109 protein-coding genes and 5 pseudogenes (1 of these 114 running past the window's edge) are annotated in these 114,086 nt (G+C 70.2%); 76 read left to right on the forward strand and 38 right to left on the reverse strand.

What is annotated here, in order from left to right; translation table 11 throughout:
- The 3 genes and pseudogenes from ACY34M_RS35840 to ACY34M_RS35850 form a co-directional block, all read left to right on the forward strand.
- Positions 1-175 (forward strand): annotated as a pseudogene (locus tag ACY34M_RS35840) (3-isopropylmalate dehydratase small subunit); the annotation flags it as partial.
- Positions 176-493: 318 nt separating this feature from the next.
- A complete protein-coding gene (locus ACY34M_RS35845) occupies positions 494-733 on the forward strand; it encodes an SCO5555 family protein (protein WP_462722736.1) in 240 nt (79 codons plus the stop codon).
- Between the two features lie 132 nt (positions 734-865).
- Positions 866-1,552 carry an HU family DNA-binding protein gene (locus ACY34M_RS35850; RefSeq protein ID WP_462722735.1) on the forward strand — a complete coding sequence of 229 codons (687 nt, stop codon included), beginning with the start codon at positions 866-868 and terminating at the stop codon, positions 1,550-1,552.
- Between the two features lie 113 nt (positions 1,553-1,665).
- On the opposite strand, the gene ACY34M_RS35855 is transcribed toward ACY34M_RS35850, so the two are convergent.
- A complete protein-coding gene (locus ACY34M_RS35855) occupies positions 1,666-1,869 on the reverse strand; it encodes a hypothetical protein (protein ID WP_462722734.1) in 204 nt (67 codons plus the stop codon).
- Between the two features lie 25 nt (positions 1,870-1,894).
- The gene (gene cofC / locus ACY34M_RS35860) at positions 1,895-2,530 is read right to left on the reverse strand and encodes a 2-phospho-L-lactate guanylyltransferase (RefSeq protein WP_462722733.1); all 636 of its coding nucleotides are present in this window, start codon (positions 2,528-2,530) and stop codon (positions 1,895-1,897) included.
- 123 nt (positions 2,531-2,653) lie between these two features.
- Between cofC and ACY34M_RS35865 the strand changes: the two genes are divergently transcribed.
- The 3 genes from ACY34M_RS35865 to ACY34M_RS35875 all read left to right on the forward strand — a co-directional run bounded on the left by ACY34M_RS35865 (position 2,654) and on the right by ACY34M_RS35875 (position 5,679).
- Entirely contained in the window at positions 2,654-3,439 is a 786-nt protein-coding gene (locus tag ACY34M_RS35865; RefSeq protein WP_462722732.1) for a lysophospholipid acyltransferase family protein, read from the forward strand.
- Positions 3,436-4,446, forward strand: a complete 1,011-nt coding sequence (locus ACY34M_RS35870; RefSeq protein ID WP_462722731.1) for an NAD(P)H-dependent glycerol-3-phosphate dehydrogenase — start codon at positions 3,436-3,438, stop codon at positions 4,444-4,446. Before ACY34M_RS35865 ends, ACY34M_RS35870 begins: the two co-directional genes overlap by 4 nt.
- Positions 4,447-4,515: 69 nt before the next feature.
- Entirely contained in the window at positions 4,516-5,679 is a 1,164-nt protein-coding gene (locus tag ACY34M_RS35875) for a D-alanine--D-alanine ligase family protein (RefSeq protein ID WP_462722730.1), read from the forward strand.
- Positions 5,680-5,701: 22 nt separating this feature from the next.
- Here the strand turns inward: ACY34M_RS35875 and ACY34M_RS35880 are convergent, their stop codons facing one another.
- Both ACY34M_RS35880 and ACY34M_RS35885 read right to left on the reverse strand, forming a co-directional pair.
- Positions 5,702-6,214, reverse strand: coding sequence for a DUF3515 domain-containing protein (locus tag ACY34M_RS35880; RefSeq protein WP_462722729.1), 513 nt, complete (start codon positions 6,212-6,214; stop codon positions 5,702-5,704).
- 20 nt (positions 6,215-6,234) lie between these two features.
- Positions 6,235-6,468: an Lrp/AsnC family transcriptional regulator gene (locus ACY34M_RS35885; protein WP_016642988.1), complete on the reverse strand. Its 234-nt coding sequence runs from the start codon at positions 6,466-6,468 to the stop codon at positions 6,235-6,237.
- 242 nt (positions 6,469-6,710) lie between these two features.
- Here ACY34M_RS35885 and ACY34M_RS35890 point away from each other — a divergent pair, with 242 nt between their 5' ends.
- Positions 6,711-7,679, forward strand: a complete 969-nt coding sequence (locus ACY34M_RS35890) for a thiamine-phosphate kinase (RefSeq protein WP_462722728.1) — start codon at positions 6,711-6,713, stop codon at positions 7,677-7,679.
- Positions 7,680-7,807: 128 nt separating this feature from the next.
- On the opposite strand, the gene rpmB is transcribed toward ACY34M_RS35890, so the two are convergent.
- On the reverse strand, positions 7,808-7,993 hold the full coding sequence (gene rpmB / locus ACY34M_RS35895) for a 50S ribosomal protein L28 (protein WP_462722727.1): 186 nt from the start codon (positions 7,991-7,993) through the stop codon (positions 7,808-7,810).
- Positions 7,994-8,237: 244 nt separating this feature from the next.
- Between rpmB and ACY34M_RS35900 the strand changes: the two genes are divergently transcribed.
- Complete coding sequence (locus ACY34M_RS35900; protein WP_462722726.1) at positions 8,238-9,971, forward strand: DAK2 domain-containing protein; 1,734 nt, start codon at positions 8,238-8,240, stop codon at positions 9,969-9,971.
- A 21-nt stretch (positions 9,972-9,992) separates the two neighbouring features.
- On the opposite strand, the gene ACY34M_RS35905 is transcribed toward ACY34M_RS35900, so the two are convergent.
- Complete coding sequence (locus ACY34M_RS35905; RefSeq protein WP_462722725.1) at positions 9,993-10,802, reverse strand: IclR family transcriptional regulator; 810 nt, start codon at positions 10,800-10,802, stop codon at positions 9,993-9,995.
- A 138-nt stretch (positions 10,803-10,940) separates the two neighbouring features.
- Between ACY34M_RS35905 and ACY34M_RS35910 the strand changes: the two genes are divergently transcribed.
- Both ACY34M_RS35910 and ACY34M_RS35915 read left to right on the forward strand, forming a co-directional pair.
- A complete protein-coding gene (locus ACY34M_RS35910) occupies positions 10,941-12,221 on the forward strand; it encodes a glucarate dehydratase family protein (RefSeq protein ID WP_462722724.1) in 1,281 nt (426 codons plus the stop codon).
- Positions 12,218-13,216 (forward strand): 2-hydroxyacid dehydrogenase, encoded by a 999-nt coding sequence (locus tag ACY34M_RS35915; protein WP_462722723.1) that lies wholly within the window; start codon positions 12,218-12,220, stop codon positions 13,214-13,216. The genes ACY34M_RS35910 and ACY34M_RS35915 overlap by 4 nt, the downstream gene beginning before the upstream one ends.
- A 3-nt stretch (positions 13,217-13,219) precedes the next feature.
- On the opposite strand, the gene ACY34M_RS35920 is transcribed toward ACY34M_RS35915, so the two are convergent.
- From ACY34M_RS35920 to ACY34M_RS35945, 6 genes are all read right to left on the reverse strand, one after another.
- Positions 13,220-13,936 carry a sulfite exporter TauE/SafE family protein gene (locus ACY34M_RS35920; RefSeq protein WP_462722722.1) on the reverse strand — a complete coding sequence of 239 codons (717 nt, stop codon included), beginning with the start codon at positions 13,934-13,936 and terminating at the stop codon, positions 13,220-13,222.
- The gene (locus ACY34M_RS35925) at positions 13,933-14,955 is read right to left on the reverse strand and encodes an ABC transporter ATP-binding protein (protein ID WP_462722721.1); all 1,023 of its coding nucleotides are present in this window, start codon (positions 14,953-14,955) and stop codon (positions 13,933-13,935) included. The genes ACY34M_RS35920 and ACY34M_RS35925 overlap by 4 nt, the downstream gene beginning before the upstream one ends.
- On the reverse strand, positions 14,952-15,944 hold the full coding sequence (locus ACY34M_RS35930; protein WP_462722720.1) for an ABC transporter ATP-binding protein: 993 nt from the start codon (positions 15,942-15,944) through the stop codon (positions 14,952-14,954). The genes ACY34M_RS35925 and ACY34M_RS35930 overlap by 4 nt, the downstream gene beginning before the upstream one ends.
- Entirely contained in the window at positions 15,941-16,936 is a 996-nt protein-coding gene (locus ACY34M_RS35935) for an ABC transporter permease (RefSeq protein ID WP_462722719.1), read from the reverse strand. Before ACY34M_RS35935 ends, ACY34M_RS35930 begins: the two co-directional genes overlap by 4 nt.
- A gap of 10 nt (positions 16,937-16,946) precedes the next feature.
- A complete protein-coding gene (locus tag ACY34M_RS35940) occupies positions 16,947-17,876 on the reverse strand; it encodes an ABC transporter permease (RefSeq protein ID WP_462722718.1) in 930 nt (309 codons plus the stop codon).
- Between the two features lie 70 nt (positions 17,877-17,946).
- On the reverse strand, positions 17,947-19,518 hold the full coding sequence (locus ACY34M_RS35945; RefSeq protein WP_462722717.1) for an ABC transporter substrate-binding protein: 1,572 nt from the start codon (positions 19,516-19,518) through the stop codon (positions 17,947-17,949).
- Positions 19,519-19,788: 270 nt separating this feature from the next.
- Here ACY34M_RS35945 and kdgD point away from each other — a divergent pair, with 270 nt between their 5' ends.
- From kdgD to mutM, 10 genes are all read left to right on the forward strand, one after another.
- The gene (gene kdgD, locus ACY34M_RS35950; RefSeq protein WP_462722716.1) at positions 19,789-20,703 is read left to right on the forward strand and encodes a 5-dehydro-4-deoxyglucarate dehydratase; all 915 of its coding nucleotides are present in this window, start codon (positions 19,789-19,791) and stop codon (positions 20,701-20,703) included.
- Between the two features lies 1 nt (position 20,704).
- On the forward strand, positions 20,705-21,676 hold the full coding sequence (locus ACY34M_RS35955) for a 2-hydroxyacid dehydrogenase (RefSeq protein WP_462722715.1): 972 nt from the start codon (positions 20,705-20,707) through the stop codon (positions 21,674-21,676).
- Between the two features lie 48 nt (positions 21,677-21,724).
- Complete coding sequence (recG, locus tag ACY34M_RS35960; protein WP_462722714.1) at positions 21,725-23,935, forward strand: ATP-dependent DNA helicase RecG; 2,211 nt, start codon at positions 21,725-21,727, stop codon at positions 23,933-23,935.
- Between the two features lie 244 nt (positions 23,936-24,179).
- Positions 24,180-24,779: a 16S rRNA (guanine(966)-N(2))-methyltransferase RsmD gene (gene rsmD / locus ACY34M_RS35965; RefSeq protein ID WP_462722713.1), complete on the forward strand. Its 600-nt coding sequence runs from the start codon at positions 24,180-24,182 to the stop codon at positions 24,777-24,779.
- Positions 24,780-24,805: 26 nt separating this feature from the next.
- A complete protein-coding gene (coaD, locus tag ACY34M_RS35970) occupies positions 24,806-25,285 on the forward strand; it encodes a pantetheine-phosphate adenylyltransferase (RefSeq protein WP_389282690.1) in 480 nt (159 codons plus the stop codon).
- A gap of 83 nt (positions 25,286-25,368) precedes the next feature.
- Entirely contained in the window at positions 25,369-26,466 is a 1,098-nt protein-coding gene (locus ACY34M_RS35975; protein WP_462722712.1) for an ATP synthase F0 subunit B, read from the forward strand.
- A 144-nt stretch (positions 26,467-26,610) separates the two neighbouring features.
- On the forward strand, positions 26,611-27,255 hold the full coding sequence (locus ACY34M_RS35980) for a YceD family protein (RefSeq protein ID WP_450810685.1): 645 nt from the start codon (positions 26,611-26,613) through the stop codon (positions 27,253-27,255).
- Between the two features lie 2 nt (positions 27,256-27,257).
- Positions 27,258-27,431: a 50S ribosomal protein L32 gene (rpmF, locus tag ACY34M_RS35985; protein ID WP_381837144.1), complete on the forward strand. Its 174-nt coding sequence runs from the start codon at positions 27,258-27,260 to the stop codon at positions 27,429-27,431.
- Between the two features lie 7 nt (positions 27,432-27,438).
- Complete coding sequence (rnc, locus tag ACY34M_RS35990) at positions 27,439-28,221, forward strand: ribonuclease III (RefSeq protein ID WP_462722711.1); 783 nt, start codon at positions 27,439-27,441, stop codon at positions 28,219-28,221.
- 85 nt (positions 28,222-28,306) lie between these two features.
- Positions 28,307-29,170, forward strand: coding sequence for a bifunctional DNA-formamidopyrimidine glycosylase/DNA-(apurinic or apyrimidinic site) lyase (gene mutM, locus ACY34M_RS35995; protein ID WP_462722710.1), 864 nt, complete (start codon positions 28,307-28,309; stop codon positions 29,168-29,170).
- Positions 29,171-29,220: 50 nt separating this feature from the next.
- Here mutM and ACY34M_RS36000 read toward each other — a convergent pair whose 3' ends face one another.
- Entirely contained in the window at positions 29,221-30,156 is a 936-nt protein-coding gene (locus tag ACY34M_RS36000) for a CAP domain-containing protein (protein ID WP_462722709.1), read from the reverse strand.
- A gap of 143 nt (positions 30,157-30,299) precedes the next feature.
- On the opposite strand from ACY34M_RS36000, the gene ACY34M_RS36005 reads away from it, so the two are divergent.
- The 4 genes from ACY34M_RS36005 (at position 30,300) to ACY34M_RS36020 (ending at position 36,626) form a co-directional block, all read left to right on the forward strand.
- On the forward strand, positions 30,300-30,581 hold the full coding sequence (locus tag ACY34M_RS36005) for an acylphosphatase (protein WP_462722708.1): 282 nt from the start codon (positions 30,300-30,302) through the stop codon (positions 30,579-30,581).
- Between the two features lie 381 nt (positions 30,582-30,962).
- Positions 30,963-31,163: a hypothetical protein gene (locus ACY34M_RS36010; RefSeq protein ID WP_356388941.1), complete on the forward strand. Its 201-nt coding sequence runs from the start codon at positions 30,963-30,965 to the stop codon at positions 31,161-31,163.
- A gap of 248 nt (positions 31,164-31,411) precedes the next feature.
- A complete protein-coding gene (gene smc, locus ACY34M_RS36015) occupies positions 31,412-34,978 on the forward strand; it encodes a chromosome segregation protein SMC (protein WP_462722707.1) in 3,567 nt (1,188 codons plus the stop codon).
- 232 nt (positions 34,979-35,210) lie between these two features.
- Positions 35,211-36,626, forward strand: coding sequence for a sugar porter family MFS transporter (locus tag ACY34M_RS36020; protein ID WP_462722706.1), 1,416 nt, complete (start codon positions 35,211-35,213; stop codon positions 36,624-36,626).
- A 100-nt stretch (positions 36,627-36,726) separates the two neighbouring features.
- On the opposite strand, the gene ACY34M_RS36025 is transcribed toward ACY34M_RS36020, so the two are convergent.
- The gene (locus ACY34M_RS36025; RefSeq protein WP_462722705.1) at positions 36,727-37,704 is read right to left on the reverse strand and encodes an LLM class flavin-dependent oxidoreductase; all 978 of its coding nucleotides are present in this window, start codon (positions 37,702-37,704) and stop codon (positions 36,727-36,729) included.
- A 65-nt stretch (positions 37,705-37,769) separates the two neighbouring features.
- Positions 37,770-39,215 carry a cytosine permease gene (locus ACY34M_RS36030; RefSeq protein WP_462722704.1) on the reverse strand — a complete coding sequence of 482 codons (1,446 nt, stop codon included), beginning with the start codon at positions 39,213-39,215 and terminating at the stop codon, positions 37,770-37,772.
- A 221-nt stretch (positions 39,216-39,436) separates the two neighbouring features.
- Between ACY34M_RS36030 and ftsY the strand changes: the two genes are divergently transcribed.
- Entirely contained in the window at positions 39,437-40,684 is a 1,248-nt protein-coding gene (gene ftsY, locus ACY34M_RS36035; protein ID WP_462722703.1) for a signal recognition particle-docking protein FtsY, read from the forward strand.
- Between the two features lie 121 nt (positions 40,685-40,805).
- Here the strand turns inward: ftsY and ACY34M_RS36040 are convergent, their stop codons facing one another.
- A complete protein-coding gene (locus ACY34M_RS36040) occupies positions 40,806-41,474 on the reverse strand; it encodes a bifunctional DNA primase/polymerase (RefSeq protein WP_462722702.1) in 669 nt (222 codons plus the stop codon).
- A gap of 472 nt (positions 41,475-41,946) precedes the next feature.
- Here ACY34M_RS36040 and nsdA point away from each other — a divergent pair, with 472 nt between their 5' ends.
- The 4 genes from nsdA to ACY34M_RS36060 all read left to right on the forward strand — a co-directional run bounded on the left by nsdA (position 41,947) and on the right by ACY34M_RS36060 (position 47,858).
- Complete coding sequence (nsdA, locus tag ACY34M_RS36045) at positions 41,947-43,422, forward strand: transcriptional repressor NsdA (protein WP_462722701.1); 1,476 nt, start codon at positions 41,947-41,949, stop codon at positions 43,420-43,422.
- A gap of 243 nt (positions 43,423-43,665) precedes the next feature.
- Complete coding sequence (locus ACY34M_RS36050; protein ID WP_462722700.1) at positions 43,666-45,039, forward strand: ammonium transporter; 1,374 nt, start codon at positions 43,666-43,668, stop codon at positions 45,037-45,039.
- The gene (locus ACY34M_RS36055) at positions 45,036-45,374 is read left to right on the forward strand and encodes a P-II family nitrogen regulator (protein WP_266714579.1); all 339 of its coding nucleotides are present in this window, start codon (positions 45,036-45,038) and stop codon (positions 45,372-45,374) included. The genes ACY34M_RS36050 and ACY34M_RS36055 overlap by 4 nt, the downstream gene beginning before the upstream one ends.
- A gap of 42 nt (positions 45,375-45,416) precedes the next feature.
- Positions 45,417-47,858: a [protein-PII] uridylyltransferase gene (locus ACY34M_RS36060; RefSeq protein ID WP_462722699.1), complete on the forward strand. Its 2,442-nt coding sequence runs from the start codon at positions 45,417-45,419 to the stop codon at positions 47,856-47,858.
- Positions 47,859-47,921: 63 nt separating this feature from the next.
- Here the strand turns inward: ACY34M_RS36060 and ACY34M_RS36065 are convergent, their stop codons facing one another.
- The 4 genes from ACY34M_RS36065 to ACY34M_RS36080 are packed head-to-tail and all read right to left on the reverse strand — an operon-like array spanning position 47,922 to position 51,529.
- Positions 47,922-48,947 (reverse strand): glycine betaine ABC transporter substrate-binding protein, encoded by a 1,026-nt coding sequence (locus ACY34M_RS36065; protein ID WP_462722698.1) that lies wholly within the window; start codon positions 48,945-48,947, stop codon positions 47,922-47,924.
- A 31-nt stretch (positions 48,948-48,978) separates the two neighbouring features.
- Positions 48,979-49,770, reverse strand: a complete 792-nt coding sequence (locus tag ACY34M_RS36070; RefSeq protein ID WP_462722697.1) for an ABC transporter permease — start codon at positions 49,768-49,770, stop codon at positions 48,979-48,981.
- Entirely contained in the window at positions 49,767-50,885 is a 1,119-nt protein-coding gene (locus ACY34M_RS36075; protein WP_462722696.1) for an ABC transporter ATP-binding protein, read from the reverse strand. Before ACY34M_RS36075 ends, ACY34M_RS36070 begins: the two co-directional genes overlap by 4 nt.
- A complete protein-coding gene (locus ACY34M_RS36080) occupies positions 50,882-51,529 on the reverse strand; it encodes an ABC transporter permease (RefSeq protein ID WP_462722695.1) in 648 nt (215 codons plus the stop codon). The genes ACY34M_RS36075 and ACY34M_RS36080 overlap by 4 nt, the downstream gene beginning before the upstream one ends.
- 480 nt (positions 51,530-52,009) lie before the next feature.
- Between ACY34M_RS36080 and ffh the strand changes: the two genes are divergently transcribed.
- Positions 52,010-53,566 carry a signal recognition particle protein gene (ffh, locus tag ACY34M_RS36085; protein WP_462722694.1) on the forward strand — a complete coding sequence of 519 codons (1,557 nt, stop codon included), beginning with the start codon at positions 52,010-52,012 and terminating at the stop codon, positions 53,564-53,566.
- Positions 53,567-53,723: 157 nt separating this feature from the next.
- Entirely contained in the window at positions 53,724-55,667 is a 1,944-nt protein-coding gene (gene ftsH, locus ACY34M_RS36090; RefSeq protein WP_462722693.1) for an ATP-dependent zinc metalloprotease FtsH, read from the forward strand.
- Between the two features lie 121 nt (positions 55,668-55,788).
- Here the strand turns inward: ftsH and ACY34M_RS36095 are convergent, their stop codons facing one another.
- On the reverse strand, positions 55,789-56,652 hold the full coding sequence (locus tag ACY34M_RS36095) for an SAM-dependent methyltransferase (protein ID WP_462722692.1): 864 nt from the start codon (positions 56,650-56,652) through the stop codon (positions 55,789-55,791).
- A gap of 276 nt (positions 56,653-56,928) precedes the next feature.
- On the opposite strand from ACY34M_RS36095, the gene proS reads away from it, so the two are divergent.
- The 18 genes from proS to ACY34M_RS36185 all read left to right on the forward strand — a co-directional run bounded on the left by proS (position 56,929) and on the right by ACY34M_RS36185 (position 71,739).
- Positions 56,929-58,344, forward strand: a complete 1,416-nt coding sequence (gene proS, locus ACY34M_RS36100; protein ID WP_462722691.1) for a proline--tRNA ligase — start codon at positions 56,929-56,931, stop codon at positions 58,342-58,344.
- 168 nt (positions 58,345-58,512) lie between these two features.
- Positions 58,513-59,109, forward strand: a complete 597-nt coding sequence (locus ACY34M_RS36105) for a hypothetical protein (RefSeq protein ID WP_351336314.1) — start codon at positions 58,513-58,515, stop codon at positions 59,107-59,109.
- A gap of 248 nt (positions 59,110-59,357) precedes the next feature.
- The gene (gene rpsP / locus ACY34M_RS36110) at positions 59,358-59,777 is read left to right on the forward strand and encodes a 30S ribosomal protein S16 (protein ID WP_399228275.1); all 420 of its coding nucleotides are present in this window, start codon (positions 59,358-59,360) and stop codon (positions 59,775-59,777) included.
- A 2-nt stretch (positions 59,778-59,779) separates the two neighbouring features.
- A complete protein-coding gene (locus ACY34M_RS36115; RefSeq protein ID WP_014176063.1) occupies positions 59,780-60,019 on the forward strand; it encodes an RNA-binding protein in 240 nt (79 codons plus the stop codon).
- A gap of 98 nt (positions 60,020-60,117) precedes the next feature.
- Positions 60,118-60,687 carry a ribosome maturation factor RimM gene (rimM, locus tag ACY34M_RS36120; protein WP_462722690.1) on the forward strand — a complete coding sequence of 190 codons (570 nt, stop codon included), beginning with the start codon at positions 60,118-60,120 and terminating at the stop codon, positions 60,685-60,687.
- Positions 60,684-61,505 carry a tRNA (guanosine(37)-N1)-methyltransferase TrmD gene (trmD, locus tag ACY34M_RS36125; protein ID WP_462722689.1) on the forward strand — a complete coding sequence of 274 codons (822 nt, stop codon included), beginning with the start codon at positions 60,684-60,686 and terminating at the stop codon, positions 61,503-61,505. Before rimM ends, trmD begins: the two co-directional genes overlap by 4 nt.
- Positions 61,506-61,637: 132 nt before the next feature.
- Complete coding sequence (gene rplS / locus ACY34M_RS36130; RefSeq protein WP_018531094.1) at positions 61,638-61,988, forward strand: 50S ribosomal protein L19; 351 nt, start codon at positions 61,638-61,640, stop codon at positions 61,986-61,988.
- Between the two features lie 78 nt (positions 61,989-62,066).
- A complete protein-coding gene (gene lepB, locus ACY34M_RS36135) occupies positions 62,067-62,774 on the forward strand; it encodes a signal peptidase I (RefSeq protein WP_462722688.1) in 708 nt (235 codons plus the stop codon).
- Positions 62,767-63,876: a signal peptidase I gene (gene lepB / locus ACY34M_RS36140; protein WP_462722687.1), complete on the forward strand. Its 1,110-nt coding sequence runs from the start codon at positions 62,767-62,769 to the stop codon at positions 63,874-63,876. Before lepB (ACY34M_RS36135) ends, lepB (ACY34M_RS36140) begins: the two co-directional genes overlap by 8 nt.
- Before the next feature lie 19 nt (positions 63,877-63,895).
- Positions 63,896-64,738, forward strand: coding sequence for a signal peptidase I (gene lepB, locus ACY34M_RS36145; protein WP_462722686.1), 843 nt, complete (start codon positions 63,896-63,898; stop codon positions 64,736-64,738).
- Positions 64,739-64,831: 93 nt separating this feature from the next.
- Complete coding sequence (gene lepB, locus ACY34M_RS36150; RefSeq protein WP_462722685.1) at positions 64,832-65,569, forward strand: signal peptidase I; 738 nt, start codon at positions 64,832-64,834, stop codon at positions 65,567-65,569.
- Complete coding sequence (locus ACY34M_RS36155) at positions 65,562-66,074, forward strand: NUDIX hydrolase (RefSeq protein ID WP_462722684.1); 513 nt, start codon at positions 65,562-65,564, stop codon at positions 66,072-66,074. Before lepB (ACY34M_RS36150) ends, ACY34M_RS36155 begins: the two co-directional genes overlap by 8 nt.
- Before the next feature lie 56 nt (positions 66,075-66,130).
- Positions 66,131-66,439 carry a DUF2469 domain-containing protein gene (locus ACY34M_RS36160; RefSeq protein WP_005311352.1) on the forward strand — a complete coding sequence of 103 codons (309 nt, stop codon included), beginning with the start codon at positions 66,131-66,133 and terminating at the stop codon, positions 66,437-66,439.
- An 84-nt stretch (positions 66,440-66,523) separates the two neighbouring features.
- A complete protein-coding gene (locus tag ACY34M_RS36165) occupies positions 66,524-66,901 on the forward strand; it encodes a YraN family protein (RefSeq protein ID WP_462722683.1) in 378 nt (125 codons plus the stop codon).
- Entirely contained in the window at positions 66,901-68,523 is a 1,623-nt protein-coding gene (locus tag ACY34M_RS36170) for a YifB family Mg chelatase-like AAA ATPase (protein WP_462722682.1), read from the forward strand. Before ACY34M_RS36165 ends, ACY34M_RS36170 begins: the two co-directional genes overlap by 1 nt.
- Positions 68,524-68,724: 201 nt before the next feature.
- A complete protein-coding gene (dprA, locus tag ACY34M_RS36175; protein WP_462722681.1) occupies positions 68,725-69,882 on the forward strand; it encodes a DNA-processing protein DprA in 1,158 nt (385 codons plus the stop codon).
- A 351-nt stretch (positions 69,883-70,233) separates the two neighbouring features.
- Positions 70,234-71,076, forward strand: a complete 843-nt coding sequence (gene whiG, locus ACY34M_RS36180; RefSeq protein ID WP_462722680.1) for an RNA polymerase sigma factor WhiG — start codon at positions 70,234-70,236, stop codon at positions 71,074-71,076.
- Positions 71,077-71,181: 105 nt separating this feature from the next.
- A complete protein-coding gene (locus tag ACY34M_RS36185; RefSeq protein ID WP_462722679.1) occupies positions 71,182-71,739 on the forward strand; it encodes a TetR/AcrR family transcriptional regulator in 558 nt (185 codons plus the stop codon).
- Positions 71,740-71,977: 238 nt separating this feature from the next.
- Here the strand turns inward: ACY34M_RS36185 and ACY34M_RS36190 are convergent.
- Positions 71,978-72,370 (reverse strand): annotated as a pseudogene (locus tag ACY34M_RS36190) (peptidoglycan DD-metalloendopeptidase family protein); the annotation flags it as partial.
- 288 nt (positions 72,371-72,658) lie between these two features.
- Between ACY34M_RS36190 and rpsB the strand changes: the two are divergent.
- From rpsB to ACY34M_RS36220, 6 genes are all read left to right on the forward strand, one after another.
- Complete coding sequence (gene rpsB, locus ACY34M_RS36195; RefSeq protein WP_462722678.1) at positions 72,659-73,561, forward strand: 30S ribosomal protein S2; 903 nt, start codon at positions 72,659-72,661, stop codon at positions 73,559-73,561.
- 143 nt (positions 73,562-73,704) lie between these two features.
- Entirely contained in the window at positions 73,705-74,541 is an 837-nt protein-coding gene (gene tsf, locus ACY34M_RS36200) for a translation elongation factor Ts (RefSeq protein WP_462722677.1), read from the forward strand.
- A 171-nt stretch (positions 74,542-74,712) separates the two neighbouring features.
- Positions 74,713-75,483 (forward strand): UMP kinase, encoded by a 771-nt coding sequence (gene pyrH / locus ACY34M_RS36205; protein WP_462722676.1) that lies wholly within the window; start codon positions 74,713-74,715, stop codon positions 75,481-75,483.
- A gap of 156 nt (positions 75,484-75,639) precedes the next feature.
- On the forward strand, positions 75,640-76,197 hold the full coding sequence (frr, locus tag ACY34M_RS36210) for a ribosome recycling factor (RefSeq protein ID WP_326015300.1): 558 nt from the start codon (positions 75,640-75,642) through the stop codon (positions 76,195-76,197).
- A gap of 32 nt (positions 76,198-76,229) precedes the next feature.
- Entirely contained in the window at positions 76,230-77,495 is a 1,266-nt protein-coding gene (locus ACY34M_RS36215) for a phosphatidate cytidylyltransferase (protein ID WP_462722675.1), read from the forward strand.
- A gap of 180 nt (positions 77,496-77,675) precedes the next feature.
- The gene (locus ACY34M_RS36220) at positions 77,676-78,332 is read left to right on the forward strand and encodes a YceI family protein (RefSeq protein ID WP_462722674.1); all 657 of its coding nucleotides are present in this window, start codon (positions 77,676-77,678) and stop codon (positions 78,330-78,332) included.
- 136 nt (positions 78,333-78,468) lie between these two features.
- On the opposite strand, the pseudogene ACY34M_RS36225 reads toward ACY34M_RS36220, so the two are convergent.
- Positions 78,469-79,194, reverse strand: a pseudogene (locus ACY34M_RS36225) (tyrosine-type recombinase/integrase); the annotation flags it as partial.
- Positions 79,195-79,304: 110 nt separating this feature from the next.
- On the opposite strand from ACY34M_RS36225, the gene ACY34M_RS36230 reads away from it, so the two are divergent.
- Positions 79,305-79,808 (forward strand): YfbM family protein, encoded by a 504-nt coding sequence (locus ACY34M_RS36230; protein WP_462722673.1) that lies wholly within the window; start codon positions 79,305-79,307, stop codon positions 79,806-79,808.
- Positions 79,809-79,823: 15 nt separating this feature from the next.
- Here the strand turns inward: ACY34M_RS36230 and ACY34M_RS36235 are convergent.
- Positions 79,824-80,099 (reverse strand): annotated as a pseudogene (locus ACY34M_RS36235) (UTRA domain-containing protein); the annotation flags it as partial.
- Between ACY34M_RS36235 and ACY34M_RS36240 the strand changes: the two are divergent.
- Both ACY34M_RS36240 and ACY34M_RS36245 read left to right on the forward strand, forming a co-directional pair.
- Positions 80,092-80,512, forward strand: a pseudogene (locus tag ACY34M_RS36240) (NUDIX hydrolase). The pseudogenes ACY34M_RS36235 and ACY34M_RS36240 sit on opposite strands and share 8 nt — an antisense overlap.
- A 7-nt stretch (positions 80,513-80,519) precedes the next feature.
- Positions 80,520-80,996 (forward strand): hypothetical protein, encoded by a 477-nt coding sequence (locus tag ACY34M_RS36245; protein WP_462722672.1) that lies wholly within the window; start codon positions 80,520-80,522, stop codon positions 80,994-80,996.
- Positions 80,997-81,611: 615 nt separating this feature from the next.
- Here ACY34M_RS36245 and ACY34M_RS36250 read toward each other — a convergent pair.
- Positions 81,612-82,337: a HEPN domain-containing protein gene (locus ACY34M_RS36250; RefSeq protein WP_462722671.1), complete on the reverse strand. Its 726-nt coding sequence runs from the start codon at positions 82,335-82,337 to the stop codon at positions 81,612-81,614.
- A 7-nt stretch (positions 82,338-82,344) separates the two neighbouring features.
- Positions 82,345-83,484 (reverse strand): DUF262 domain-containing protein, encoded by a 1,140-nt coding sequence (locus tag ACY34M_RS36255; protein WP_462722670.1) that lies wholly within the window; start codon positions 83,482-83,484, stop codon positions 82,345-82,347.
- An 847-nt stretch (positions 83,485-84,331) separates the two neighbouring features.
- Between ACY34M_RS36255 and rlmN the strand changes: the two genes are divergently transcribed.
- From rlmN to ACY34M_RS36280, 5 genes are all read left to right on the forward strand, one after another.
- A complete protein-coding gene (gene rlmN, locus ACY34M_RS36260) occupies positions 84,332-85,438 on the forward strand; it encodes a dual-specificity RNA methyltransferase RlmN (RefSeq protein ID WP_462722669.1) in 1,107 nt (368 codons plus the stop codon).
- Between the two features lie 242 nt (positions 85,439-85,680).
- Positions 85,681-86,760: a thiamine ABC transporter substrate-binding protein gene (locus tag ACY34M_RS36265; protein ID WP_462722668.1), complete on the forward strand. Its 1,080-nt coding sequence runs from the start codon at positions 85,681-85,683 to the stop codon at positions 86,758-86,760.
- A gap of 44 nt (positions 86,761-86,804) precedes the next feature.
- Positions 86,805-88,418 (forward strand): ABC transporter permease, encoded by a 1,614-nt coding sequence (locus ACY34M_RS36270; protein WP_462722667.1) that lies wholly within the window; start codon positions 86,805-86,807, stop codon positions 88,416-88,418.
- Positions 88,418-89,458, forward strand: coding sequence for an ABC transporter ATP-binding protein (locus ACY34M_RS36275; RefSeq protein ID WP_462722666.1), 1,041 nt, complete (start codon positions 88,418-88,420; stop codon positions 89,456-89,458). The genes ACY34M_RS36270 and ACY34M_RS36275 overlap by 1 nt, the downstream gene beginning before the upstream one ends.
- A 10-nt stretch (positions 89,459-89,468) precedes the next feature.
- On the forward strand, positions 89,469-90,287 hold the full coding sequence (locus tag ACY34M_RS36280) for a maleylpyruvate isomerase family mycothiol-dependent enzyme (RefSeq protein WP_462722665.1): 819 nt from the start codon (positions 89,469-89,471) through the stop codon (positions 90,285-90,287).
- Between the two features lie 34 nt (positions 90,288-90,321).
- On the opposite strand, the gene ACY34M_RS36285 is transcribed toward ACY34M_RS36280, so the two are convergent.
- The 7 genes from ACY34M_RS36285 to ACY34M_RS36315 all read right to left on the reverse strand — a co-directional run bounded on the left by ACY34M_RS36285 (position 90,322) and on the right by ACY34M_RS36315 (position 97,040).
- Positions 90,322-90,996 (reverse strand): LAETG motif-containing sortase-dependent surface protein, encoded by a 675-nt coding sequence (locus tag ACY34M_RS36285; RefSeq protein ID WP_462722664.1) that lies wholly within the window; start codon positions 90,994-90,996, stop codon positions 90,322-90,324.
- A gap of 177 nt (positions 90,997-91,173) precedes the next feature.
- Complete coding sequence (locus ACY34M_RS36290) at positions 91,174-92,313, reverse strand: LOG family protein (protein WP_462722663.1); 1,140 nt, start codon at positions 92,311-92,313, stop codon at positions 91,174-91,176.
- Between the two features lie 38 nt (positions 92,314-92,351).
- The gene (locus tag ACY34M_RS36295) at positions 92,352-92,765 is read right to left on the reverse strand and encodes a VOC family protein (RefSeq protein WP_462722662.1); all 414 of its coding nucleotides are present in this window, start codon (positions 92,763-92,765) and stop codon (positions 92,352-92,354) included.
- A 76-nt stretch (positions 92,766-92,841) separates the two neighbouring features.
- Complete coding sequence (locus ACY34M_RS36300; RefSeq protein WP_462722661.1) at positions 92,842-94,011, reverse strand: hypothetical protein; 1,170 nt, start codon at positions 94,009-94,011, stop codon at positions 92,842-92,844.
- Complete coding sequence (locus ACY34M_RS36305) at positions 93,993-94,757, reverse strand: ABC transporter ATP-binding protein (RefSeq protein WP_462722660.1); 765 nt, start codon at positions 94,755-94,757, stop codon at positions 93,993-93,995. Before ACY34M_RS36305 ends, ACY34M_RS36300 begins: the two co-directional genes overlap by 19 nt.
- Positions 94,758-95,160: 403 nt before the next feature.
- A complete protein-coding gene (locus ACY34M_RS36310) occupies positions 95,161-96,540 on the reverse strand; it encodes an aspartate aminotransferase family protein (RefSeq protein WP_462722659.1) in 1,380 nt (459 codons plus the stop codon).
- Positions 96,525-97,040 (reverse strand): Lrp/AsnC family transcriptional regulator, encoded by a 516-nt coding sequence (locus ACY34M_RS36315; RefSeq protein WP_462722658.1) that lies wholly within the window; start codon positions 97,038-97,040, stop codon positions 96,525-96,527. Before ACY34M_RS36315 ends, ACY34M_RS36310 begins: the two co-directional genes overlap by 16 nt.
- A 167-nt stretch (positions 97,041-97,207) precedes the next feature.
- Here ACY34M_RS36315 and ACY34M_RS36320 point away from each other — a divergent pair, with 167 nt between their 5' ends.
- The 4 genes from ACY34M_RS36320 to ACY34M_RS36335 all read left to right on the forward strand — a co-directional run bounded on the left by ACY34M_RS36320 (position 97,208) and on the right by ACY34M_RS36335 (position 101,074).
- Positions 97,208-98,659, forward strand: coding sequence for a gamma-aminobutyraldehyde dehydrogenase (locus ACY34M_RS36320; RefSeq protein ID WP_462722657.1), 1,452 nt, complete (start codon positions 97,208-97,210; stop codon positions 98,657-98,659).
- A gap of 19 nt (positions 98,660-98,678) precedes the next feature.
- On the forward strand, positions 98,679-99,185 hold the full coding sequence (locus tag ACY34M_RS36325) for a DUF1990 family protein (RefSeq protein WP_462722656.1): 507 nt from the start codon (positions 98,679-98,681) through the stop codon (positions 99,183-99,185).
- Between the two features lie 83 nt (positions 99,186-99,268).
- Entirely contained in the window at positions 99,269-100,471 is a 1,203-nt protein-coding gene (locus ACY34M_RS36330) for an ABC transporter substrate-binding protein (RefSeq protein ID WP_462722655.1), read from the forward strand.
- A 63-nt stretch (positions 100,472-100,534) separates the two neighbouring features.
- Positions 100,535-101,074 carry an HXXEE domain-containing protein gene (locus tag ACY34M_RS36335; RefSeq protein ID WP_462722654.1) on the forward strand — a complete coding sequence of 180 codons (540 nt, stop codon included), beginning with the start codon at positions 100,535-100,537 and terminating at the stop codon, positions 101,072-101,074.
- Here the strand turns inward: ACY34M_RS36335 and ACY34M_RS36340 are convergent.
- The 3 genes from ACY34M_RS36340 to ACY34M_RS36350 form a co-directional block, all read right to left on the reverse strand.
- Positions 101,058-102,242: a serine hydrolase domain-containing protein gene (locus ACY34M_RS36340; RefSeq protein WP_462722653.1), complete on the reverse strand. Its 1,185-nt coding sequence runs from the start codon at positions 102,240-102,242 to the stop codon at positions 101,058-101,060. The two genes, ACY34M_RS36335 and ACY34M_RS36340, sit on opposite strands and share 17 nt — an antisense overlap.
- A 92-nt stretch (positions 102,243-102,334) precedes the next feature.
- Complete coding sequence (locus ACY34M_RS36345) at positions 102,335-103,018, reverse strand: glycerophosphodiester phosphodiesterase (RefSeq protein ID WP_462722652.1); 684 nt, start codon at positions 103,016-103,018, stop codon at positions 102,335-102,337.
- A 32-nt stretch (positions 103,019-103,050) separates the two neighbouring features.
- On the reverse strand, positions 103,051-104,112 hold the full coding sequence (locus tag ACY34M_RS36350) for an adenosine deaminase (RefSeq protein ID WP_462722651.1): 1,062 nt from the start codon (positions 104,110-104,112) through the stop codon (positions 103,051-103,053).
- Positions 104,113-104,209: 97 nt separating this feature from the next.
- Between ACY34M_RS36350 and ACY34M_RS36355 the strand changes: the two genes are divergently transcribed.
- Positions 104,210-104,620 (forward strand): DUF4190 domain-containing protein, encoded by a 411-nt coding sequence (locus tag ACY34M_RS36355; RefSeq protein WP_462722650.1) that lies wholly within the window; start codon positions 104,210-104,212, stop codon positions 104,618-104,620.
- Positions 104,621-104,691: 71 nt separating this feature from the next.
- On the opposite strand, the gene ACY34M_RS36360 is transcribed toward ACY34M_RS36355, so the two are convergent.
- Complete coding sequence (locus ACY34M_RS36360) at positions 104,692-105,270, reverse strand: NADAR family protein (protein ID WP_462722649.1); 579 nt, start codon at positions 105,268-105,270, stop codon at positions 104,692-104,694.
- A 199-nt stretch (positions 105,271-105,469) separates the two neighbouring features.
- On the opposite strand from ACY34M_RS36360, the gene ACY34M_RS36365 reads away from it, so the two are divergent.
- From ACY34M_RS36365 to ACY34M_RS36390, 6 genes are all read left to right on the forward strand, one after another.
- Complete coding sequence (locus tag ACY34M_RS36365) at positions 105,470-107,020, forward strand: gamma-aminobutyraldehyde dehydrogenase (RefSeq protein ID WP_462722648.1); 1,551 nt, start codon at positions 105,470-105,472, stop codon at positions 107,018-107,020.
- A 54-nt stretch (positions 107,021-107,074) separates the two neighbouring features.
- On the forward strand, positions 107,075-108,328 hold the full coding sequence (locus ACY34M_RS36370) for a polyamine ABC transporter substrate-binding protein (RefSeq protein WP_462722647.1): 1,254 nt from the start codon (positions 107,075-107,077) through the stop codon (positions 108,326-108,328).
- Between the two features lie 126 nt (positions 108,329-108,454).
- Positions 108,455-109,627 (forward strand): ABC transporter ATP-binding protein, encoded by a 1,173-nt coding sequence (locus ACY34M_RS36375; RefSeq protein WP_462722646.1) that lies wholly within the window; start codon positions 108,455-108,457, stop codon positions 109,625-109,627.
- Positions 109,624-110,556: an ABC transporter permease gene (locus ACY34M_RS36380; RefSeq protein ID WP_462722645.1), complete on the forward strand. Its 933-nt coding sequence runs from the start codon at positions 109,624-109,626 to the stop codon at positions 110,554-110,556. The genes ACY34M_RS36375 and ACY34M_RS36380 overlap by 4 nt, the downstream gene beginning before the upstream one ends.
- A complete protein-coding gene (locus tag ACY34M_RS36385) occupies positions 110,556-111,344 on the forward strand; it encodes an ABC transporter permease (RefSeq protein WP_462722644.1) in 789 nt (262 codons plus the stop codon). Before ACY34M_RS36380 ends, ACY34M_RS36385 begins: the two co-directional genes overlap by 1 nt.
- Positions 111,345-111,357: 13 nt before the next feature.
- Positions 111,358-112,776, forward strand: a complete 1,419-nt coding sequence (locus ACY34M_RS36390) for an NAD(P)/FAD-dependent oxidoreductase (protein ID WP_462722643.1) — start codon at positions 111,358-111,360, stop codon at positions 112,774-112,776.
- Between the two features lie 15 nt (positions 112,777-112,791).
- Here the strand turns inward: ACY34M_RS36390 and ACY34M_RS36395 are convergent, their stop codons facing one another.
- A complete protein-coding gene (locus tag ACY34M_RS36395) occupies positions 112,792-113,172 on the reverse strand; it encodes a nuclear transport factor 2 family protein (protein WP_462722642.1) in 381 nt (126 codons plus the stop codon).
- Positions 113,173-113,340: 168 nt separating this feature from the next.
- On the opposite strand from ACY34M_RS36395, the gene ACY34M_RS36400 reads away from it, so the two are divergent.
- Both ACY34M_RS36400 and ACY34M_RS36405 read left to right on the forward strand, forming a co-directional pair.
- Entirely contained in the window at positions 113,341-113,799 is a 459-nt protein-coding gene (locus ACY34M_RS36400) for a hypothetical protein (protein WP_462722641.1), read from the forward strand.
- A gap of 124 nt (positions 113,800-113,923) precedes the next feature.
- Positions 113,924-114,086 carry the 5' end (the start) of a chitinase gene (locus ACY34M_RS36405; protein WP_462722640.1) on the forward strand. Its footprint extends 1,685 nt past the window's final position, so only the first 163 of its 1,848 coding nucleotides appear in the window; its start codon is at positions 113,924-113,926; the stop codon falls past the right edge of the window.

Below are 114,086 nucleotides of genomic sequence, written 5' to 3' on the forward strand. Positions count from 1 at the left end.
GGCCCGCGAGGTGCGCGCCGAGGGCATCACCGCCTCCTTCGAGCTGGACGAGAACTCCCGCTGGCGGCTGCTGAACGGCCTCGACGACATCAGCATCACCCTGCGGAACGAGGAGGACATCGCCGCCTACGAGGCGAAGCGTCCGTCCTTCAAGCCGCAGACGGTCCAGGTCTGAGCCGACCGCGTCCCGCGGGTCCGCTACCGGATCCGTAGCCGGACAAGGCTTATTCAGGCCACATCCACAGGGCCCCGTACCCCCAATCGTGCACCGGTTGGGGGTACTTCTGTGTGTGCCTCCGGGAGGTGTCCGGACCCCCTTGCCGGGGGTGGTGGGGGTGGCTCAACTCCCTTGAATACCAAGGGTGTTCCAGGGGTACGCGTGGATCGGTGTCGCTCTGGGCAGGCAGTTCGTGCGAGGCTCCAGAAGCGGCGCGTGGGGCGGGAGTTGCACCCTGCGGAGGCGACAACTCGCCCCAGATGGCACAATCTGTGCATGGAACACGACGGCCAACTCCAGCTGTACGCGGCGGTCGCGGACCAACTCAAGGAAGCGCACACCAGAGTGCGCACACTGCAAGTCCCGGAGGGCGTACGGATGGCGCTGACCCGGAAGCTGCTGGCCGTCACGGCCGCGGCCAAACACGATCTCGCCGGTGCGGCAAGGCGTCTGGAGCGATTCATGGCGGACCTCGACGACTTCGAAGAGGGCTCCATCACTGAAGAGGAACTCTGAGACTGCCTAGTTCGTTGCGGCACAAGGGTGATTAGCCCGTTTCGCGTTTGATTTGCGGTATATATCTGCCTAACGTGCGAAAAAGCCGGTGCGAAAGAGATTCGTTCCGGCAATGTCTCCGAAGGGGAAGACGTGAACAAGGCGCAGCTCGTAGAAGCCATTGCCGACAAGGTGGGCGGCCGTCAGCAGGCCGCTGACGCCGTCGACGCCGTTCTCGACGCCATCGTGCGTTCCGTGGTCAGCGGTGACCGTGTCTCGGTCACGGGCTTCGGCTCGTTCGAGAAGGTCGACCGCCCGGCCCGGTACGCCCGCAACCCGCAGACCGGTGAGCGCGTCCGGGTGAAGAAGACCTCGGTGCCGCGTTTCCGCGCGGGCCAGGGCTTCAAGGACCTCGTCGCGGGTTCGAAGAAGCTCCCGAAGAACGACGTCGCGGTCAAGAAGGCGCCCAAGGGCAGCCTGAGCGGCGGCGCTTCGGCGACGGTCAAGAAGGCTGCGGCCAAGAAGACCACCGCCAAGAAGGCCGCGGCCAAGAAGGCGACCACCGCCAAGAAGACGACGGCGAAGAAGACCACCGCCGCCGCCAAGAAGACCACGGCGAAGAAGACGACGGCCAAGAAGGCGGCTCCGGCCAAGAAGGCCACCACCGCCAAGAAGGCCACGGCCAAGAAGGCGGCTCCGGCCAAGAAGGCCACCACCGCCAAGAAGGCCACCGCGAAGAAGACGGCGCCCGCCACGAAGGCCACGGCCAAGAAGGCGCCCGCCAAGAAGTCGACGGCGCGCAAGACCACCGCCAAGAAGGCCACCGCCCGCAAGAAGTAAGTCGCTTCTCGGGCGTACGCCATCAGGTTGCTCACGCGTCGGGCCGGGCTCCCCACGGGGAGACCGGCCCGCGGTGTGTCCGGGGCTTCGGACCGGGCTTTCGGTCCGGGTTCTCAGAAGGTCTGCAGCGTGACCAGAGTGATCTGCCGCGCGTCGCCCTCGCCCCGCACCTCGATGCGCACCCGCTGGCCAGGGCGGAGCAGCCGCAGGCCGCCCGCGTCGAAGGCGGCGGCGTCGAAGGAGACGGGGGTCCCGTCGTCCAGCAGGACGCTGCCGGAGCGGGTTTCGGAGTCGTACGTGTACGCGGTGGCCTGCATACGGGCAGCGTACTCAGTGACCGGCTCAGTCCGGGATCAGGAGCCCCGCCGCGGCCCTCGCGGTGTGCGGGCCGACGCCGAGGGCCAGCGCCGCGCGCAGGTCGTCCCCGGTGTCGACGTCCTGGCGCACCGAGTCGGTGCCCTCGACAGGGAGTTCCACGGCGCCCGACGCCGTGTGGCGGGCGCGGGACGCCCCGCCGAATCCGGGCAGCAATTCCGTGCCGGGGGTCGCGGACAAGAGCGTTGTGCCGATTCCGGCGGCATCGGGCAGAAAAGCGCGGGGGAATGCGGCGGCCGAGGCGAGAACGCGGGCCAATTCCGTGGGGCGCAGCGCCGGCAGATCGGCGTTCAGGGCCGCCATGGCGGCAGCCGGGCGCGCGGAGCGCACGGATGCCGCTCCGTGGGCGAGAGCGGCGTTGAGGCCCGCCTGCGGGGTGTCGGGGACGATGCGGGCGCCCAGAGCAGCCAGTTCGCGCGCCGCGCGGGGGTCGTCAGTGACGACCACCACATCACGTACCGCCGCACAGGATCCCGCCGCGGCGACGGTGTCCTGGGCGAACGCGAGGGCGATGCCTGGGCGCAGGGCGTCTCCCGCCGTCGGGGCAAGCCTGCTCTTGGCCCGTACCAGCGGTTTCAGCGGTATCACCAGGGTCCACTGCACGCGCCTATTGTGACCTGTGCATGAGGTACGGCTGTCCGTGCGGGCGTACGGTGTTCTCGACAGACCGGTGGGCCGGGGCCACACTTGTGCGGCCCCCAGGCCCCCCTAGAGGAAGGTGTCCGAGTGTCCCGCCGCAGAATCGGCTTCTGGTACCGCTTCGCCGCGGTCCTCTGCAAACCACCGCTGGTGGTTCTGTTCAAGCGGGACTGGCGCGGAATGGAGAACATTCCGGCCGACGGAGGCTTTATCACCGCGGTCAACCACAATTCGCATCTGGACCCGTTCCTCTACGCCCACTTTCAGTACAACACGGGACGGGTCCCGCGTTTCCTCGCCAAGCACGGCCTCTTCAAGAAGGGGTTCGTGGGCGCAGCGATGCGCGGCACCGGACAGATTCCCGTGTACCGGGAGTCCACGAACGCGCTGAGCGCCTTCCGTGCCGCGATCGACGCCGTGGAGCGCGGCGAATGCGTCGCCTTCTATCCGGAGGGCACGCTCACCCGCGATCCCCAACTGTGGCCGATGACCGGAAAGACCGGAGTCGCGCGCGTGGCGCTGCAGACCAAGTGCCCGGTGATTCCGGTCGGCCAGTGGGGCGCCACCGAAGCGCTCGCGCCGTACTCCAAGAAGCCCGACTTCTTTCCGCGCAAGACGCACCACGTACTCGCCGGCCGGCCCGTCGACCTCTCCGCGTTCTACGACCGTGAGATCACGCCCGACCTCCTGAAGGAGGCGACCGAGGTCATCATGACCGCGATCACCGCCGAGGTGGAGGAGCTGCGCGGCGAGAAGGCCCCGCAGAAGCGTTACGACCCGCGTGAGGCGCGCATCGAGCAGCGCCGCAAGTCGCAGGCCGTCAAGGGCAGTTCGGCGACCGCCGGCGGCACGACCGAGGAGAGCAGCAAGTGACCCGACCCGTGCAGGCCGCCGTCTTCGGCACCGGATCCTGGGGCACCGCGTTCGCGATGGTGCTCGCGGACGCGGGCTGCGACGTCACCCTCTGGGCCCGTCGCGCCGAACTCGCCGAGGCCGTCAACTCGACGCGTACGAACCCGGATTACCTGCCCGGTGTGGAGCTCCCGGAGAACGTGCGGGCCACCACCGACCCGGCCGAGGCGGCCGCGGGAGCCGACTTCACGGTGCTCGCCGTGCCCTCGCAGACGCTGCGCCAGAACCTGGGGGAGTGGGCGCCGCTGCTCGCCCCCGACACCGTGCTCGTCTCGCTCATGAAGGGCGTCGAGCTGGGGTCTGCGATGCGCATGAGCGAGGTCATCGAGGACGTCACGAAGGTCGGCGAGGACCGCATCGCGATCGTCACCGGGCCCAACCTGGCGCGCGAGATCGCCGCCCGGCAGCCCGCCGCCGCGGTCGTCGCCTGCCGCGACGAGTCCGTGGCCCAGCGCCTCCAAGTCGCCAGCCACACCCCGTACTTCAGGCCGTACACCAACACCGACGTGGTCGGCTGCGAGCTCGGCGGCGCCGTCAAGAACGTCATCGGGCTCGCCGTCGGCATCGCGGACGGCATGGGCCTCGGCGACAACACGAAGGGCTCGCTCATCACGCGCGGGCTCGCGGAGACGACGCGGCTCGGGCTCGCCATGGGCGCGGACCCGCTGACGTTCTCCGGACTCGCGGGCCTCGGCGACCTCGTGGCCACCTGCTCCTCGCCGCTGTCGCGCAACCACACCTTCGGCACGAACCTCGGCAAGGGCATGACCCTGGAGGAGACGATCGCGGTCACCAAGCAGACCGCGGAGGGCGTCAAGTCCTGCGAGTCGGTGCTCGACCTGGCCCGCCGTCACGGCGTGGACATGCCCATCACGGAGACCGTCGTCGCGATCGTCCACGAGGGCAAGTCCCCGGTCGTCGCGGTGAAGGAGCTCATGTCGCGCTCCGCCAAGCCGGAACGACGCTGAGCGACGGCGGCACGGCGAGGCTCTGCGGGCGCTGACTCTCGTACTACCAGCAGGTACGCTCAACGCGATATGAGCAGCGAGAACCTCTCCCAGAGCCCTGCGTCCACCGCGGGTGGGCCCAAGCCGCGTGTGGCCGTCGTCTTCGGTGGTCGCAGCTCCGAGCACGGCGTCTCCGTGGTCACGGCCGGCGCCGTGCTGCGCGCCATAGACCGCACCAAGTACGACGTGCTGCCGGTCGGCATCACGCGTGAGGGGCGTTGGGCGCTGACGGCGGACGACCCGGAGCGGATGGCCATCACCGACCGCCAGGTGCCCGACGTCGCCGATCTCGCCGAGTCGCCCGAGGGCGGCGTGGTGCTCCCGGTCGACCCGAGCTCCCGCGAAGTCGTCTACAACGAGCCGGGATCCGTCCCCAAGGCCCTCGGCGAGGTCGACGTGGTCTTCCCCGTGCTGCACGGCCCGTACGGCGAGGACGGCACCATCCAGGGCCTCCTGGACCTCTCCGGCACCCCGTACGTCGGCTGCGGTGTGCTCTCCTCGGCCGTCGGCCAGGACAAGGAGTACATGAAGCGGATCTTCACGTCCTTCGGGCTGAAGGTCGGGCCGTACCTGGTGATCCGGCCCCGCGAGTGGGAGCAGGACCAGGAAGGCGCCCGCCGCCGCGTCGCCGACTTCGTCGGGGACCACGGCTGGCCGCTGTTCATCAAGCCCGCGCGCGCGGGTTCGTCGATCGGCATCACGAAGGTCGACTCCTTCGAGGGGCTCGACGAGGCGATCGAGACCGCCCGTGAGCACGACCCGAAGGTGATCGTCGAGGCGGGCATCGTCGGGCGCGAGATCGAGTGCGGCGTCCTGGAGTTCGAGGACGGGCCGCGCGCCTCCGTCCCGGCCGAGATCCCGCCGGCCGACTCCCACGCGTTCTACGACTTCGAGGCGAAGTACATCGACTCCGCCGCCGGCATCGTGCCCGCGCCGCTGAGCGAGGAGCAGACCGCCGAGGTCCGCAGGCTCGCCGTCGACGCCTTCGAGGCCATGTCCTGCGAGGGTCTGGTACGGGCGGACTTCTTCCTCGACGAGGGCGGCGAGTTCGTCATCAACGAGATCAACACCCTGCCGGGCTTCACGCCGATCTCCATGTACCCGCGGATGTGGCAGGAGAGCGGGGTCAGCTACCCGGAGCTGGTGGACCGGCTCATCGAGGCGGCGCTGCGGCGGTCGACCGGGCTGCGGTAGACCGCGACCTCCGGTGAAGTGTCTAGTCGGCGATCCCCTTGGGGATCGCCTTCTTGATGGGTCCTGCCAGGTCGACCAGGGACCCCGCCCCGTTCTTGGCGACCTCGTCCTTGGGGATCGTCACCTCCACGAAGGCGAGCCGGCCGCCCGTCGTCATGCGCTGCGCGCCGTCGTCGAGTTCGTCCGCGACCCAGCCGACGCCGTCGATCGTCGCCGTGTTGCTGCTCGTCTTCAACGCCGCGTCGGGCCACGGCACGCCGCAGCGCAGTATGATCGCGGGGCTTCCCCACGCCGCGGTGAGCTCCGAGCCCGGTTCGGGATCATTGCGCTCGAGTCCGTCGACCTTCTCCGGCAGGACCTTGTCCAGGTTCCGGCACAGCTTGGCGGCCTTCGCGTCCGGAGTGGGAACCGCCGCCTTAGGCGCCTCGTCCGTCGAAGCGCAGCCCGCGGTGGCGATCAGCAAGGAGAGCGAGGGCACCGCGATGGACAGGCGCTTCAGCCGGCCGTGCCGGATCCGGTGACGATATGACTTCACCGGCACAGCGTAGACGGGGGCTACAGGTGGACGACCGGGCAGGTCAGCGTGCGCGTGATGCCGTCCACCTGCTGGACCTTGGCGACCACCATGCGGCCCAGCTCGTCGACCGTGTCGGCCTGCGCGCGCACGATCACGTCGTAGGGGCCGGTGACGTCCTCGGCCTGGATCACTCCTGGAATCTTCCCGATCAGCTCGGCGACGGTAGACGCCTTGCCTACTTCGGTCTGGATCAGGATGTACGCCTGTACCACGGAACCTCCAGGGCGGCCACGAGGATCATCACGAGGATCATGTGGGGAGAAGGGACGCCACGTTATCGCGTCACCGCTCGCCGCGGGGAGACCCGGTGGCGACTGTGGCGCCGGACGGACGTGGAAGGCAGGCCCGTGACAAGAACCGTACCCATGACAGAGTCGGCCCGCGACCGCAAGCGGGCCGGGGCAGACGGCCCTGGCGGGCGCAAGCGTTCCGGGGCAGAAAGGGCAGCACGCGTATGAAGGGCACCGTCGGCGAGTTGGGGGAGTTCGGCCTCATCAGAGAGCTGACCTCGCGGCTCACCACCACCCCGGCCGTACGCATCGGTCCCGGTGACGACGCCGCCGTGATCGCGGCGCCGGACCGCAGGGTCGTCGCCAGCACGGACGTCCTGCTGGAGAACCGCCACTTCCGGCGCGACTGGTCCACCGCGTACGACGTCGGGCGCAAGGCCGCCGCGCAGAACCTCGCGGACATCGCGGCCATGGGCGCCGTGCCGACCGCGCTGCTGCTCGGCCTCGTGGTGCCCGCCGAGCTGCCCGCGTCCTGGCCCTCGGAGCTGATGGACGGACTGCGCGACGAGTGCCAGGTGGCGGGCGCCGCCGTGGTCGGCGGCGACGTCGTGCGCGGCGACACGATCACCGTGGCGATCACCGCGCTCGGCGACATGCAGGGCCACGAGCCGGTGACCCGCGCCGGTGCGCAGCCCGGTGACGTGGTGGCCGTGACCGGCTGGCTCGGCTGGTCGGCCGCTGGATACGCGGTGCTTTCGCGCGGCTTCCGCTCGCCGCGCGCCTTCGTGGAGGCGCACCGCCGCCCCGAACCGCCGTACCACGCGGGTCCCGCCGCCGCCGGGCTCGGCGCCACCGCCATGTGCGACGTGAGCGACGGGCTCATCGCGGACCTGGGGCACATCGCCGAGTCGAGCAAGGTCCGGATCGACATCAGGTCGGGTCAGGTGGACGTGCCCTCGCAGATGGGCGACATCGGGCAGGCCGTCGGCGTCGACCCGTTGCAGTGGGTGCTGACCGGGGGAGAGGACCACGCGATCGTGGCCACCTTCCCGCCGTCCGTGAAGCTGCCCGCGCGCTGGAAGGTGATCGGCGAGGTGCGGGGGCCCTCGGCGCTGCCCCAGGTGACCGTGGACGGGGAGCCGTGGGCCAACCAGAGCGGCTGGGACCACTTCGGCGGGGAGATCGAGTCCTAGCCCCAATATCGAGTCCTGGCCCCAGTCGAGTCCCGGTTCCACGGGGGCGCAGGGCACAAAAAAGAGCCGGTCCCCGAGGGGACCGGCTCTTTAAAGCAACCAGCGAGGTGGCCGCGCTAAGCGTTACGTCAGCGCGCGACCTTGCCGGCCTTGATGCACGAGGTGCAGGCGTTGAGGCGCTTCGGCGTCCCACCGACCACTGCACGCACACGCTGGATGTTCGGGTTCCAGCGACGGGGCGTACGGCGGTGCGAGTGCGAGATGTTGTTGCCGAAGCCCGGCCCCTTGCCGCAGACGTCGCAGTTGGCAGCCACGGGTCACTCCAAAGACTTCAGATGCACTTACGGTTGATCCCGGCATGCCGGGATCGAGATCGGAGGATCTGAGTGGCGGTGCCAGGGGATGGCCCGACGGATATCGGGCAACCCGAGCAGCATACAACGGCTGCGTCGGTAGAACGAAACTACCATGGCTGGTCGGGCCCCCCGCCCGGGCTCCGGACCGGCCCCGGGACCGGGCCCGCCCTGTGGAAGGCGGCCTTCCGGGGTCTACTCTGCGATGCCAGTCCCGCTGCTCGAGGAGGCGCAGGTGCCGCAGGTGCTCGACGTGATCGCGGTGCGCGCCTGGTGCTCACTCGCCCTGGAGGCGCTCGGCCGCGACCGCGCGGAGATCGACGCGATCAACGTGTATCCGGTCGCCGACGGGGACACCGGCACCAACCTCTATCTGACCCTCGAGTCCGCGCACCAGGCGGTCGAGGCGGTCTTCGCGGGGCTCGAGGCGGGGCCCGAGCCGGCCGCCCCCTCGCTCCCGGAAGTGATGCGCGCCATGGCGCACGGCGCCCTCATCGGCGCCTGCGGCAACTCGGGGACGATCCTCGCGCAGCTGCTGCGGGGCATGGCGCAGGTGCTCGCGGACGGCGTGGGGAGTGACGGAGATCATGCCGCGGGCGCCGATTCCGGTGCCCCGGGTCCCGGCGCCGACGCGGGTGCGCTGCGGCTCGCGCTGGGCCGGGCCGCCGAGTCCGCGCGCGAGGCGGTCGCCCATCCCGTGGAGGGCACCGTCCTGACCGTGGCCACGGCGGCCGCGCAGGCCGCCTCCGGGGTCGACGGGGACTGCCGGGACGTGGTCCGTGCCGCCTACGAAGGTGCGTGCGTGGCGCTCGACGCGACGCCGGGCCAGCTCGCCGCCCTGAACAGCGCGGGGGTCGTGGACGCGGGGGGCCGGGGGCTCGTGGCCGTGCTCGGGGCGCTGAGCGAGGCCGTCTCCGGGGAGGCGCCGGTGCGCCGGGGCGGAGACGGTGTCCACGCGCGCGTGGACGTGGTTCCCGACGGAGTGCTGCTCGAATGCCCCGAGGACGAGGGCGCCGCGGGGCCCGCCTTCGAGGTCATCTACCTGCTGGAAGCGGACGACCGGTCCGTGGCCCGGCTGCGGACCCGGCTCGACGCTCTCGGGGACTCGCTGGTCGTCGTGGGCGGGGACGGCCTGTGGAACGTCCACGTGCACGTGGACGACGCCGGTGCGGCCGTCGAGGCGGGCGTCGAGGCCGGGCGCCCCTATCGCATCCGCATCACCCACTTCGGGCTCGGCGACGTGCACGCGACGCACTCCTCGACGCCGCGCGAGCGCGTCCAGCGGGCCGTCGTGGCGGTCGTGCCGGGCGACGGGCTCGCCGGGCTCTACCGGGAGGCGGGCGCCACGACCGTGCCCGACCGGCCCGGCGAACCGCCCGCCAGCGGGGAGCTCGTCGACGCGATACGGCGGGCCCACGCGCGCGAGGTGGTGCTGCTGCCGAACGACGCCGAGCTGCGGCACACCGCCGCGGCGGCGGCCGAGCAGGCCCGCTCCGAGGGGCTGCGGATCGCGCTCATCCCGACCCGCTCGGCGGTCCAGGGCATCGCCGCGCTCGCCGTCCACGAGCCCGACCGGCGCTTCGACGAGGACGTCGTGGCGATGACGTCGGCCGCGGGGGCGACCCGGTACGGCGAACTGGCCGTCGCCGAGCGGCAGTCGTGGACCATGGCGGGCATCTGCCAGGCCGGTGACGTCCTCGGCCTCATCGACGGCGACGTGGCCGTCATCGGCGGCGAGGTCCCGGCGACGGCCCGCACGGTCCTCGACCGGATGCTCGCCGCGGGCGGCGAACTCGTCACGCTCGTCCTCGGCGAGGAGGTCTCGGACGAGGTCGCGGCCGGCCTCGAACAGCACGTGCGCGAGTCCCACTTGGCCGTGGACACGGTGGTGTACCGCGGCGGGCGGCAGTCGGCGCTGATGCTGATCGGCGTCGAGTAGGGGTCCGGTCCGGCGGGACCGTCAGCGGATGCCCTTGCGGCGCAGGGTCCCCGCCAGCTCGTCCGCGTGCCGGCGCAGGGTCTCGGCGACGCGGGTGAGCTCGTCGCCGCGGGCGCGGGACAGCGGCATCGAGCAGCTGATCGCGTCGGTCGCCGGGATGCGGTAGCCGACGGCGGCCGCCACGCAGCACAGCCCCGCGGTGTTCTGCTCCCGCTCGATCGCCCAGCCGCGCTCCCGGCTCTCCTCCAGCTCGGCGTGGAGCGCCGTGCGCGTGGCCACCGTGTGCTCGGTCAGCTGCCGCAGCCCGTCGTCCGGCAGGATCGCGTCGACCTCGGCGGGGGTGCGCTCGGCGAGCAGGGCCTTGCCCAGTGAGGTGGCGTGCGCCGGCAGTTGTCGGCCCACGCGGGACACGAGGCGCTTGGGCTCCGTGACCTCACGGCTGGCCAGGTAGATGACGTTGGGGGCGTCCAGGCGCGCGTAGTGCACGGTGTAACCGGTCTCGGCCCGCAGGCTCTCCAGCTGCTGGACGGCGAAGGGCAGCGCGGGGTCGTGGTCGAGGTAGGCGGTGCCGGCGAGCAGGGCGCGCGGCCCGATGCCGTACGTCTGCTCGCCGTCGGAGGTCTCGATCCACTTCAGCGTCGTCAGCGTGCGCAGCAGGGCGTACAGGCTGGAGCGGGGGTAGCCGGTCAGCTCCTGCAGCCGGCCCAGGCTGAGGCCGTCCGCCGACTCGGCGAGCGTTTCCATGATCCGCGCGGTGCGCTCCGCGGACTTGACCAGGCCGCGGCCCGACCCGGTGTCCGCAGGGCCCGACGAGGCGCTGTCTGCTGCCACCTTCACCCCCCTGAACGTCCGGCTCATCGTAGGGGACGGGGCGGCGGGAACCGGCTGCCCGGACCAGTGGAATCGGATGCGCCGGAATCACATACGCAAGTCTTGTCTACGTACGTAGACGCGTGCCAGTATCCCGTCATGGCTGACACTGAGAGGCACCGGATCGCCGAGGTGCGCGTGACGCCGGTGGCCTTCCGCGACCTTCCGCTGCTCAACTCCGTAGGTGTGCACGAGCCGTTCGCGCTGCGCTCGGTGGTCGAGGTGGTGACCGACAGCGGCCTGAGCGGGCTCGGGGAGTCCTACGGGGACCTGCCGCACCTGCGCCGACTGGAACGGGCCGGAAGACACCTGGCCGGTACCGAGATCTTCGACCTCAACGGCGTGTGGCGCGCCGTCAACGAATCGCTGGCCGCCGACAGCGGTGTGGGCGGGCACGGGATGAGCGGGATGGTGACCGACAGCTCGCTCGCCGACCGGGTCGTCTCGCCCTTCGAGGTCGCCGCGCTCGACCTTCAGGGCAAGGTCGTCGGCCGCCCGGTGAGCGATCTGCTGGGCGGCGCCGTCCGTGACCGCGTCGCCTACAGCGCGTACCTCTTCTACAAGTGGGCCGGCCACCCCGGCCAGGACGACGACGAGTGGGGCGCCGCGCTCGACCCCGAGGGGCTGGTCCGCCAGGCACACCGCATCATCGACACGTACGGCTTCGGCGCGATCAAGCTGAAGGGCGGTGTCCTCCCGCCGGAGGAGGAGATCGAGGCGGTACGCGCGCTGCGCGCCGCCTTCCCTGACCTGCCACTGCGGCTCGACCCCAACGGGGCGTGGAGCGTGGACAGTTCGGTCAAGGTCGGGCAGGAGCTCGACGGGGTCGTCGAGTACCTGGAGGACCCGACGCCCGGCATCGAGGGCATGGCCCGCGTCGCGCGCGAGGTGTCCATGCCGCTCGCCACCAACATGTGCGTGGTCGCGTTCAAGCACCTGCCGCCCGCCGTGCGGCAGAACGCGGTCCAGGTGGTCCTCTCCGACCACCACTTCTGGGGCGGCCTGCGCCGGTCCCAGCGGCTCGGCGCGATCTGCGAGACGTTCGGCATGGGTCTGTCCATGCACTCCAACTCGCATCTGGGCATCAGCCTCGCGGCCATGACCCACCTCGCCGCCGCCACCCCGAACCTCGACTACGCCTGCGACACGCACTGGCCGTGGAAGGACCCGGCCGAGGACGTCGTCGTGCCGGGTGCGCTCACGTTCCGGGGCGGCGCGGTCGCGGTGCCCACCGCACCGGGGCTCGGCGTGGAGCTCGACCGTGACGCGCTCGCCCGCCTGCACGAGCAGTACGTCACGTGCGGCATCCGAGAGCGCGACGACACCGCCTACATGCGCCGCTTCCGGCCGGAGTTCGACCCGACGGTGCCGCGGTGGTGAGCGGGGGAGCGGCGGCGCCGCTGGAGGTCCTGGTCACCGAACCCGTCATGGGGCGGTTCAGGGACGTGCTCACCGAAGGCAGCACGCACCGCTGGACCTTCGTGTACGGCGACGACCCCGGGGCCCGCACGGAAGCCGCGGCCACCGCCGACGTCCTCGTGTGCTCCGCGGCCGACCGTGAGCTGCTGACCGGCATGGAGCGGCTGCGGCTGCTGCACGTGACCGGGGCTGGCTACGACAAGGTGCCGCTCGACGCGCTGCGGCCCGGAGTGCGGGTGGCGAACACCTTCCACCACGGCCGTTCCATCGCCGAACACGTGGTGATGGTGTCGATGATGCTGCTGCGCGACGTGGCACGCGGCGAGCGGGACATGCGGGCCGGTGTCTGGCGCAACGCCATGGTGGACCGGACCTACCCCTTCGGCGGTGTCCTCGCGGGACGCACCCTCGGCGTCCTGGGCATGGGCGAGATCGGCGGCGAAGTGGCGCGCCTTGCGGGCGCGTTGGGCATGCGGGTGCGTACCGTGCGCCGCGATCCGGCCGCGCCGCCGCCTTCCGGGGTGGACCTGGAGTGGGTGGGCGGGCAGGACCGGCTGCACGAGCTGCTGGCCGCCTGCGACGTGGTCGTGGTGACCGTGCCGCTGAGCGAGGAGACGCGCGGCCTGGTGGGCGCGGCCGAGCTTGCGGTGATGAAGCGGTCCGCCGTGCTCGTCAACGTGGCCCGTGGCGCGGTGGTCGACGAGAAGGCGCTGCACGCCGCGCTGAGCGAGGGCCGCCTCGCCGGCGCGGGCCTCGACGTGTGGTGGCGCAACCCGCGCGAGCCCGCGGCGCCGCCGCCCTCGCACCTCGACTTCACCGGGTTCGACAACGTGGTGCTCACGCCGCACCAGTCGGGCCACACCGAGGAGACCTTCCGCGGCCGGGCCGAGGACATCAGGGCGAACGTCGAGGCGCTCGCCGAGGGGCGGCCGCTGCGCAACCTCGTGCGGGAGTGACGGTCACAGCAGCTGCTCCCCGATCAGCAGCACCGCCCCCAGCGTCGACACCCCGATCGCGACCAGGCGCAGCCGCCGCGCGTCCAGGAAGCGGTTGACGTAGCGGGACAGGGCGTAGCCGAGGACCGATGCGGGGGCCAGTACGGCGGACATCAGGAGGGTGTGCCTGCCGATGGCCCCCGTGGACGCGAGCGTCGCGAGGGACAGCACCGAGCCGACGAGGAAGAACCCGCTCATGGTGCCGCGCAGCACCGGCGCGTCCTTGCCCTGCCAGACCAGGGCCATCGGCGGCCCACCGATCGAGGTCGCCGTGCCGAGCAGGCCGGACGCGGACCCGGCCAGCACCAGGGTCGGCCGGTGCGGGCGCGGGGCCCAGCCGAAGCAGGTCAGGACGATGCCGAGGAGCACCACCCCGGACAGCATCAGGGTGAGCCCCTGCGGCGGCAGCGCGGTCACGAGCAGCGCCCCGGCGACCGTGCCGGGCACCCGGCCGACCAGCGCCCAGCCGGTGCCCCGCAGATCGATGTGCTGCCGCTCGGTCACCGTCACCAGGAGGGTGAGCACGCCCGCCTGAATGATCAGCGTCCCCGGCACCAGGGACGGGTCGACGAAGGCGACCACCGGCGCCGCGAGCATTCCCATGCCGAAGCCGATGGACGCCTGGAGACAGGCGGCGAGCACCACCGCGACCGCGACGACCAGACAGCCGGTGAGCGTCATCGGGCGCCCCCGCCCCCGCCCGCGGCCACGGGCCCCGCGGCGTCCTGGAGCGGATGGAAACAGGCGGCCGTGTGCCCCGGGTCCCGCGGGTCGGCGGCCGGGCCGGGCGCCGCCGAGGCGCACGCGTCGGTCGCCTTCCAGCAGCGCGTACGGAAACGGCAGCCGGAGGGCGGCGAGAGCGGCGACGGCAACTCGCCCTGGAGGATGATCTGTTCGCGGCGCGCGCCGGTGTCCAGCGAGGGCGCGGCCGACATCAGCGCCGAACTGTACGGGTGCAGGGCGCGGTTGAAGACGGACTCCGTGTCGCCCTGCTCCACGATCCCGCCCAGGTACATCACCAGCACGCGGTCCGCGACGTGCCGCACCACCGACAGGTCGTGGGAGATGAAGAGATAGCTGACGCCGAGCTGCCGCTGCAGGTCGTTGAGGAGATTGAGCACCTGGGCCTGCACGGACAGGTCGAGCGCGGAGACCGGCTCGTCGCAGATGATCACGTCGGGGGAGAGGGCGAGCGCACGGGCGATGCCGATGCGCTGGCGCTGACCGCCGGAGAACTCCTGCGGGTAGCGGTGCTCGTCGCCCCTGCGCAGCCCGACGAGGTCGAGCAGCTCCCGTATGCGGGCGGATCGTTCCGCGGCCGTGCGGTGCAGGGTCCTGTGGGTGCGCCACGGTTCGGCGATGATCTGGCCCGCCGTCATTCTGGCGTTGAGCGAGGCGAACGGGTCCTGGAAGACCATCTGCACCCGGCGCCGCCAGGCCAGCAGCTCCGTCCCCTTGAGCGCGAACGGGTCCACGCCGTCGAAGCGGATCTCGCCGCCGTCGGGCCGCTCCAGCATGAGGAGCGTGCGGGCCAGCGTGGACTTGCCGCAGCCCGACTCCCCGACGAGGCCGAGGGTCTCGCCGCGCCGCAGGTCGAAGGAGATGCCGTTCAGGGCCCGCAGACTGCGCCCCTTGCCCGAACCCTGGACCTGGAAGGTCTTGGTGAGTTCGCGTACCTGGAGAAGCGGCTCATGGCTCATCGGTTCACCTCGTCGGAGAAGTGGCAGGCGGCCGTGCGGCCCGGCGCGACCTCGGTCGGCCCGGGGCGCTTCGCACGGCACAGGTCGCGCACCAGTGGGCAGCGGTCCTGGTAGACACAGCCGGCCGGGATGGAGTGGAGCTCCGGCGGGGCGCCGCCGATGGACTTCAGATCCTCCCCGCGTGCGGCGTGCACCGGCACCGAGTCCAGCAGGCCCTTCGTGTACGGATGCCGGGGAGCGCCGAACACCTCTCGTACGGGCCCCGACTCGACCACGTTGCCCGCGTACATCACCACGACCTCGTCGGCCTGCTCGGAGACGAGCGCCAGGTCGTGGGTGATCAGGACGACGCTCATGTCCCGCTCGGCGCGCAGGTCCCGCAGCAGTTGCATGATCTGCGCCTGCACGGTGACGTCGAGGGCCGTCGTCGGCTCGTCGGCGAGCAGCACGGACGGGGAGAGCGCGACCGCGATGGCGATGAGGAGACGCTGGCGCATGCCGCCGGAGAACTGGTGCGGATAGGCGTCCACCCGGCTCTCCGGCTCCGGGATGCCGACCCGGGCCATCAGCTCGATCGCCTCCCTGCGGGCCTCCTTGCGGGACATCCCGCGGTGGATCCGGAACGGCTCGGCGAGCTGGGTGCCCACCGTGTAGACCGGGTTGAGGGCGGTGAGCGCGTCCTGGAAGACGATGGCGAGTCCGGGCCCCGCGAGCGCGCGGCGGGTCCGCTCGTCGGCCGCGATGAGGTCGGTGCCGTCGAGCAGCACCCGGCCCCCGCTCACCTCGGCGGCCGGGCCCAGCAGGGACACGACGGCCTGCGCGGTCATCGACTTGCCGCAGCCCGACTCGCCGAGCAGGGCCAGCGTCCGGCCGCGCCGCGCCCGGAAACTGACCTTGTCCACGGCGCGTACGGTGCCCTGCGGAGTGCGGATGTCGACGCTGAGGTCCTCGACTTCGAGGGCCGTGGCGGTGGTGGTGGTCGCGGTCACGACGTGGCCTCCTGCGGAGCCGGGGTGGCGCGGCGGCGCGCCGTGCGGGGCAGCGCGAGGCGCCAGCGCTGCGCGGGATCGGTGGCGAGCCGCGCCCAGGAGGCGAGCACGGTCGCCGACACCGTCGTGACGACGATGGCGAGGCCGGGGAAGAACGTCAGCCACCAGGCGCTCTGCAGATACGTCCGCCCCTGCGAGACCATCAACCCCCAGCTCACGTCGGGCGGTTGGATGCCGATGCCGAGGAAGCTCAGCGAGGACTCGGCGAGCATCACGTAGCAGAATTCGAGCGTCGCGAGGGTCAGCAGCGTCGGCAGCACGATCGGGAACACGTGCCGGCGGATGATCGCCCCGCTGGACGTGCCGAAGGTGCGCGCCGCGTCCACGAACAGGCGGCTCTGCAGCTCGGCGGACTCGGATCGGGCGGTGCGCAGATAGACCGGGAGCCGGGTGACGGTGAGCACCAGGACGAGGTTGGCGATGCTCGGCGAGAAGACGAAGAGCACGACGACCGCCATGAGCAGCGAGGGGAAGCTCATGATGACGTCGGCGATCCGCATCGCGACCGTCTCCCTGCGACCGCGGTGGTAGCCCGCCCACATGCCGATCAGCGAGCCGACGGCCAGGGCCAGCAGCACCGCGGGCACGGCCACGCTGAACGTGGTGCGGGCCGCGACGACGAGCCGGGCCAGCACGCTCTGGCCGAGCGGATCGGTGCCGAGGACCCCCAGCCAGCCGTGGTCGAGGGAGAACGGCGCCTGGTTGGCGTTCGTCAGGTCCTGGTCCGTGGCGGCGTCGCCGAGCAGGGGCGGGCCGAGGAGCGCGGTGAGCGCGATCAGGGCGAGCAGCACGGCCGCCACGGTGGCGACCCGGTCGCGCAACAGCATTCGCCACAAGGGGACCTGGCTGCCACGGGGCGGGGAGGGCTCGGCCTCGGCGGGTGCGGTGTCGGGCAGGGGCTCGGGCACGGGCTTGTCGATCGAGGTACTCACGGAGTCCTCCTCAGGCCGTCGCCGTCTCGCGTACGCGCGCGTCGAGCAGCGCGTAGCAGACGTCGATGAGGATGTTGAGCGCGAAGATGGTGATCGCGGTGATCAGCACCGCGGCCTGGAGTACCGCGAAGTCGCGGCCCAGGATGGAGTCGATCATCAGTTTCCCGATGCCCGGCCAGCCGAAGATGGTCTCCACCACCACGGCCCCGTTGACCAGGGAGACGGCGAGGTCGCCCGCGACGGTGAGCGCGGGCGCGGCGGCGTTGCGCAGCGCGTGGTGGCTGACCACGCGGACGCTGCCGGCGCCCTTGCTGCGCGCCAGACGCACGTACGGGGCGGAGAGCGCGGAGACCATGGCGCCGCGCACCACCTGGGTGAGGACGCCGAGCGGCCGGATCGCCAGCGTGGCCACCGGCAGCACCCACGAGAGCATGCCGTCGGTGACGCCGGACGTCGGCAGCACCCCGAGCGTCACGGAGAAGATCCATACGCCGGTGATCGCGAACCAGAAGTCGGGCACGCTCGCGGCGGTCATGGACAGGAACGAAGAGACACGGTCGGCGAAGGAGTTGGGCCGGTAGGCGGCCCAGCTGCCGATGACCACCGCGCCGACGACGGCGATCAGCATCGTCGTGAAGGCGAGCTGCAGCGTGGCGGGGAAGGCCCGCAGCGCCATCGTCGCCGCGGACTCGCCGGTGCGCAGCGATTCGCCGAAGTCGAGCCGGAGGACACCGCCGAAGTAGTCGGTGATCTGCTGCCAGATCGAGTCGTCGAAGCCGTTGCGCGCGGCGAAGGCGGCGCGCTGGGCCGGGGTGGCGGATTCGGGCAGGTACAAGGACGAGGGATCGCCGGTGAGCCGCGCGAGGACGAAGACCCCGAGGAGCACCGCGACCAGCGGCAGGATGCTGGTCAGCGCGCGGCGGCGGAGGAAATGGAACATCGCTGTCCCCAAGTCGGAGATGGACCGGGCGGCGGGCCCGCGCTGCACGCGTCGCGCGCCCGCCGCGCGATCAGTCGGAGTGGGTGAACTCGGCGAGGCGCATCTCGTCACCGGTCGAGGAGTTCGGCCGGTACCGGACCCCCGGGGCGAGCGCGATGATGCCGTACATGTGCGCGATATAGGCGTACTGGGCGATCTCGGTCGGCTCCTCGGAGAAGATCCGGGCCAGCGCCTTCTGGCGGTCCGCCCCGGTCAGCGCCTCGGCGGCGCGGATCCTCCGGTCGAACGCGGCGGTCCCGCCGGAGCTCTGGAAGCCCTTGCTCAGGAGGTACTGGTCCATGGTGAAGGCGGCGTCACCGGCCTGGTTCCCGTGCTGGATCAGCATCAGATAGGGGCCCGGATTGTCGGGGAAGGGGCGTTCCTGGAACTCGGAGCTGCCCGCGGTGTCCGTCATCCGGATCTTGATGTCGAGGCCCAGCTGGGCCAATTCGTGCTGGACGACCTGCACGGTCTCTTCGATCTTCGGGAACTGTGCGGTGCGGGCGACCAGTTGGATCTGCCTGCTCACGTCGACCCCGTCGGCCTTGGCCTCGGCCAGTAGCTTCCTGGCCTTCGCGGGATCGGTCGGCCAGGGCTTCAGCTGTGTGTCGTATCCGGTGACCCCGGAGCGGACGAGCTGGGCGGCGACCTTCGCGTCGCCCTGGTAGAGGGAGTCGACGATGCCCTTGCGGTTGATCGCGTAGTTGATCGCCTGGCGTACGCGCCTGTCGTTCAGCGGGGCCTCGGTGTACTGCATCCGCAGGGCGGTGGTCTCGTTGTTGCGGTAGGGGACCGCGGTGTCGCCCGCGCCGTCCTGCGGGCCGATCGACGTGGCCACGTCCGCCTCGCCGTTGGTGACCATGGAGGCGCGGACGCTGCCCTCGGGGCGCCACTGGTAGAGGGCGTCGCGGTACGCGGGGGCCTTGCCCCAGTACCGCTTGTTCGCCGCGAGGGAGAGCCGCAGGCCGGGCTCCCAGTCGGCTATGCGGTACGGGCCCGTGCCGATCGGCTCGCGCACCTTTTTGTCCGGGGCGGTGGACGTCGGCACCATCTCGACGAAGGAGAGCCGCAGCGGAAGGATCGGGTCGGCCTCGGGGGTCGTCACCTTCAGCGTGTGGGCGTCGGGCGTCGCCACTTTCACGTCCATGTCCCCGAAGACGTAGCCCTCGACGTCGCAGCCGAAGTCGGAGTTGACCGCCCGGTCGATGGAGAACGCGGCGTCCTTCGCGTCGAAGCGGGATCCGTCACTGAAGCGGACGCCCTTGCGGATGGCGTACGTCCACTCGGTGGCGGAGGTGCGTTTCCACCCGGTCGCGAGCTTCGGTGTCAGCTCCCCGGACCGCGGATCGCGCTCGGTGAGCGGCTCGGTGATGTTGGAGCGCGTCACGACGCCCGTGGTGGTCTGCGAGCCGTCGCAGGGCTCCAGGGTGTTCGGTTCCTCCGGCAGCACGATCCGGAGGGTGTCCTTGCCCGCCGTCACCGACGCGCTGTTGGCCACGGTGCAGGCGCTGAGGGGGAGCGTGCAGACGAGCGTCAGAGCGAGAGTGGCCCGCCGGCGGCGCGTACCGGCCCGGGCGCGACCGTGGGTGAGAACTGGGGGCATGGGGCTTCCTCCACCGCGACAGACGCACAGCCTGTCCACGGATGTAGACGCCGTTTCAATTTGTGGACGCACGGTAAGTGTGGGTTCTGAGACGCGTCAAGAGATTGCACAGGCACGGAAGTTGAGGTGTGGCGGCGCTCCGGGCGGGCGCGGGCGGGAAGGGCGGACAGGAATGGCGTACGCATATGTAGACGGCATTCCTATCCGTGATCGATGTCTGCTAGCTTGCGCCGAGCCGGCCTCATCCGCCACTGACCCTGGAGATGTTCGATGGCCCGTTTCTCACCCGACGACCTGCGCCGCGTCCTGGGCTCCGGCCTGCTGTCCTTCCCCGTCACCCACACCACCGCGGACCACGCCTTCGACGAGCCGGCCTACCGGGCCCACCTGCGGCGCCTGACCGGGTACGACGTGGCCGGCCTCTTCGCCCCGGGCGGCACCGGGGAGTTCTTCTCGCTCAGCCACACCGACGTCGACGCCGTGCTGCGGGCGACCGTCGCCGAGGCGCCGGACGGGCTGCCGGTCGTCGGGGCGGCCGGTTACGGCACGGCGACCGCGGTGGAGATGGCCCGGCGCGCGGAGGAGGGCGGGGCCGACGGCATCCTGCTGCTGCCGCCCTACCTCACCGAGGTCGGCCAGGAGGGGCTCTACGAACACGTGGCACGGGTCTGCGCCGCCACCTCGCTCGGCGTGATCGTGTACCACCGGGCCAACGCCCGCTTCCGCGCGGAGACGGTGGACCGGCTCGTCGCCCGCTTCCCCAACCTCATCGGATTCAAGGACGGCGTCTGCGACATCGACCTGATGGCCCGGCTGCACGCCGAGCACGACGGCCGGCTCGTCCTCATCGGCGGCCTCCCGACGGCCGAGACCTACGCCCTGCCCTACCTCGAACTCGGCGCCACCACCTACTCGTCGGCCATCTTCAACTTCGCTCCCCAGTGGGCCTGCGACTTCTACGCCGCCGTCCGCGCCCATGACAGGGAGCAGGTCTACGACCGGCTGCGCGAGTTCGTCCTGCCCTACATCGCCCTGCGCGACCGGCGGCCCGGCTACGCGGTGTCGATCGTGAAGGCGGGCCTGACCGTCTCCGGTCACTCCGCGGGCCCGGTCCGCCCACCGCTGACCGACCTCACCGAGGCGGAGCACGCGGAACTCGCCGAACTCGTGAAGAAGGTGGTCTGACATGTCCCGTACCGAAGCGCCCGCCGGCCGCGTCCTCGCCGTCGGCTCGCTCAAGCCCTCGCTCGCGCAGACGCTGCGCGGCACGTACGACGCCCTCGTCCTTCCGGAGGAGGGGCCTGAGCGCGACGCCTTCCTCGCGGAGCACGGGGGTGCGGTCGGCGTCGTCGTCACCTCGGGGCGTGCGGGGGTCGACGCCGGACTCATGGACGCGCTTCCGCGCCTGGGCGCCGTCGTGAACTTCGGCGTCGGCTACGACACCACCGACGTCGAGCTCGCCCGGCGGCGCGGCATCCTGGTGAGCAACACCCCCGACGTGCTCACCGACTGCGTCGCCGACACCGCGCTCGGCCTCACGCTCGACACGCTGCGCGGACTCTCCGCGGCCGACCGCTACGTACGGGCGGGACGCTGGCCGCGCGAGGGCGCCTTCCCGCTGGCGCGGCGGGTCAGCGGCGCCCGGATCGGCGTGCTCGGCCTCGGCCGGATCGGCCGGGCCGTCGCCACCCGGTTCGCCGCCATGGGCTGCCCGATCAGCTACCACAGCCGCCGCGAGGTCCCCGGCGTCGACTACGCGTACGCGGCCTCGCCCGCCGAACTCGCCGCGGCCGTCGACGTCCTGGTGATCGCCACCTCGGGCGGCGCCGCCACCCAGGGCCTCGTCTCCCGCGAGGTCCTGGAGGCGCTCGGACCCGAGGGGTACCTCGTCAACATCGCGCGCGGCAGCGTGGTCGACGAGACGGCGCTGGTCGAGCTCCTGACCACGGGCGGCCTCGCCGGCGCGGGACTCGACGTCTTCGCCGCCGAACCGCACGTGCCGCAGGAGCTCCTCGCCCTGGACAACGTGGTGCTCACGCCGCACCTCGCCAGCGGCACCGACCAGACCCGCGACGAGATGGAACGGCTGACCCTCGACAACCTGACCTCGTACCTGGAGCACGGGAAGCTGGTGACGCCGGTTCCCGAGATGGGCTGAGGCCCGTTTCAGGGAGGCGTTCGGCCATTGTCAGTGGCGTGGTGTGCAATGGATCTCGTGCCCGCGCTCGAAGAACCACTGAAGAAGGTGCTCGGCCCCGCCACCGCGAAGGTGATGGCCGAGCATCTCGGCCTGCACACGGTCGGCGACCTGCTCCACCACTACCCGCGCAGATACGCGGAGCGGGGCGAGCTCACCCGCCTCGCCGAGCTGCCGCTCGACGAGCACGTCACGGTCGTCGCCCAGGTCGCCACCGCCCGCATCCTGAAGTTCAACGGCGGCAGGGGCCAGCGCCTCGAAGTCACCATCACCGACGGCAGCGGCCAGCTCCAGCTCGTCTTCTTCGGCCGCGGCATCCACAAGCCGCACAAGGACCTGCTGCCCGGCACCCGCGCGATGTTCGCCGGCAAGGTCTCGGTCTTCAACCGCAAGATGCAACTGGCGCACCCCGCGTACCAGTTGCTGAACGCCGAGTCCTCCGAGGACGCCGCAGAGGCCGTCGGATCGTGGGCCGGGGCGCTCCTGCCGATCTACCCGGCCACCGCCAAGCTGGAGTCCTGGAAGATCGCCAAGGCGGTCGACCTGGTGCTGCCCAGCGCGCGCGAGGCCGAGGACCCGCTGCCCGAGTCGCTGCGCGAGGGTCGCGGCCTGGTCCCGCTGCCCGAGGCCCTGCTCAAGATCCATCGGCCGCATGCGAAGGACGACATCGCCGCCGCCCGTGACCGCCTGAAGTGGGACGAGGCGTTCGTCCTCCAAGTGGCCCTCGCCCGGCGCCGGTTCGCGGAGACACAGCTGACGGCGGTCGCGCGCGCTCCCAAGCCGGACGGCCTGCTGACGGCCTTCGACGCGAAGCTGCCCTTCACGCTCACCGACGGCCAGCAGAAGGTCTCCATGGAGATCTTCGACGACCTGGCCACCGAGCATCCGATGCACCGGCTGCTCCAGGGCGAAGTGGGCTCCGGCAAGACGATGGTGGCGCTGCGCGCCATGCTCGCCGTCGTCGACGCGGGCGGTCAGGCCGCGATGCTCGCGCCCACCGAAGTCCTCGCCCAGCAGCACCACCGCTCCATCACCGAGATGATGGGCGAGCTGGCCGAGGGCGGCATGCTGGGCGGCTCCGAGCACGCCACCAAGGTCGTCCTCCTCACCGGCTCCATGGGCATGGCCGCCCGCCGCCAGGCCCTGCTCGACCTCGCCACGGCCGAGGCCGGCATCGTCATCGGTACGCACGCGCTGATCGAGGACAAGGTGCAGTTCGACGACTTGGGCCTGGTCGTCGTCGACGAGCAGCACCGCTTCGGTGTGGAGCAGCGCGACGCGCTGCGCTCCAAGGGCAAGCAGCCCCCGCACCTCCTCGTCATGACGGCGACGCCGATCCCGCGCACGGTGGCCATGACGGTCTTCGGCGATCTGGAGACGTCCGTCCTCGACCAGCTGCCGGCCGGCCGCTCGCCGATCGCCAGCCACGTGGTCCCGGCGGCCGACAAGCCGCACTTCCTCGCGCGCGCCTGGGAGCGCGTGCGGGAGGAGGTGAGCAAGGGGCACCAGGCGTACGTGGTCTGCCCCCGCATCGGCGACGACGAGGACGAGAAGCCCAAGAAGGGCGCCGCCAAGAAGCAGTCCGCGGAGGACGAGGCGGAGAAGCGGCCGCCGCTCGCCGTGCTCGACGTCGCGGACGAGCTGGCGCACGGGGCGCTCCAGGGCCTCAAGGTCGAGGTACTGCACGGTCGTATGCAGCCCGACGACAAGGACGCGGTGATGCGCCGGTTCGCGGCGGGGGAGACGGACGTCCTGGTGGCGACGACCGTCATCGAGGTCGGTGTGAACGTGCCGAACGCGACGGCGATGGTGATCATGGACGCCGACCGGTTCGGCGTCTCGCAGCTCCACCAGTTGCGGGGCCGTGTGGGCCGTGGCTCGGCGGCGGGTCTGTGCCTTCTGGTCACCGAGATGCCCGAGGCCAGCCCGGCCCGCGCCCGGCTCGGCGCGGTCGCCTCCACGCTCGACGGGTTCGAGCTCTCCCGCATCGACCTGGAGCAGCGGCGTGAGGGCGACGTCCTCGGCCAGGCCCAGTCCGGTGTGCGCTCGTCGCTGCGCATGCTGGCCGTGATCGAGGACGAGGAGATCATCGCGGAGGCGCGGGAGGAGGCCACGAAGGTGGTCACGGCGGACCCGGAGCTGGACCGCCTGCCGGCCCTGCGCATCGCCCTGGACGCCCTCCTGGACGAGGAGCGCGAACAGTACCTGGACAAGGGCTGACCCACCCCGCGTCGCCCGTCTTCCAAGGCCCGGGCACTTCAAGCCCCGCCGGCGATTGAGGCGCGGGGTCCGGGGCGGAGCCCCGATCTTTTCAGCCCCTGCGGCGATTGAGCAGCGGGGTCCGGGGCGGAGCCCCGTGGCGTGGGGGCGGGGGCCGCAGGTTGCCCGGCAGGCGAGGGATGTCGGCGTCCTGACAGACTGGACCCGCACCACAAGCCGCGGAAGACAAGGACGTACCTGCGCGATGACCCGCGTGATCGCCGGAACCGCCGGCGGACGCCGCCTCGCCGTGCCACCGGGCACCGGCACACGGCCCACGTCCGACCGGGCGCGCGAGGGCCTCTTCTCCACCTGGCAGGCCCTGCTCGGCGGCAGCCTCACCGGCACCCGCGTCGCCGACCTGTACGCGGGCTCCGGCGCCGTCGCCCTGGAGGCACTCTCGCGCGGCGCCGCCCACGCGCTGCTCGTCGAGGCCGACGCCCGGGCCGCCCGCACGATCCGCGACAACATCCGCGCGATCGGCCTGCCGGGAGCCGAGGCACGTACCGGAAAAGCGGAGCAAATCATCGCGGGGCCGCCCCCAAGCGCCCCCTACGACCTGGTCTTTCTCGACCCTCCGTACGCCGTCTCCGACGACGATCTTCGCGAGATTCTGCTCACACTCCGTACGCGGGGCTGGCTCGCGGACGAAGCGCTCGTCACCGTGGAACGCAGCACCAGAGGCGGCGAATTCCGGTGGCCGGACGGCTTCGAGGGGCTGAGGTCCCGTCGCTACGGCGAAGGCACGTTTTGGTACGGTCGCGCCGCCTTGAACACCACCCTCACGTGCGACGACGCACGATGACCGGACCGGAGAGCGAGGGACTTCCCGTGCGCCGCGCAGTCTGTCCGGGGTCGTTCGACCCCATCACCAACGGCCACCTCGACATCATCGCCCGAGCCTCCAAGCTCTACGACGTCGTGCACGTCGCGGTGATGATCAACCAGTCCAAGAAGGGGCTGTTCGAGGTCGAGGAGCGGATCGAACTGATCCGCGAGGTCACGGCCGAGTTCGGCAACGTGGAGGTGGAGGCCTTCCACGGCCTCCTCGTCGACTTCTGCAAGCAGCGCGACATTCCGGCCATCGTGAAGGGCCTGCGCGCCGTCAGCGACTTCGACTACGAACTGCAGATGGCCCAGATGAACAACGGCCTGTCCGGCGTGGAGACGCTCTTCGTCCCCACCAACCCGACGTACAGCTTCCTGTCGTCCTCCCTGGTCAAGGAGGTCGCGGCCTGGGGCGGCGACGTCTCGCACCTGGTCCCGCCGCTGGTCCACGAGGCATTGACCGAGCGTCTTCCCAAGAAGTGACACGCACGCGCCAGTTGGGCTTACAGTCGCCTTGTCCGTCTCCAACAACCCTCTGACGAGAACGAGAGAGTGGCGAGCACACGGTGGACGTGCAGAAGAAGCTCGACGACATCGTCGGCACGGTCGGCGGCGCGCGCTCGATGCCCATGTCGGCCTCGTGCGTGATCAACCGCGCCGACCTGCTCGCGATGCTCGAGGAGGTGCGCCAGGCGCTGCCCGGCTCCCTCGCCCAGGCCCAGGAGCTCATCGGCGGCCGCGAGCAGATGGTCGAGCAGGCCCACGCCGAGGCCGAGCGGATCATCGGTGAGGCGCGGGCCGAGCGCGGCACCCTGATCGCCGACACGGAGATCGCCCGCCGCGCGCAGGCCGAGGCCGACCGGATCCTCGCCGAGGCCCGCCAGGAGGCCGAGGAGGTCAAGGCGGAGGCCGACGACTACGTCGACTCCAAGCTGGCCAACTTCGAGGTCGTCCTCAACAAGACGCTCGGCTCGGTCGGCCGCGGCCGCGAGAAGCTGCTAGGCACCGGCCCCGGCCTCGACGAGGCGGGTTACGAGGACGAGGACGCCCCCGAGCGCAGCCACGACCCGGAGACGCTGCGGCGGGACGCCGACAGTTACGTGGACACCAAGCTCGGCGCCTTCGAGGCGGTGCTCGCCAAGACCCTGGAGGCCGTCGGCAAGGGCCGCCAGAAGCTGCACGGCCGCATCGCCAGCGACGACCTCGGCGCGCTGACCCTGGACGGGGAGGGGCAGGCGCACACCAGCGACGCCGACTACCTCGCGGGCCTCGCGGAGATCGGCACCCAGGACCAGCAGGCCGCCGCACAGGCCCCGCAGATGCCCCAGATCCCGGCCCAGGCCCCGGAGCCCGCGCCCGCGTACGCGCAGCAGCAGGGCCAGGATCCGTACGCCGCCTACCAGCAGCAGCAGCCCTACGGCCAGCAGGACGCGTACGGCACCTACCAGGCGGACCCGTACGCCGCCTACCAGCAGCAGCCGGATCCGTACGCGTACCAGCAGCACCAGCAGCAGGACCCGTACGCGTACCAGCAGCAGCACCAGCACCAGCAGTCGCAGCAGGGACAGCAGCAGGCTCAGGACAGCGCGCTCGACGAGACGAGTCTCTTCGACACGAGCATGATCAGCCTGGAACAGATGCGGCAGTACGAGCAGGGGCGCTGAGGCGGGTCCGGGGGCAGATTGGGCCATGAGCGAAAGGTCCAGTACCCTGGTTCTTCGGTCGCGCGTACACGTGCGTTCCGAGCTGCCCGGAAAATCGCGGCGGCAACCCCCCATGAGCTTCGAAGAACGAAAGCAGGACCAGCCCTGAGCACGCATCTCGACCACCGCAACCCGTTCGTGTTCGATACGCACGAGCTGGGGCGGCGTCCCGGTGCCATGCAGCGGCTGTCCCGCACGATCGACGCCCCCAAGGAGTTCGGTCTCCTGGGGGTCATCGAGGTGCCGGAAGGCGCCCCGGTGGAGCTCGAGCTCCGACTGGAGTCGGTCATGGAAGGGGTGCTTGTCACAGGCACCGCCCGTGCATCGGCGAAGGGGGAGTGCGTAAGGTGTCTGGAGCCCGTCGTCCAAGAGGTCGACGCGGACTTCCAGGAGATGTTCTCGTACCCTGACGCCGACGACCGGGGCCGTCCCAAGGACGACGCTGGCGACGACGCCGAGGACGACGAGGACAGGCTCTTTCTCGAGGACGGCCTGTTCGACCTCGAGCCGGTGCTGCGTGATGCGGTGGTGCTCGCACTGCCGATGCAGCCGGTGTGCCAGGAAGACTGCGAGGGTCTGTGCTCCGAATGCGGAGTGCGACTCTCGGACGAGCCGGGCCACCACCACGACGCCGTCGACATCCGTTGGGCGGCTTTGCAGGGACTCGCTGAATCCATCCAGGACGGCGAGAAGGACGAGATGAGCGGCGCCGAAGCGGAAGCGGGCGTCGACGAGAAGCAGGAGAAGTAGCCGTGGCTGTTCCGAAGCGGAAGATGTCGCGCAGCAACACGCGCCACCGCCGGTCGCAGTGGAAGGCTGCGGTCCCCACCCTGGTTTCGTGTGAGCGTTGCCAGGAGCCCAAGCAGCAGCACATCGCGTGCCCCGCTTGCGGCACCTACAACAAGCGCCAGGTCCTCGAGGTCTGAGCGGCTGGTGAGAGGCACAGTGTCGAGCCCCAAGAAGGCGGATGACGCCAAGAAAAAGGTGGACACCACAGCCTCGTCCCACACGCTTCTGGAAGGGCGGCTCGGGTACAAGCTCGAGTCCGCCCTTCTGGTGCGTGCGCTGACACACCGTTCGTACGCGTACGAGAACGGCGGCCTGCCGACGAACGAGCGCCTGGAGTTCCTGGGCGACTCGGTGCTCGGCCTCGTGGTCACCGACACTCTCTACCGCACCCACCCCGACCTGCCGGAAGGCCAATTGGCCAAGCTGCGGGCCGCGGTGGTCAACTCGCGTGCACTTGCGGAGGTCAGCCGCGGGCTCGACCTGGGCTCCTTCATCCGGCTCGGCCGGGGCGAAGAGGGCACGGGCGGCCGGGACAAGGCGTCGATTCTCGCCGACACCCTTGAAGCGGTGATCGGTGCGGTGTACCTGGACCAGGGTCTGGACGCGGCGGGCGAACTCGTCCACCGGCTGTTCGACCCGCTCATCGAGAAGTCCTCGAATCTCGGTGCCGGCCTGGACTGGAAGACCAGTCTCCAGGAGCTGACGGCGACGGAGGGACTCGGCGTGCCCGAGTACCTGGTCTCCGAGACCGGCCCGGATCACGAGAAGACCTTCACTGCTGCCGCCCGCGTCGGAGGCGTCTCGTACGGCACCGGCACCGGCCGCAGCAAGAAGGAAGCGGAGCAGCAGGCCGCTGAGTCCGCGTGGCGTGCGATTCGCGCTGCCGCGGACGAGCGGGCCAAGGCCGCGGAGTCGGCCGACTCCTGACCGCCCCGTTTCCTACGCCCGCCCCACCGGTCCCCGGAGGGGCGGGCGCCGCATTTCGCCACCCGCTCCCTTCCGGAGGACCGTCGTGCCAGAGTTGCCCGAAGTTGAGGTTGTCCGGCGTGGGCTCGCGCGGTGGGTGGCGCGGCGGACCGTCGCCGAGGCCGAGGTGCTGCACCCGCGCGCCGTACGCCGGCACATCGCGGGCGGCGAGGACTTCGCGCACCGCCTCAAGGGCCGGACGATCGGCGAGCCCAGCCGCCGCGGAAAGTACCTGTGGCTGCCCCTGGCCGACACCCACACCGCCGTCCTCGCCCACCTCGGCATGAGCGGCCAGCTGCTGGTGCAGCCGCACGACGCCCCCGACGAGAAGCACCTGCGCATCCGCGTCCGGTTCGCCGACGACCTGGCCACGGAGCTGCGCTTCGTCGACCAGCGCACGTTCGGCGGCCTGTCGCTGCACGACGCCGACGACAGCGGACTGCCCGACGTCATCGCGCACATCGCCCGCGACCCTCTCGACCCCCTCTTCGACGACGCCGCGTTCCACACCGCGCTGCGCGCGAAGCGCACCACCATCAAGCGGGCCCTGCTCGACCAGTCGCTCATCAGCGGCGTCGGCAACATCTACGCGGACGAGGCGCTGTGGCGCTCGAAGCTGCACTACGAGCGCCCCACGGGTACGTTCACGCGCCCCCGCACGGCCGAACTCCTGGGCCACGTAAGGGATGTGATGAACGCGGCGCTGAGCGTCGGCGGGACGAGCTTCGACTCCCTGTACGTGAATGTGAACGGCGAGTCGGGCTACTTCGACCGGTCGCTCGACGCGTACGGGCGCGAGGGGCTGCCGTGCCGGCGCTGTTTCACACCGATGCGCCGGCGCCCGTGGATGAACCGGTCCAGCTACTACTGCCCGCGCTGCCAGCGACCGCCGCGGGCCACTGTCGCGTAAGGGCTCACGCGCAAGGGCTCACGCACGCGCAAGGACTCACCCGGCAGGGCTCAGTACCCGAAGTCCTGCGTCCACCACGGACCGCCCGAGCCGAAGTGCACGCCGACGCCCAGGGTCTTGAAGTCGCAGTTCAGGATGTTCGCCTTGTGGCCGGGGCTGTTCATCCAGGAGTCCATGACGGACTGGGCGTTGGCCTGGCCGCGGGCGATGTTCTCGCCGCCGAGGTCGGTGATGCCCGCCTTCTTCGCCCGGTCCCAGGGCGTCGCCCCGTCGGGGTCCGTGTGGTCGAAGAAGTCCCGTGCGGCCATGTCGTCGCTGAACGCCGTGGCGAGCGAGGCGAGGCCGCTGTCCGCCGTCACCGGGGAGCAACCCACCTTGGAGCGCTCCTTGTTGACGAGGGAGAGGACCCGGGCCGCGGCCACCTTCTCCGCCGTGGCCGACGAGCTGCCGCCGTTGCCGGCGGAGGGCGACTTCGTCCTCGCCGGGGCCGAGGGGGCGGAGGTCGACGGGCTCGCGCTCTTCGTCTTCGTACCGCCTGCCGAGGACTGGGACGTCCGGGGCTGCTTCGAGGGCTCCGTGGACCGTGGCGCGGAGGCCGAGGCGGAGCGTGACGGCGAGGCGGACGGCGTGGCCCGGTCGGTGTCGCGGCTCGCCGCGGACGGTGCCCGGTCGACGGGGCCGCCCGTGCTGCCCTGGGCCGTGACGTCGGGGGAGTCGGCCGCCTCGATGTCGCTGCCGTTGCCGCCGCCGAGCTTCGAACCGCCGAGGCCGGGGATCAGGCCCGAGGTCACGGCGACCGCGCCCAGCGCGACCGCGGCCGAGGCACCGAGCAGACCGGTGCGCAGCGGGACCCCGTCGCGCTTCTTGCGGTGCTGAGTGGTGCCGGGCTGCCCGGACGACTCGGAGGGCTGCGGGTACTCCGCGTAGCCCTGCGCGAAGTCGCTCGCGTGCGGGCGGCCGGCGGCGGAGCGTCGGTGGCGTCCCATGTCCTGGCCTTCCTGGTCCTCGGGGTCGTCACTGTGGCGCGTGCTTCTCACTCGTACGAGTGAGGTTCGACGGTCGGCGACGCTACCCCAACTCCCTTGGTGGAGAAGTGCTCCGAGTGCTTTTGGCCGGTTAGCGTGCACACATGAACGAAGAAGTACGACTCACCGCCTGGGTGAGAGGACGTGTTCAACGTGTGGGTTTCCGGTGGTTCACCCGTGCCCGTGCGCTGGAGATCGGCGGCCTGTGTGGCTTTGCTCTCAATCTCGACGACGGGCGTGTCCAGGTCGTCGCCGAGGGCCCGCGCGACGCGTGTCAGCAACTGCTCGACTGGCTGCACGGCAGCGACACGCCCGGCCGGGTCGACGGAGTGACTGAGATCTGGGACACGCCGCGCGGCGGCTACGACGGCTTTGCCATCCGCTGAACCGTCACCGCGGGCGGATGGGGGCGAGGGGGCGCGGGGGGTGCCACGGGCGCCTGCGCTCGACAGAAACGCGCTGGTGGTTGCCAAGAACGGGGACTCGTGGCAGGCTCCGCGGGAACGAATGATCTCCACGCCCCCGGGTACCGACGGCGAGGCCGCACCGCAGGTTCTGCGGCGCGCGGCCCCAGGTTTGCCCGCCAATACGGGGCGTGATCGTGTTGACCGTCAAACTTTTTGGTGAGACTCTGGAAGTCCCCGCGCACCTTAGCTGTTTGGCATGTGAGAACGGCAGCAATACAAGAAGTGCCAAGCACCGCGGGTGCGATTCCCTCACGACCCACACCGCTTCGGTCGGTCACTCATTGTGGAGGACCATCCATCATGGCAAAGGCGCTTCTCGGTTACGTCGGCGGCAGCGACCCGCGACTCCTCGCCGAGATGCGACGGCTCCAGCAGCGCGTTCAGGATCTGGAATCCGAGCTTGGTCGGATCCAGGCGGAGAACGACGCGCTCGCGGCTGCCGCTTCTCACGACGCTCACTTCGAGGTCGACGTACCCCAGGCGGAGCCTGCGCTCACCTGACCACCCCTAGCGACGCAGGTGGTCGGGCCCGCCCGTAACCAGCAGCTCGACAGTGACATCCAAGGGACGCTTCGGCGTCCCTTACTTCTGCGGACCGTGACTCCGGGCGCCCCCGCGCACCGGTTTCCCTGACGTCGTCTCCCGGCGTTGACTCCTGACGTTCTTTACGTCTGATGTGCCCTGCATGTTCACGGGTGAAACCGTGGGTTCATGGAGTGAGACAGGGGTGCCGGGTAGAGTCCGACGGCGTGCACCTCAAGGCCCTGACCCTGCGAGGGTTCAAATCGTTCGCCTCGGCCACCACATTGCGGTTCGAGCCGGGCATCACCTGTGTCGTGGGCCCCAACGGTTCGGGCAAGTCCAATGTCGTGGACGCCCTGAGCTGGGTCATGGGTGAGCAGGGCGCCAAATCCCTGCGCGGCGGCAAGATGGAGGACGTCATCTTCGCCGGCACCACCGGGCGGCCCCCGCTCGGCCGCGCCGAGGTCTCGCTCACCATCGACAACTCCGACGGCGCCCTGCCCATCGAGTACGCCGAGGTCACCATCACGCGGATCATGTTCCGCAACGGCGGCAGCGAGTACCAGCTCAACGGCGACACGTGTCGACTTCTCGACATCCAGGAGCTGTTGTCGGACTCCGGCATCGGCCGTGAGATGCACGTGATCGTCGGCCAGGGACAGCTCGACGGCGTGCTGCACGCCGACCCCATGGGACGCAGGGCCTTCATCGAGGAGGCCGCCGGCGTCCTCAAGCACCGCAAGCGCAAGGAGAAGGCGCTGCGGAAGCTGGACGCGATGCAGGCCAATCTCTCGCGCGTACAGGACCTCACCGAAGAGCTGCGGCGGCAGCTGAAGCCGCTGGGCAGGCAGGCCGCTGTCGCGCGGCGGGCCGCCGTCATCCAGGCCGATCTGCGCGACGCGCGGCTGCGGCTGCTCGCCGACGACCTCGTGCGGCTGCGTACGGCGCTCAGTACCGAGGTCGCCGACGAGGCGGAGCTGAAGCGGCGCAAGGGCGCGGCCGAGGACGAGCTGAAGAAGGCGCTGCTGCGCGAGGGGCATCTGGAGGACGAGGTCCGGCAGTTGACGCCCCGGCTGCAGCGGGCCCAGCAGACCTGGTACGAGCTGTCGCAGCTGGCCGAGCGGGTGCGCGGCACGGTGTCGCTGGCCGACGCGCGGATCAAGAGCGCCACCTCGGCGCCGACCGAGGAGCGGCGCGGGCGCGACCCCGAGGAGCTGGAGCGCGAGGCCGCGCGGGTGCGCGAGCAGGAGGCCGAGTTGGAGGCCGCCCTCGAAGCGGCGCAGGTCGCCCTCGACGAAACGGTCGCCCACCGCTCGGAGCTCGAGCGTGAGTTGGCGGTCGAGGAGCGCAGGCTCAAGGACGTCGCGCGGGCCATCGCCGACCGCAGGGAAGGTCTCGCCCGCCTTCAGGGGCAGGTCAACGCCGCCCGTTCGCGGGCCGCCTCCGCGCAGTCCGAGATCGACCGGCTCGCCGCCTCCCGCGACGAGGCGCAGCAGCGGGCGGTCACCGCGCAGGAGGAGTACGAGCAGCTGAAGGCCGAGGTCGACGGGCTCGACGCCGGTGACGAGGAGCTGTCCGCGCGGCACGAGGAGGCCAAGTCCGCGCTCGCCGAGGCGGAGGCCGCCCTGAGCAGCGCGCGGGAGGCCGCCACGTCCGGGGAGCGCAAGCGTGCGGCGCTCGCGGCCCGGCACGAGGCGCTCGCGCTCGGACTGCGGCGCAAGGACGGCACCGGCGCGCTGCTCGGCGCGCAGGAACGTCTTGCCGGGCTGCTCGGCCCCGCCGCCGAGCTGCTGTCGGTGGCGCCGGGGTACGAGGTGCCGGTGGCGGCCGCGTTCGGCGCGGCGGCCGACGCGATCGCGGTGAGCACGCCCACCGCCGCCGCCGAAGCGATTCGCCTGCTGCGCAAGCAGGACGCGGGGCGGGCGGCGCTGCTGCTCGCGGGCGACGCGAGCGACGCGGACGGCTCCGCCTCCGGGCCGCAGCAGCCGGGCGGACCCCCGTACGCCGCCGAACTCGTCCGCGGACCCGCCGAGCTGATGCCCGCCGTGCGGCGGCTGCTGCGCGGCATCGTGGTCGTGGGGACGCTGGAGGACGCGGAGGACCTGGTGTACGCGCGGCCCGAGGTGACCGCGGTGACCGCCGAGGGGGATCTGCTCGGGGCGCACTTCGCGCACGGCGGGTCGGCAGGGGCGCCCAGCCTCCTGGAGGTGCAGGCGTCCGTCGACGAGGCCGCCGCCGAGCTGGAGGAGCTGGCGGCCCAGTGCGAGCAGTGGGCCGAGGCGCAGCACACCGCGGCCGAGCGGCGCACGGAGGCCGCCGCGCTCGTCGAGGAGCTGGCCCAGCAGCAGCGGGTGATAGAGCGGGAGCGTTCGGGGCGGGCGCAGCAGCTCGGCCGGCTCGCCGGGCAGGCGCGCGGCGCCGCGGGCGAGGCCGAGCGCAGCGCCGCCGCCGCGGCCAAGGCGCAGGACGCCCTGGAGAAGGCCGTACAGGATGCCGAGGAGCTGGCCGAGCGCCTTGCGGTCGCCGAGGAGATGCCCGCCGACGAGGAACCGGACACGTCCGTGCGCGACCGCCTGTCCGCCGACGGGGCCAACGCGCGGCAGACGGAGATGGAGGCGCGCCTCCAGGTACGTACGCACGAGGAGCGGGTGAAGGGGCTCGCCGGGCGGGCCGACTCGCTGGACCGGGCGGCCCGCGCCGAGCGCGACGCACGCGCGCGTGCCGAGCGCCAGCGCGCCCGCCGCCAGTACGAGGCCGCCGTCGCCGAGGCCGTCGCCTCCGGTGCCCGCCAGTTGCTCGCCCACGTCGAGGTCTCCATCACCAGGGCCGACGAGGAGCGGACGCTGGCCGAACGGGCGAAGGCGGCCCGCGAGCAGGAGCTCGGCGCCGAGCGGGCGCGCGGCCGCGAGCTGAAGGAAGAACTCGACAAGCTGACGGATTCGGTCCACAAGGGCGAGGTACTCGGCGCCGAGAAGCGGCTGCGGATCGAGCAGCTGGAGACCAAGGCGCTGGAGGAACTCGGTGTCGAACCGGCAGGGCTCGTCGCGGACTACGGTCCCGACCAGCTGGTGCCGCCCTCGCTCCCCGCCGAGGGCGAGGAGCTGCCCGAGGACCCAGAGCATCCGCGCAACAAGCCGCGCCCGTTCGTCCGTTCGGAGCAGGAGAAGCGGCTCAAGTCCGCGGAGCGCGCGTACCAGCAGCTCGGGAAGGTCAACCCGCTGGCTCTGGAGGAGTTCGCGGCGCTGGAGGAGCGCCACAAGTTCCTCAGCGAGCAGCTGGAGGACCTGCGCAAGACCCGCGCCGATCTGCTTCAAGTGGTGAAGGAGGTCGACGAGCGCGTCGAGCAGGTCTTCACCGAGGCCTACCGGGACACGGCGCGCGAGTTCGAGGGCGTGTTCAGCCGGCTGTTCCCGGGCGGCGAGGGGCGGCTGATCCTGACCGACCCGGAGAACATGCTCACCACTGGTGTGGACGTCGAGGCCCGCCCGCCGGGCAAGAAGGTCAAGCGGCTCAGCCTGCTCTCGGGCGGCGAGCGCTCGCTGACCGCGGTGGCGCTCCTCGTCTCCATCTTCAAGGCGCGGCCCAGCCCGTTCTACGTGATGGACGAGGTCGAGGCCGCCCTCGACGACACCAACCTGCAGCGGCTCATCCGCATCATGCAGGAGCTGCAGGAGGCCTCGCAGCTCATCGTGATCACGCACCAGAAGCGCACGATGGAGGTCGCCGACGCGCTGTACGGCGTCTCCATGCAGGGCGACGGGGTGTCGAAGGTGATCAGCCAGCGGCTGAGCTAGGCCGGTCGGGCGCAACCCTCTACCAGTGTTCAACTCTTGAACACTTTGCGACACGCCATGCCCTCAAATTCACAGCACCCGAAGTATTGACTTCAAAACATGAAGGCATAGTCTCTGCAACGTTGCTTTTACCTTCAGGTGGTGGGCGGCGTGAACCTGTGCGCCACTGGAATCGCATCTGAAGGGCTCGCCCCCACCCCCGGCAGCGAGGCCGGTGGCCCGAGGAGTACATGTGACCAGCAGTACGGCACCCAAGTCCGGAGCCCGGGAAGCCAGGCCCGAGCACCTGAGCCATGTCATCTTCATCGCGGCGGCGGCCGCGATGGGCGGTTTCCTCTTCGGCTACGACAGCTCCGTGATCAACGGCGCGGTCGAGGCCATCCGCGACCGGTACGACATCGGGTCCGCCGCGCTCGCCCAGGTCATCGCCATCGCCCTGATCGGCTGCGCCATCGGCGCCGCCACCGCAGGACGCATCGCGGACCGCATCGGCCGCATCCGCTGCATGCAGATCGCGGCGGTCCTCTTCACCGTCAGCGCCATCGGTTCGGCGCTGCCCTTCGCCATCTGGGACCTCGCCTTCTGGCGGATCATCGGTGGCTTCGCCATCGGTATGGCCTCCGTGATCGGCCCGGCCTACATCGCGGAGGTGGCCCCGCCCGCCTACCGCGGCCGGCTCGGCTCCTTCCAGCAGGGCGCCATCGTCATCGGCATCGCGATCTCGCAGCTCGTCAACTACGCGCTGCTGCAGGCCGCGGGCGGCGACCAGCGCGGCACGCTGATGGGCCTCGAGGTCTGGCAGGTCATGCTCGGCGTCATGGTCGTCCCGGCCGTCATCTACGGGCTGCTCTCCTTCGCGATCCCCGAGTCGCCGCGCTACCTGATCTCCGCAGGCAAGACCGACCGCGCCAAGCACGTCCTCGAAGAGGTCGAGGGCAAGGAGGTCGACCTCGACGCCCGTGTCGCCGAGATCGAGCACGCGATGCACAGCGAGCACAAGTCCTCCTTCAAGGACCTGCTCGGCGGCAGCTTCTTCTTCAAGCCGATCGTCTGGATCGGTATCGGCCTCTCGGTCTTCCAGCAGTTCGTCGGCATCAACGTCGCGTTCTACTACTCCTCGACGCTGTGGCAGTCGGTCGGTGTCGACCCGACGGACTCGTTCTTCTACTCGTTCACGACGTCGATCATCAACATCATCGGTACCGTCATCGCGATGATCTTCGTCGACCGCATCGGTCGTAAGCCGCTGGCCCTGATCGGTTCGGTCGGCATGGTGATCGGTCTGGCCCTGGAGGCCTGGGCGTTCAGCTACGACCTGGTGGACGGCAAGCTGCCGGCGACGCAGGGCTGGGTGGCCCTGGTCGCGGCGCACTTCTTCGTCCTCTTCTTCGCCCTGTCGTGGGGTGTGGTCGTCTGGGTCTTCCTCGGCGAGATGTTCCCGAACAACATCCGCGCCGCCGCGCTCGGTGTGGCCGCGTCGGCACAGTGGATCGCCAACTGGGCGATCACCGCGAGCTTCCCGTCGCTGTCCGACTGGAACCTCTCCGCGACCTACGTGATCTACACGATCTTCGCCGCGCTCTCCATCCCCTTCGTGCTCAAGTTCGTCAAGGAGACGAAGGGCAAGGCGCTGGAGGAGATGGGCTGACGCCCGGCCCTGTCCGCAGGGCCTCCCCGAGAACCCGGGGAGATGGATTCAAGTCCCCGCTGCCATCTCCCCGCTGTCGGCACTGCCCCGGCTCGACGACCTACGAAAGGTCCTTGAGCCGGGGCAGTACCTTTTCGCAGTACAGCTGCAGGCTGCGCCGGCCCTCGTCCAGGGGCATGCCGCCGGACAGCGGGTGCAGGATGTAGTTGTCGAGCCCCTGCGCCACGCACTCGTCGGGCGTGAGCACCCGGTAGACGCCCTCGGCGCGCAGCTCCTCGACCGTCTGTGCGCCCGACTTCACCGCGGACTTGATGTCCCCCGACTGCCAGGACGCGTACGTCCGCGCCTCGTGCAGGAAGTGCTTCCCGTGCTCGGCCCAGGTGCGGTCCGGGTCCTCGGACAGATGGATCAGCGGGGTCACCTTCCCCGGCATCATGGTCCAGCCCTCGGTCCCGTACTCCTGAAGCTGTTCGTTGTAGTACGCCTCCAGCTCCGGCAGGTGCGCGCTCGGGAAGAAGGGGAGGCCGAGCCGGGCCGCCCGGCGCGCGGCCGCGTGTGAGGAGCCGCCGACCAGGAGCAGCGGGTGCGGCTGGGTGAAGGGGCGCGGGGTGACCCGGGCCCGGCGCCCGCGGAACTCGAACTCCTCGCCGGTCCACGCCTTCAGCAGCGTTTCGAGCAGCTCGTCCTGGAGCTTTCCGCGCCGCTTCCACTCCACGTCGAACTGCGCGTACTCCTCGGGCCGGTAGCCGATCCCGGAGACCGTCACCAGGCGGCCGCCGCTGAGCAGGTCGAGCACGGCGATGTCCTCGGCGAGGCGCAGCGGGTCGTGCAGCGGGCCGATGATCGCGGAGACGGTGACCGCGATGCGCCGCGTGGCGCCGAGGACGGCTCCCGCGAAGGTGAAGGGTGAGGGCAGCCAGTTGTTGGCGACGCCGTGGTGCTCCTCGGTCTGCACGGTGTCGATGCCCTGGTCGTCGGCGTAGCGGGCCATCTCGACGGCCGCCTGGTAGCGGGCGGCGAGCGTTTCGGGTGTGCCGGCGGGGTCGACGAGGTTGAACCGTACGACGGACACGGGCATGGAAAAGTCCCCCTCCGCGAGGCGTGGAGCCGGTTACGTGGAGGGGGACGTTAGCTGACGGGGCGTCAGGAAGCCATGGCCTCGGCGGTCTCGGGCGCGTCCGGGGCCGTGGTCGTGTCGGCCGGCTTCGGCAGCGCCAGGTACAGCAGACCGGAGACGACGATCGTGACGACCCAGCCGAGGCCGTACTCGCCGACGAAGTTGTTCGAGGCGAGCGGTCCCGAGAACCAGGTCGACGACGTGAACAGCAGGCCGACGACCAGGCCGACCGCCCAGGCGACGCACGCGGCGGGGGAGAAGCCGCCCTTGTACCAGTAGGCGCTGGCGCGGCTGGTGTCGATCAGGGCCGCGCCGTCGTAGTGCTTGCGCTTGAACATGTCCGCGCCGAAGACACCCACCCAGGCGGAGAAGGCGACCGCGAGCAGCGAGAGGAAGGAGATGAACGAGCTCATGAAGCTCGTCGCGACCAGCATCAGGACGGCGCCGAAGATCAGCGAGATCAGCGCGTTGATGGAGACGGCCCAGTGGCGCGGCACCTTGAAGCCGAGCGTCTGCGCGGTGAAGCCGGCCGAGTACATCGACATGGCGTTGATCAGCAGCATGCCGACCAGCGCGATCAGCAGGTACGGCACCGCGATCCACATCGGCAGGATCTCGCCGAGGAAGGAGACCGGGTCCTGGGCGGAGGCCAGGTCCGGGGTGGAGACCGCCATCACGGCACCCATCAGGACCATCGGCAGGACGACGATGCCCGCGCCGCCGATCGAGTTCCCGACGATGCCCTTCGTGGAGGCGGTGCGCGGCAGGTAGCGGGTGAAGTCGGGGGAGGACGGGATCCAGCTGACGCCACCGGCGGCGATCATGCCGATGCCCGCGACCATCAGCGAGGTCTTCCCGGCGGGCTGCCCGAAGACGTCGGACCAGTCGGTGTTCACGATCAGGTAGATCAGCACCAGGACGGAGAACAGTCCGAAGAGGTACGTCGCGTACTTGTTGCACATCTGGACGACGTTGATGCCGAGGCCAGAGATCGCGAACGTGACGCACACGAACAGCAGCAGGGTGAGGATCACCAGGAAGTTGTTCTGCTTGATGCCGAACAGGATGTCCAGGACGGTCAGCACGGCGTACGCGCCGGTCACCGCGTTGATCGTCTCCCAGCCCCAGCGTGCGACCCAGATCAGCGAGCCCGGCAGCAGATTGCCGCGCTGGCCGAACACCGCGCGGGACAGCGCCATACCGGGCGCGCCACCACGCTTGCCCGCGATGCCGATCAGGCCCACGAGCCCGTACGACACGATCGGCGCCAGGACGGCGACGGCGATGGCCTGCCAGAAGTTGAGCTTGTACGTCACGACCAGGCTCGCGCCCATCGTGAGCAACAGCACACTGATGTTGGCGGCGACCCAGGTCGGGAAGAGCTCGCGGGTCTTGGCGGTGCGCTCGGCGTCCGGGACGGGCTCGATGCCGCGTGTCTCCAGCGCGCCTTCGGCTTCGGCGGTCTTGCTCATGCGGTGGGGTTCCGTGCCTCTCGCTCGGCTCGGCCGTGGGGGCGGCGGGGGAGCCGGTGGGGGTGGCGGGCCCGCAGGAGGGCCCAGGTGGCGGTTGCCGTGATTGCGTTGGACTCTACGCGCGTTGATGCGGCGACTGCCATCGTACTTTAGTCCGAGTCCGACCCGTCGGAGTCCTTTGTCCCTTGGAGGAAGGTACGAGCACGGCCGTGATCGGCCCCATGACTGATACTGGTCGGGTTATGGAAATCGTCATCCTTGCTGTAGTCATCGCCGTGGTCGTGATCGGCGCACTCGGCGGGCTCGTGATCGGCAGCCGTAAGAAGAAGCAGCTGCCCCCGCCCCCGCCGTCGGCACCCGACATCACCACCGCCCCGCCCACCGAGCCGCACGTCGGCGAAGAGGCCGAGACGCCGCGCGACGAAGCGCGGCGCACCATCGAAGAGGTAGACCTCCCGACCGCCGAGCCGGCCGTCGAGGAGGCGCCCGAGGCCCCGGCCGTCGAGGAGCCCGCCGCTCCCGAGGTCGAGGTACCGGAGCCGACCGCGGGCCGCCTCGTGCGGCTGCGCACCCGCCTTTCCCGGTCGCAGAACGCGCTGGGCAAGGGTCTGCTCACCCTCCTCTCCCGCGAACACCTCGACGAGGACACGTGGGAGGAGATCGAGGACACGCTGCTCACCGCCGACGTCGGTGTGCAGCCCACCCAGGAACTCGTCGAGAACCTGCGCGAGCGCGTCAAGGTGCTCGGCACCCGCACGCCGGACGAGCTGCGCGCGCTGCTCCGCGAGGAGCTCCTCAAGCTGGTCGTCCCCGAGTTCGACCGCACCGTGAAGACGGAGGGTCTCGCCACCGAGGGCACGACGCCCGGCATCGTGATGGTCGTCGGGGTCAACGGCACCGGCAAGACCACCACCACCGGCAAGCTCGCGCGCGTGCTCGTCGCCGACGGCAAGAACGTGGTGCTCGGCGCCGCGGACACCTTCCGTGCCGCCGCCGCGGACCAGCTGCAGACATGGGGCGAGCGGGTCGGCGCGCGCACCGTGCGCGGGCCCGAGGGCGGCGACCCCGCCTCCATCGCCTTCGACTCCGTGAAGGAGGGCATCGAGGAGGGCGCCGACGTCGTCCTCATCGACACCGCCGGGCGTCTGCACACCAAGACCGGTCTCATGGACGAGCTCGGCAAGGTCAAGCGGGTCGTGGAGAAGCACGCGCCGCTCGACGAGGTGCTGCTCGTGCTCGACGCGACGACCGGGCAGAACGGGCTGGTGCAGGCCCGCGTGTTCGCCGAGGTCGTCGACATCACGGGCATCGTGCTGACCAAGCTGGACGGTACGGCCAAGGGCGGCATCGTCGTGGCCGTGCAGCGTGAGCTGGGTGTGCCGGTGAAGCTCGTCGGTCTCGGCGAGGGGCCCGACGACCTGGCGCCGTTCGAGCCGGAGGCGTTCGTGGATGCGCTTATCGGCGACTAGCGGCTTCGCTTCGGGGGCGGGAGACCGCGGTCGTGGCGCTCGGTAGTGAGCGACGCGGCCGCGGTCTTTCTGTGTCCGGGTGTGCCTGTGTCCGGGTGTGCCTGCGTCCGGGGGTGCCGCCCTACGCGCAGGGCGAGCGGTGTGCCGCGTACGCCAGTGTCCCGAGGAGCAGACGCGCCTGCGGCGGCTGCGTCGCCGTGTCGAGGGACGGCGGGCGCAGCCAGGTCGTCGGGCCGAGGCCGCCGCGGTCCGACGGCGGGGCCGTGACGTACGAACCGGCACCGAGGGCGTGCAGGTCGAGGGCCGCGTCGTCCCAGCCCATGCGGTAGAGCAGCGTGGGGAGCTCGGCCGCGGCGCCCGGTGCCACGAAGAAGTGGGCACGGCCCTGCGGGGTGGCGACGACCGGGCCGAGCGGCACACCCATCCGCTCCAGGCGGATCAGCGCACGGCTGCCCGCGGGCTCCGGGACATCGAGCACATCGAACGCCCGGCCGACCGGAAGCAGCACCGCCGCGCCGGGGAACCGGCCCCAGGACTCGGTCACCTCGTCGAGCGTGGCACCTGCGGGCACCACCACCGACGGGTCGAGCGGGTGGGCTCCGGGGGCCGGGCAGTCGGCCTTCCCGCAGGAGCACGCGGAGCCGACGGCGCGGGCGCCGGGCACCACGTCCCAGCCCCAGAGGCCGGTGAACTCCGCCACCGTGGTGCAGTCCGAGGTGCGGCCGGTGGTACGGCCGCGACGACGTGAGCCGGTGCGCATCTCACGCATGCCGCCGATCGTGAAGCCCATGCCCCCTCCAACACATCCTGTGCGCCGGTGGTTACGCGGCGGAACGGAATCGTTACCCGACGTGCACGCTGCCCCGGTCGAGTTGGAGCCGACTCGCCTGTGAGGTGGTGCGCGCCGTCTCGCGCGCCCCCGTCCACCCTCGTCCGCCTACTTCCGGCTGTCCTGTGTCAAGTGAATCGCGTGCGGCCGTCGTTGGGTTCATTCGAAGGGGTGGCGAATGGTGGCGTTTCCGTGTTCGCCCTCGCCGGAGGGGTGATCGTAGGATTACTTTCAGTGCACGAGCTCTCGGGGTGACTGCACCCGTGGGTATGCCGGAGGCAAGTCGGTTTCCTGTTCGAGGAGTGACAACTGCCGGACGGGGAGCGGGGTTTGACGGCATCCTGGTAGGGCTTGCGGGCAAGAGTGTGAGGGACAGTGGTCCACGGACCTCACGCGCAGTGTCTTAGATGGCTTCAGGGATGGGGGCGTTCCAGTGGGCGGCAGCGGCGGTGGCGTCACGAACGCCGAGAAGCGCCCGAACGAGCTGCTCGGTTCGTGGTTCGTGCGCAGTGGCTGGTCCAAGGGCGAGCTGGCGCGCCAAGTGAACCGACGAGCCCGGCAGTTGGGTGCGAACCACATCTCGACGGACACCTCGCGCGTGCGCCGGTGGCTCGACGGGGAGAATCCGCGGGAGCCGATCCCGAGGATCCTCAGCGAGCTGTTCTCCGAGCGCTTCGGCTGTGTCGTCGCCGTCGAGGACCTCGGCCTGCGCGCCGCACACCAGGCGCCCTCGGTGTCCGGCGTCGACCTGCCCTGGACCGCCCCGCAGACCGTGGCGCTCATCGGCGAGTTCTCGCGCAGCGACCTGATGCTCGCCCGCCGCGGCTTCCTCGGCAGCTCCCTCGCGCTCGCCGCGGGCCCCTCGCTCATCGAGCCGATGCAGCGCTGGCTGGTGCCGACCCCCGGCGCCGCCGCGGCCAAACCGGAGCCGGTCGCACAGCGCCGGGGGAACCGGCTCTCGAAGCCGGAGCTCGACCTCCTGGAGTCGACCACGGTGATGTTCCGCCAGTGGGACGCCCAGTGCGGCGGCGGTCTGCGCCGCAAGGCCGTCGTCGGGCAACTCCACGAGGTGACCGACCTGTTGCAGGAGCCGCAGCCGGAGGAGACCACGCGGCGCCTGTTCAAGGTCGCCGCCGAGCTCGCCGAGCTGGCCGGCTGGATGAGCTACGACGTCGGCCTGCAGCCCACCGCACAGAAGTACTTCGTGCTCGCCCTGCACGCCGCCAAGGAAGCGGGCGACAAGCCGCTCGGCTCCTACGTCCTGTCCAGCATGAGCCGGCAGATGATCCACCTCGGCCGCCCCGACGACGCCCTCGAACTCATCCACCTCGCCCAGTACGGCAGTCGCGACTGCGCCAGCCCGCGCACCCAGTCCATGCTGTATGCGATGGAGGCCCGCGCGTACGCGAACATGGGGCAGCCCGGCAAGTGCAAGCGCGCCGTGCGGATGGCCGAGGACACCTTCACCGACGCCGACGACTGGGACGACCCGGACCCCGACTGGATCCGCTTCTTCTCCGAGGCCGAACTGCACGGTGAGAACAGCCACTCGTACCGGGACCTCGCCTACGTGGCCGGTCGCAGCCCCACGTACGCGTCGATGGCCGAGCCCGTGATGAAGCGCGCCGTCGAGCTGTTCGGCAAGGACGTCGAGCACCAGCGTTCGTACGCGCTGAACCTGATCGGGATGGCCACGGTGCACCTCCTGCAGAAGGAGCCCGAGCAGTCCACGGTGCTCGCGGGGCAGGCCCTGGAGATCGCCAGAAAGGTGCGCTCGGAGCGCGTCAACACCAGGATCCGCAAGACCGTCGACAATGCCACGCGCGACTTCGGAGACGTGGCCGAAGTCATCGACCTCACCGAACAGCTCGCGCTCCACCTGCCGGAAACCGCGGAAACCGCGGTCTGACGGCGGGGGAGCACACCCCCACGAACCCCGGCCACGGCCGCCCGTCCCCGAATCAGCCCGACTCGGCTCCCCTACGCCAGGTCATCGAGGACGGAGGCCGTGGTCGGCCTGTTTCCGGCATTTCATTCACCCGTAACACCCGCGAGCGCTTCGTCATGGCGGCGAAACATCAGGGGGCCCGAACGGAAACGGCGCTGCGCCAATGTCATGGCCCATAACCGGCCCCATGACGAGGAGACGCCGATGGCTCCAGCCATCACGCTGGCGGCAGACGCACCCACACTGTCGCCCGCCAACACAGGCTTCATGCTGATCTGTTCCGCCCTGGTGATGCTGATGACGCCGGGCCTGGCCTTCTTCTACGGAGGCATGGTCCGCGTCAAGAGCACCCTGAACATGTTGATGATGAGCTTCATCAGCCTCGGGATCGTCACGATCCTGTGGGTCCTGTACGGCTTCTCCGTCGCGTTCGGCACCGACAAGGGCTCGCTTCTCGGCTGGGACGGCGACTTCGTCGGCCTCAGCGGGATCGGCCTCACGCAGCTCTGGGACGGCTACACGATCCCGGTCTACGTGTTCGCCGTCTTCCAGTTGATGTTCGCGGTGCTCACGCCCGCCCTGATCAGCGGCGCGCTCGCGGACCGCGTGAAGTTCAGCGCCTGGGGGCTGTTCATCGCGCTGTGGGCCACGATCGTGTACTTCCCGGTCGCGCACTGGGTGTGGGGGACCGGCGGCTGGGCCTTCGACCTCGGCGTGATCGACTTCGCCGGCGGTACGGCCGTGCACATCAACGCGGGCGCCGCGGCGCTCGGCGTGATCCTTGTCATCGGCAAGCGCGTCGGCTTCAAGAAGGACCCGATGCGGCCGCACTCGCTGCCCTGGACGATGCTCGGCGCCGGTCTGCTGTGGTTCGGCTGGTTCGGCTTCAACGCCGGCTCGTGGCTCGGCAACGACGACGGCGTCGGCGCGCTGATGTTCATCAACACGCAGGTCGCCACCGCCGCCGCGATGCTCGCCTGGCTGGCGTACGAGAAGATCCGGCACGGCGCGTGCACCTCGCTCGGTGCCGCCTCCGGTGCCGTCGCGGGCCTTGTCGCGATCACTCCTTCCGGTGGTTCCTGCTCGCCGCTCGGCGCGATCGCCATCGGCGCCGTCGCGGGCGTGCTGTGCGCCATGGCCGTGGGCCTCAAGTACAAGTTCGGCTACGACGACTCGCTCGACGTCGTCGGTGTCCACCTCGTGGGCGGCGTCGTCGGCTCCCTGCTCGTCGGCTTCTTCGCCACGGGCGGCGGCCAGTCCGACGCGGCCGGCCTGTTCTACGGCGGCGGCCTCGACCAGTTCTGGAAGCAGTGCGCCGGAGTCGGCGGCGTCCTCGCCTACTCGCTGATCGTCTCCGCGGTCCTCGCCTTCGCCCTCGACAAGACCATCGGCATGCGGGTCGACGAGGACGACGAGGTCTCCGGCATCGACCAGGCCGAGCACGCCGAGACCGCGTACGACTACAGCGGCGCGGGCGGCGGCACGGTGGCCCGCCAGGCGGTGCCCGCCCCGGTCGCCGCCCCGAAGGACAAGCAGGCCCCGCAGGACCCGCAGAACACGAAGAAGGTCGACGCATGAAGCTGATCACCGCGGTCGTCAAGCCGCACCGGCTCGACGAGATCAAGGAAGCCCTCCAGGCCTTCGGGGTCCAGGGCCTGACCGTGACCGAGGCCAGCGGGTACGGCCGTCAGCGCGGCCACACCGAGGTCTACCGCGGCGCCGAGTACACCGTCGACCTGGTACCCAAGATCCGTATCGAGGTCCTGGTCGAGGACGACGACGCCGAGCAACTGCTCGATGTCGTGGTGAAGGCCGCGCGGACCGGCAAGATCGGCGACGGCAAGGTCTGGGCGGTCCCCGTCGAGACCGCCGTGCGGGTCCGCACCGGCGAACGCGGGCCGGACGCCCTGTAACGAAACTTCATGGACGGAAGCGGGAGCCGCCGGGTGACGAGCGTGAACGACGTAACGGCTGAATCAGAGGATTCCGACCCCGGCGGCTATGCGGCGGCCCGACTGCGCCTCCTCCAGGGGGACGCGCAGTCCGGGCCGCCGCGCCGTGCCGCCCTCGCGGAACTCACCGACGACTGGCTCGCCGGTCTCTTCGGCGGCGGGCTGCCGGGCGTCTCGCTCGTCGCCGTCGGCGGCTACGGGCGCGGCGAGCTCTCCCCGCGCAGCGACCTCGACCTGCTCCTGCTGCACGACGGGGCGGCGGAGCCCGGCGAGATCGCCGCGCTCGCCGACCGGCTCTGGTACCCGGTGTGGGACCTCGGCCTCGCCCTCGACCACTCCGTCCGTACCCCGGCCGAGGCCCGCAAGACCGCGGGCGACGACCTCAAGGTGCAGCTCGGCCTGCTCGACGCCCGGCACATCGCCGGTGACCTCGGACTCACCGCGGGCCTGCGCACCGCCGTGCTCGCGGACTGGCGCAACCAGGCGCTGAAGCGGCTGCCCGAACTGCGCGAGCTGTGCGAGGAGCGGGCCGAACGCCAGGGCGAGCTGCAGTTCCTGCTCGAACCCGACCTGAAGGAGGCGCGGGGCGGGCTCCGCGACGCCACCGCGCTGCGCGCCGTCGCCGCCTCCTGGCTCGCGGACGCGCCCCGCGAGGGCCTCGCCGACGCGCGGCGCCGTCTCCTCGACGTACGCGACGCCCTGCACCTGACCACCGGGCGGGCCACCGACCGGCTCGCGCTCCAGGAGCAGGACCAGGTCGCGGCGGAACTCGGCCTCCTTGACGCCGACACCCTGCTGCGCCAGGTGTACGAGTCCGCGCGCACGGTCGCCTACGCCGGTGACGTCACCTGGCGCGAGGTCGGGCGGGTGCTCAAGTCCAGGGCGGGAAGGCCCCGGCTGCGGTCCCTGCTGGGCGGCGGGAAGTCGGCGCCGGTCGAGCGCTCGCCCCTCGCCGAGGGCGTCGTCGAGATGGAGGGCGAGGTGGTGCTCGCCCGCGCCGCCCGGCCCGAGCGCGATCCGGTCCTGCCGCTGCGCGCCGCCGCCGCTGCCGCCCAGGCGGGCCTTCCGCTGTCGCTGCACGCGGTGCGGCGGATGGCGGCCGCGGCCCGTCCGCTGTCCGCACCCTGGCCCGCCGAGGCCCGCGAACAACTGGTCACGCTGCTCGGCGCGGGCCGCCCGACCGTCGAGGTGTGGGAGGCGCTGGAGGCCGAGGGGCTGATCACCCGGCTGATCCCGGACTGGGAGCGGGTCCGGTGCCGGCCGCAGCGCAACGCCGTGCACACGTGGACCGTCGACCGCCACCTCGTCGAAACGGCCGTCCGCGCGGCCGAGCTGACGCGCCGCGTGCACCGGCCCGACCTGCTGCTCGTGGCGGCGCTGCTGCACGACATCGGCAAGGGCTGGCCGGGGGACCACTCGGTGGCCGGGGAGATCATCGCGCGGGACGTCGCCGCGCGGATCGGCTTCGACCGGGCCGACGTCGCCGTGCTCGCCTCTCTCGTACGCCACCACCTCCTGCTCATCGAGACCGCCACGCGGCGCGACCTGGAGGACCCGGCGACCGTGCGGTCCGTCGCGGACGCGGTCGGCTCGGCGGGCACGCTCGAACTGCTGCACGCGCTGACCGAGGCGGACGCGCTGGCCACGGGCCCGGCGGCCTGGTCGGCCTGGCGCGGCTCGCTCGTCGCCGATCTGGTCGGACGGGTCGCGGCGGTGCTCGCGGGCGACGAGCCGGTCGACCCGGACGCCGCCGAGGCGACGGCCGAGCAGGAGCGGCTCGCGGTGGAGGCGCTGCGCACCGGCGGGCCCGTGCTCGCGCTGCGGGCGCAGACGGACGCGGTGCCGACGGAGACCGAGGCGGCCGGGGAACCGGAGCCGCTCGGCGTCGAGCTGGTGATCGCGGTGCCGGAGCAGGAGGGGGTGCTGCCCGCCGTGGCCGGGGTGCTCGCCATGCACCGGCTGACCGTGCGGACGGCGGAACTGCGCGCGCTCACGCCTCCCGAGGGCGTGGAGGGCGTCGCGCTGCTGCTGAACTGGCGGGTCGCCGCCGAGTACGGTTCGCTGCCGCAGGCCGCGCGGCTGCGCGCCGATCTCGTACGGGCCCTCGACGGCTCGCTCGACATCGCGGCGCGGCTCGCCGAGCGGGACGCCGCGTATCCGCGCAGGCGCGGCGTGGTGGCGCCGCCGGCCCGGGTGACCGTGGCCTCGGCGGGCTCGCGGCGGGCGACGGTGATCGAGGTCCGGGCGCACGACGTACCGGGGCTGCTGCACCGCATCGGGCGGGCCCTTGAGGGGTCCGGGGTGCGGGTGCGTTCGGCGCACGTGTCGACGCTGGGCGCCAACGCGGTCGACGCGTTCTACGTGGCCGGGGGCGACGGCGGGCCGCTGCCCGCGGAGGCCGCGGCGGCTGTGGCGCGGGGCGTGGAGGAGGCGCTGCGGGGGTGATTCCCCGGATTCACCGGTGGGCCGGTGGCGGGGCCGGGGTGTGCGCACCCCGGCCCCGCCACGTCACTTGCCGATGAAGCCGTTCTTCCGCAGGAAGTACAGCGCGGCCTGATCCGCGCTCTTGCCCTCCAGGTCGACCAGCCCGTTGAGCTCGATGACGGTCTTCTCGGTGAGCGCGTCGCCGAGCTTCTTCGCCAGCTTCGCGAGCTGCGGGTACTTCTTCGCGGTCTCGTCGCGCACGGTCAGCGCGGCCAGCTCCGTCGTGAAGTGCCCCTTGTCGTCGTCCAGGACCTTCAGGTCGAGGGACTCCAGGCGGGCGTCCGTGGTGAACACCTCGGCGAACGTGCAGGGGCTGCCCTTCGCCACGTTCACGAAGTTGAGCGCGAACGCGTTCTGGTAGACCTGCGGCGCCTGGAACCTGAGCTTGTACGGGCTCTTCTCCAGGGCCGTCAGCTCACGGTCCAGGAACTCCGGGGCCCCGCACAGCGAGGCGTCCTCCGGGTGGTCCTTCGCAAGCTTCGCCAGATCGCTGATCGAGTCGACCTTGCCCGCACGGCCCGTCGCGTCGGCGGCGCGGGCCATCGCGTACTGGTTGCCGAACTTCGCGGGACCCAGCCACTTGATCTTGTGCTTCTTCAGGTCCTCGCTCGACGTGGCCCTGAACTGCGCCGCGCTGCCCTGCACGGGCGTGTCGTGCTGCAGGAACTGGGTCCAGCCGGTGCCGGAGTAGTCCCAGTACACGTCGATGTCGCCGCCCTGCAGCGCACTGCGCGCGATGGCGGTGCCCTGCAGACCCGTCTGGTCCTTGGTGCTCGCCCCGGCGGCCTCGAGCGCGTACTTCGTGATCTTGCCGAGGATCTGCTGCTCGGTGAACTCCTTGGAGCCGACCGTGAGCTGTGCGCCCTTCAGGTCGACGTCCTTGGCGATGGAGCCGCCGTCGAGCTGCTTCTTGCTCGCCGTCCGCGGCAGGTCGTCGGATCCGCCCGAGCCGCCCGAGGCCGAGCAGCCGGTCAGTGCGGAGCCGCCGAGCAGGGCGACGCACAGGGCGGCGGATACCTGGCGGCGTGCCCCGGCCGGTCCGAATCGCATGGGTGTCCTCACTTCTCTCACAGGCCCCTTCTCACAGGCCACGCGGGCGCAGCAGGTTCTCGACGATCCCGGCGACCCAGTCCACGAGCAGGGCGAGGACGGCCACGAGCACACTGCCCGTGATCAGCACCAGGTTCCGGCTGGAGTTGATCCCGTTCGAGATCACATCGCCGAGGCCGCCGGCCCCGATGAACGTCGCGAGCGCGACGGTGCCCACCGTGATCACCAGCGCCGTACGAATGCCGGCGAGCATCACCGGCACCGCGAGCGGCAGTTCGATCCGGCGCAGCACCTCCCACGGGGTCATGCCCATGCCCCGCGCGGACTCCAGGATCGACGGATCGACCTGTTGCAGGCCCGCGATGGTGTTGCGCAGCACCGGCAGCACCCCGTACGCGACGAACGCGATCAGCGCGATCTGCGTCACCCCGAGGCTGACGAAGGCCACCGCGAGCAGCACGATCAGGCCGAGCGAAGGCAGTGCCTGCCCGATGCTGGCGATGCCGAGCACGGGTCCCGCGAGGCCGCGGGCCCAGCGGCGGGTCAGCAGCACGCCGAGCGGGATGGCGATCACGAGGATGAACACGGTCGCGATCGCGGTCAGTTCGAGATGAGTGAGGGTGCGGCTGAGCAGGTAGTCCGCGTTCAGGCTGCGCCGCTCGATCTGGTCGAGCGGCTGCCCGGAGACGTACCAGCCGAGCAGCGCGAGGACGACGGCGAGGGCGAGCGGGGTGAGGGCGAGGCGCCACAGCGGCGGCAGGACACGGGTGCGTTGCGTGGCCTTCGCGACGGCGGGAACGTCCTCGACGAGTGCCTGGGTCACGGCCGGGCCCCCTGCAACAGACCGGAGGCGCCGTCGGTGTGGATCAGCGTGCGCAGGGTGTCGAGGGTGACGACACCGCGGTAGCGGCCCATCTCGTCCACGACCGCCAGCGCCGAGGCGTTCACCGCGAGCATCTCGTCGAGCGCGTCGTACAGGCTCGTGTCCGGGCCGAGCGGGGAGATCAGCGGCAGCATCGTGCCGCCGTCGGCGGGCAGCCAGCCGGCCGGGCGGCGGTCCTCGTCCAGGACCACCACGAACTCGCGGTCGCTGTCGGCGGCGGTGTCCTCGGCGGCCTGCCGCTCCTCGGCGCTCGCGGACTCGGCGACGGTGGGCCACAGCGGCACGTCGGCGTTCCCGAGCCGGGTCAGCGAAAGGCGGCGCACGGCGGCGCCCGTGCCGATGAAGTCCGTGACGAACTCGCTGGCGGGCTCGGCGAGGATCTTCTCCGGGGTGTCGTACTGGACGACGTTGCCGTGCTCGGCGAAGACGGCGATCTTGTCGCCCATCTTCACGGCCTCGTCGATGTCGTGGGTGACGAAGACGATCGTCTTGCGCAGCTTCGACTGGATCTTGAGGAACTCGTTCTGCAGCGCCTCGCGGTTGAGCGGGTCGATGGCGCCGAACGGCTCGTCCATCAGCATCACCTGCGGGTCGCCGCCGAGCGCGCGGGCGACACCGACGCGCTGCTGCTGACCACCGGAGAGCTGCTTCGGGTAGCGGCCGCGGTACGTGTCCGGGTCCAGGCCCACCATGTCGAGCAGCTCGTCCACGCGCGCGTGGACGCGTTTCTTGTCCCAGCCGAGCAGGCCGGGCACGGTGGCTATGTTCTGGGCGACCGTCTGGTGCGGGAAGAGTCCGGACTGCTGGATCGCGTAGCCGATGCGGCGGCGCAGCTCGTGCACCGGGATCTTCGTGACGTCCTCGTCGGCGAGGTGGATGCGGCCCGACGTCGGCTCGATCAGCCGGTTGATCAGCTTCATCGTCGTCGTCTTGCCGCAGCCTGAGGGCCCGACGAAGACCACGATCCGCCCCTCGGGGATCTCCAGCGTCAGATCGTCCACCGCCGGACGCTCCTGGCCGGGGTAGGACTTGGTCAGCCGGTCGAGCCGGATCATCGGGTGACCCCCTTCGGAGTGGTCAGACGGTTGAGTACGGCGAAGAGCAGATCGAAGAGCAGTGCGAGCACGACGATGGCGAGCGCGCCCTCGAGCGTCAGATAGACGGCGAACGGGGTGCCCGCGCTGGCGAGTCCGTCGAGGATGAGCTTGCCGAGGCCGGGGCCGTTCACGGCGGCGGCGATCGCGGCGATGCCGAGCAGCATCTGCGTCGCGACCCGCAGGCCGGTCAGGACCACGGGCCAGGCCAGCGGGAGCTCGATGGTGGCGAGCACCTTCAGCCGGGTCATGCCCATCGCGTTCGCCGACTCGACGACGGCCGGGTCCAGCTCGCGCAGACCGACCACCGTGTTACGTATGACGGGCAGCAGCGCGTACAGCGTCAGCGCCACGATCGAAGGCCCCGTGCCCAGGCCGAGCGGCGTGATCAGCAGGCCGAACAGCGCGTACGACGGAATCGTCAGGAGCAGCCCGGCCGCCCCGAGGACGGCGGCGCGCGGCGCCCGCGTCCGGTACGTCAGGATCGCCACCGGCACCCCGATGAGCACCGCGAGGGCGAGACCTTCGAGGACGAGCAGGGTGTGCGCGAGCGTGGCGTCGAGCACATCGGGCCAGTTGCCCCGGAAGTAGTCGAAGAAGTTCACGCCGGCCTCCCTTGGGGTGCCGGTGGCCTACGCACGGGCCGGGGCGGCCGGTACGTCGAGGGGGAGGTCATCTGCGAGCGCTCCTGTTCACGGTTGAGTTGTGCACGGCGGTCGGCCGCACGGCTGCTGGTGGCGGTTCCGGGCACGACCGGGCACGCCCGACGCGGGGCAGAAGTGAGGGGTGGTGTCGAAACCTGAGGGCGCCTACCCAGCCGGACGCCGTTGATGTGCATGGATTTACGGAACCGCTGGGGCCGTAATGGGGGTGAACTCCCTGGTCGCGCGCTCGTGGCGCTCGGGGCGCGCTCTCGTCGCGCCGGGATGTGTGCGGTGGACACCGAGGAGGGCGCGCGGTTTTTCCGTACGTGCGTGCGGCCCGCGGGACGCTTCGGGACCGGGCCACTGACCACGGCCCCGCGGGCGGATACCCTGGAGGGCGACCTGTCCGTAAAGCCACCGACCCGAGGATTCGCGACCGCCGTGTTCGACACTCTCTCCGATCGCCTCGCAGCGACATTCAAGAACCTCCGCGGCAAGGGGCGCCTCAGCGAGGCGGACATCGACGCCACGGCGCGCGAGATCCGGATCGCCCTCCTGGAAGCCGACGTGGCGCTGCCCGTCGTCCGCGCCTTCATCAAGCAGGTCAAGGAGCGCGCGCTCGGCGCCGAGGTCTCCCAGGCGCTGAACCCCGCCCAGCAGGTCATCAAGATCGTCAACGAGGAGCTCGTCGGCATCCTCGGTGGCGAGACCCGCCGGCTGCGCTTCGCCAAGACCGGCCCGACCGTGATCATGCTCGCGGGTCTGCAGGGTGCCGGTAAGACGACCCTCGCGGGCAAGCTCGGTCTCTGGCTGAAGTCCCAGGGCCACTCGCCGCTGCTCGTCGCCTGTGACCTCCAGCGTCCGAACGCCGTGAACCAGCTGAGCGTCGTCGCCGAGCGGGCCGGCGTCGGCATCTACGCGCCGGAGCCGGGCAACGGCGTGGGCGACCCGGTGCAGGTGGCCAAGGACTCCATCGAGCACGCCAAGGCCAAGGTCTACGACGTCGTCATCGTCGACACCGCAGGACGCCTCGGCATCGACCAGGAGCTGATGCAGCAGGCCGCGGACATCCGCGACGCGGTGAAGCCGGACGAGGTCCTCTTCGTCGTCGACGCCATGATCGGTCAGGACGCGGTCAACACGGCCGAGTCCTTCCGCGACGGCGTCGGCTTCGACGGCGTGGTGCTCTCCAAGCTCGACGGCGACGCGCGCGGTGGTGCGGCCCTGTCGATCGCGCACGTCACCGGCAAGCAGATCATGTTCGCCTCCAACGGCGAGAAGCTGGACGACTTCGACGCGTTCCACCCGGACCGCATGGCGTCCCGCATCCTCGGCATGGGCGACATGCTCACGCTGATCGAGAAGGCCGAGCAGACCTTCTCGCAGCAAGAGGCCGAGAAGATGGCCTCGAAGCTGGCCTCCAAGAAGGGCCAGGACTTCACGCTCGACGACTTCCTGGCGCAGATGGAGCAGGTCAGGAAGATGGGCTCCATGTCCAAGCTGCTCGGCATGCTGCCGGGCATGGGGCAGATGAAGGACCAGATCGCCAACCTCGACGAGCGCGACGTCGACCGCACGGCCGCCATCATCAAGTCGATGACCCCGGCCGAGCGCCAGGAGCCGACGATCATCAACGGCTCGCGCCGTGCCCGTATCGCCAAGGGCTCCGGTGTCGAGGTCAGCGCGGTCAAGAACCTGGTCGAGCGGTTCTTCGAGGCCCGCAAGATGATGTCCCGCATGGCCCAGGGCGGCGGCATGCCGGGTATGCCCGGCATGCCGGGCATGGGCGGTGGCCCCGGCAAGCAGAAGAAGCAGCCGAAGAAGGCCAAGGGCAAGCAGCGTTCCGGCAACCCGATGAAGCGCAAGCAGCAGGAGCAGGAGGAGGCCGCCCGGCGCGCGGCCGCCGCCGAGGGCGGCGCCCTCGGACTGCCCGGCGCGGGCCAGCAGGACGCCAAGGACTTCGAGCTCCCCGACGAGTTCAAGAAGTTCATGGGCTGATCTTCAGCAGCTGAACGAGTAAGGGGCGTCCGCCATGGCGGACGCCCCTTACGCATGTCCACGAGTGGCGGGCCCCCGGCAACTGTGCGGTCATGGGCGGAAGGCCCCGGGGCCAAGGCCGCCCCGGAGGACGGCAGGCTGCAGGAGGAGAGCAGGCGTGGCGAACCCGGTACCCCCGCGCGATCGGACGGATCAGCCCTGGCGGTCCGAGGGCGCGCCGCCTCCGCCGCCCCCGCAGGGACCCAAGCGCAAGATGCCCGGCGGCTGGGGCGGCCTCATCCTGACGGCCCTGATCGTCTACCTCGTCGCCAACCTGGTGCTGTCGTTCTTCAACGAGGGCGACGAGCCCACGGTCTCGTACACCGAGTTCAGCAAGCAGGTCGAGGCCGACAACGTCAGCAAGATCTACTCCAAGGGCGACGCGATCCAGGGCGAGCTCAAGAAGGAGAAGCCCACCCCCAAGGACAGCGACAGCAAGCGCAAGAACTACACCAAGTTCACGACGCAGCGCCCGGCCTTCGCCGACGACGACCTCTGGGCCAACCTGGAGAAGCACGACGTCACGGTGACGGCCGAGCCCGTCGTCCAGGAGCGCAGCTTCCTGTCCAACCTGCTCATCTCGCTCGCCCCGATGCTGCTCCTGGTCTTCCTGTGGGTGTTCATCGCGCGGCGCATGAGCCAGGGCATGGGCGGCGGCGCGGGCGGCATGCTCGGCCGCAAACAGCCGCCCAAGCCGGTCGAGCTCGAACCCGGCAAGAAGCGCACCACCTTCAAGGACGTCGCCGGGATCGACGAGGTCAAGGGCGAGCTCAACGACGTCGTCGACTTCCTCAAGAACCCCGACGACTACCGCACCATGGGCGCCAAGATGCCGCGCGGCGTGCTCCTCACGGGCCCGCCCGGCACCGGCAAGACGCTGCTCGCGCGCGCGGTCGCCGGTGAGGCGGGCGTGCCGTTCTTCTCGGCCTCCGCATCCGAGTTCATCGAGATGATCGTCGGCGTCGGCGCCTCCCGCGTCCGTGAACTCTTCGCCGAGGCCCGCAAGGTCGCCCCGTCGATCATCTTCATCGACGAGATCGACACCATCGGCCGGGCCCGCGGCGGCGGTGGCGGCGTGGGCGGCCACGACGAGCGCGAGCAGACGCTCAACCAGATCCTCACGGAGATGGACGGCTTCAGCGGCTCGGAGGGCGTCATCGTCATCGCGGCCACCAACCGCGCCGACGTCCTCGACCCGGCCCTGACCCGGCCGGGCCGCTTCGACCGCATGGTCAGCGTCTCGCCGCCCGACCGCGGCGGCCGCGAGTCCATCCTCAGGATCCACACCCGCGACATCCCGCTCGCCCCCGACGTCGACCTCGACCAGGTCGCCCGTACGACCCCCGGCATGACCGGCGCCGAACTCGCGAACCTGACCAACGAGGCCGCGCTGCTCGCCGTCAAGCGCAAGCAGAAGCAGGTCAGCCAGGCCGACCTCTCGGAAGCGCTCGAAAAGGTCCAGCTCGGCGCCGAGCGGCCGCTGGTGATGCCCGAGGAGGAGCGCCGCCGCACCGCCTTCCACGAGAGCGGCCACGCCCTCCTCGGCATGCTGCAGCCCGGCGCCGACCCCGTCCGCAAGATCACGATCGTGCCGCGCGGCCGGGCCCTCGGCGTCACGCTCTCCACCCCGGACGCCGACAAGTACGCGTACACGGAGGAGTACCTGCGCGGCCGCATCATCGGCGCCCTCGGCGGCATGGCGGCCGAACAGGTCGTCTACGGAGTCATCACGACCGGCGCCGAGAACGACCTCGAACAGGTCACCAACATCGCCCGCGGCATGGTGGCCCGCTGGGGCATGAGCGAGAAGGTCGGCCGGCTGTCCGCCCTCCCGAACGACTCCCAGCAGGCGTACGGCCTCGCCGCAGCCCCCGACACCCTCGACACGATCGACGGCGAGATGCGCCGCATCGTGGACGAGTGCTACGAGGAGGCGTGCCAGAAGCTGCGCGACAACCGGGACAAGCTCGACGCGCTGGCCGAGGCGCTGATGGCGAACGAGACGCTGGAGGAGGCCGACGCGTACCGGATCGCCGGCGTCACGCGACTCACCAAGGACTGACCGACTGTCTTTCCGAAGGCACCCCGACGCCTCACGAAGGCACCCTGGCGTCCCAAGAAGGCACCCCGGCGCCTCAAGAAGGCGCCCCTGTGTCTCAAGAAGGCACCCCGGCCCGCACGTCTCAAGGCGTGCGGGCCATCAAGTACCTGAAGACATTCGGCATCCACACGGTCCCGTCGGCGCGCACATGCGCCTGCAGCGCCTCGGACAGCTCCTTGTCGACCTGCGCCGGATCCGTCGCACCCACCGCGGCGTCGAAAAGGCCCGTCGACAGCAGCCCGCGCACCGCGCTCTCGACGTCCGCGTACCCGAAGGGGCAGGCCACCCGGCCCGAACCGTCCGGCCGCAGCCCCGCCCGCTGCGCGACCTCCTCCAGGTCGTCACGGAGCGCGGGGCGCCAACTTCCCGTACTCCGCATTGGGTCGGCGAGTTTTGTGGCCACCCGAAGGACGGACGACGTGGCGCAGCGCTCCGGAGGGCCCCAGCCGACCAGCACCACGGCGGCGCCCCGGCCCGCCAGGGGAGTCACGCTCTCCAGCCGCGTGGAAAGCCCCTCGGAGTCCCCGGCCACACACCCGATCGGCTGGAAGTCGGTGATCACGTCGTACGGGGAACCGCCGGGATCGCTCGCCGTGAGGTCGGCGGCGTCGGTCGTCGTGAGCCGGGCGTCCACGGCCTCCCGCGCCTGCTCCGCATCGGGCAGCAGCCGCTCCCTGGCCAGGGCGAGGCGCTCCGGATCCGTGGGCTCGACGCCGGTCACGGCCGCGCCCCGCGACGCCGCCATGAGGAGAGCGAGCCCGGAGCCGCAGTCGAGCCCGAGGAGCCGGGTGCCGGGACCGACCTCAAGGCGCTCGTACACCGCTTCGTAGAGCGGTACCAGCATCCGTTCCTGTATCTCCGCCCAGTCACGCGCGCGTGCGCACAAATCCGTCTGCGGCGCGGGCGCCGCGTGAAGGGGGTGCCGCCGCACGAGCGTAGGTGTCATCGAAAGTGCCCCAATCCACCGAGAGGTGCCGAGAGTTGTCGCTGTGATGGCTGACCGTCCGCAGTACGTCCGGTCGTGTTCGCGCGCTGCTCGCTCCCCCCCCCGTATGCCAGGGAACTCCGCAACGTCCGTCACGTCTAGGGGGTGTTTGGCAGGCGCGGCGACAATGCGCGCGTGCACCGTCGTGCGCCCCCCGGCGGTCATATGACAGGTGGGCGCGGCATTCGGGCGAAAAGGATTCGAGTGCTGCACGGACCGCGCCGTAGCATCCGCGCCATGGCCAAGACCCGCGTTCTCACGCCCCGGGCGGACGACTTTCCGCGCTGGTACCAGGACCTGATCACCAAGGCCGAACTGGCCGACAACGGTCCGGTGCGCGGCACCATGGTCATCCGACCGTACGGCTACGGCCTGTGGGAGCGGATGCAGCGGGAGATGGACGACCGCATCAAGGAGACGGGCACGCAGAACGCGTACTTCCCGCTCCTGATCCCGCAGTCGTACCTCACCAAGGAGGCCGACCACGTCGAGGGCTTCGCGCCCGAGCTGGCCGTGGTCACGCACGGCGGCGGCAAGGAGCTGGAGGAGCCCGCCGTCGTCCGCCCCACCTCGGAGATGATCGTCAACGCGTCGTTCGCCAAGTGGGTGCAGAGCTACCGCGACCTGCCGCTGCTGATCAACCAGTGGGCCAATGTGGTCCGCTGGGAGCTGCGGCCGCGCCTCTTCCTCCGTACGACCGAGTTCCTCTGGCAGGAGGGCCACACGGCGCACGCGACCTACGAAGAGGCGCGCGACTTCGCGGCGCGCATCCACCGGGACGTCTACGCCGACTTCATGGAGAACGTCCTCGCGATGGACGTCCTCCTTGGACGCAAGACGCCCAAGGAGCGCTTCGCCGGCGCCGTCAACACCCTCACGCTCGAAGGGATGATGGGCGACGGCAAGGCCCTCCAGATGGGCACGAGCCACGAGCTCGGCCAGAACTTCGCCAAGGCGTTCAACACGCGCTACCTGTCCAAGGACGGCGCGGAGGAACTGGTCTGGCAGACCTCCTGGGGCTCGACCACCCGCATGATCGGCGCCCTGGTGATGATGCACGGCGACGACGACGGGCTGCGCGTACCGCCCCGCCTCGCGGCCACCCAGGTGGTCGTGCTCGCCGTCAAGGACGACGAGGCGGTGCTCCAGAAGGTGCGCGAAATCGGCGACGTACTGAAGAAGGCGGGCATCCGCGTCCGGGTGGACGACCGCACCGACACCCCCTTCGGCCGCCGCGCCGTCGACTGGGAGCTGAAGGGCGTGCCCGTACGCGTCGAGGTCGGGCCCCGCGACCTGGAGGGCGGCACCGCGATGCTCGCCCGGCGCATCCCCGGCGGCAAGACCTCGGTCGCCCTGGAGGCGCTGCCCGCCGTGCTGCCCAAGGTCCTGGAGGAGGACCAGGCGCTGCTGCTCGCGCAGTCACGGGAGCGGCGGCAGCTGCGGACGACCGACGTGACCACGGTCGCCGAGGCGCTGGAGGCGACCTCGGCGGGCGGCTGGGCGCGCATCCCGTGGGCGACCCTCGGTGAGGCGGGGGAGAACGAGCTTGCCGGGCACGGGGTCTCCGTACGGTGCCTGATCACTTCCGAAGGGGCGGTGCCGGACGCCGACGACACGGCCGGTAACGTCGCCGTCGTGGCACGCGCGTACTAAGGACGTACGTGCCGCTACGCACCACCTTGGTGCGAGCTGTGCGTCTTCTCCGCAGATCTGCGCACCCGCCCTCGTCGGGTCGCATCAGCGACAACTGACTGGTACGTGCAAATTATTTGGGATGCCCCGGAATAGGAACACGGAGGCACCCCGGCTCGTTGTCACGACGTGAGCACGACACCACCTGTTCTCGCCGCAGAGCTGGCAGGGGCGTGGGCCGACATTCAGCGGCACCACCCCGAACTGCCGGATCTTGCCGCGCCCGAATCCCTGATCGGCGAGTCGTCGTCCGCCTGTGGACGCGAGCTCTCCTTCGAGCGACTCCTTCACGAGGCAGTCCACGGCATCGCAGCCGCGCGCGGAATCCGCGACACTTCGCGCGCCGGCCGCTACCACAACCGCAGATTCCTGGCCATCGCCGAGGAGTTGGGCCTCGACCATCCCGAGGAGCCGCACCCCAGCAGCGGCTTCTCACTCGTCACGCTCAACCCGGAGGCGAAGCAGCGCTACCGACAGACCATCGAGCGGATCCAGCGCGCCCTCAAGGCGCACACCGTGGCGACCGCGGCGGACACCAAGCGCAGCTTCCGCGGCCCCGCCGCGCGGCACGGCTCCTCCGGGGGCGGCGTCCGCGTCAAGGCGGTCTGCGACTGCGGGCGCAATGTCCGGGTGGTGCCGTCCGTGCTCGCACAGGCCCCGATCATGTGCGGCGGCTGCGGTAAGCCGTTCCGCATCCCGGAGATCGTCGGCGTCGCGGCGGGCTGAGTGCTCCTCCTGGTGGGGCGGTCGGGGGGATTCGGCCGCCCCGAGGGGAGTCAGCGGCCCGGAGGGCCTCGGTTGAGGGCGGTGGTGGGAGACGGGCGGGACTGTGGCACAATGGCTAGCTGTACTCGACAGTCGCACAGGACCCCTCTCTCCTCCGGCTGACGCGTCCATCGGGCACTCGGGTACCGCAACCCCACGCGGCAACCTCGCCGTGCCCACCCACGTCAAGACCAGGAGACACCACTCCCGTGGCAGTCAAGATCAAGCTGAAGCGTCTGGGCAAGATCCGTTCGCCTCACTACCGCATCATCGTCGCCGACTCCCGCACCCGCCGTGACGGCCGTGCGATCGAGGAGATCGGCCTGTACCACCCGGTGCAGAACCCGTCGCGCATCGAGGTCGACTCCGAGCGTGTCCAGTACTGGCTGGGTGTCGGCGCGCAGCCGACCGAGCCGGTCGCGGCCATCCTCAAGGTCACCGGTGACTGGCAGAAGTTCAAGGGTCTGCCGGCCCCGGCGCCGATGAAGGTCGCCGAGCCGAAGGCCGCCCGCCCCTCCTTCGAGGCGCTGGCCACCGAGGACGAGCCCAAGGGTGAGGCCATCACCCAGAAGAAGAAGGCTGAGAAGAAGGACGAGGCCGAGGCCGCGTCCGAGTCGACCGAGGCCTGAGCATGCTCGAGGAGGCTCTTGAGCACCTCGTGAAGGGCATCGTCGACAACCCCGACGACGTGCAGGTCGCCTCGCGCAACCTGCGCCGGGGCCGCGTCCTCGAGGTCCGGGTCCACCCCGACGACCTCGGCAAGGTGATCGGCCGCAACGGCCGCACCGCGCGCGCCCTGCGTACCGTCGTGGGTGCCATCGGCGGCCGTGGTGTCCGCGTCGACCTCGTCGACGTCGACCAGGTTCGCTGAGAAAAGTTGAACACCGGCTCGGGCCGGGGAGGGCTTTCGAGCCGTCCCCGGCCTGAGTCGTTTGTGCCCCGTGGCGGGCTGACAGGAGAGTTTCCGACGTGCAGTTGGTAGTGGGGCGCATCGGCCGCGCCCACGGCATCAAGGGCGAGGTCACCATCGAGGTGCGCACCGACGAGCCCGAGCTGCGGCTCGGCCCCGGCGCGCGACTTGCCACCGACCCGGCCTCCGCGGGGCCGCTCACCATCGAGACCGGCCGGGTGCACAGCGGCCGGCTGCTGCTGCGCTTCGAGGGCGTACGGGACAGGACCGCGGCCGAGGCGCTGCGCAACACCCTCCTGATCGCCGAGGTGGACCCCGAGGAACTGCCCGAGGAAGAGGACGAGTTCTACGACCACCAGCTCATGGACCTCGACGTCGTCACGGCCGACGGCACCGAGGTCGGCCGGATCACGGAGATCTCGCACCTGCCCTCGCAGGACCTGTTCATCGTGGAGCGGCCCGACGGCAGCGAGGTCATGATCCCGTTCGTCGAGGAGATCGTCACCGAGATCGACCTCGAGGAGCAGAAGGCCGTCATCGACCCGCCGCCCGGGCTGATCGACGACCGCGCCGAGATCGCCTCCTCGCGCGAGGAGTCCTCGCGTGAAGAGGGGGACGAGTCCGCATGAGGCTCGACGTCGTCACGATCTTCCCCGAGTACCTGGAACCGCTGAACGTCTCGCTCGTCGGCAAGGCACGCGCGCGTGGCCAACTCGACGTACACGCGCACGACTTGCGGCAGTGGACGTACGACCGGCACAACACGGTCGACGACACCCCCTACGGCGGCGGCCCCGGCATGGTCATGAAGACCGAGCCCTGGGGCGACTGCCTCGACGACGTGCTCGCCGAGGGGTACGAGAACGGGGCTCAGGGCCCCGTCCTGGTCGTTCCCACGCCCTCCGGGCGGCCCTTCACCCAGGAACTCGCCGTGGAGCTCTCCGAGCGCCCCTGGCTGGTCTTCACGCCCGCGCGCTACGAGGGCATCGACCGCCGCGTCATCGACGAGTACGCGACCCGCATGCCGGTCTACGAGGTCTCCATCGGCGACTACGTCCTCGCGGGCGGAGAGGCCGCCGTGCTCGTGATCACGGAGGCCGTGGCACGACTGCTGCCCGGCGTCCTCGGCAACAGCGCCTCGCACGAGGACGACTCCTTCGCGCCCGGCGCCATGGCCAACCTCCTGGAGGGGCCCGTCTACACCAAGCCTCCCGAGTGGCGCGGCCGGGACATCCCCGACGTGCTGCTCAGCGGCCACCACGGCAAGATCGCGAGGTGGCGCCGCGACGAGGCGCTGCGCCGCACCACGAGCCACCGGCCCGATCTGATCGAGCGCACCGACCCCAAGGCCTTCGACAAGAAGGACCGCGAAATGCTCTCGATCCTGGGCTGGGGGCCCCGTCCCGACGGACGATTTGGGCCGACGCCCGACGTCGTGGAAGAATAGGCCGCTGCTGTACGTCCAGCCTGCGCCCCTGCCACAGGGGGAACGACGCAAGGCCCGACGCAATCAGCTACCGAAACTCATCGCATACCTCCCGCCGATGACCTGTGGCATCGGCGAAGAAAGCAGACGATCATGTCTCACCTGCTCGACTCCGTCGACGCCGCGTCGCTGCGCAGCGACGTCCCGGCCTTCCGCCCCGGCGACACCGTCAACGTCCACGTCCGCGTCATCGAGGGCAACCGCTCCCGTGTGCAGCAGTTCAAGGGCGTAGTCATCCGCCGCCAGGGCGCCGGCGTCCGCGAGACCTTCACGGTCCGCAAGGTCTCCTTCTCCGTCGGCGTCGAGCGCACCTTCCCGGTGCACACGCCGATCGTCGAGAAGATCGAGCTCGTCACCAAGGGTGACGTCCGCCGCGCCAAGCTGTACTACCTCCGTGAGCTGCGCGGCAAGGCCGCGAAGATCAAGGAGAAGCGCGAGAACTGAGCCGCTCGGCGCCCCCGGAGGGCGCCGGCGCATCTCGCCTGCGGAGTCCACAGAGCGGCCGGATAGCATCTGGCCTCGATGGACACCGAAGCACAGCACCAAGAGGAGCGCGACCGCTCCTCCGAGCCCGATGAGCACACCTCACAGGGCGAGGAGGACCGGTCGCGCTCCTCTTTGCTGTCCTCAGTGGTCGAGTGGCTGCCGGGCGGCCGCGTCACCCTGGTCCTGCTGCTGTGCCTGGCCTCCCTGCTGGCCTTCACCGTCTTCGTGATGCAGCCCTTCCAGATCCCGAGCAGCTCCATGGAGAGCACTTTGAGGGTCGGGGACCGCGTTCTCGTAAATAAGTTGGCGTACCGTTTCGGTGCCGAGCCGACCCGCGGCGACGTGGTCGTCTTCGACGGCAGCGGCTACTTCGGGGAGGGCGACTACATCAAGCGCGTCGTGGGCATCGGGGGAGACCGGGTCGCCTGCTGCGACACCAGGGGGAGGATCGAGGTGAACGGGAAGTCCGTGGACGAGCGCTCCGTGCTGCACGCCGGGGACGCGCCTTCGAAGGTGCCGTTCGACATCGTGGTCCCCGAAGGCAGCCTCTTTCTGCTCGGTGACCACCGCAGCGACTCCCGTGACTCCCGCGACTACCTGGGCGCACCGGGCGGCGGCTTCGTCCCCGTCGACCAGGTGATCGGCAAGGCCCAGTGGATCGCGTGGCCGGCCGGGCACTGGCACTCCCTGTCGCGCGCGGACGTCTACGCGCGCGTGCCCGCGGCCGGCGGCGCCCATGGGTAGGCGCGGCAAGTCCCGCAGCCACGGCGACGAGCGGCTGCCCACCGGCAGTCGGCCCACCAGCGCGCCCGAGCCGCAGGGCAGGGCCGAGCGGCGCAAGCTCGCCCGCAAGGTGAAGCGCCGCCGAAGGCGCTCCGTACTGAAAGAGATACCCCTCCTCATAGGCGTGGCCCTGGCCATCGCCCTCGTCCTGAAGACGTTCCTGGTGCAGGCCTTCGTGATCCCCTCGGGCTCCATGGAACAGACGATCAGGATCGGCGACCGCGTCCTGGTCGACAAGCTCACCCCCTGGTTCGGCGCGCAGGTGCAGCGCGGCGACGTCGTCGTCTTCAACGACCCGGGGAAGTGGCTTGAACAGGAGGCCGGCCCCAAGACGGACCCCCCGGTCGGCCTGAAGCAGATCAAGGAAGGCCTGACCTGGATCGGGCTGCTGCCGTCCGACAACGAACGCGACCTCATCAAGCGGGTCGTGGGGGTCGGAGGCGACACCGTGAAGTGCTGCGACAAACAGGGCCGCGTCACGGTCAACGGCACACCGCTCAACGAGCGCGCGTACATCCACCCCGGCAACGCGCCCTCGAAGTTCGACTTCTCCGTGAAGGTGCCCAAGGGGCGCCTGTTCATGATGGGTGACCACCGCGCCAACTCCGCGGACTCCCGCTACCACCTCACCGAGGCCTTCAACGGAACCGTGTCCGAGGAGTCCGTCGTGGGGCGGGCCCGGTTCATCGGGTGGCCGATCGGTCACTGGGCCTCGCTGGACGAGCCGCCGACCTTCGCCGCCGTGGCCGACGCGCAAGGGGACGGGTCGTCCGCCGCCCCTGGAACGTCGCATAGGGTGGCCTCCACGTACGGTGCCGGACCGGGCTCGAACGCTTCGGATTCGGACGGATTTATCCCCCTCCCGACCCCTGCGGAACTCCCGCTCGTTATGGGAGTGGTGGGCCTGCATCGGATACGGATCAGGCGGCGGCACGGAGTGAGGAGTGGATGTGGGGGACTTGGCGGTCGGCGCACGGTCAGGGCATGGCCCCGAAGAGGAGCCCGGGCGAACCGACGACGCGGCGGGCCAGGGGCCCGCGGACCGGGTGCCCGGAGCGGGTGACGCCTCCACGGCCGATCCCATGTACGAGCCGGATTCGGGAAGTTCCTCGAAGGGCGGCTCCAAGAAGCCGCGTTCCTTCTGGAAGGAACTGCCGCTCCTCATCGGCATCGCGCTCGTTCTGGCGCTACTGATCAAGACGTTCCTGGTCCAGGCGTTCTCGATTCCGTCGGCATCGATGGAGAACACGCTGCAGATCGGCGACCGGGTCCTGGTCGACAAGCTGACCCCGTGGTTCGGCGCGGAGCCGGAGCGCGGCGAGGTCATCGTCTTCCACGACCCGGCGGACTGGCTGGCGGGCGAGCCGACGCCGGAGCCGAACGCGGTGCAGCAGGTGCTCAGCTGGATCGGCCTGATGCCGTCCGCCAACGAGAAGGACCTCATCAAGCGCGTCGTCGGCGTCGGTGGCGACACCGTCGAGTGCAACGGCACGGGCCCGCTCAAGATCAACGGCAAGGCGCTCAACGAGCCCTACGTCTACCCGGGCAACACCCCGTGCAGCGACGACAACGCCGGTGGAACGTTCAAGGTGAAGGTTCCCGACGGCAAAGTTTGGGTCATGGGTGACCACCGCCAGGACTCCATGGACTCGCGCTACCACCAGAACGACAAGAACAACGGCTTCGTCCCCGTGGACAACGTCGTGGGCCGCGCCATCGTCGTAGCCTGGCCGCCCACGCACTGGTCGACGCTGCCGGTGCCGGACACCTTCGACCAGTCGGGCCTGAACGCCGTGGCCAACGTGGCTCCGGGCGCGCTCGGACTGGCCGGTGCGGCGCCGCTCGTGCTGTGGCGCCGACGCAAGATCAATCTGCGCGTTACCGAAGGGAACACCAGGGTTTCTGCGGCCGGTGGCGCCCGGTAGGGTGCCGTCCCAGATCGCCGATCTTCCGTGGTCCGCGCCGTTGCGGGGCCGATGCGACGAGATCGACTTCTCCGAACCGCGGGAGCAACTGGGATGAGCAGGACGCGTCGTACGAATGAGGGCCACGGCAAGACCGGCAGCGCGCTGTCCGGCATAGCCGTGGCCCTCGGCTGTGTGCTCTTCCTGGGAGGCTTCGTCTGGGGCGCCATCGTGTACCAGCCGTACACGGTGCCCACCGACTCCATGGACCCGACGATCAAGGCGGGCGACCGGGTACTCGCGGAGCGGATCGACGGCAGCGAGGTCAAGCGCGGTGACGTCGTCGTCTTCCAGGAGGCGTCCTGGGGAAATGTTCCGATGGTCAAGCGCGTGGTCGCCGTGGGCGGCGACAAGGTCGCCTGCTGCACGGACGACGAGCTGACGGTCAACGGCAAGCAGATCGACGAGCCGTACCTCCCGAAGGGCGAGAGCGCCTCGCTCACCGGCATCAAGGCCACGACCGTCCCGCAGGGTCGGCTCTTCCTGCTCGGTGACCACCGCGCCGACTCCCTGGACTCCAGCGTGCACATCGGGGACAGCGAGAACGGCTCGGTGGAGCGCGGCGCCGTGCAGGGCCGGGTGGACGCCCTGGCGTGGCCCATGGCCGGGATGACGAAGCCCACCGGGTTCGAGGCCCTGCCGGGCGGCATCTCGCAGCCGGGGCCGCTGAAGCCGGTGCTCGCGGCGATCGTCGCGGGCGCGGTGCTCGTGCTCGGCGGGGCGGCGTACGGGCCGATCGCGAAGCGCTCGCAGCGCTCGCGCGGCGGATCCCCGGAGCCGGTCCGTGTCTGAACCCGGCCGCGAACTGCGCAGGGTCGCCCGGGTCGTACTGCTCGACCCGGAGGGGCGGATCCTGCTCCTGCACGGGCACGAGCCGGACGACACGGCGAACGACTGGTGGTTCACGCCGGGCGGCGGCCTGGAGGGCGCCGAGACGCGTGAAGAGGCCGCCCTGCGGGAACTGGCAGAGGAGACCGGCATCACCGACGTCGAACTGGGGCCTGTGCTGTGGCAGCGGATCTGCTCCTTCCCGTTCGACGGCCGGCGCTGGGATCAGGACGAGTGGTACTTCCTGGCCCGTACGAGGACGGCCTCGGCGGAGCTCGGGGAGCTCAACGGGACGGGCCTGACCGACCTGGAGCGCCGCAGTGTCGCGGGAGCACGCTGGTGGACGTGCCGGGAACTGGCCGAGGCGCATGAGACGGTGTATCCGACCAGACTCGCCGAGCTGCTGACGCGGCTGCTCGACGAAGGTGCCCCGAGCCGGCCCGAGGTCCTCGACACGGAAATCGTCTAGAGGCGTACGAGGCTGGCGCACAATAGGGGGACGCACGGCTGAAGGGGAACATGCCAATGAGCGCCGAGGACCTCGAGAAGTACGAGACCGAGATGGAGCTGAAGCTCTACCGGGAGTACCGCGACGTCGTCGGTCTGTTCAAATACGTGATCGAGACCGAGCGGCGTTTCTACCTCACCAACGACTACGAGATGCAGGTGCACTCGGTCCAGGGCGAGGTGTTTTTTGAGGTGTCGATGGCGGACGCCTGGGTCTGGGACATGTACCGGCCCGCTCGTTTTGTGAAGCAGGTCAGGGTGCTCACGTTCAAGGACGTGAATATCGAGGAGCTGAACAAGAGCGACCTCGAACTTCCGGGTAGCTGAGTTATCCACAACCCGTAGGTAGTTCACCAAGATCCACTTCCGGCTCGCGCACACGTCAGCGTGGGTGCCGGAGGTGGTGCCGACGTGAACGCACGGGGAGCACTGGGGAAGTACGGCGAGGATCTGGCCGCGAGGCGGCTGACCGAGGCCGGGATGACGGTGCTCGCACGCAATTGGCGTGCGGGCAGGTCCGGTGAGATCGACATCGTGGCGCGGGACGGCGACGCGATCGTCGTGTGCGAGGTCAAGACCCGCAGGGCGCTGGGCGGCGAGTCCGGCGCCTTCGAGCATCCGATGGCCGCGATCACGGCGGTCAAGGCGGCGCGGCTGTGCGATCTCGCCGAGCGCTGGGTGCAGGAGCACGGCGGAGCGCCGCCGGGCGGCGTCCGCATCGACCTCGTCGGCGTGCTGCTGCCGGAGCGCGGAGCACCCTGCGTCGAGCATGTGCGAGGGGTGTCCTGATGGGCTTCGCGCGTACGTGTTCCGTGGCCCTCGTGGGAGTCGAGGGCGTCGTCGTCGAGGTGCAGGCGGACCTGGAGCCGGGCATCGCGGCCTTCACGCTGGTGGGGCTCCCGGACAAGAGCCTGGTGGAGAGCCGGGACCGGGTCAGGGCGGCGGTGGTCAACTCCGGGGGCGACTGGCCGCAGAAGAAGCTCACGGTGGGGCTGAGCCCGGCATCCGTACCCAAGGGCGGCTCGGGCTTCGACTTGGCCGTCGCCTGCGCCGTGCTCGGTGCCGCCGAGCGGATCGACCCGAAGGTCCTCGCCGACATCGTGATGATCGGTGAGCTGGGCCTGGACGGGCGGGTGCGGCCGGTGCGGGGCGTGCTCCCGGCCGTGCTCGCGGCGGCCGATGCCGGATACGAACAGGTCGTGGTCCCCGAGTGCACGGCGGGGGAGGCGGCCCTCGTGCCGGGCGTATCGGTCCTCGGCGTCCGCAGCCTGCGCCAGCTCATCGCCGTGCTCACGGACCAGCCGGTGCCGCAGGAGGAGGCGGCCCACGAGTCGGGGCGCCCCGATCCGATGCTGGCCGGCCTGAGCATGCCCGGCAGCGGAGTCGGCACGGGCCTCGGCGGCTCCGCGCACGACGGGCCGGGACCCGACCTCGCCGACGTCGTCGGACAGCTGTCCGCCCGTACGGCGATCGAGGTCGCGGCGGCGGGCGGACACCACGTGATGCTGTCGGGACCACCGGGCGCGGGCAAGACGATGCTGGCCGAGCGACTGCCCGCCGTACTGCCTCCCCTCACCCGTGAGGAGGCATTGGAGGTTACGGCGATCCACTCGGTCGCGGGAATGTTGCCACCGGGCAAGTCGATGATCGACACCGCGCCGTACTGCGCACCGCACCACTCGGCGACCATGCAGTCCCTCGTCGGGGGCGGGCCGGGGGTGGCCAGGCCGGGCGCGGTGTCACTGTCGCACCGGGGCGTCCTGTTCCTCGACGAGGCCCCCGAGTTCAGCGGGCAGGCGCTCGACGCCCTGCGGCAGCCGCTGGAGGCGGGCCACGTGACGATCGCGCGCAGCGCCGGGGTGGTGCGGCTGCCCGCGCGGTTCCTGATGGCGCTCGCCGCGAACCCCTGCCCCTGTGGGCAGTACCGGGCGCTGGGCGGCGAGTGCGACTGCCCGCCGGCCACGGTCCGCCGCTACCAGGCCAGGCTCTCGGGCCCGCTGCTCGACCGGGTCGACCTGCGCGTCGAGGTGGACGCGGTGACGCGCAACGAGCTGGCGGGGTACGGGCCGCGGGGCGAGAGCACGCAGGTCGTCGCGGACCGGGTGCGAGAGGCCAGGGAGCGGGCGGCGGCCCGGTTCGCGGACACCCCGTGGCGGACCAACAGCGAGGTGCCGGGCCACGCCCTGCGTACCCGCTGGCCCGCGGCTCCGGGCGCCCTCGACGAGGCGGAGCTGGACCTGGAGCGCGGCTTCCTCACCGCGCGCGGACTCGACCGGGTGCTGCGGGTGGCCTGGACCGTGGCGGACCTCGCCGGCCGGGAGCGCCCGTTCGCCCAGGACGTGGCACTCGCGCTGCAACTGCGGACCGGGATCTCGCGCGGGGTGCCGATGACGATCGGGGCGGGGGCGTGACGGGGGCCGACCGCCCGCCGGACCCGCCGGAGGGGGTGCGGCTCGCGCGGCGCGCGGATCCGGGGTGGTGCGCGGCCGAGCCGGACGGGGTGGGTGCAGTGGTTGTGCCAGCCGGGGTGGGCGCAGTGGCTGCGATGCCCGCGCCGCCGATGTGGACGAGGCCCTGCGGCGGGTGCCGTTGTCGGGGGAGGGCGGGGTGTGATGGGCGTCGGGATCGATGACGAGGTGCGGCTCGCGCGGGCGCGGCTCACGCGGGTCGTGGAGCCCGGCTGGGAGGTCGTCGGCCAGTGGCTGCGGGAGTTCGGGGCCGTGGAGACGGCGCGGCGCATCGAGGCCGACGAACCGCTGCCCGGAGTGCGGTCCGAGCGCTGGGCGGGGCTTGTCGCGCGGGCCGGGGACGCGCCGCCCGCCGAGCGGGACCTGGCGCGGGCGGCGACGGCCGGGGCGCGGTTCGTGTGCCCCGGTGACGCCGAGTGGCCGGGGCAGTTGGACGATCTGGGGGACGGTCGGCCGGTGGGGCTCTGGGTGCGGGGTGGGCCCAGCCTGCGGATGTGGGCGCTGCGGTCGGTGGCCGTGGTGGGCGCGCGGGCCTGCACGGACTACGGGGTGCGCATCGGCGCGAGCCTCGGGGCCGGGCTCGCCGAGCGGGGCTGGGTCGTGGTCTCGGGCGGGGCCTACGGGGTCGACGCCGCCGCACACCGCGGGGCTCTTGGGGCGACCGGGGCGACGGTGGCCGTGCTCGCCTGCGGCATCGACCGGATCTATCCGCGGGGGCACGCCCAGCTGATCGACCGGGTCGCGGAACAGGGACTCGTGATCGGGGAGTTGCCGCCGGGCGACCACCCGACGCCGAGCCGGTTCATCCAACGGAACCGGGTGATCGCGGCGCTCACCAGAGGCACCGTCGTGGTCGAGGCGGCCTACCGCAGCGGAGCGCTCGGCACGGCCCGCTGGGCGCAGCGCCTCGGCCGGCACGCGATGGGCGTTCCGGGGCCCGTGACCAGCGGCGTCTCCGCGGGAGTGCACGACCTGCTGCGCAAGGGGGCGCTGCTGGTGACGGACGCCGAGGAAGTCGTGGAGCTGGTGGGGGAGATGGGCCAGCTCGCACCGGAGCGGCGCGGCCCCGTCCTGCCCCGCGACCTGCTGCCACCGGACGCCGTACGGGTGCTCGACGCGTTTCCCGCGCGCGGGGTGTGCAGCGTCGCCGAGCTCGGCCGGGGCGCGGGGGCGACCGAGGACCAGACGATCGGGAGGTTGTACGAACTGCGCTCTTTGGGGTTCGTCGAACGACACGGCGAGGGCTGGCAGTTGACACGCCAGGCGATCGAATCGGTCTTTCCCGGAAGGGAGCTGTTCTGACGCGGTGCGTTGCGCCGTCCGGATGACCCCCCCGATGACCTTGGCAATTCCGGCAGTTGGCGCTCCGGCCCGGTCGGCCGGGGCCACGGAAGCGTCCACGCGAGTCGACGAAGGGAACGTATCTGCGCAACGGCGATCTCGCACCCTTCGCACACTGCGACGCTCCAGTCACGCTACGCTCACCAGGATCCGGGTTCGTCCCCTCCATCCGGAATCAGGTGGGTAGCTCGGTACCAGTCATCACCAGACGGGCAACACGGCATCTTCACAGGCAGAGCGATCACAGCGACCAGTACGGCAAGCACCCTCGGTTTCCTGGGTACGCAGCAGCAGAACGGCACAAGGCGGCGCATGCCACAACACACCTCCGGATCCGACCGGGCGGCGGTACCCCCCGCCGCGCGCGGCTCCAGCGTGCGGCCTCCGGCTCCCTCCTCGCTCGAGGAGCTGTGGAGGTCGTACAAGGCGACGGGCGACGAGCGGCTGCGGGAGCAGCTGATCCTGCACTACTCGCCGCTGGTGAAATATGTGGCGGGCCGGGTCAGCGTGGGGCTGCCGCCCAATGTGGAGCAGGCGGACTTCGTCTCGTCCGGGGTCTTCGGGCTCATCGACGCGATCGAGAAGTTCGACATCGAGCGGGAGATCAAGTTCGAGACGTACGCGATCACCCGCATCCGCGGCGCGATGATCGACGAACTGCGCGCGCTCGACTGGATTCCCCGCTCCGTGCGGCAGAAGGCGCGCAACGTCGAGCGGGCCTACGCCACCCTTGAGGCCCAGCTGCGGCGCACTCCGTCGGAGAGCGAGGTGGCCGCCGAGATGGGGGTCGCGCTCGAAGAACTGCACGCGGTATTCAGCCAGTTGTCGCTGGCCAACGTGGTGGCGCTGGAAGAGCTGCTGCACGTCGGCGGCGAGGGCGGCAGCGACCGGCTCAGCCTCCTGGACACGCTGGAGGACCACGCCGCGGACAACCCGGTGGAGGTCGCCGAGGACCGGGAGCTGCGGCGGTTCCTGGCGCGGGCGATCAACACCTTGCCGGAGCGCGAGAAGACCGTCGTCACGCTCTACTACTACGAAGGGCTGACGCTGGCCGAGATCGGCAATGTGCTCGGGGTCACCGAGAGCCGGGTCAGCCAGATCCACACGAAATCGGTGCTGCAGTTGCGGGCGAAGCTGGCGAGTTTCGGGCGCTGAGTCCTGGTGTGGGCCCTTACGGCGGCAGGCCGGGACGCCCGTCGGCTCCCGTCGCGGGAGTCATCTTCGTAAAGTGGAGATGTGCCTAGGATTCGAGCGGCCTCCGTGGCCGAGCACCGGTCGATGCAGCGCGGCGCCCTTCTGGACGCGGCGCGTTCCCTGCTGTCCGAGGGTGGGACGGAAGCGCTGACGTTTCCCGCGCTCGCGGAACGGACGGGGCTCGCGCGCTCCTCCGTCTATGAGTACTTCAAGTCGCGCGCGGCCGTGGTCGAGGAGCTGTGCGAGGTCGACTTCCCGGTGTGGGCCGCGGAGGTCGAGGCCGGGATGGCGCGGGCCGATACGGCCGAGGGCAAGGTCGAGGCGTATGTGCGGGAACAGTTGGCGCTGGTGGGGGACCGGCGGCACCGGGCGGTCGTAGCCATCTCCGCGAGTGAGTTGGACGCGGGGGCGCGGGAGAAGATTCGGGCCGCGCACGGTGGGCTCGTGGCGATGATCGTCGAGGCGCTGGAGCAGATGGGGCACGCGCAGCCTCGGCTTGCCGCGATGTTGGTCCAGGGTGTGGTGGATGCGGCTGTGCGGCGGATTGAGCTGGGGGCCGCGGAGGAGCCTGGCGTGATTGTGGATGCGGCTGTGGGAATGGCGCTGCGGGGCGTCCGCGGCTGAGCCGCGGTGGACGTCTGCTGAGCCGTGGTGGGCGCCTGTGGTGCGTGTTGCGCGGCGCCCGGGGGCAGCCCTGCTCACCCTGCCGCCCAAGGCGACAGATTGCCCGGGGCGGTGGTCCCCAGAGCGGCAGCAGTCTTGACGGCCCCCGGTGCAGGGCTGATGGGGGCAAGAGGGTCAAGGGGTTCAGATAGGTCCTGGCGCGGCGCAGGCCCCAGTGCAGGCATGAGGGCGATGTGCCGGGGCAGTGGGCTGTCGGCAGTTGGAGGGTGGCCACCACGTCGCCGGCCTTGACGGTGTCGCCCTTGTGGACCGTGGGGGTCACCGGTTCGTACGTGGTGCGCAGGGGTGGGTCGCCGGTGTCCGCGAGGTCCAGGGAGAGCACGCCCCTGCCCGCGACCTCGCCCGCGAAGAAGACCCGGCCGTCGGCCACCGCACGTACGGGAGCGTCGATGGGGGCCGCGAGGTCGACGCCGCGATGGCCGGGGCCGTAGGGCGTCGCGGGCGGCATCCAGGGGCGGACCACCGAGGGGTGCTCGCCCACCGGCCAGACGTGCGCGTCACCCGCCCGGGCGGCCGCGCAGAGCCCCAGAACCGCCACCAGAACAGCCGTCACCGTGAGTAGTTTTCGCATGTGCTCAGCGTCCACCGCGAGGGCCGTCCCGCAGGGATCATGGCCGGGAAACGTGGACTACCGAGCGGTTGTGGACAGCGGCGTCACCCGGTACCTCGCGGGTCCCGTACACTTCATGTGGCGATCCGGCCCACCGGATCGACTTCGCACGCCCCGACACCGGGCCTCACCGGCTTCGTGTCAGTGGCCTATCGGTCCCGTACGACCGCCTCCTGGAGCGCGAGCGTACGCGGCAGGCACACGCAGTGGGCGTCAGGAAACAACCGAGAAAACACAAGGAGTACGGCCATGGCCGTCGTCACGATGCGGGAGCTGCTGGAGAGCGGCGTCCACTTCGGTCACCAGACCCGTCGTTGGAACCCGAAGATGAAGCGCTTCATCTTCACGGAGCGCAACGGCATCTACATCATCGACCTGCTCCAGTCGCTGTCGTACATCGACCGCGCCTACGAGTTCGTCAAGGAGACCGTCGCCCACGGCGGCACGGTCATGTTCGTCGGCACGAAGAAGCAGGCGCAGGAGGCCATCGCCGAGCAGGCGACCCGCGTCGGCATGCCCTACGTGAACCAGCGCTGGCTGGGCGGCATGCTCACCAACTTCTCGACCGTCTACAAGCGTCTGCAGCGTCTCAAGGAGCTCGAGCAGATCGACTTCGAGGACGTCGCCGCGTCCGGTCTCACCAAGAAGGAGCTTCTCGTGCTCTCGCGCGAGAAGGCCAAGCTGGAGAAGACCCTCGGTGGTATCCGCGAGATGTCCAAGGTTCCCAGCGCCGTCTGGATCGTGGACACCAAGAAGGAGCACATCGCTGTCGGCGAGGCCCGGAAGCTCAACATTCCGGTCGTCGCGATCCTCGACACGAACTGTGACCCCGACGAGGTCGACTACAAGATCCCGGGCAACGACGACGCGATCCGCTCCGTCACCCTGCTCACCCGCGTGATCGCCGACGCCGTCGCCGAGGGCCTCATCGCCCGCTCCGGCGTTGCCGCGGGCGACCAGAAGCCGGGCGAGAAGGCCCAGGGCGAGCCGCTCGCCGAGTGGGAGCGCGACCTGCTCGAGGGCGAGAAGAAGGCCGACGACAAGGCCGAGGCGAAGACCGAGGACAAGGCCGAGGAGAAGGCTGCGGAGGCCCCGGCCGCCGAGGCTGCCGCTCCGGCCGAGGCCCCGGCCGCGGACGCCGAGAAGGCCTGACCCGTACGGGATTCGGTTTCATGAGGTGACGGCGGGGGTCGGCTTCGGCCCCCGCCGTTCCCCCATGGCCGTCACCTGGCTGTCACCTTCGTCCTCAGTAATCTGAAGACTGCTTCCAGACTTCGTAGAGAGAAACCAGAATCATGGCGAACTACACCGCCGCTGACGTCAAGAAGCTCCGCGAGCTCACCGGCGTCGGCATGATGGACTGCAAGAAGGCGCTCGACGAGGCCGACGGCGACGTCGACAAGGCCGTTGAGGCCCTGCGCATCAAGGGCCAGAAGGGCGTCGCCAAGCGCGAGGGCCGCTCCGCCGAGAACGGTGCCGTTGTCTCCCTCATCGCCGACGACAACACCTCCGGTGTCATCGTCGAGCTGAAGTGCGAGACGGACTTCGTCGCCAAGGGCGAGAAGTTCCAGGCCGTCGCGAACGAGCTGGCCGCGCACGTCGCCAAGACGAGCCCCGCGGACCTCGAGGCGCTGCTCGCCTCCGAGATCGCGGCCGGCAAGACCGTCCAGGCCTTCGTGGACGAGGCCAACGCCCAGCTCGGCGAGAAGATCGTCCTGGACCGCTTCGCGCAGTTCTCGGGCGCCTACGTCACCGCGTACATGCACCGCACCATGCCCGACCTGCCCCCGCAGATCGGTGTCCTGGTCGAGCTGGACAAGGCCGACGCCGAGCTGGCCAAGGGTGTCGCGCAGCACATCGCCGCCTTCGCGCCGAAGTACCTCTCCCGCGAGGACGTCCCGGCCGAGGTCGTCGAGTCCGAGCGCCGCGTCGCCGAGGAGACCACCCGCGCCGAGGGCAAGCCGGAGGCCGCGCTCCCGAAGATCGTCGAGGGTCGCGTCAACGGCTTCTTCAAGGAGGCCACGCTGCTCGGTCAGCCGTACGCCCTCGACAACAAGAAGTCCGTCGAGAAGGTCCTCCAGGAGGCCGGTGTCACCCTGAAGCGCTTCTCGCGCATCAAGGTCGGCATCTGAGTCCGTACCGCGCCAGACGCGAGACCCCGCTAGGGTCGACAGCAGTCGTTCGGGTACGCACCGGACGACCGCAGTTGTGACGAGGAGGCCATTGCCGCGCATGGGATGCGAACCACCCCACCGGCAGTGGCCTTCTTCGTATGTGTGCCAAGCAAAAGAGGCGAGAATCCCATGACCACCACCCAGGCCGACAAGGGCGACAAGAGCGACGAAGGCAAAGGCGCGGGGCGCTTTCTGCTGAAGCTTTCCGGCGAGGCGTTCGCCGGGGGCGGGGGTCTGGGCGTCGACCCCGACGTGGTGCACGCCATCGCCCGTGAGATCGCGGCCGTTGTACGCGACGGCTGGCAGATCGCGGTCGTCATCGGCGGCGGCAACTTCTTCCGCGGCGCCGAGCTGCAGCAGCGCGGCATGGACCGGGCCCGCAGCGACTACATGGGCATGCTCGGCACGGTCATGAACTGCCTGGCCCTCCAGGACTTCCTGGAGAAGGAGGGCATCGACTGCCGCGTGCAGACCGCCATCACCATGGGGCAGGTCGCCGAGCCGTACATCCCGCTGCGCGCCGTCCGTCACCTGGAGAAGGGCCGCGTCGTCATCTTCGGCGCCGGCATGGGCATGCCGTACTTCTCCACCGACACCACCGCCGCGCAGCGCGCCCTGGAGATCGACGCCGAGGCGCTGCTCATGGGCAAGAACGGTGTCGACGGCGTCTACGACTCGGACCCGAAGACCAACCCCGAGGCCGTGAAGTTCGACGCGCTCAGTTACGGCGAGGTCATCACCCGTGACCTGAAGGTCGCCGACATGACCGCGATCACCCTGTGCCGTGACAACAAGCTCCCCATCCTCGTCTTCGAGCTCCTCACGTCGGGCAATATCGCCCGTGCCGTCAAGGGTGAGAAGATCGGGACCCTCGTGGGCGAACAGGGCACCCGAGCCTGACCCCCTCCTGTCCCCGGGGAACCCCGTGTCCGTGGAGGTCCCCCGAGGGATGGACAATGTCCTGCCGGTCGGACACCGTGCAGGAAAGACACGCGACGTAGCCGACCGCGCCCCCGTGCCCGGCCGGGCCTCACTCAAGACACGCAGGAGCAAGTGGTGATCGAAGAGACCCTCCTCGAGGCCGAGGAGAAGATGGAGAAGGCCGTCGTGGTCGCCAAGGAGGACTTCGCCGCGATCCGCACCGGCCGTGCGCACCCGGCGATGTTCAACAAGATCGTGGCCGACTACTACGGCGCGCTGACGCCGATCAACCAGCTGGCCTCGTTCTCGGTGCCCGAGCCGCGGATGGCCGTGGTGACCCCGTTCGACAAGAGCGCGCTGCGCAACATCGAGCAGGCGATCCGCGACTCCGACCTCGGCGTCAACCCGAGCAACGACGGCAGCATCATCCGAGTGGTCTTCCCGGAGCTGACCGAGGAGCGCCGCAAGGAGTACATCAAGGTCGCCAAGGCCAAGGCCGAGGACGCCAAGGTCTCCATCCGCTCCGTGCGCCGCAAGGCCAAGGACACGATCGACAAGGCGATCAAGGACGGCGACATCGGCGAGGACGAGGGCCGCCGCGGCGAGAAGGAACTGGACGACACCACCACGAAGTACGTGGCCCAGGTCGACGAGCTGCTCAAGCACAAGGAAGCCGAGCTGCTCGAAGTCTGAGCCAGCGCGGAAGATCGAGGTTCGAGGAATCCGTGAACGACTCTTCCTGGGGTGCGCCGACCGGGCCCGGACAGTGGGGCTCGACCGACGGCCAAGGGTCCGCCCCTGGTCAGGGGCCCGCGTACGGGCAGGTGCCGGCGTACGGCCAAGAGCCGTCGTACAACCAAGGACCGGCGTACGACCACGGGCGCGCTCCGGCGGGTCCCGCGTACGAACGGCACGCGGTCGATGAGACTCGGCCCATGCCCATCGTGCCCGATATGCCTGATACGCCCTCTGGTGACGGAAGGGGCGACGACCAGGACGACCGGGGGACCGCTCGGCTGAGTGGTCCCCTGTTCCGCGACGAGACGCCGGGGCGGTCCGCCGAACCGGCGGAGCGGTCGGCGCAGGCGCCGCAGGCCCCGTTGTCCGGTGTGCAGCCTCCTCAGCCGGCGCAGTCCGCGCAGTCCTCGCAGCCTTCGCAGCCCGAGCCGCCCAAGAAGAAGAGCGCGGGTCGGGATCTCGGGGCGGCCATAGGCGTCGGTGTCGGGCTCGGCGCGGTGATCATCGCTTCGCTCTTCATCGTCAAGGCCGTCTTCGTCGGCGTCATAGCGGTCGCGGTCGTCGTCGGCCTGTGGGAGCTGACCTCGCGGCTCGAGGAGCGCAAGGGCATCAAGGCGCCGCTCGTACCGCTCGCCGTCGGCGGCGCGGCCATGGTCGTGGCCGGGTACGTGCGCGGCGCCGAGGGCGCCTGGGTGGCGATGGCGCTGACCGCGCTCGCGGTGCTCGTGTGGCGGATGACGGAGCCGCCCGAGGGCTACCTGAAGGACGTCACGGCGGGGGTCTTCGCGGCCTTTTACGTGCCGTTCCTCGCGACCTTCGTGGCGATGATGCTCACCGCGGACGACGGGGCGTGGCGGGTCCTCACGTTCCTGATCCTGACCGTCGTCAGCGACACCGGGGCGTACGCGGTCGGCTGGCGCTTCGGCAAGCACAAGCTCGCGCCGCGCATCAGCCCCGGCAAGACCCGCGAGGGCCTGGTCGGTGCCGTGTCGTTCGCCATGGTGGCCGGCGTGCTGTGCATGCAGTTCCTGGTCGACGACGGCACGTGGTGGCAGGGCCTGGTCATGGGCGCCCTGGTCGCGGCCAGCGCGACCCTCGGCGACCTCGGCGAGTCCATGATCAAGCGGGACCTCGGCATCAAGGACATGGGCACGCTCCTTCCGGGCCACGGCGGGATCATGGACCGGCTCGACTCCCTGCTGCCCACGGCGCCGGTCGTGTGGCTGCTCCTGGTGCTGTTCGTCGGCTCCTGAAGCCTTCGCGCAAGACCTGAAGTCTCTACGTAAGAGAACTGCGGGAGCCCCCGTCCGTAACCGGACGGGGGCTCTTCGTATATGCGCCGCGGCCACTTGTGAAGACCTGTTCACGAAGGTGAGAGGGTTCTTTGAGGGGGGCTTGCGGGCCTTCTTTACGCTCAAGTAACAACATGCCTCATGAACATTTTCGGTCGCAGCTTCTCATCCCGGCGCGCAGAGGGATCCGCTGCTCCGGGGGCCGCCGGCACCGCAGTACTCCCCGATCCGGCCGGCCACGACCCCTCCATGGCGGCGCTCACCGGCGCCTGGATGGTCGACCCCGCACACAGCAGGATCGGGTTCTCCGTACGGCACGCCATGGTGACGACTGTGCGCGGCGCCTTCGCGGACTACCAGAGCCGTCTCTACTTCGACGGCGACGACCCCTCCCGCTCCTCCGCCGAGCTCGTCCTCTCCACGGGCAGCGTCGACACGGGGGTCGAGCAGCGGGACGCCCACGTGGTGGGCCGGGACTTCCTGGACGCCGCCCGGTACCCCCGGATGACCTTCAAGAGCACCGCGGTGGAGCTGCTGGGCAACGATGTCTACCGGATGCACGGCGACCTCACCATCAAGGACGTCGCCCGCCCCGTGGCCCTTGACCTCACCTACATCGGCTTCGTCACCGACGCCTTCGGCGACGAACGAGTCGGCTTCGACGGCACGACCACCATCAACCGCACGGACTGGGGCCTGACCTACAACGCCCGCCTGGCCCAGGGCGGCAACATGGTCAGCGAAAAGGTCCGCCTCCAGTTCGACATCGCAGCCATCCGCACCCCGTCGGGGCGCTGACATCGAGGGGCGCGGGGCAGTGTCGTAGATCTGCGACACTGGTAAGGCTGTGCCTAAGCCGGAGAATCAGCAGTGACCCGGCATCAAAAAGGCCCCCGACCTGCGCGTTTGGCGCGGATCGAGGGCCTGTTTTGGCTTACGGGGCCGTCACTGGGCCGTCAGGCTCAGGAGGCGGTGGCAGGAACACCCGGTCAACGGCGTTCCTCGTACGCTCCTGGCTCGACGGCATCAGATGCGCGTACACGCGGAGCGTCAGGGCCGGATCGGTGTGGCCGAGGTACTGGCTCACGGCCTTGATGCTCTCCCCGGCGTCGAGGAGGACGGACGCGTAGAAGTGCCTGAGCGCGTGCATGCCGTGCTCGCGGGCCGAGACGTACCTCCCGTCGGGCCCGGCGTCCGGGATGAGCCCAGCGAGCGCCAGAGCGGGCTTCCAGACATGGGTGTTGAAGTTGCTGCGCCACACGATCCCGTTCGCCTCGTTCGTGAACAGGAGACGGGCCGTCACCTTCGGGCCGTCCGGCTTCCGCCAGGGCAGCGTGATCTCCACGGGCTTGAAGGCGTCCATGTGGAGGCGCAGCGCCTCAGCGACGTACGACGGCAGCGGGACGTCGCGCTCCTTGCCGCACTTCGGCGGGGCGAAGACGGCCTTGCCCCGGATGAGCTTCACCTGGCGGAACACGCGCAGGGTGCCGCCCTCGAAGTCGATTGCGTCCTCGGCGAGACCCACGATCTCTCCCTGACGGGGCCCGCATCCGGCGCCTGTATCCACCATTGCCTGGTAGCGCTGGGGGAGTGCTGCGCGGACGGCCTGCACCTGTGTGGGCAGCCACGGAACGATGCGTCGACGCTCGGCAGTCGGCGGGTGGCGGCGGAGGTGTCGACGGGCTGTCAGGGACGGCCTGGGAGCCGGGGCTTCAAGGTGCCTTGAGCAGGCAGGACGCGTTGTCAGTGCGCGCCGCTAATCTCCCGCCCATGAGCATGATCGGTGAGTACGCACGCATGACTCCGGCTGAACTCGACCGCGCGATCGGTGATCCGGAGTGGGCTGAGGGGTTCGTGGTCGAGCTGATCGAGGCGGAGCTGGACGACGAACCAGGACCAGTCGACGCACGCAGCCACAACGTCGACAAGGCCTGGCACGCCCTCGACTTCCTGCTCAGTCGGCTCGACTTCCCGGTCGCCGTGGTGCACGGGGAGCAGCACATACCCGGAGCCGAGGACTGGGGGTACGGATCGCCTCGGTATCTCACCCCGGATCGCGTACAGGTGGCGGCCGACGCTTTCGCGGCCACCTCCAGCGCCGCGCTGACAGAGGGCGTGAGCCCTTCCGATCTCGCGGCGGCAGAGATCTACCCGACTATCGTCTGGGAGCGCGGCGAATCGTTGGACTACGTCACGGACCACTACGAAGCGCTTGGCCGGTTCTTCCGGGCAGCGGCAGACGTCGGAGATGCCATGCTCATCTGGCTCGACTAGCTCCGAACCGACTCGGTCGGCGGCAGGGATCCGGTACTCGAAAACGAATTGGTCAGCGGCCATGAGGGTGTCGCACACCTCGACCACGCGGCCTTCGGTCGTACGCGCCTCACGAACCAGATGGATCACCGGGGCGCCTGGGCTCAGCGTCAGCTCGGACGCCTCCGCCTTGGAGGCCGGGCGCGCTTGCAGCGTCTCGACGAACTCCGCGAACTCGTGCCCGTGGTCTTCGAGTCGGGCGTAGATGCCGCCTCCGTCGGGGTTCTCGGCGAACAGCTCGGGGATGTTCTTAGCCGGCGTGGCGGTCCACGATGACGGCCGACTGCTGGCCATCTGCCGCGCGGAAAACGGAACCCGGGAACTCCCCGGCGGCTTCCTCTAACTCGAGGAGACCCCGGAGGCGGGCATACGCCGAGAGGTCTGGGAAGAGACCGGCATTCACATCGAGGTGGACGCACTGACCGGCGTCTACAAGAACACGACCTGAGGCGTCGTGGCGTTGGTCTTCCGCTGCAAGCCCACGGGGGGGGGAGGAGGAGGAGCGCACGTCAGACGAGTCCACGGCCGTGGAGTGGCTGACGCCCGAGGAGGTGTCGGAGTGCATGTCCGAGGTCTACTCGATCCGGCGCCTGGATGCCCTCGACGGGTCAGGCCCGCATGTCCGAAGTCACGACGGTCTTCGCCTGATCGTCACCGCAGGATAGGGGGAGCATGCCCACGCCTCTTGCTCTCAGGTTCGAGCGGCGAACCACGAAGGGCGCCCACAACGATCTGCAGTTGCACATTGGCTCGTACCGTCATCGATGCGATTCGTACTACCTCGCCATCGATGAGTCACCCACCGCACTGCGGCATCTCGGCGCGAGCCTGGCCCACCTGCTGGACCAGTGGCTGGAGCAGCTCGACGAGCTGCGAGGCGCAGGAGGCGTCGCCTACTTGCCCTACGACTTCTCGGACCAGTGCACGGCCTGGCTGCGTGTCTCATCGGTGGACGGGTGCACAGCGGACGTCCAGGCTGGCTGGAGCCTCGTAGAGGCCTGGGGCATCGAACCCTCCAGCTACCGTGCAACGGCACCGGAGATCACAGACTTCGATCCGATCCCCAACGCCCAGATCGAGTGTTCGATAAGCGACCTGATGCAGTGCCTCGCAGCCAACCGTGAAGCTCTGGCGGCCACGGGGCCGTAGCGCGATAGAACTTTCCCTACTTCATCAAGACCGGCTGCGCTCCGCTCCGCCGGGCGCGCTTCCCGGCTCCGCTGCCCTTCGCGCTCATGCCTTCGGCCCGCGCTACGGGCGCTGCGCCGACGCGCGCCCACGTGGTTGATGCCGGGGTGATGGAGCGGGCATCCGCACGGCTCGCCTCGCGGTCAAAGACGGTGCCTCCGGCGGGGGATCGGCCGGCACCGGGAGCCGGGGGAAACGCTGCCGGGTGCGGGTCCGTGGGTGGTTGCGAGGAGCTCCCATCCCGTCCACCGTCGACCCAGGCAAAGCCGAGCAGACGTGATCCCTGGTGTCCAGGTCGTTCGTACAGTGGCGCGCTCCACCTGGACACCAGGGGTCACGCCCGCTCCACTGCGTGTGGGTCGACGGCGGACGGGATGGGAGCTGGGGTTGAGCAGTGGCCTGAGCAGGGCGGATAGGCGCCAGTGACAATCATGAAAAGTGCCCTTCAGGCGTGCTGCTTACGGAAGAATCCTCGACGCGGCTGACTCATCCTTTAACAGGCAGGTCCGCGGGCCGCCTGACTGGCCGGAAGCTTAAGGGGGCAAAGAAGCTCCAGCCCAAAGCCGTTTCACCGACCTACACTGAAGGTTCTGGGTGTTGTGACGATATCCGGGCGCCAGCAATTATCCCGTCTACGTACTGGTTCAGTCGTTCATACAGAACTCTGGCGAGGACTTCGACGAACCTCAGGTTGTAACTGAGCTCTTGTCTCGATATGTGCATCGCCTGCGCGGTGTGCGCAACCTGATGCCTGGAGTCCAGAATACTGTCTAGTTTTTGACTCTCAAACCCGGAAACCTCTTGCCGACCCCAATGCTTGGTGAATTCATCAACACAAACACCGAATACATCAGAAATTCCGACCGCCTTGAACATGCGCTTCACGCAAGCCGAGTCCGGGTTGCTGTTAGTCGCAGCCAAAGATCTGGGCTCGAAGCTATCCTTCGCCAGGAGCCTCGCAGCGGTCAAAACATGCGCCAATCGCACCTCCCGGTCCAACCCTTTGGTACTGAAGTCGCCTTTAAGGGCTAGCTCAAGAGACGCGAAAGAAGCCTCTACCTGAAGTTTCTTCGGTAGCATCCTCATGGGCACCTTTGCTGTACGAAGGCGGTCCAATTCTTCCTCGAAGAGGTCCCTGAGGAACTTCTCGAACGATGCGACAGTCAGCACAATGCAGGCGCCGCGAAGCGCAGACACCTTGGGGAGATCCAGAGTGTCGGGCGGGTCCGGGTACACCGCCTCAAGAGTAATCAGCGCTTGTACCGCCTGTGCTCCAGCCTGAAACGTAGCTAGCGCCCCCATGAACGACTCAACCAACCTTTTCTCTGATCATGTCTCGCATCATCGAGATACGATCACGAAAGTAGCTGGGGGTGTTAGTGGCAGCATCGACAGCTTTGCGGAACTTTGAATCGGCGAAGAGGCCCTGTACACCCGCGATGATCTCCGAGCTTTTCTCGCTCAGGATCTCCTCAGAGAATCCAGCGACGGCGAAAATCTCGGCATCATAAAGCGAGGCGAGCACTTGACGGCGCCAAGAATCTCTCTCAGGCGACCACCGCTGGAATGCATTTTCCCCGAAAGCGGCCCTCGCTTTCCGTGCGGCAGAACGGAACTCGGCGCGTGCAGCTTCGACCTCTGCTGCTGGCATATCATGGTGCGCTGCCATGTACGTATCCAGCTTGCGCCCCATTCCGCCGGAGAAGGTGTCCCAGTTTTTACGGAATGTCAGATAGCGCAACACGAATTCCGCATCTCGCATTTCGCTATATATGGCAGACTTATTCTTGTCTCGAATTCCGAGCAGCTTGTGGAACTCGCTGGAAGTCGACTCCTCGAGAATCATGTCGTTAAATCTGCCGGGCCATGCGCTATTGCGAATTTCTTGTGGGTTTAGCCGAATCCCACCTGTATTCAGGCGCTGAAATACCTGGTACTTGATGTCCGGATCGGACTGCCGGAGGATGATTACGGCACGCAGGTTTGCGCGCGTTTCAAGGATCGTCTGAAGCGTTGCTGGAAGTTCATCGAACCTGAGGCCGTTAGCCTCACCGAAAACGGTAAGGCCCGTTAGTGCGAAGCGCCCGAACAGGAAATCACTGATAGCCGTCAGGCGCTGCTTTCCGTCGATCACGGAATAGTGCCCATAGGCGTCTTCATTTAGGAAGATATTCGGAATCGGGACATTCATCAAGAATGACTCGATCAGTTGCGACTTCCGATCCTCTTTCCATCTGTTGCGACGCTGGTAGTTAGGTGAGAGATCGATCTGTTTATTCTTAACCAAATCGGTCAGGGAGCGAAGGTTGTAATCAAGAACGCTCGTGAGCAGATCTCTCTGCTTAGTCTCCCAGAATCCAATCGGATCTTCTTGGTAGTCGCTATCGAGAAGCAGCTCAGATTCTTCGATATCGCGACCGCCGTCAGACCCGAACTCGATCTGCTCCACCTTGCCCCCTGTTTAACTGACGCATCGTCAAAATGACCTACATCATAGAGCATTGACCGCTCAGACGCGTCAGATCTGCGAATCTATGCCTGCCATGGCAGGCCGGCCAGGGAACGCCGGGACCCCACAGCATCCGACCGATAGGACTGACCACGCTCGGGGCGCCCATTGCGGGCCCAGTGAGTGTCTAACTGTGTGACAACGGCCGTACACAGCCGCGAACAGCTATGGACGCTGGCTGACTATCGGTGCAGGTGGCGAGCCCGTGAAGCCTGGGAGAGCAGGCGCACCAGGTTGCTTCAAGACGAAGCGGTCGCAGAAGCAGCGGCGTCAGGCCTGGAAACGGTCGAATCCGTCGGACCGGTCCAGGTGGAATGGCGGGCCAGGCCGTGTCGGATGCCAGCCTTGGGCGAGGGCCGATGTGATGGCGGCGCTCACGTCGCTGGGGAGCACAGCAGCATTCGGCGCTCCGAACCAGTTGCTGGCGTGAGGCTGGTTCGTGGTGACGACGAGGGTCGTGCCCGGTTCGTCTGCGTGCTGCACTGCGTACGTGCACGGCCTGGCGCAGAGGGCCTGGTCGTACGTCGGCCGGCCCCGAAGACGCCAGCGGTAAGTCGTGCCGTCGACGACGATGCGTCGTGAGCCTTTGCGGTTGAGTGTCACAGCGTCCCCCATGCCCTGTGCTGGCCGCGATGCTAGCTGGTCAGAGCATGGGAGAGTCGAGAGTTTCGGGCCGTCCCTGGGCCGTCCGAGGGCGCTCAGCAGTGACCAGTGGCGACCATCAGTGACAGGTCTCCCAAGCGACGGCGCCAGGTCACAGGCGTTTGTCTGCGACACTGGTAACGCTATGCCTAAGCCCGGAGAACTCACGTTCGTCGCCCCCCGCGGAGCCAAGAAGCCGCCGCGGCACCTTGCTGATCTTTCGCCTGCTGAGCGGAAGGAAGCCGTTGCCGCGGTCGGTGAGAAGCCGTTTCGCGCCAAGCAGCTCTCGCAGCACTACTTCGCGCGGTTCGCGCACGATCCCGCGGAGTGGACCGACATCCCCGCGGGGTCGCGCGAGAAGCTGCGGGAGGCGTTGCTTCCGGAGCTGATGACCGTCGTGCGGCATCTGTCGACCGACAGCGACACGACGCGCAAGACGCTGTGGAAGCTGTTCGACGGGACGCTCGTGGAGAGCGTGCTCATGCGGTATCCGGACCGCGTGACGATGTGCATCTCGTCGCAGGCCGGCTGTGGCATGAACTGCCCGTTCTGTGCCACCGGGCAGGCCGGGCTCGACCGGAATCTGTCGACCGCCGAGATCGTGCATCAGATCGTCGACGGGATGCGCGCCCTGCGGGACGGGGAGATCCCCGGCGGGCCCGCGCGGCTCAGCAACATCGTGTTCATGGGCATGGGCGAGCCGCTCGCCAACTACAAGCGGGTCATCCGGGCCATCCGCGCGCTCACCGACCCGGAGCCCGACGGGCTGGGGCTGAGCCAGCGGGGCATCACCGTGTCGACCGTCGGGCTCGTGCCCGCGATCAACCGGTTCACCGACGAGGGCCTCAAGTGCCGCCTCGCCATCTCGCTACACGCCCCCGACGACGAGCTGCGCGACACCCTCGTGCCCGTCAACACGCGGTGGAACGTGCGGGAGGTGCTCGACGCCGGGTTCGAGTACGCCGCCACCTCCGGACGCCGGCTCTCGATCGAGTACGCGCTCATCCGCGACATCAACGACCAGGCGTGGCGCGGTGACCGGCTCGGCCGGATGCTCAAGGGCAAGCCCGTGCACGTGAACCTGATTCCGCTCAACCCGACGCCCGGTTCCAAGTGGACTGCCTCGCGGCCCGAGGACGAGAAGGCCTTCGTCCAGGCCATCGCCGCGCACGGCGTCCCGGTCACCATCCGGGACACCCGCGGCCAGGAGATCGACGGAGCCTGTGGACAGCTGGCGGCCACCGAGCGGTAGCCTGGCCTGGTAAGTACGACAACTGCATCTGTATTTCCGACAGGGGAGCGCCACAGCGCTGAGAGTGCGGCACACGACGGCAAGGGACGCGTCGGCAGGCCGCAGACCCTCTGGACCTTGCCCGGGTCATTCCGGGTAGGAAGTTCGGACACCACTCAAGCTGTTGCGCCCTGCCCGGAGCCTTGTCAGAAGGCTCCGGGCAGGGCCGCGTCTTCTCCTGGTCACCTCCAGGAGGAATTCAAGTGAGCAAGAAGGCGTACGTGGCCGTGGTCGTCGGCCTCGGTCTGGTCACGCTGTCCGCGTGCGGGTCCTCGGGGGACTCGGGCGCCGCGGGCGGTGACTCCAAGACCGTGACGCTCGTCAGCCACGATTCGTGGGCCGTCTCGAAGGGTGTGCTCAAGGACTTCGAGAAGAAGTCCGGGTACAAGGTCAAGGTCCTGAAGGACGGCGACGCCGGCGAAGCCGTCAACAAGGCGATCCTGTCCAAGGACAATCCGCAGGGCGACGTCTTCTTCGGCGTCGACAACACGCTGCTCTCGCGGGCCCTCGACAACGGCATCTTCTCCCCGTACCAGGCCAAGGGCCTCGACCAGGTGAAGAGCGAGTACCGGCTCGACGCCGGGAAGGACCGGGTCACCCCTGTCGACACCGGTTCGCTCTGCGTCAATTACGACAAGGCGTACTTCAAGAAGCACGACCTCGCGCCGCCCGCCTCCTTCGCGGACCTCGCCAAGCCCGCGTACAAGAACCTGCTCGTCACCGAGAACGCCTCGACGTCCTCGCCCGGTCTCGGCTTCCTGCTCGGGTCCGCCGCGAAGTACGGCGACGACGGCTGGCAGACGTACTGGAAGAAGCTGAAGGCCAACGGCCTGAAGGTCGTCGACGGCTGGGACCAGGCGTACAACGAGGAGTTCTCGGGCTCCGCCGGGGGCAAGAAGGCCGGCGGTGAGCGGCCGCTCGTCGTGTCGTACGCGTCCTCGCCGCCCGCCGAGGCCGTGTTCGCCGATCCGCAGCCGAAGACCTCGCCGGTCGGCGTCGCCAAGGGAACCTGCTTCCAGCAGGTCGAGTTCGCCGGGCTGCTCCATGGCGCGCAGAACGAGAAGGGCGGCAAGGCGCTGCTCGACTTCCTGGTCTCCAAGAAGTTCCAGGAGGACATGCCGCTCAACATGTTCGTCGACCCGGTGACGGAGAACGCCACCGCGCCCGCCGACTACACCAAGTACGCGGTGAAGATCGACGACCCGGAGACCATGAGCCCGCGCAAGATCGCGGACAACCGGGACGACTGGGTGAAGTCGTGGACGTCGCTCGTACTGAAGTAGTCGACCCCAAGAGACGGACCGGGAACGCGGCGCGGCTCGGGCTCATGGCCCTGCCCGTCGTGTTCTTCGGGCTCTTCTTCGCCTACCCGGTCGTCGCGATCGTCGAGCGCGGGCTGCACGCCGAAGGCTCCTGGCAGGTCGGGCGGATCCTGGACGTCCTCGGGCAGTCGGACATCAGACACGTCCTGTGGTTCACGGTGTGGCAGGCGCTCGCGTCGACCGCGCTGACGCTGCTGGTCGCGCTGCCGGGGGCGTATGTCTTCGCCCGGTTCGAGTTCCCGGGCAAACAGGTGCTGCGGGCCGTCGTCACCGTGCCGTTCGTGCTGCCGACCGTCGTCGTGGGCACCGCCTTCCTCGCGCTCGTGGGGAACGGCGGGCTCCTCGACGAGCTGTGGGGCGTACGGCTCGACACGACCGTGTGGGCGATCCTGCTCGCGCACGTCTTCTTCAACTACGCCGTGGTCGTACGGACCGTGGGCGGGCTGTGGGCGCAGCTCGATCCCCGGCAGGAGGAGGCCGCGCGGATGCTCGGCGCCTCACGGTTCGCGGCGTGGCGGAGGGTGACGCTGCCGGCGCTCGGGCCCGCCGTGGCGGCTGCCGCGCTGATGGTCTTCCTGTTCACGTTCACGTCGTTCGGCGTCGTGCAGATTCTGGGCGGACCCGGATTCTCGACGCTTGAGGTCGAGATCTACCGGCAGACCGCGCAGATCTTCGATCTGTCGACCGCCGCCGTGCTGACCATCGTGCAGTTCGCCGCCGTCGGGCTGATCCTCGGTGTGCACGCCTGGACCGTGCGGCGGCGGGAGAGCGCGCTGCGGCTCGTCGACGCCGCGCACACCTCGCGGCGGCCGCGCGGGGCCGGGCAGTGGGCGCTCCTTGCCGGCGTGCTGGTGTCGGTCGCCCTGCTGATCGTGGTGCCGCTCGGGGTGCTGGTCGAACGGTCCCTCGACGCACCGGGCGGGTACGGGTTCGGGTACTACCGGGCGCTCACCGACGCCGACGGCGGCACCTTCCTCGTACCGCCGATCGACGCCATCTGGAATTCGCTGGAGTACGCGCTCGCCGCCACCGCCATCGCCGTGGTGATCGGCGGGCTCGCCGCCGCGGCGCTCACCCGCCGGGCCGGGCGGCTCGTGCGCGGGTTCGACGCGCTGTTGATGCTGCCGCTGGGGGTGTCGGCGGTGACCGTCGGGTTCGGGTTCCTGATCACGCTCGACGAGCCGCCGCTCGATCTGCGGTCCACGTGGATCCTGGTGCCGCTCGCACAGGCGCTCGTCGGGGTGCCGTTCGTGGTGCGGACGATGCTGCCGGTGCTGCGGGCCGTGGACGGGCGGCTCCGCGAGGCCGCCGCCGTGCTCGGGGCCTCGCCGCTGCGGGCCTGGCGGGAGGTCGACCTGCCGATGGTGCGGCGGGCGCTCGTGGTCGCGGCCGGGTTCGCGTTCGCCGTGTCGCTCGGCGAGTTCGGGGCGACCGTGTTCATCGCGCGGCCCGACAATCCGACGCTGCCGGTGGCCGTGGCGCGGCTGCTCGGCCGCGCCGGTGATCTCAACTACGGCCAGGCGATGGCCCTTTCGACCGTACTGATGGTCGTCTGCGCGGCCTCGCTGCTGGTCCTTGAACGGATTCGGCCCGCCAAGGCCTCGACCGGGGAGTTCTGATGTCGCTGCTGGAGTTGGACGACGCGACCGTACGGTTCGGTGGGCGCGCCGTGCTCGACGACGTCGACCTGGAGGTGGCCGAGCACGAGATCGTGTGCGTGCTCGGGCCGAGCGGCAGCGGCAAGTCGACCCTGCTGCGGGCCGTCGCCGGGCTGCAGCCCCTGGACGGCGGACGGGTGGTGCTCGGCGGCGCCGACCAGGCGGGCGTGCCCGCGCACAAGCGGGGCGTGGGCCTGATGTTCCAGGACCACCAGCTGTTCCCGCAGCGCGACGTCGGTCAGAACGTCGCCTTCGGGCTGCGCATGCACGGAGCGGGCAAGGGCGAACAGGTCGAGCGCGTACGGGAGTTGCTCTCGCTCGTCGGACTGCCCGGCGCGGAGCGGCGCGCGGTCGGCGCGCTCTCCGGCGGAGAGCAGCAGCGGGTCGCGCTCGCGCGGGCCCTCGCGCCCCGCCCGCGGCTGCTGATGCTCGACGAGCCGCTGGGGCAGCTCGACCGTTCGCTGCGCGAGCGCCTCGTCGTCGAACTGCGCGAGCTGTTCGGCGAGTTGGGGACGACCGTGCTCGCCGTCACGCACGACCAGGGCGAGGCCTTCGCGCTCGCCGACCGGGTCGTCGTGATGCGCGACGGACGGATCGCCCAGACCGGTACGCCTCTTGAGGTGTGGCAGCACCCGGCCGACGAGTTCGTGGCCCGGTTCCTCGGCTTCGACAACGTGGTGGAGGCGACGGTCACCGGAGCGGTCGCCGACACCCCCTGGGGCAAGGTTCCGGTGCCCGAGGGCTCGGCGCAGGGCGGCTGCCGGCTGCTCGTCCGGCCCGCCGGCGTACGCCTCGTCCCCGCCGCCGAGGCGCAGCTGAGCTGCACCGTCACCGCCCGCACGTTCCGTGGCACGCATGTCGCGCTGCACCTCCAGCCGGCGGACGCGCCCCGCCTGGAGGCGGCCTGCGCGCTGCGTGCGGCGCCCGAGCCGGGCGAAGAGGTCGGCGTCGCCTTCGACGCGGCGGAAATCGTGGTGCTGGGCGAGGGCGCCGTTTCGTAGGGTCGGGCACATGGCCGAACCCCACGACACTCCGGCGCGCGGACAGCTCTCGCACGCCCGGTACTGCGACGAAATCCTCGCCCAGACCGATCTGCTGCGGGAGCACCTCGTCGGTGCCGACCTCGACGCGACCGTCCCGACCTGCCCCGACTGGACCCTGCGCGAGCTCGCCGTACATGTCGGCGGTGCCCACCGCTGGGTGGACACGACCGTAAGGACCGGAGCGACCGAGGAGGTCCCGGACGAGCGGGTGCCCGGATTCGCCGGGCCCGACAGCGACGACCCCGCAGCCCTCGACGCCTGGCTCGCCGAAGGCTCCCGCGGCGCCGTGGACACGCTGCGCGCCGCAGGACCCGACACCCCCTGCTGGACGTGGTCCTGGCAGTCCGACACCGGTTTCTGGGCCCGCCGCATGACCCACGAGACGGTGATCCACCGGGCCGACGCGGCGCTCGCCGCGAAGGTCCCCTACGACGTGGCACCCGAAATCGCGATCGACGCCGTCGACGAGTGGCTGCGCATCGTGCGCTACGTGCAGGACGTCGACGCGACGGACTCGGCGCGGGAGTTGAGGCTCGGTGGGCGCACCGTCCACCTCCACGCGACCGACACCGCGCCGGAGGCAGCGGCCGAGTGGCTGATCGAGCTGGCCGACGAGGGCGTCGTGTGGCGGCGTGGTCACGCCAGGGCGGACGTCGCGCTGCGCGGGCCGCTCACCGCCCTGCTGCTCGCGTTCTACCGGCGCGTACCGGTCGACGGCGGGAGCGTCGAGGTGGTGGGGGAGCGGGAGCTGCTCGACTTCTGGCTGGAGCGGGCGTCGTTCGGGTGACCGGCTGAGCCGTCGAACGACGCCCGTACCACGCCTACTTCGGCGTCGAGCTCTTGCGGCGCAGCGCGAAGACCACACCGCCGCCCGCGACGACCAGGAGCGCCGCGATGCCGGCGATCACCGGGGTGTTGCTGCTCGCGCCGGTCTCGGCGAGGTCCGAACCACCGGCCGGGGAGGCCGAGCTGCTCGGTGCCGGGGCAGCGGCGGCGCTGGTCTTGGGGGCCGACGGGGCCGGCTTCTCGGCCGGGGCCGAGGTGCTGGGCGCGGCGGACGTCGCGGGCGTCGACGGCTTCTCGGTGGCACACGCCGTGGCCGGGGCGGTGACGCCGCCCTTGATGTCGTCGTCGACATTGAAGCGGTCGGTCTTCACGTGGACGCGGTACGTCGCGCCCGGCTTCCAGCTCTCCTTGAAGGTGATCGTGGCACCCTCCTTGGAGCCCTTCACGACCTGGGAGCCGACCTGCTCCTCGGAGCCGCCGGAGGTGCGGAAGACGGTCACGGTCGCCGGGGTGCCGGAGGCGTCGACGTCGGTGACGGTGATGACGCCCTGCTCGCCTTCGCAGCCGGCCTTGGCGGTGAACTCGCTGATGTTGCACGCCGAGGCGGAGCCTGCGACGCCCAGTGTCAGGGCCGTCGCGGCGGCGGCCACACCGGCGAAGCGGGCCGCTCTGGAAGAGATGCGCTGAGATATACGGGGGGCTACGGACACAGCTGTCCTTCAGGTACTGGGAAGAGAAGGGGTGCGGCGCGGCGCGAACGCACCTCGAAGCTCAACACCCCCACGGTCACCGATGGTTTATCGGTGACCGTGACGGACGGTCAATACTTCAGGGGGTCCGTCCGCCACTCTTGACCTCGGCTTGACCCAGTGTTCCTGGCCCCGTCGCTATCCGAGCCGCGCGATCGCCTCGCCCGCCTCCTCCACCGTGTCGACGAGCGCGATCCGGTCCTCCATGGACCGCTCGCGGGCGAGCGCCTGGAGCAGCGGCCAGGTGGGCAGGCGCTCGGTCCAGTGGGCGCGGTCGACGAGGACCATCGGGGTCGGTTCGCCGCGCGACTCGTAGTAGTTGGGCGTCGCGTTGTCGAAGATCTCCTGCACCGTGCCCGCCGCACCCGGCAGGAAGACGACGCCCGCGGTGGAGCGGGCCAGCAGTCCGTCCTCGCGGGTGGCGTTGGCGAAGTACTTGGCGATGTGCTCGGCGAACGCGTTCGGCGGCTCGTGCCCGTAGAACCAGGTGGGGATGCCCACGGACGGGCCGCCGTCCGGCCAGCGCTCCCGCACGGCGAACGCCGCGTCCGCCCAGTCGGTGATCGACGGGCTGAACGAGGGCGACTTCGCGAGGAGTTGGAGCGCGTCGTCGAGCATCGGGTCGGCGAAGGGCGCCGCGTACGCGCCCAGGTTCGCGGCCTCCATGGCGCCGGGACCGCCGCCCGTCGCCACCGTGAGCCCCGAGCGCGCCAGCGTCCGGCCGAGCCGGGCGGCGCCCGCGTACGCGTCCGTGCCGCGCGCCATCGCGTGACCGCCCATGACGCCCACCACCCGCGCCCCGACGAGGAGTTCGTCGAGCGCGTCGGACACCGAGTCGTCGTGCACCGCGCGCAGCATCGAGGCGAACACGTCACCGTCGGCCTTGGTCCGCTGGAACCAGTCGTAGGCGCGGGAGTCGGGAGTGGCCGCGTAGCCCTCCTCGGAGGACAGGCCGTCGAACAGCTCGGCGGGGGCGTAGAGACGGCCGCGGTACGGGTCGAAGGGGAGACCGGGGACCGGCGGGAAGACCAGCGCGCCGCGCGCCCTGACCTCGGCCGCCGCCTGCGGCTCCATCGGGCAGCCGAGGAATATGGCGCCCTCGACCTCGGCACCGCGCAGGCGCTCGGTGCGGGCGGTCAGGTCGACCGCCTGCACCCGGTGCCCGGTCAGCGTGCCGCGCGCGGCCACCACCTCGTCGAACTCCGCGAGTGTCTCGATCTCTCGGTCGGAGGTGGTGGCCGGCACGGACGGTTCGGATGACTGCTCTGGATTCGGCACCCGCCCATGCTAGGCACGGGCCGGTGCGCGGCCGTCGGTCAGCCCTCGACGACGGACGGGTCCATCCACATGACCTCGAAGGTGTGGCCGTCGAGGTCGTCGAAGGCCCGTCCGTACATGAAGCCGTGGTCCTGCTTCTCGCCGGTCTCGGTGCCGCCTGCGGCGATCGCCCGGTCCACGAGCTCGTCCACCTTCTCGCGGCTCTCGGCGCTCAGGGCGATCAGCACCTCGCTGCTGCTCTTCGAGTCGACGATCGTCTTCTTCGTGAAGCCCGCGTACTTCTCCTTCGTGAGCAGCATGAGAACGATGTGCTCGCTGATCACGATGGAGGCGGCGGTGTCGTCGGAGAACTGTGCGTTGCGCTCGTACCCCAGCTCCGTGAAGAACTTGGTGGACGCGGCCAGGTCGCTCACGGCCAGGTTCGGGAAGATCATCTGCTGGTACTCGCTCATGACGCGTCCGTCGCCTTCTCGATAAGTGAAGTGGTGTGGTGCGTACGAACATGTAGACGGTCAGTCTCGCCAAAACTCATCGCGCCGTCAGCGGAGCCGCCGAAAGTTCCGCGACCACCCAGGTCAGCGGCCCGAAAACGGCCAGCAGGGCGCAGGCCCTGAGCGCCACCGCCCCGCGCAGCGCCGTCGCCGGGGCGCCGATCCGCAGCAGCGCCTCCGTCGTGTGCCGCCGTGCCCGGCGGGCCTCGAAGGAAGCGGTCACCAGCGTCGCCACGGCGCACCCCACGACGAGCGCCGCGCCGAGCATCGCCAGCGGACCGACGCCGGCCGCGGCGTCCTCGCGCGCCCCGTACACCACGCCCGCCGCGTATCCGCCGGACGCCACCGCGCAGACCACGCCGAGCGGGCGGCCGATCCGCCGCGCCTCCTCCTGGAGCACCCGGCCCGCGAGCAGCCGCACCGCGGAGGGGCGTACGGACTGCAGCGCGCGCCCGCACAGATAGGTGAGTCCGGGACCGGCGAGCGCCAGGCCGAGCGCGGTCAGCGTCCAGCCGACGAGCACTCCGGTGGGGCTGCCGGTGAGGCCGCCCGGCAGCCGGGAGCCCGCGGCGCCGCGCGCGCTCGCCGCGTACGTCTCCACGGCGAGGCCGGCGGCGAGCAGGGCGAAGCCCCACGGCAGACCGGAGGGGGCGGGCGCAGGTTCCTGCGGTTCCTCGGTGGCCGGGACCGGGCGGGCGAGCCGCGGGTGCAGGGCGAGGGCGCTCGCCGCGGACGCCGCGAGCGGCACCCAGGTCAGCAGGGTGAGCGTGGCGGCCAGCGGCAGGGGCCGGTCGGCGGCGAGCAGTCCGCGGGCCGCGCCGTCGAAGGGGAGGCCCGAGAGGTCGCCCCGCAGGTGCAGGAAGAACAGCAGCGCCAGCATCGAGCCGAGCGTGCAGGCGATCGCCGTGGAGATCGCGGCGAGCAGGGTGAGCCGGGCCGGGCCGAGGCCCACCGCGGACAGGCCCGCGCGCGGCTGTGTGCCGGGGTCGGAGCGGGCCACGGCGACCGCGAAGTACACCGTCGCGGCGAGCGGCAGCACGCACCACGCGAGGCGCAGCACGGAGTTCGCGGCGGCCTGCGGGTGGCCGAGGGCGTGGCCGAGCGTGCACAGGAGCAGGAAGCCGGTGCCCGCGGAGGCGGCGGCGACGAGCAGTCTGCGCAGCTGGACCAGCGGGTGCGCGCCGCGGGCTAGACGGAGAGCGAGCACGCGGCCCGGCCTTCCGCCTCGGGGGCCTTCTCGGGCAGCGGCACCGTGTGCACGCGGCGCCCGTCGAGCAGCGACTCCGTGCGGTCGGCGAGCGCGCCCACCTCGGAGTCGTGCGTGGCGAGGACGACCGTGATGTCGTGCGAGCGGGCCGCGGCGGTGAGGGTGCGCAGGATGTGCGCGCTGTCGGCGCGGTGCAGCGTCGCGGTCGGCTCGTCGGCGAACACCACGTTCGGGGCGTGCGCGAGGGCGCGGGCGATGGCGACGCGCTGGCGCTCGGCGACGGACAGGGCGTGCGGGCGCTTGCGGGCGAGCCGGCCGACGTCGAGCCGGTCGAGCCACTCGTGGGCGGCGGTCTTGGCGGGGCGGCGCGGGGTGCCGCGCAGCATCAGGGGGAGCGCCGCGTTCTCCCACACGGTCAGCTCGGGCACGAGGACCGGCTCGGGGTCGATCCAGCCGAAGCGGTCGCGGCGCAGCCGCTCGCGCACCAGCGGGCCCATCGTGTGCACGGGCGTGCTGTTGAACCACACCTCGCCCTGCTGCGGCAGGAGCTGGCCGGAGAGGCAGCGCAGCAGCGTCGTCTTCCCGCTGCCGCGCGGGCCTGTGACGGCGAGGATCTCGCCCTCGCGGACCCCGAGCGAGACGCTGGTGAGCGCGGGGGGTGCGCCCTCCGGTCCGTTGCCCGATCCGCTGTGTGCGTAGTGCAGGGCACGCGCCCACAGCACGTCGTTGTCCGGCGGGGCCACCATCGCGTACACCTCGGTTCAGATCAGTTGCCTTCCCCCACAGGGCCCTTCTGACGGGTCCTGCCGGAGTCGCGGGCTCTGGTGCGCACATCTGCGGCGTTGTCGTCGGTTGTCAACGCTCCGCGTTGTCGCCCTCCTCCGCCTTGCAGCTGCACGCACCAGAGCCCGCTTGCCTGAGCCGATCGTGGCGGCCACTCGTACCCGGCCTGACCCGTCAGAAGGGCCCGTACGGGGGAACGAAGGCGCGGCCGATCGGTCACTGGGCACGGTAGGTATCCGCCCGCGGTAGCCGGAGAAAGGACGCGGCCCGGCCGCACCCATCTCACTCGGATGGGGCAACCGGGCCGCGTTTCAAGCCAGTTGGCGTTCCGTGGCCGCCCTGGCTCAGATCCTGCTGAGATCTGGATCAGATCTTGGACCAGGCCTCCGTGAGGACCTGGCGGATGATCCCCTCGATCTCGTCGAAGGTGGACTGGTCGGAGACCAGCGGCGGGGAGAGCTGGATGACCGGGTCGCCACGGTCGTCGGCGCGGCAGTACAGGCCGTACTCGAAGAGCTTCTTGGAGACGAAGCCGTAGAGCACGCGCTCCGACTCCTCGTCCGTGAAGGTCTCCTTGGTGGCCTTGTCCTTCACGAGCTCGATGCCGTAGAAGAAGCCGTTGCCGCGGACGTCGCCGACGATCGGGAGGTCGTTCAGCTTCTGCAGCGTGTTGAGGAAGTTCGCCTCGTTGTCCAGCACGTGCTGGTTGAGGCCCTCGCGCTCGAAGATGTCGAGGTTGGCGAGGCCGACGGCGGCGGAGACCGGGTGGCCACCGAACGTGTAGCCGTGCAGGAACGTGTTGTCGCCCTTGTAGAACGGCTCGGCGATCCGGTCGGACACGATGGCCGCGCCGATCGGGGAGTAGCCGGACGTCATGCCCTTGGCGCAGGTGATGATGTCCGGGACGTAGCCGAACTTGTCACAGGCGAACATCGTGCCGAGGCGGCCGAAGGCGCAGATGACCTCGTCGGAGACGAGCAGCACGTCGTACTTGTCGCAGATCTCGCGCACGCGCTGGAAGTAGCCGGGCGGCGGCGGGAAGCAGCCGCCGGCGTTCTGCACCGGCTCCAGGAAGACGGCCGCGACCGTCTCCGGGCCCTCGAACAGGATCTCCTGCTCGATCTGGTCGGCGGCCCAGCGGCCGAAGGCCTCCGGGTCGTCGCCGTGGATCGGGGCGCGGTAGATGTTCGTGTTCGGCACCTTGTGCGCGCCCGGCACGAGCGGCTCGAAGGGGGCCTTGAGGGCCGGCAGACCCGTGATGGACAGGGCGCCCTGCGGGGTGCCGTGGTAGGCGACCGCGCGCGAGATGACCTTGTACTTCGTGTGGTTGCCGTTGAGCTTGTGGTACTGCTTCGCCAGCTTCCACGCGGTCTCGACGGCCTCGCCGCCACCGGTGGTGAAGAAGACCTTGTTGAGGTCGCCCGGGGCGTAGTGGGCCAGGCGCTCGGCCAGCTCCACGGCCTTGGGGTGGGCGTACGACCAGATCGGGAAGAACGCCAGCTCGGCCGCCTGCTTGGCGGCGACCTCGGCGAGCTCCTGACGGCCGTGGCCCGCCTGCACCACGAACAGGCCGGAGAGGCCGTCCAGGTACTTCTGGCCCTTGTCGTCGTAGATGTAGGTGCCCTCGCCACGCACGATGGTGGGAACGGGCGCGTTCTCGTACGACGACATGCGCGTGAAGTGCATCCACAGGTGGTCGTACGCGGTTCGGCTGAGGTCCTTGCTCACGGCTATCGGGTTCCCCACATATAGGTCTGCTTCTTGAGCTTCAGGTAGACGAAGCTCTCGGTGGAGCGCACTCCGGGGAGGGCCCGGATGCGTCGGTTGATGACCTCCAGAAGGTGGTCGTCGTCCTCGCAGACGATCTCCACCATCAGGTCGAACGAGCCCGCGGTCATCACGACGTACTCGCACTCCGGCATGGACGTCAGCGCATCCGCCACGGGATCCAGGTCGCCCTCCACGTTGATGCCGACCATCGCCTGGCGTCTGAAGCCCACGGTGAGCGGGTCGGTGACGGCGACGATCTGCATCACGCCCTGATCGAGCAGCTTCTGTACGCGCTGGCGCACGGCCGCCTCGGACAGGCCCACGGCCTTTCCGATGGCGGCGTACGGGCGCCTGCCGTCTTCTTGAAGCTGTTCGATGATGGCGAGGGAGACGGAGTCGAGCGGCGGATTGCTGCCGTTCCTCGAACTGGGTCCCTTGGGGTCTGCGCTGCGACTGGCCACGGCTTCACTGTGCACGAGGACTCGTCTGTTTCGCAAGCCCGGATCGATGAAATTCGTTGTCCAGGAGCTTTCCAGTCACTGATTCCGTAGTTCGACGGGGGTGGGGGGTGTCGAAAACGTCGGTCTACCGACTAGGGTGGGCGTCTCAAGGTTTGGACAGCGAACAGTCAGGAGGGCCGGCAGTGAGCACCAGTGAGGTGGGACGGCTGCGTAAGCTCCGCAATTACGTAGACGGTGAGTTCCGGGACGCCGTCGACGGACGGACCACCGAGGTGGTCAACCCCGCCACGGGCGAGGCGTACGCGACCGCGCCGCTGTCCGGGCAGGCCGATGTCGACGCCGCGATGGCGGCGGCCGAGGCCGCGTTCCCGGCCTGGCGCGACCTGGTACCGGGTGAGCGCCAGAAGTACCTCCTGAAGATCGCGGACGCGTTCGAGGAGCGCGCCGAGGAACTGATCGCCATCGAGTCGGAGAACTGCGGCAAGCCCCTCGGGCTGACCCGCAGCGAAGAGATCCCGATGATGCTCGACCAGATCCGCTTCTTCGCGGGTGCGGCCCGCATGCTGGAGGGGCGCTCCGGCGGCGAGTACATGGAGGGCCTCACCTCCTTCGTGCGCCGCGAGCCGATCGGCGTCTGCGCGCAGGTCGCGCCGTGGAACTACCCGATGATGATGGGCGTGTGGAAGTTCGCCCCGGCGCTCGCCGCGGGCAACACGGTCGTCCTCAAGCCGTCGGACACCACCCCGGCCTCCACGGTCCTGATGGCCGAGATCATCGGCTCGATCGTGCCCAAGGGCGTCTTCAACGTGGTGTGCGGCGACCGCGACACCGGCCGCCTGATGGTCGAGCACAAGACCCCCGCGATGGCCTCCATCACCGGCTCCGTGCGCGCCGGCATGCAGGTCGCCGAGTCCGCCGCCAAGGACCTCAAGCGGGTCCACCTGGAGCTCGGCGGCAAGGCCCCGGTCGTCGTCTTCGACGACGCGGACCTCGCGAAGGCCGCCGAGGGCATCGCCGAGGCCGGGTACTTCAACGCCGGGCAGGACTGCACCGCCGCCACCCGTGTCCTCGTCCACGAGTCGGTGCACGACGAGTTCGTCACCGCGCTCGCCAAGATCGCCGCCGAGACGAAGACCGGCGCGGCCGACGACGAGGACGTCCTGTACGGCCCGCTCAACAACGCCAACCAGCTGAAGCAGGTCACCGGCTTCATCGACCGCCTCCCGGCGCACGCCAAGGTCGAGGCCGGCGGCCACCGGGTCGGCGACAAGGGCTACTTCTACGCCCCGACCGTCGTCTCGGGCCTCAAGCAGGACGACGAGATCGTCCAGAACGAGGTCTTCGGCCCGGTCATCACCGTCCAGTCCTTCTCGGACGAGGACCAGGCGGTGTCCTACGCCAACGGCGTCGAGTACGCGCTCGCCTCCTCGGTCTGGACGAAGGACCACGGCCGCGCCATGCGGATGTCCAAGGTCCTCGACTTCGGCTGCGTGTGGATCAACACCCACATCCCGCTCGTCGCCGAGATGCCGCACGGCGGCTTCAAGAAGTCCGGCTACGGCAAGGACCTGTCGGCGTACGGCTTCGACGACTACACGCGCATCAAGCACGTCATGACGTCGCTGGACGCGTGACCTGCGGGTGGACCTGCGGGTGAACCTCACCTACAGCGAGGTCGGCGCGACCCTGGCGGCCGGTGAACTGCCGCCGGGGTACGCCCACATGGACCGCCGTGTCCGGATCGGCTCGGGGCAGGAATGCCTGGAGCGGGCCGGCGCGGCGGTTCTGTCGTGGGGCGCGCAGCGCGGGGCCGGGCTCCGGGTGACACCGGGTGACGACGTCCGGGAGGGCGCGGACGCGGAGCTGCGGGCGCTGTTCCTGCGCTTTGCCTGCCGGGTGGTACGGGTCGTGCGCGAGCCCTCCAGGATCGGCTTCGTGTACGGAACGCTGCCGGGGCATCCGGAGTGCGGCGAGGAGGCGTTCCTCGTCGAGCGCGACGCGGACGGGTCCGTGTGGTTCCGTGTCCGCGCGTTCTCCCGGCCGGGCAGCTGGTACGCGCGGCTCGGCGGGCCGGTGACGCGGAGCGTGCAGATGTGGATGACCCGGCGATATCTGCGGGCGATCGCGGCCACGGTCGCGGACGCGCTCCCCGGAGCGTAGATCGACAAGGTGTCGGCCCCGGACCGCGGCGCTCGACGCAGCGTCCATTGTGGGGCCAAGTCGTCGGGCGGGAGGCTGAGTTCGTGCGAGCGAACCCGATACCCCACCAGGTCAACCGTCGTTCCCTGCTGCGCGCCCTGGGCGGTGGTGCCGCGGCCGCGACGGTCGGCGCCCTCGCCACCGGCTGCGGGGTGCCCGCCGCGTACGTGTCGCCGGGCGAGCGGGCCGGTCACGATCTGTCCGCCGACGAGAAGCGGCTCACCTGGGCCAACTGGCCGCTCTACATCGACGTCGACGACGACAATCCGTCCAAGCGGCCCACCCTCGACGCGTTCGAGAAGCGGTCCGGGATCCAGGTCAAGTACACCGAAGAGATCAACGACAACGACGAGTTCTTCGGCAAGATCAGCCCGTCGCTGATGAACCACCAGAAGACCGGCCGCGACCTCATCGTCATCTCCGACTGGATGTGCTCGCGGTTCGTGCGGCTCGGCTGGGTCCAGGAGATGGACCGGGCGCGCCAGCCGCACGTCACCGAGTACCTCGACCCGCTGCTGCGTTCCCCCGCCTTCGATCCGGGCCGCAAGTACACCGTGCCGTGGCAGTCCGGCATCACCGGCATCGCGTACAACAGGCGCAAGCTCGGCCGCGAGATCAAGCACGTCTCGGACCTGTGGGCGGACGACCTGAAGGGGCGCGTCACCCTGCTGTCCGGACTCGACGAGTCCTTCGCGCTGCTCATGCAGGGCAACGGCGTCGACATCACCAAGTGGACCGGCGCCGACTTCGACATGGTCTGCGACCAGGTCGAGAAGCTGGTGAAGGCGAAGCACATCCGCCGCTTCACCGGCAACGACTACATCAAGGACCTCTCCAGCGGGGACGTCGTCGCCTGCCAGGCGTACAGCGGCGACATCATCCAGCTCAAGGCCGACAACCCCGACATCGAGTTCGTCGTCCCCGAGGAGGGCGCCGAGCTCTGGGCCGAATCCCTGATGATCCCCAACCTCGCCGACCACAAGGCCAACGCCGAGCACCTGATCGACTACTACTACCGGCCGGAGGTCGCGGCGGAGCTGGCCGCGTGGGTCAACTACGTCTGCCCGGTGCCGGCGGCGCGGGACGTGCTCGCCTCGTCCAAGGACAAGGAGACGGCCGAGCTGGCCGAGGACCCGCTGATCTTCCCCGACGACCGGATGCGCTCGCGGCTCGCCATCGCTCGGGACATCAGGTCCTCGGAGCGCACCGAGTTCTCCAAGCGGTGGAACAGGATCGCGGGGCTGTGAGACGCGACGAGCGTCACAACGGGCCTTACGTGGAGCTGAGTTGAGGCTGCCTAAGGTGTGGCCATGACCGATGACACGTCGCCCGTCGGGGCCGCCGTCACCCTGGGGCTTTTCGCCGCCTGGGCGCTGCACGACACCGAAGAGGTGCTCACCACTGCGCGCTGGATGCGCGAGAACGTGCCGCTGCTGCGCGAGCGGTGGCCCGGAGTGCCCGAGCGGGTGTGGCGGTTCATGGAGCGCGCCGACGAGCGGGAGTTCACCACCGCCGTCGGCGTCATGGCCGGGATCGTCGGCGCGGGGGCCGTCGCGGGCTGGGCGAGCGGTGGTCGCAGCGCCACGTACCAGGCGATGCTCAATGGCTTCGGGGCGCACGGGCTGCTGCACATCGGCCAGGCCGTCGCCGTCCGCGGCTACACGCCGGGCGTCGTGACCTCGCCGCTGCTCGTCGTGCCGTTCACGCTCTGGGCGCGGCGGCGGCTCGCGCGGGCCGGGGTGCTGCGGCCCGCGCGAGGCAGGGACGTCGTCGTCGGGCTCGCCGGGGCGGCCGCGGCGACCGCCGTCTCGCACGGGGTGGCGCGGCGGATCGTCAGGCGGCGTTCCTGACCGAGGCCATGATGATGCGCTGGGCGACGGGGTTCATCTCCTCGCCCTTTGCGTCCGTGGAGTTGACGGAGTAGACGACCGTCCGGGACAGGTCCGGGGCGGCGGCCATCCCGGTGCTGTAGCCGTACCGCGAACCGGACTTGCCCCAGTACACGCGGTCACCGATCTCGATCTTCTGAAGTCCGGCGCTCATCGTGGCCCCTGCCACGCCCGCCGGGACCGTGAACATCTCGTCGAGCTGCGGCGCGGGCACGATCCGGCCCCGGAAGAGCGCGGTGAGCAGCCGCTCCAGATCGGCGGTCGTGGAGATTATGTCGCCCGCCGCCGACCGGTCGGCCTGGACCCACTCCGTCACATCGACGAACTCCCCGTCCACCAGCTGGTATCCGCGGTTGTGCGGACCGTGGACGCGCGGATCGGTGCCGGGGAAGTACGTGTGCCGCATCCCCGCGGGGCGCAGCACCAGACGGGTCGCCGCCTCGCCGAAGGAGTCGCCGGTGACCTTCTCCACGAGCAGCCCGAGCAGCGTGTAGTTGATGTTGAGGTACTGCTGCCGCGTGCCCGGCGCGAACGCGGGGCCCTTGGCGAGCGCCGAGGCCGCTGCCTGCGTCGGCGTCACGACGTCGAAGCGGTGCGCGTACTGTTCCGCGAACCCGTCGCCCCAGCCGTCGGCGGCCGGTATCCCGCTGGTGTGGTTGAGCAACTGCCGTACGGATACGGGCTGTCGGAAGCCGGTGCCGCGGAAGAGCGCCGGGAGATACCGCTGCACCGGCGCGTCCAGGTCGACCTTGCCGTCGGCGGCGAGCCGCAGTACGGCGGCGGCCGTCACCACCTTCGTCGTGGAGCCCGCCCGGAACCGCGCGTTCTCCAGGGCCTTCGCACCCGTCCGCAGGTCCCGTACGCCCGCGGAGCCGTGCCAGGAGCCGCCGGTGCCGCCGACCCGGACGAGGGCCGCCGTCGAGTCGCTGTTCGGGAGCCCGGCGAGCGCCTCGGACAGCGCCTTCGTGTCGGGGGCGCCGGGAGCGGGCGCCACCACGGTCCGCGCCGGGGCGGCCGTCGCGACCGGGGCGGCGACGGCGCCGAGAACCAGGGCGGTGGACAGGGCGAGGGCGATACGACGCTTCAACTGGGCCTCCTCGTAGGGAAGCCGGCCCGCTCGGGCCGACACGGACCATCCTCGGCGGCGGCCGCCCGCGGCAGCTCGTCGTACGGGATGATCCGGACCCTGGCCCGCGCCCCGGTCACTCCCCTAAGGGGCGCTCAGGCCGCGCCGCGCAGCGCCGTCAGGGCGTCGATCCGGTTCGTCGTGATCGAGTCCACGCCGACGTCGAGCAGCCGGCGCATCGCGCGCCCGGTGTCGGGCGTCCAGGCCGACAGCAGGTAGCCGTCGCGGTGGACGCGGGCCGCCAGCTCCCGACGCACCAGCGGGAAGCGGTAGTTGAGCCAGCGCGGGGCGATCGCCTTGAGCAGGCCCGCACGCGGCGGGGCGAGGCTCGTCCAGGTCAGGGCGATCTCCGCGGACGGGTCCGCCGCGCGGACCTTGAGCATCGTCGGGGCCCCCGCGCAGTAGTAGACCCGTTCCTCGGCGCCGCAGTCACGGACGGCGCCGACGATCGTGCGGACCGAACGCGCGTCCGCACCCGGCAGGTCGATCATGACGCGGGCGTCCCGGCAGGCGTCGAGCGCGTCCACCAGCGTGGGCACGCCGCCCTCGGTCAGCCCGCGCACCTCGTCGTACGAGAGTGCGGACAGCGGGCGGTCGTGCTGCCAGAGCCGCTCCAGCGTGGAGTCGTGGAGCAGTACGGGGACGGAGTCCCGCGTCAGTCGTACGTCGATCTCCACCGCGTCCGCGCCCCGTTCCAGCGCGGAGCGCAGGGAGGGCAGGGTGTTCTCGCGGACGCGGTAGGGGTCGCCTCGGTGGGCCACGGCAGTCACGGTGCGCATGGCCACCATTGTGACCTCAGGCCGGTGCCGCCTCAGGCCGTGGCCGACCAGTTCTCCGTGTACGTGTCGATCTCCGCGGCGATACGGGCCTTGCCCGTCTCGTCGAGGAACGACGCCCGCACCGCGTTCTTGGCCAGCTCCGCGACGCCCCGCTCGTCGAGGCCGAGGAGGCGGGCCGCCACCGCGTACTCGGTGTTGAGGTCCGTGGAGAACATCGGCGGGTCGTCCGAGTTGATGGTGACCGTCACGCCCGCGTCCACGAACTGCTTGAGCGGGTGCTCGTCGAGGGTGCGGACCGCGCGGGTCGCGATGTTCGACGTCGGGCACACCTCCAGCGGGATGCCGTGCTCGGCGAGGTGCGCGAGCAGCTTCGGGTCGCCGGCGGCCGACGTGCCGTGCCCGATGCGCTCGGCGCCCAGGTACGTCAGGGCATCCCACACCGTCTCGGGCCCGGTCGTCTCGCCCGCGTGCGGCACCGACCGCAGCCCCGCCGCGATCGCCCGGTCGAAGTACGGCTTGAACTGCGGGCGCGGCACGCCGACTTCGGGCCCGCCGAGCCCGAACGACACCAGGCCCTCGGGGCGCAGCGCGTCGTCCGTGGCCAGCCGCGCCGTCTCCTCAGCCGACTCCAGGCCCGCCTCGCCGGGGATGTCGAAGCACCAGCGCAGCACCGTGCCGAACTCGGCCTCCGCCGACTTCCGCGCGTCCTCGATCGCGTCCATGAAGGCACGGGCGTCGATACCCCGGCGCGTGGAGGAGAAGGGGGTGAGCGTCAGCTCCGCGTAGAGCACGTTCTGCCGGGCCATGTCGCGGGCGACCTCGTACGTGAGGAGGCGGACGTCCTCCGGCGTGCGGATCAGGTCGACCACGGACAGGTACACCTGGATGAAGTGCGCGAAGTCCGTGAACGTGAAGAACTCGGCCAGCGCCTCGGGGTCGCTGGGGACCTTGGAGTCGGGGTGCCGGGCGGCGAGCGCCGAGACGATCCTGGGGGAGGCGGAGCCCACGTGGTGGACGTGCAGTTCTGCCTTCGGCAGTCCGGTGATGAAGGCTTGCAGGCTCGCGCTGTGGCTCTGACTCGGGCTCTGGCTCACGGTTTCCTCCCCAGGAACTTGGGTGATCGGCTGATCGGGGTCCACGTCATCGTATGCGCGTGGGCCGCCCGGCCGGCCGGGTGCCTAGCATGGCCGGATGACCGAGTACGACCCGTGGCGCAGGCCGCCGGCGCCCTCCGCGTACGGGTACGTCAATCCGTACGCGGCGCCGGACGAGCCCGTACCGCCACCGCCCGTCGGCCCGGAGGGTCCGGGGCTGCTCCCGTACCACGCGTTCTGGTACGGGTACGGCGCCCCGGAGGCGGTGCCGCCCCGCAACGGACCGGGCGCCGCCGCCCTGGTGCTCGGGGTCGTCAGCGCGGCCGGCTTCCTGGTGTGGCCGCTCGCCATCGTGACGGGGGTGCTCGCGCTGGTCTTCGGCGTCATCGGCCGGCGGCGGGCCGGGGACGGGGACGCGACCAACGGCGGGCAGGCGCTCGCCGGGCTCATCTGCGCGGTGGGCGGGGTGCTGTCGGCCGTGGGCGTCGGGATCGCGTTCCTGGCGTGAACCCGTGAACCCGTGAACCCGTGAACCCGTGAACCGGCTGCTGAATGCGGCGGGGCGGTCCCCGCAGATGCTCAGCGCAGCCGCTCTCTCGCCGACATCAGCGCGAACCCCAGCAGATTCAACCCCCGCCACGCCCGCGGATCCGCCGCCCCCGCGTCGTCCGCCGCCATCCCGATGCCCCACACCCGGTCCACCGGCGAGGCCTCCACCAGGACCCGCTCGCGCGTGCCGACGAGGAACTCCCGCAGCCCCGCATCCGAGCCGAACTTGTGGACGCTGCCCTCGACGACCACGCCGAAGCGCTCCCGCTCCCACACCGCGTCGTCGAACCCGCGCACCAGCCGCCCGGCCTTCTTGGCCTCCGCCGGATGCCCCGCCTCCAGCGCGCGCCGCTCCGCCTCGGCGTCCCCGAACAGACGGGCCTTGGCCGCCATCATCCAGTGCTCCGCCGTCGCGTACTCCACGCCGTCCACCGTGAACGGCGACGGCCACCACTGGCTGAGGCAGCTCGCCCCGAGCGAACCGTCCTTGTGCGGTGTGTGCCCCCAGAAGTGCAGATACTTGACGCCGACCCCCGCCTCCAGGGCCGCGACCAGCGATTCCCTGCTGTCGATCTCCATACACGGGAGTCTGGCAGGTACTACTGACATTCCGTCCTGGGTTTTACAGGCGGACTCGACACCTGGTCGACAGATTCCGTCGCGTAACCAAAAGGCAACAACGGAATCACTTGTTGGTGTAGTGGTCCTCTGTCAGGATCGTCACTCAAATCGAGCTGGAGCTACGGCTGGAGCTACGCCGGTGTCCTCGGGACGAGAGCCGGCGCAGGAGAAGCGAGAGCGAGCACTCATGCACCACCCCACCTCGGATCACCCCGCCTCGGCCAAGGACGTGGCCGCACTGGCACAGGAACACTTCGCCGAAGGCGCCAACTTCGTCGCGGGCCGTCTCGTCAAGGGAACGTCCGGCCGCACCCACGCCGTGGTCGACCCCGCCACCGGTGAGGAGGTCTACACGTACGAACTGGCGGGCACCGCGGACGTGGACGCCGCCGTCGCCGCGGCGCGCGCCGCGTTCCCCGGCTGGGCGGGCGCGACGCCGGGCGAGCGGTCCGACGCCATGCACCGGTTCGCCTCGGTGCTCGACGAGAAGGCGGAGCTGTTCGCGCTGCTGGAGTCGCTGCAGTGCGGAAAGCCGCTCAAGCTGAGCCGCGAGTTCGACGTGCCCGGTTCGGTCGACAACGCCGCCTTCTTCGCGGGCGCCGCCCGGCATCTGCAGGGGCAGTCCGCGGGCGAGTACAGCGCCGACCACACCTCGTACGTACGCCGCGAGCCCATCGGTGTCGTCGGCTCCATCGCGCCCTGGAACTACCCGCTGCAAATGGCGGCCTGGAAGGTGCTGCCGGCCATCGCGGCGGGCAACACGATCGTCCTCAAGCCCGCCGAGCTGACCCCGTTCACCTCGCTGCTGTTCGCGCAGGCCGCCACCGAGGCGGGCCTCCCGGACGGCGTCGTCAACGTCGTCAGCGGCGCGGGCCGCGACGCCGGTGAGCACCTCGTCGGGCACCCGGACGTCGCCATGACCTCCTTCACCGGCTCCACGGGCGTCGGCAAGCGGGTCGCCGAGATCGCCACGGCCACCGTGAAGCGGCTCCACCTGGAGCTGGGCGGCAAGGCGCCCTTCGTGGTCTTCGACGACGCCGATCTCGACGCCGCCGTGCACGGCGCGGTCGCCGGCGCCCTCATCAACACCGGCCAGGACTGCACCGCCGCCACGCGCGCGTACGTACAGCGTCCGCTCTACGACGCCTTCGTGGAGCGGACCGCCGCGCTGATGAAGACGGTCAGGCTCGGTGACCCGTTCGCCGCCGACACCGACCTCGGGCCCCTCATCTCGCACGCCCAGCGGGACCGCGTCGCCGCCATTGTCGACCGGGCGCGCGGCTACGCGCGCGTGGTGACCGGTGGCGAGGCCCCCGGCGGCGACCTCGCGGCCGGCGCCTACTACCGGCCCACCCTCATCGCCGACGCCGCGCAGGACAGCGAGGTCGTCCAGTCCGAGATCTTCGGCCCCGTCCTCGTCGTGCTCCCCTTCGACAGCGACGACGACGGCATCCGGCTCGCCAACGACACCCCGTACGGACTCGCCGCCTCCGCCTGGTCCACCAACGTCTTCCGTGCGAACCGCGCGACGCGTGAGATCAAGGCGGGCTGCGTGTGGGTCAACGACCACATCCCGATCCTCAGCGAGATGCCGCACGGCGGGTACAAGGCGTCCGGCTTCGGCAAGGACATGTCGGCGTACTCCTTCGAGGAGTACACGCAGATCAAGCACGTCATGTTCGACAACACCGCGGTGGTGCGCAAGGACTGGCACCGCACGGTCTTCGGGGACCGATAGACACCAGGCCGCACGACCGGCGGCCGCCTACCTCCCGAAAGGGCAACCACGCGCATGGAGCAGTACGAGCCCGAACCCCTCTCCCCGGCCCAACTGGCCGCCATGCACCGCAGCTTCAGGAACGGCAGGGCAGCGATGTCCCGCCGCTCCCTGATGCGCGCCTCGACGGGCGGCGCGCTCGCCCTCGGCGGACTCGGCGCCCTCACCGGCTGCGGCATCCCAGCCGCGAGCACGTCCTCGGGCGGCGTCTCGTCCGAGGACCACTCGGCCAAGGAGAAGGTCGTCAACTTCTCCAACTGGACCGAGTACATCGACATGAGCGACGACGAGAAGCACCGGCCGTCGCTCGAGGCCTTCACCAGGCGCACCGGGATCAAGGTCAAGTACACCGAGGACATCAACGACAACGTCGAGTTCTTCGGGAAGATCAAGCCGCAGCTCGCGGCGGGCCAGGACACCGGCCGCGACATCATCGTGCTCACCGACTGGCTGGCCGCGCGGCTCATCCGCTACGGCTGGGTGCAGAAGCTCGACCCGGCCAACCTGCCCCACGCGTACACCAACCTGGCCGCCCAGTTCCGCAACCCCGACTGGGACCCGGGCCGCTCCTACTCCTACCCCTGGCAGGGCATCGCGACGGTCATCGCGTACAACACGAAGGCCACCGGCGGCAAAGAGATCACCTCTGTCTCGCAGCTGCTCGACGACCCGAAGCTCAAGGGCCGGGTCGGGCTGCTCTCCGAGATGCGCGACACCATCGGCATGACGCTGCTCGACATGGGCAAGGACCCGCGCGACTTCGAGCAGGACGACTTCGACGCGGCGATCGCGCGCGTGCAGAAGGCCGTCGACAGCAAGCAGGTGCGCCGCTTCACGGGCAACGACTACATTTCCGACCTCAGCAAGGGCGACCTCGCGGCCTGCCTCGCCTGGGCCGGGGACGTCGTGCAGCTCCAGGCGGACAATCCGCACGTCAAGTTCGCGATCCCGGACGCCGGTTACATCTCGTCGACCGACAACATGCTGGTGCCGAACCGGGCGCGCCACAAGACGAACGCCGAGAAGCTCATGGACTACTACTACGAGCCCGCGGTCGGCGCGGAACTGGCGGCCTGGATCAACTACGTGTCGCCGCTGGAGACCGGCACCGTCAAGCCGGAACTCGCCAAGATCGACAAGGACGTCGCGAACGACCCGCTGATCGTCCCCGACAAGGAGATGTCGGCGAAGGCGCACGGTTTCCGCTCCCTGACGGCCAAGGAAGACACGGCGTTCGAGCAGAAGTTCGCCCAGCTCACCGGCGGCTGACCCAGCGCCCACCGGCGGCTGACCCAGCGCCCACCGGCCGCTGACCCAGCGCCCACCGGCCGCCGCCTTTCGGCAGCCGCCCCCGCCCGGCCCCGCCCCTGCCCTCCCCGACTCCTTGGACTCACCATGACGACCCTCACGACGTCGGAGACCGGCGGAGACGTCCGTCTCTCCGGGATCAGCAAGACGTACGACAACGGCTTCACGGCCGTCCAGCCGCTCGACCTCACCGTGCCCCAGGGCTCGTTCTTCGCGCTGCTCGGCGCCTCCGGCTGCGGCAAGACCACGACGCTGCGCATGATCGCGGGACTCGAGGACCCGACCACGGGCACCGTGCACCTCGGCGACCAGGACGTGACGTCCCTGCCCCCGTACAAGCGGCCGGTGAACACCGTCTTCCAGTCGTACGCGCTCTTCCCGCACCTCGACATCTTCGAGAACGTCGCCTTCGGCCTGCGCCGCCGCGGCATCAAGTCCGTGAAGAAGCAGGTCGAGGAGATGCTCGACCTGGTGCAGCTCGGCGAGCACATCCGCAAGAAGCCGCAGCAGCTCTCCGGCGGCCAGCAGCAGCGCGTCGCCGTGGCCCGCGCGCTGATCAACCACCCCAAGGTGCTGCTCCTCGACGAGCCGCTCGGCGCCCTCGACCTCAAGCTGCGCCGCCAGATGCAGCTGGAGCTCAAGCGCATCCAGACCGAGGTCGGCATCACGTTCGTGCACGTCACGCACGACCAGGAGGAGGCCATGACGATGGCCGACACCGTGGCCGTGATGAACGCGGGCACCGTCGAGCAACTGGGCGCCCCCACCGACCTGTACGAGAACCCGGGCTCGACGTTCGTCGCGAACTTCCTCGGCACCTCGAACTTCATCGAGGCCGAGGTCGCGGGCCGGGCGGGCGACGACCTCACCCTCAAGGCCGGCGACGGAAAGCTCGTGCTTCCCACCGTCCGCAACTCCGCGCGCACCACGGCGACCGGCGACAAGCTCCTCCTCGGCGTGCGGCCCGAGAAGATCTCGCTGACGCACGTCGACGACGCGGCTCAGATCCCCGACGGCCGCAACCGCATCACCGGGAAGATCGCCGACTCCAGTTTCATCGGCGTCTCCACGCAGTACGTCGTCGACAGCCCGCTGTGCGACGCGTTCGAGGTCTACGCGCAGAACATCGAGCGCGACAGCCGTCTCGCCCCCGGCGCCGAGGTCGTCCTGCACTGGAACCCCGCGCACACCTTCGGCCTCGACGCGGCCCAGGACATCGAGGCCGGCGCGGCCAAGGTCTCGGAGGACGCCGCCGCATGAGCACGACACTCTCCGACGCGCCGCCGACGGCGCCCAAGCCGACGCCGGAGCCCCGCAGGCCCCGCAAGCGCGGCCGTCTCGTCCCGTACTGGCTGCTGCTGCCCGGCATCCTCTGGCTGGTGATCTTCTTCGCCCTGCCGATGGTGTACCAGGCCTCGACCTCGGTGCAGCAGGGCTCACTGGAGGACGGCTTCAAGGTCACCTGGCACTTCGCCACGTACTGGGACGCGCTGTCCGAGTACTGGCCGCAGTTCCTGCGCTCCGTCCTGTACGCGGGGCTCGCCACGATCCTGTGCCTGCTGCTCGGCTATCCGCTCGCGTACCTCATCGCGTTCCGCGCGGGCCGCTGGCGCAACGTGATCATGGTCCTGGTGATCGCCCCGTTCTTCACCAGCTTCCTGATCCGCACGCTCGCCTGGAAGACGATCCTCGCGGACGGCGGACCGGTCGTGGGCGTGCTGAACTCGCTGCACGTCCTGGACGTCACGAGCTGGCTCGGCATGACCGACGGCAGCCGGATCCTCGCCACACCGCTCGCCGTGGTGTGCGGACTCACGTACAACTTCCTGCCGTTCATGATCCTGCCGCTCTACACCTCGCTGGAGCGGATCGACGGCCGGCTGCACGAGGCCGCGGGGGACCTGTACGCGTCCCCGGCGACGACGTTCCGCAAGGTGACGTTCCCGCTGTCGATGCCGGGCGTCGTCTCCGGCACGCTGCTGACCTTCATCCCCGCGGCCGGTGACTACGTGAACGCGGACCTGCTCGGCTCCACCGACACCCGCATGGTCGGAAACGTCATCCAGACGCAGTTCCTGCGCATTCTCGACTACCCGACGGCGGCGGCGCTCTCCTTCATCCTCATGGCGGCCATTCTCTTCATGGTCACCTTCTACATCCGTCGTTCCGGGACGGAGGACCTCGTCTGATGCGCTGGCTGCGTAAGAACCTCGTGGTAATAGCGGGCCTGATCACGCTCGGCTATCTCCTGCTGCCGAACCTCGTCGTGACGGTCTTCTCCTTCAACAAGCCGAAGGGCCGCTTCAATTACGAATGGCAGGCGTTCTCGTTGGACGCCTGGAAGAACCCGTGCGGCGTCGCCGACATGTGCGGATCGCTCTCGCTGAGCCTGCAGATCGCGTTCTGGGCGACGATCGGCGCCACCGTCCTCGGCACGATGATCGCCTTCGCGCTCGTCCGCTACCGGTTCAGGGCGCGCGGCGCGATCAACTCGCTGATCTTCCTGCCGATGGCCATGCCGGAGGTCGTGATGGCGGCCTCGCTGCTCACGCTCTTCCTGAACATGGGCGCTCAGCTGGGCTTCTGGACGGTCCTCATCGCGCACATCATGTTCTGCCTCAGCTTCGTGGTGACGGCGGTGAAGGCGCGCGTGATGTCGATGGACCCGCGCCTCGAACAGGCGGCGCAGGACCTGTACGCGGGTCCTGTCCAGACCTTCCTGCGGGTCACGCTGCCGATCGCCGCACCGGGTATCGCGGCGGGCGCGCTGCTCGCCTTCGCGCTCTCCTTCGACGATTTCATCATCACGAATTTCAACGCGGGCTCGACCGTGACCTTCCCCATGTTCGTCTGGGGATCGGCGCAGCGCGGAACGCCCGTTCAGATCAATGTCATCGGTACGGCCATGTTCATGGTCGCCGTACTGTGTGTGCTTGCCGGAATGATGGTCGGCAAGCGAAAGAACAAGGTTGCTTGAGGGAGTTGGAATCATGGCCGCACGCGCCATGAATAGCTGGACGAATTCACTCGCGGACGCCAAGCCGGTCGCCTACTGGCTCGACGACCCCGGCCGCCCGGATGCCCGCCCCGCCCTGACCGGCGACGAGACCTGCGACCTCCTGGTCGTCGGCGGCGGCTACAGCGGACTGTGGACCGCGCTCATCGCCAAGGAGCGTGATCCCGGCCGGGACGTGGTCCTCGTCGAGGGCCGCGAGATCGGCTGGGCCGCCTCGGGGCGCAACGGCGGCTTCTGCGCCGCCTCCCTCACGCACGGCACGGCCAACGGGCTCGCCCGCTGGCCGAAGGAGATCGAGAAGCTGGAGGAGCTGGGCGCCGCCAACCTCGACGCCATCGAGGCGGCGGTCGCCCGCTACTCCATCGACTGCGACTTCGAGCGCACCGGCGAGCTGGACGTGGCGACCCAGCCGCACCAGGTCGCCGAACTCCGCGAGTTCCACCAGGAGTTGAGTGAGGCGGGACTCGCGGACGGCATCGAGCTCCTCGACGCGGACGAGACCCGCGAACAGGTCGACTCGCCCACCTTCCTCGGAGCGATGTACGACCGCCGCGGCGTCGCCATGCTGCACCCGGCGAAGCTGGCGTGGGGTCTGAAGCAGGCCTGCGTCGACCTCGGCGTACGCGTCTACGAGAACACGCCGGCCACGGACCTGGCCTCGAACGGCGCCGGGGTCGCGGTCCGCACTCCGTACGGCCGGGTCTTCGCCCGGCACGCCGCACTCGCCACGAACGTGTTCCCCTCGCTGGTCAAGCGCACGCGCGCGTACACGGTCCCGGTGTACGACTACGCGCTGATGACGGAGCCGCTCTCCGCCGACCAACTGGCGGCGGTCGGCTGGAAGAACCGGCAGGGCCTCGGCGACTCGGCCAACCAGTTCCACTACTTCCGGCTCTCCGCGGACAACCGGATCCTGTGGGGCGGCTACGACGCGATCTACCCGTACGGCGGCCGGGTGCGGGCCGAGCACGACCACCGCCCGGAGACGTACGCGAAGCTCGCGGGCCACTTCTTCACGTGCTTCCCGCAGTTGGAGGGCCTGCGCTTCACGCACGCCTGGGGCGGCGCCATCGACACCTGCTCCCGCTTCTCCGCGTTCTTCGGCACGGCGCACGCGGGCCGGGTGGCGTACGCCGCCGGGTACACGGGCCTCGGTGTCGGTGCGACGCGCTTCGGCGCTGACGTGATGCTCGACCTGCTGTCGGGGGAGCGCACGGAGCGTACCGAGTTGGAAATGGTGCGCAAGAAGCCGCTCCCGTTCCCGCCCGAGCCGTTCGCCTCCACCGGCATCGCCCTCACCAAGTGGTCGCTGGCGCGCGCCGACGAGAACGGCGGCCGTCGCAACCTGTGGCTGAAGGCGATGGACGCGGTCGGCCTCGGCTTCGACAGCTAGTCCCGCCGGACGGTTCTAGGCGCTCTCGTCCTGCGTGAGCGTCCCCTGATGGAAGTACAGCCGCCACCCGGCCTCCGGGTGGCGGCGCCACACCGAGCTGCGGTGGGCGCGGCGGCCGTCGTCGTCCGTGTGGAACGTCAGATGCACCACGCCGGGCGCGAGCAGCGTGCCCCGCATCCCCGTGACCCGCACCGGGGGACCCGGCTCCGCCGGCTCCGAGCCGGTCACCTCCAGGATCGACTCCCGGCCCCAACGCCGCCCGGACGCGCCGAACTCCACGAACTCCGGGTCGAGCAGCGCCGTCACGGCCGTGTCGGAGGCCCGCACGGCGGGGGCGAGCAGCCGCAGCTCGGCGTCGATCGCGGCCTGGATCTGGGCGTTCTCGTCGTCTGTCATGGCTGGAGCGTACGAGTGCGCCCGCCACTGACCACCCGGCGTACGCCGTGGTCGCACACCGCCGCGGAAATTCACTGCCTTCGGGTGGCCGAAGTCGCGTAATGCTCGGCGCCCTGCCCCCTCTCGTTCGTGACGATCAGCGTCGAACCGAACGAGGAGGCCCCCGTCATGACTGGCCCTGGGGACAAGGCAGCCGTCGAGTGGCTGGTGTCCGTGGCACCGGATCCGGACGCCTGCCGCTGGGAGTGGGAACGCAATCCGCACGGGGTGGCGCTGCTGCCCGCGGGCGAACGGTGGGACGTGCTGATCCTGCCGGGGGAGCTGGGTTATCCGACGCTCGACGTGCTGCGCCGGGTGATCGACCGGCCAGGGCCCGTGCTCGCGGACTTCGGAGCCGCGCGCATGGGCTTTTTCGTGCCCGCGGGTACGGCCGCCCGGTGGCTCGCCACCGGGGTGCGCGCCGTGGGGCGCGGCACCTGGATCGTGGTGCCGTATCCGGGCCGGCTCGCGGGCGGCGTGCGCTGGCTGGTGGCGCCGGACGGCTCGGGCACGCTCACCGATCCGGCGCTCCTGGAACTCGCGATGCACGAGGCTGCGGCCCAACTGGCAAGAGAACCCGACGAGTAGCCGGACCCGAAGGGCCGGGGAGAGGCCGGGAGCGGTTGAGGTCCGAACCCTTGACAACTCCATTGGTCTGGACCAAGTTGGGCGCGCCCCAGCGCTCGTTTCCCCGCCATGCCCGGAGGCAGCCATGACCCGCTCCAGACCCCGTAGACCCCGCAGATCCCGAGAATTCCGTGCACCCCGCAGGCTCCTGACGAGCCTCACCGCCGCCGCACTCGCCGCGACCGGCCTCGCCGCCGTGTCCACCACCGCGAGCGCCGCCGACGTCGATCTCGCCCGCAACGGCGGAT

This window comes from Streptomyces sp. EDA2-14, assembly GCF_054963755.1.

Bases quoted from the DNA above. Each gene is read 5' to 3' on its own strand.
- ACY34M_RS35845 (WP_462722736.1), top strand. From the start codon at position 494: ATGGAACACGACGGCCAACTCCAGCTGTACGCGGCGGTCGCGGACCAA.
- ACY34M_RS35855 (WP_462722734.1), bottom strand. From the start codon at position 1,869: ATGCAGGCCACCGCGTACACGTACGACTCCGAAACCCGCTCCGGCAGC.
- ACY34M_RS35875 (WP_462722730.1), top strand. From the start codon at position 4,516: ATGAGCAGCGAGAACCTCTCCCAGAGCCCTGCGTCCACCGCGGGTGGG.
- ACY34M_RS35890 (WP_462722728.1), top strand. From the start codon at position 6,711: ATGAAGGGCACCGTCGGCGAGTTGGGGGAGTTCGGCCTCATCAGAGAG.
- ACY34M_RS35900 (WP_462722726.1), top strand. From the start codon at position 8,238: ATGCCAGTCCCGCTGCTCGAGGAGGCGCAGGTGCCGCAGGTGCTCGAC.
- ACY34M_RS35910 (WP_462722724.1), top strand. From the start codon at position 10,941: ATGGCTGACACTGAGAGGCACCGGATCGCCGAGGTGCGCGTGACGCCG.
- ACY34M_RS35920 (WP_462722722.1), bottom strand. From the start codon at position 13,936: ATGACGCTCACCGGCTGTCTGGTCGTCGCGGTCGCGGTGGTGCTCGCC.
- ACY34M_RS35925 (WP_462722721.1), bottom strand. From the start codon at position 14,955: ATGAGCCATGAGCCGCTTCTCCAGGTACGCGAACTCACCAAGACCTTC.
- ACY34M_RS35940 (WP_462722718.1), bottom strand. From the start codon at position 17,876: ATGTTCCATTTCCTCCGCCGCCGCGCGCTGACCAGCATCCTGCCGCTG.
- ACY34M_RS35945 (WP_462722717.1), bottom strand. From the start codon at position 19,518: ATGCCCCCAGTTCTCACCCACGGTCGCGCCCGGGCCGGTACGCGCCGC.
- kdgD (WP_462722716.1), top strand. From the start codon at position 19,789: ATGGCCCGTTTCTCACCCGACGACCTGCGCCGCGTCCTGGGCTCCGGC.
- ACY34M_RS35955 (WP_462722715.1), top strand. From the start codon at position 20,705: ATGTCCCGTACCGAAGCGCCCGCCGGCCGCGTCCTCGCCGTCGGCTCG.
- recG (WP_462722714.1), top strand. From the start codon at position 21,725: ATGGATCTCGTGCCCGCGCTCGAAGAACCACTGAAGAAGGTGCTCGGC.
- rsmD (WP_462722713.1), top strand. From the start codon at position 24,180: ATGACCCGCGTGATCGCCGGAACCGCCGGCGGACGCCGCCTCGCCGTG.
- ACY34M_RS36000 (WP_462722709.1), bottom strand. From the start codon at position 30,156: ATGGGACGCCACCGACGCTCCGCCGCCGGCCGCCCGCACGCGAGCGAC.
- ACY34M_RS36005 (WP_462722708.1), top strand. From the start codon at position 30,300: ATGAACGAAGAAGTACGACTCACCGCCTGGGTGAGAGGACGTGTTCAA.
- ACY34M_RS36010 (WP_356388941.1), top strand. From the start codon at position 30,963: ATGGCAAAGGCGCTTCTCGGTTACGTCGGCGGCAGCGACCCGCGACTC.
- ACY34M_RS36025 (WP_462722705.1), bottom strand. From the start codon at position 37,704: ATGCCCGTGTCCGTCGTACGGTTCAACCTCGTCGACCCCGCCGGCACA.
- ACY34M_RS36030 (WP_462722704.1), bottom strand. From the start codon at position 39,215: ATGAGCAAGACCGCCGAAGCCGAAGGCGCGCTGGAGACACGCGGCATC.
- ftsY (WP_462722703.1), top strand. From the start codon at position 39,437: ATGACTGATACTGGTCGGGTTATGGAAATCGTCATCCTTGCTGTAGTC.
- ACY34M_RS36040 (WP_462722702.1), bottom strand. From the start codon at position 41,474: ATGGGCTTCACGATCGGCGGCATGCGTGAGATGCGCACCGGCTCACGT.
- ACY34M_RS36050 (WP_462722700.1), top strand. From the start codon at position 43,666: ATGGCTCCAGCCATCACGCTGGCGGCAGACGCACCCACACTGTCGCCC.
- ACY34M_RS36055 (WP_266714579.1), top strand. From the start codon at position 45,036: ATGAAGCTGATCACCGCGGTCGTCAAGCCGCACCGGCTCGACGAGATC.
- ACY34M_RS36065 (WP_462722698.1), bottom strand. From the start codon at position 48,947: ATGCGATTCGGACCGGCCGGGGCACGCCGCCAGGTATCCGCCGCCCTG.
- ACY34M_RS36075 (WP_462722696.1), bottom strand. From the start codon at position 50,885: ATGATCCGGCTCGACCGGCTGACCAAGTCCTACCCCGGCCAGGAGCGT.
- ACY34M_RS36095 (WP_462722692.1), bottom strand. From the start codon at position 56,652: ATGACACCTACGCTCGTGCGGCGGCACCCCCTTCACGCGGCGCCCGCG.
- proS (WP_462722691.1), top strand. From the start codon at position 56,929: ATGGCCAAGACCCGCGTTCTCACGCCCCGGGCGGACGACTTTCCGCGC.
- ACY34M_RS36115 (WP_014176063.1), top strand. From the start codon at position 59,780: ATGCTCGAGGAGGCTCTTGAGCACCTCGTGAAGGGCATCGTCGACAAC.
- trmD (WP_462722689.1), top strand. From the start codon at position 60,684: ATGAGGCTCGACGTCGTCACGATCTTCCCCGAGTACCTGGAACCGCTG.
- rplS (WP_018531094.1), top strand. From the start codon at position 61,638: ATGTCTCACCTGCTCGACTCCGTCGACGCCGCGTCGCTGCGCAGCGAC.
- lepB (WP_462722688.1), top strand. From the start codon at position 62,067: ATGGACACCGAAGCACAGCACCAAGAGGAGCGCGACCGCTCCTCCGAG.
- lepB (WP_462722687.1), top strand. From the start codon at position 62,767: ATGGGTAGGCGCGGCAAGTCCCGCAGCCACGGCGACGAGCGGCTGCCC.
- lepB (WP_462722686.1), top strand. From the start codon at position 63,896: ATGTACGAGCCGGATTCGGGAAGTTCCTCGAAGGGCGGCTCCAAGAAG.
- lepB (WP_462722685.1), top strand. From the start codon at position 64,832: ATGAGCAGGACGCGTCGTACGAATGAGGGCCACGGCAAGACCGGCAGC.
- ACY34M_RS36160 (WP_005311352.1), top strand. From the start codon at position 66,131: ATGAGCGCCGAGGACCTCGAGAAGTACGAGACCGAGATGGAGCTGAAG.
- ACY34M_RS36170 (WP_462722682.1), top strand. From the start codon at position 66,901: ATGGGCTTCGCGCGTACGTGTTCCGTGGCCCTCGTGGGAGTCGAGGGC.
- dprA (WP_462722681.1), top strand. From the start codon at position 68,725: ATGGGCGTCGGGATCGATGACGAGGTGCGGCTCGCGCGGGCGCGGCTC.
- whiG (WP_462722680.1), top strand. From the start codon at position 70,234: ATGCCACAACACACCTCCGGATCCGACCGGGCGGCGGTACCCCCCGCC.
- rpsB (WP_462722678.1), top strand. From the start codon at position 72,659: ATGGCCGTCGTCACGATGCGGGAGCTGCTGGAGAGCGGCGTCCACTTC.
- tsf (WP_462722677.1), top strand. From the start codon at position 73,705: ATGGCGAACTACACCGCCGCTGACGTCAAGAAGCTCCGCGAGCTCACC.
- pyrH (WP_462722676.1), top strand. From the start codon at position 74,713: ATGACCACCACCCAGGCCGACAAGGGCGACAAGAGCGACGAAGGCAAA.
- ACY34M_RS36220 (WP_462722674.1), top strand. From the start codon at position 77,676: ATGAACATTTTCGGTCGCAGCTTCTCATCCCGGCGCGCAGAGGGATCC.
- ACY34M_RS36230 (WP_462722673.1), top strand. From the start codon at position 79,305: ATGAGCATGATCGGTGAGTACGCACGCATGACTCCGGCTGAACTCGAC.
- ACY34M_RS36245 (WP_462722672.1), top strand. From the start codon at position 80,520: ATGCCCACGCCTCTTGCTCTCAGGTTCGAGCGGCGAACCACGAAGGGC.
- ACY34M_RS36250 (WP_462722671.1), bottom strand. From the start codon at position 82,337: ATGGGGGCGCTAGCTACGTTTCAGGCTGGAGCACAGGCGGTACAAGCG.
- rlmN (WP_462722669.1), top strand. From the start codon at position 84,332: ATGCCTAAGCCCGGAGAACTCACGTTCGTCGCCCCCCGCGGAGCCAAG.
- ACY34M_RS36270 (WP_462722667.1), top strand. From the start codon at position 86,805: ATGGCCCTGCCCGTCGTGTTCTTCGGGCTCTTCTTCGCCTACCCGGTC.
- ACY34M_RS36275 (WP_462722666.1), top strand. From the start codon at position 88,418: ATGTCGCTGCTGGAGTTGGACGACGCGACCGTACGGTTCGGTGGGCGC.
- ACY34M_RS36280 (WP_462722665.1), top strand. From the start codon at position 89,469: ATGGCCGAACCCCACGACACTCCGGCGCGCGGACAGCTCTCGCACGCC.
- ACY34M_RS36295 (WP_462722662.1), bottom strand. From the start codon at position 92,765: ATGAGCGAGTACCAGCAGATGATCTTCCCGAACCTGGCCGTGAGCGAC.
- ACY34M_RS36305 (WP_462722660.1), bottom strand. From the start codon at position 94,757: ATGGTGGCCCCGCCGGACAACGACGTGCTGTGGGCGCGTGCCCTGCAC.
- ACY34M_RS36335 (WP_462722654.1), top strand. From the start codon at position 100,535: ATGACCGATGACACGTCGCCCGTCGGGGCCGCCGTCACCCTGGGGCTT.
- ACY34M_RS36345 (WP_462722652.1), bottom strand. From the start codon at position 103,018: ATGCGCACCGTGACTGCCGTGGCCCACCGAGGCGACCCCTACCGCGTC.
- ACY34M_RS36355 (WP_462722650.1), top strand. From the start codon at position 104,210: ATGACCGAGTACGACCCGTGGCGCAGGCCGCCGGCGCCCTCCGCGTAC.
- ACY34M_RS36360 (WP_462722649.1), bottom strand. From the start codon at position 105,270: ATGTCAGTAGTACCTGCCAGACTCCCGTGTATGGAGATCGACAGCAGG.
- ACY34M_RS36365 (WP_462722648.1), top strand. From the start codon at position 105,470: ATGCACCACCCCACCTCGGATCACCCCGCCTCGGCCAAGGACGTGGCC.
- ACY34M_RS36370 (WP_462722647.1), top strand. From the start codon at position 107,075: ATGGAGCAGTACGAGCCCGAACCCCTCTCCCCGGCCCAACTGGCCGCC.
- ACY34M_RS36375 (WP_462722646.1), top strand. From the start codon at position 108,455: ATGACGACCCTCACGACGTCGGAGACCGGCGGAGACGTCCGTCTCTCC.
- ACY34M_RS36380 (WP_462722645.1), top strand. From the start codon at position 109,624: ATGAGCACGACACTCTCCGACGCGCCGCCGACGGCGCCCAAGCCGACG.
- ACY34M_RS36385 (WP_462722644.1), top strand. From the start codon at position 110,556: ATGCGCTGGCTGCGTAAGAACCTCGTGGTAATAGCGGGCCTGATCACG.
- ACY34M_RS36390 (WP_462722643.1), top strand. From the start codon at position 111,358: ATGGCCGCACGCGCCATGAATAGCTGGACGAATTCACTCGCGGACGCC.
- ACY34M_RS36395 (WP_462722642.1), bottom strand. From the start codon at position 113,172: ATGACAGACGACGAGAACGCCCAGATCCAGGCCGCGATCGACGCCGAG.
- ACY34M_RS36400 (WP_462722641.1), top strand. From the start codon at position 113,341: ATGACTGGCCCTGGGGACAAGGCAGCCGTCGAGTGGCTGGTGTCCGTG.